This is a genomic window from Maribacter sp. UBA3344 (genome assembly GCF_002362375.1).
Classification (GTDB): domain Bacteria; phylum Bacteroidota; class Bacteroidia; order Flavobacteriales; family Flavobacteriaceae; genus Maribacter; species Maribacter dokdonensis.
The window spans coordinates 140,371-255,713 of record NZ_DERI01000011.1 but is presented as its reverse complement, the minus strand read 5'-3'; the positions used below and the strand labels follow the sequence as shown (position 1 = coordinate 255,713).

Genomic DNA, 115,343 nt, shown 5'->3' with positions numbered 1-115,343 from the left:
TTGGATTTGATTACCTAAGGGATAACATGGCGCATACACCAAAAGATTTGGTACAGCGCCCACATAACTATGCCATTGTAGATGAGGTAGATTCAGTTTTGGTAGATGATGCACGTACACCACTTATTATATCTGGTCCCGTACCAGAAGGTGACCGTCATGAATTCAATGAGCTGAAACCAAAGGTAGATGAGATCGTAAGAAAACAACGTCAGCATTTAACCGGTGTTTTGGCAGAAGCTAAAAAGTTGATTGCCGAAGGTGATACCAAAGAGGGGGGCTTCCTTTTATTAAGGGTTTACCGTGGACTTCCAAAAAACAAGGCTTTAATAAAATTCTTAAGTGAAGAAGGAGTAAAACAATTACTTCAAAAAACCGAGAATTACTACATGCAAGATAACAACAGGGAAATGCCTGTTGTTGATGAAGATCTACTTTTTGTTATAGATGAAAAGAACAACCAGATAGAATTGACCGATAAAGGGGTTAATTACATTTCTGGCGAGCAGGATAAAGATTTCTTCGTAATGCCGGACATAGGTGCAGAAATAGCGAAGATTGAAAATCAAAATCTTGAAATTGAAAAAGAAGCCGAACTAAAAGAAGAGCTTTTTAAAGATTTCACCGTAAAAAGCGAGCGTATACATACCATGAGCCAATTATTAAAGGCATATACCCTATTTGAAAAAGATACGGAGTACGTGGTAATGGACAACAAGGTTATGATCGTAGATGAACAGACCGGTCGTATTATGGACGGTCGTAGATATTCGGACGGATTACACCAAGCAATTGAAGCCAAGGAAAATGTAAAGATTGAAGCACTAACACAAACCTTTGCTACCGTTACGTTACAGAACTATTTTAGAATGTACAGCAAATTATCTGGTATGACAGGTACCGCTGTAACAGAAGCTGGCGAATTCTGGGAAATCTATAAGTTGGATGTTATGGAAATACCAACAAACAGACCAATTGCCAGACAAGATAAAAATGATCTTATTTATAAGACCAAAAGAGAAAAATATAACGCTATTATAGAAGAAGTAACCAAAATTAGTAAAGCAGGTAGACCTGTCTTGATCGGTACAACTTCTGTAGAGATATCAGAATTATTATCTAAGTTATTGAGTGTACGCAAAGTACCGCACAACGTTCTGAACGCTAAACTTCATAAAAAAGAAGCTGATGTTGTCGCCGAAGCAGGTAATGCCGGTGTGGTAACCATAGCAACGAATATGGCTGGTCGTGGTACCGATATTAAATTGTCAGATGCGGTTAAGAAAGCCGGTGGTCTAGCAATTATTGGTACGGAAAGACATGATTCTCGTCGTGTAGATAGACAGTTACGTGGTAGATCTGGTCGTCAAGGAGATCCTGGTAGTTCTCAATTCTATGTTTCTTTAGAAGACAACCTAATGCGTTTGTTCGGATCGGACAGGGTTGCTAAAATGATGGATAAAATGGGCTTGGAAGATGGTGAAGTTATTCAGCATAGTATGATGACCAAGTCTATTGAAAGAGCTCAGAAAAAAGTTGAGGAAAATAACTTTGGTGTACGTAAACGTCTTTTGGAATATGATGATGTAATGAACGCCCAACGTGAAGTTGTCTATAAGAGACGCCGTCACGCCCTACAAGGAGAGCGATTAAAATTGGATATCGCCAATATGGTGTATGATACCTGTGAGGTGATCGTAGAGAGCAACAAGGCTGCCAACGACTATAAAAATTTAGAGTTTGAGCTGATCAAATATTTCTCTATGACAGCTCCTGTAGATGAAGTTGAATTTGGAAAATTATCTGCTCAGGAGATAACCGGAAAAATTTATAAAGCAGCATACGACCATTATAATGATAAGATGGAGCGTAATGCCGCTGCGGCTTTCCCTGTGATCAAAAAAGTTCATGAAGATAATGCCAATAATTTTGAGCGAATTGTAGTTCCATTTACAGACGGTATCAAAAGCTTAAATGTTGTCACCAATCTTCAAGATGCTTATGATAGTAACGGTAAGCAGTTGATCACAGATTTTGAAAAGAACATTTCACTGGCTATTATAGATGATTCATGGAAAACACACCTTCGTAAGATGGATGAGTTGAAACAATCTGTACAATTAGCCGTTCATGAGCAAAAAGATCCTTTATTGATCTATAAATTTGAAGCTTTTGAGCTTTTTAAATCTATGATCGAAAAAGTGAACAAAGAAGTGGTTTCTTTCCTTTTCAAAGGTGAATTACCTTCTGAAAATGCAAATGCTATACAAGAAGAAAGAAACATTAGAAAAAAAGAAAACCTGCAGACTACAAAAGAAGAAATACCGAATAGCGATGAGTTAGCGGCACGTAGTAGAGCAGTTAGTCAAAATCAAGGTCAACGCCCAGCAATTACCGAGACCATTACAAGAGAACAGCCAAAAATTGGCCGTAATGAGCGTGTTACCATCAAAAATGTAATGAGCGGGGAAAGTAAAACGGTAAAATTTAAGCAGGCAGAGCCACTTTTGCAAAATGGATCATGGGTTTTAACCCAAGATTAATTCAAATAGAAATCAATATCTAAAAAAGGCATCCCATTATGGATGCCTTTTTTAATACCCCGGTTTAACTCACTTAAAATAAACTACATATACCTCAATCAACTTTATAATTCATTTTTTGGATTCTAAAATGAAATCAGTCATTAACAGTTTATTTCATATTTTTAACCATTATTTAGATAAAAAAAATGCGTTATTCAGAATAATATTCGTCGTTTTAACTATACTAAACACGAAAATACTAGTATAATGATAAAAACATAATTAGATTTACATTACGTAATTCGTATGTTTTCTAGTACATAAATAATATCTATGCCCGGATTTACCATTGACAAAGAACGTCTACAGGATAAAACCAAACTATTTTTAAGGGTAAATTATACCACAAGCATTATCTCCTTTCTATTTGGGGTATTATGCTATTTCTTTTTAAATATTACCCAAATCATTCCTTTTGTATTTATTGGCTTTTCAATATTGAATAGTATCAATCTACTATATTTTAGGTCTCATAAGGTTATTCTACCTACATTCAATTTTTCATCCATAATCGGGTTAATTGCGGCAGTCGTCATCACCTTATATAGCGGCGGAATTTTTAGTCCGTTTATATTCATGATACCTCTAATAGCTTTTGGAGGTTTTATATACAGTACAAGATATGGTAGAATCTATCTTAATATCATCATTATACTCATTCTTCTGGTTTTTACACAGACCATACCAGAACTGAGCATTACCCATAATATGGTACCTGAAGCATCTAGACCCATATTTAGCTTGGTATCCATCTTATTTTCTGTTTTTATTTTAGGTAACACCTTGGGCAAAACTTTGCTAAAGACCTACAATACCATGTACAGTTCTAAAAAAGCATTGTATTTACAGGTACATGAAAAGGAAAATCTATTAAAAGAGGTACACCATAGAGTAAAGAATAATTTACAAACCGTTTCCAGTCTTTTAAGTTTGCAATCAAGAAACATAGAAACCGGACCTATGAAAGGGCTTTTAAAAGGAACACAGAATAGGGTCATAGCCATGGCCATGGTTCATGAAATGTTGTATATGCGTAATGACATTAGCCATATTGAGTATAAATCTTATGTTCAGGAATTGGGTGAATACCTTATAAGATCTATTAAAGGCAATGACAACCATGTAGATTTAAAAATAGATATTCCAGACATTAAATTAGGTATTGATACCGCCATACCACTAGGATTATTGATCAACGAAGCTTTGACCAATGCATTAAAGTATGGTATTGAAGGGGACAAAGAAGGTATTATCAGTATAAAGCTCCAACAAGATACTAACGAGAAAAATTGTTACATTCTAGAAATTGGTGACAACGGCATTGGTTTCCCGGAAACCATTAATTATAAGACTACAAAATCTTTAGGTTTAAAATTAATCCATAATCTTACCCGACAATTAAAGGGTACTATTACTAGGGATATGTCTAAAAAAGGAACCAACTACATTATTAAATTTCAAGAAATAAAGCAGCAATTATCTCCTGTTGCTTAATCTTATAGGGTATAAATATCAATTCCATTTTTTATTTGTAAAGTTGACATACGGTCACTGTTCTTTCTGCTGCTTTCTCTATATTTAAGGAAACTAACACAAACAGCCACCCTATGTTACGTAAACAACTGCTCCTAACGGCTATTTTCATATCCGTTTTGCTCACCATGCATGCACAATCTCTTGAGGGAGACGGACCGCACGATCAATTGATCATTAGAGGCGTAATGCTCATTAACGGTAACGGGGCACCACCACAAGGACCTATTGATATTGTTGTAGAGAACAACAGGATTACCAATGTAAAGGTCGTGGGTTACCCTGGTGTGGCAATTGATGACGCCAAAAGACCAAAATTAAAAGTAGGTGGTAAAGAATTAGATTGTACCGGCATGTATCTAATGCCTGGCTTTATTGACATGCATACCCATATTGGCGGCGATGCACAAGGTGCAGACCCAGACTATGTTTTTAAACTTTGGATGGCACATGGCGTCACTACCGTTCGTGAGGTTGCAGGTAGAGGAATAGATATTGCTTTAGATCTAAAACGTAAAAGTAAAAATAATGAGATCATTGCACCTCGTATTATATCCTATACTGCATTTGGACAGACCAGTAAAGCATTCAATCCTTTAAACGATGTGCCAATATCAACTCCGGCACAGGCACGTGAATGGGTACGGGCAAATGCAAAAAAAGGTGCAGACGGCATTAAGTTTTTTGGTGCAGAACCAGAAATTATGGCCGCTGCATTAGATGAAAATAGAAAATTAGGATTAGGTTCTGCCTGCCATCATGCACAAATGAGTGTAGCCCGTTGGAACGTTCTACATTCTGCAAAAGCAGGATTAACCTCAATGGAGCATTGGTATGGACTACCTGAGGCACTTTTTGATGATCGTACGGTACAAGATTTTCCGTTAGATTATAATTACCAAAATGAACAAGATCGCTTTGAAAATGCCGGTAAACTATGGGCACAAGCGGCAAAACCGTATTCAGAACATTGGAACAATGTAATGAACGAACTCTTGGAGCTTGATTTTACCATGGATCCTACTTTCAATATTTATGAAGCTAGCAGAGATTTGCAACGCGCAAGAAGAGCTGAATGGCACGAAGAATATACACTACCCTCTTTATGGGAATTTTATCAGCCTAGTAAAGTCTCACATGGCTCATATTGGCATGATTGGGGCACCGAGCAAGAAGTAGCTTGGAAAAATAACTATAAACTTTGGATGACCTTTATCAATGAATACAAGAATAGAGGTGGTAGAGTTACTACCGGTTCAGATTCCGGTTTCATCTTTCAACTTTATGGATTTGCCTATATAAGAGAATTAGAATTATTGCGTGAAGCAGGTTTTCACCCATTGGAAATTATAAAATCCGCTACCTTAAATGGTGCGGAAGCATTGGGTATGGATGACAAAATAGGTTCCGTTGCCATAGGTAAGTTGGCAGATTTTGTCATTGTTGAAGAAAATCCTCTTCAAAATTTTAAAGTTTTATACGGCACAGGAGCTGTAAAACTTACCGAAGATAACGAGGTGGTTCGTGTTGGTGGTGTAAAATATACTGTAAAAGATGGAATTGTGTACGATTCCAAAGCTCTACTCGCAGATGTAAAACGCCAAGTAGATGAGGCTAAAGCTAAAAGTAACTATACTATAAAGCAGCCCGGTATTAAAAATTAAGACTTACGCTTATTCACGGGAACCTTAATAGCACGTAATTTCGTTTTGTTGTTGTTAAATAATGATATTGCTGCAACAATTATTAAAGCCGGAATTAAAAAAGTAAATAACATCATAATTAAATTCTTTAAAAGGGTGCTTCATTGCACCTTTTTATATAGGGCAAATATTATGCCAACTTACCATAAGTTTTATTGGTAATAAATGCCAATTCTTTGTTAACCCTTGCATTCTTATATCTGTACAAGCGAGCTACAGATGTTTCGTTAGAGTCAACAGTCTTTTTCTCAGTGTTAATATCATTAAGGCTATCAACCATAACAATACCCATTTCAGTAGTGTGAACTTTATCATCTGCTTGGGGTGTTTGCGCCAATGCTAATGCTCCGGCGAAAATTAAAACTAGTAAGGTGAAAAATGCTTTCATATCGTATTATTGAACAATATAAAAGTACCGTCAGCAAAGCGAACAAGCCGGTTGACCTCGCTAAACTGTAATAATTTTCGGCTAGTGAAGAGTTTTAAGGTGAATAGACAAAAAGTGTCGACGAACGGTTTTTGGTCTAAAAACAGCATACCGATAGGGTATGCATTTCATCGATCAATACTTTCAGAAAAATGGGTTAATTGGAATATAAAACCAATTTTGAAATCATGAAATTATTTTTTATTTCTTCCACGTTTACCGTAGTTTTTGTCGCCTCGGGTTTTGGGTTTAGAGTATTTCTTTTTAATAATACGCTTATAGGAACCGCCTTGATTTTCCTTCTTGTTCTTTTCAGACTTCTCATGAAAACTTGCGCCACGTTCATCTTCGTTGATATTCAATGGATTATCGCGCTCTCTATGTTTTGGTTGTTCATCAAAAGTTAACTGTGTTGCAATTTCCACATCATCGGGCAATGGTAATTGCTCAACTTGGTGAGACATTAATTCTTCAATGGCATTTTTTGCCTCTTCCTCTTGTGGTGTAAATAATAAAATAGATGTTCCTTGTTTTTCTGCCCTACCCGTTCTACCTATACGGTGCATGTAATTTTCAGGATATGTGGGAGTATCAAAATTTATAACATGAGATATCTCTTGCAGGTCTAACCCACGTGCCATAACATCAGTAGTAACCAAAATTCGATTCTTACCTTCATCGAACTGATTTATGGAACGCAGTCTATAGTTTTGGGTTTTATTGGAGTGTATAATACATATCTCTTCGCTAAAAAATTCAGACAATTCCTTAAACAGCAAATCTGCGCTTCGCTTGCTGGAAACAAACACTAAAACTTTATTATACGTTTCTTCATTTTGCAATAAGCTCACCAAAAGGTTCACCTTGGTATAAAAATTTGGTGTCGCATACCTAAATTGGGTAATATTTTCTAAAGGAGTACCACTTACAGCAACAGCAATTTTTTGAACACCTGTAAAGAAATCCGTAATAAACAGTTCAATATCATCTGTCATGGTGGCAGAGAACATAATATTCTGCCTTCTTTGCGGCAATAATTCAAAAATATTGACCAATTGAAACCTAAAGCCTAAATCTAACATAACATCGACCTCATCAATAACCAGTTTCTTAACCTGTTTTAATTGAACAGCCTTGGTTAATATCAAATCATAAAGACGAGCAGGTGTGGCAACCAAAATGTCTGTCCCCAATGCCAATGCCTCTTTTTGCTTTAGCATACTTTTTCCTCCAAACACCCCTAATACTCTTGTTCCTGAATATTTTGCCAATTTTTCTACCTCTTCCACTACTTGTACTACCAACTCACGTGTAGGCACCAATACAATAATTTTTGGATGAACATCCTTTGAAAATTTTAAAGTATTTAAAATAGGAAGTAAATAGGCGAATGTTTTACCGGTACCTGTTTGTGCTATACCTACAACATCACTACCACTCATTACAATGGGAAAAGCTTTCTCTTGAATGGGAGTAGTATTTTCAAAACCTAGATCTTCAAGTGCTTTTTCTAAGTTTCTAGATATTTTTAATTCGGTAAATAACGGCATAACAATCACTTTTGTATTTCAGGTGCAAAGCTATGCTGATTAGTTGACAATTCACGTATAGTGAGTAATTTATCCGTAATTAAATCATAAGCGGCTATGGAAAACGGAAAATAATAAAAAGGGATATTAGATTACGCCTTTAGCATACGTCTACTTTTCCCTGTGGATAAATATAGAAGCGAACCTAAAATTGGAAGAAAAAATACAATTAGCAACCATGTAACTTTACCGTCATTCTTGAATTCATGGCGTACAATATCAACTAAGCAATACACCCAAACAAAAAGCGCTACAATTACTAAAGATTGCCAAATACCTAATGTAAATGAAAAAATTGCCGGTAAATTCATAATTGTATAATTTATAAAAGTTATGTATTCAATAAAGTTATAGAAATTAACACCATATAAAGTACTAAATTTCAACTAGAACAAAATATTCTTACTTAATGAAATTACACACGTATCTATTCCTATTTGCTCTCCTCTTGTTTTTTAATGAATCTGCCGCTCAAACAAATAATGTGACATATGATGAAGCTATTAACATTGCCGTTGAAAAAGAGTATCCTGAGTACTTCTCAGCACTTTTAAAGATATTAGATGATTTTGAACAAGAGATAATTGTAAAAAGTGTAATTACAGATGGTACTTATAAAAATTACACCAACCTTTTAAAAGAAATAAGCAGGGATAGTACTTATGCAATAGTGAGTGATTTTGCTTTGGGAGATTCTTTAAAGGTAATTGCTAAGCACCATAATTATGAACTGGCAAAAACTTTGAAAACAGTACCATTAATACATTTTAGAAATAAAGCTCAACCTAAAAGTATACTATTTAATCAACGAGTATCTGAAATTACTGCTAAAAAAGGAGGTTTTTCTCGTTCAGATTATGCATCACTTTTATTAGAGGTGTATGATGAAGAAGACTATCAACAACCAACAATACGAACGCAGCTGTTTCGATTTCTAGACCCGAATACGGATTACCTATTATATTTCTATGTTGGCAAACCCACATCAACAAATAATTAAGCCAAAACTATTATAAGGGCAATATCTTTTTGCATCATCCTTCTTTTCGCAACACTTGCAATGGCGGACTATTTAACACTCCCCTACTATTAAATAAACCGATGGCTAAGACCAACAATGTTATACCCGGCAATACAACCAAAAATGGTACCCACGACGGAATAAATGGAGTATCAAAAATAAAATAAGCCAGTAAAAAACTACTTAGTAAAGAAAGTAACACTCCCACACCACTTCCTAAAACACCTAAAAACAGGTACTCCAAGGCATTAATTTTCAATATCTGTTTACTCTGTGCACCAAGGGTTCTTAACAATACACTTTCTCTAATTCGTTGGTATTTACTATTACGAACCGATCCTATTAAAACAATGATACCAGTTAGAATACTGAAAAAAGCCATAAAGGTGATTACCCATGAAATTTTATCCAATATATTTTCAACCAATGTTACCACCTGTCGTAAATCTATGATAGATATATTCGGGAATTTCTTTACCAATTCCCTTTGTAAATTGGCAGATGAAGCTTTGTCCGGCGCATTGGTCGTAACCACATGAAACTGGGGTGCTTTTTCCAATACCCCGGTTGGGAAAACAATTGAAAAATTAAGCTGCATACGTGCCCAGTCTACCTGCCTAATATTACCTACCACGGTAGTCATCATTTTACCCTGTACATTGAACAACAGTGTATCTCCTAATTTTACAAGGGCGTCATTGGCAACATTATCCGCTAGGGAAATAGGAATAACTTCGGTACTAGGAGGAACAGACGGCAACCACTCCCCTTCCAATAACTTTTCCGAACCGATCATAGAATCTCTATACGTAGTTCTAAATTCATGATTCAATATCCATTTATTCACCCTAGTGGTGGTGTCTAACCTAATGTCATTCACATCCCGATCCTTAATACGCTCCATACGCATAGTAACTATAGGAATATTATCTATAACCGGTAATCCTTTTGGTGTTATTGTATTTTCAACGTCATTACGTTGTTCTGTCTGCACATCAAAAAGTATAAGATTTGGACTTTCAGCACTTGCCTCAAAAGTTGTTTTGGCAAGTAAAAAATCTTTGGTGAAATACAAAGTGCTAATTAAGAATGTGCCAATACCTATAGCTAAAATTAAAACTACGGTCTGGTTATTTGGCCTGTACAAATTTAAAAGACTTTGGCGTGCAGCAAAGCTCCATGATTTTGGAAAGTACTTTTTAATGAGCCTCATGAAACCTATTGAGACACCTGCCAAAATAGAGAACGTTACTAATATACCAACCACAAAGCTCAAGGCAAACTCCCATCTACCCAACAACCACAATGCAAATAAAAGCACAAACAATACAATAGCCACCACTACCCAGATTTGATATGGACGTGATTTTTTACCTGTATCTTCTTGCACGCGCAACACTTGTAACGGAGAAACGAACCAAGTATGTACCAAAGGAGATAAAGCAAAAAGCACCGACATAGAAACGCCTAATAACAAACCAACGAATATGGCTGGGTATGAAGTTGATATTTCAACGGTAAAAGGTAAAAACTCTTGTAATATGAGTGGAAAAGTCTGTTGCAACAATAGTCCTATTGCTGTACCTATTATACCGCCCAACAAGCCCATTCCGGCAATTTGCAGTAGAAATATTAAAAATGTTTGTTTTCGCGTTGCACCTAAACACTTTAGTACCGCCACCGCTTTTAGTTTTTCTTTGATATAAATATGAACAGAACTTGCTATACCAACGCACCCTAAAAGAAGCGCTATAAACGCAACTAAGTTTAAAAACCTACCTACATTTTCATACCTACGCCCCAAACGCTCACTGGTATCTGTATGCGTATCCATATCTGCATTTTCTGCATCTAATAACGGATCCACCTTATCATTAAGTAATTCTAAATCAACTTTGTCATCCTCAAAATAGTAGTTATAACCTAACCTACTACCCCGTTGCAGCAACCCACTCTCTTCCATAAAACGAAATGGTACCACAATGGGCGGTGCGGCAGTTGCACCTATACCTGTACTACCCGGTGCAGTAATCAAAGCCCCTAGAATAGGAAAGGTAGTGGTGCCCAATTTTACACTATCCCCAGGTTTTAGGTCAAACTGCAACATTACGGTGGCATCAACTAATGCACCACCCTTATCTTGATAATCAAAAGCCGAAGTTGTGGGTTCCGTTTCCAATTCACCATAAAAAGGATAATTACCTTCAATAGCCCTTACCTGAACCAATTTTGTAGATAGACTTTTAGGGAAGGCTGCCATAGACGCGAATTTCACCTCACGTGCCTTATAGCCGCCCAAAGAATCCATTAACTCCATTACCCTTTCATTTGCAGGCTGATTACTATCAATTAAGAAATCTGCACCCATTAGGGCCTTAGACTGTAAGCCAATATTATTTTTGAGGTTATTACTAAAAGATTGTATGGAAACCACAGCGGCAATACCTAATATTATGGATGCCATAAACAAAAGCAACCTTTTACCGCTTGCCTTGCCATCTCGCCAAGCCATTTTCAACAACCAATTAAATTTTGCCTTAGATGTTCTTTGAAATTCGCTCAAGATATGGATGTAGTTTCGTTGATGACTATTTTGCCCCCTTTAAGTCGTAAGACACGTTTATTTAAATTAGCTAATTCAAGATCATGGGTTACAATGACCAGAGTGGTACCCATTTCCTTATTCAGGTCAAATAATAGTTTAATTACCTTTTCACCGGTTTCTTCATCTAAATTACCGGTAGGTTCATCTGCAAATAAAATAGATGGTTTATTTGAAAAAGCCCTTGCAAGAGCTACCCGTTGTTGCTCACCACCAGAAAGCTGTGATGGATAATGATCATGCCTACCTGCCAAACCAACTTTAGCCAAAAGATCCATAGCATCTTTACTTGCGTTTTTTTCTCCTTGTAATTCTAAAGGAACGCTCACGTTCTCCAAAGCTGTTAAAGTGGGCAGTAGTTGAAAATCTTGAAATATGAAACCAACTTTTTCATTGCGCAACAAAGCTCGCTGATCTTCATTTAAAGCACTTAGGTCTTGTCCGCAAAGTTCAATTGTACCCTCATTAATTTCATCTAACCCAGCACATAAACCTAGCAAAGTTGTTTTTCCACTTCCCGACGGACCTACAATTGCAAAAGTATCCCCTTCATCAATTGAAAAGGAAATGTCATCAATTACCGTCAAATTTCTTGATCCGCTGTTATACGTTTTCTTTAGATTACGTACGTTTAATATCTTTGTCATAAATCATTTTGGTACAAGAGAGCAAAATAAACAAATGATTTGGAATCTAATAAGTTAAGACTATGTTGAAAGTATTAAAGTTTCGTTATTTTTTAGTGCTACTGTTGTTCGTTGGATGCGGAGAAACTACCGAAAAAAAGCCATCTGAAGCGCAAGCAGAGGTAGAAAATACGGATAAAGAGGAAGATGTTTCTACCGATGACAAAGTCATTTTGTTTTATGGAAATAGCCTTACCGCAGCTTATGGTTTGGATGTAAAGGAGGGATTTCCCAATAGAATACAGGAAAAATTAGATTCATTAGGTTTAGACTACAAGGTCATTAACTCTGGCTTAAGTGGAGAAACCACATCTGGCGGTTTAAACAGGTTAGACTGGGTATTGAACCAGCCTGTAGACATTTTTGTTCTTGAACTAGGTGCTAACGACGGTTTGCGCGGAATACCCATTGCCGAGACCATGAACAATCTTCAAGAAATGATCGATATGGTAAAAGATAAAAATCCTGATACCAAGATTGTGTTGGCAGGCATGCAGATACCACCAAATATGGGAACTGACTACGCTTCTCAATTTAAAGCTATGTATCCTGCATTAGCAGAATCTAACAATATTTACTTAATTCCGTTTTTGTTAGAAGGAGTAGCTGGCAACCCAAGCTTAAATTTAGAGGACGGAATTCATCCTACCGCTGAAGGTCAAAGAATAGTTACAAATAATGTTTGGAAAATTTTAAAAACCATTGTGCTACCTGCAAGTGTAGCAGAGGTAACCAAAGATGCTGCAGTCGAAGAATTGAATTAGGCAAAAGACATTGTTCTTACCCTTGGTTTAAAAAGTAAGGCTTGCTTAACTCTTGCATTCTTCACTTTAAAAAACCTTGCTGCTGTTTGAAAACCCTGAGTGTTTACATCAGACTTTACTGTTATATCTGCCATGGGCATAACAGTAGTCTGCACTTTGGTGTTTGGTGACTTCTCTTGTGCTTGGGACTGGGTTCCCAAACAGATAACAAGGAATAAAAATATAATAGTACGCATAATAAAGTAGGTAAATTTGGTCTATTGATAACCCCCTACCCCTAAGTAAACGTATTTCCCTTTCGACAAGAGGTACAGTTTTTACGATGAAAGGGCACTTATTCGATGTATCACCATTTTTTGTAGTCCTTTTTCCTACAAAATTGTAAACTGATAATCGCCAAATTTGTGCAGTTTATCGAGTTAATAGGTTTTTTCTTACAATTTTTAATCGATTTCTATTCTTGTACCACAAAAATGCTACATATAAGACCATGTGAGCTTGTTTTAAAAGGAGTAAAGAAAGTACTTTTAAGAACTACCTTTTATTTTCAATAAATAATTGGGGTTTGGACAATTGAATTTATAGTGTTGTAAGTTTTCCACTGCGCAAACGCCAGGGTAATCACCTTCATTACCTTCTAAATCTCTTATTATTTGAAAATGAAGGTGAGGTGCATAATTCACATTAATATCAGGTGTTCCCAACTTTGCCAAGGTTTCACCTGCCTTAAATACTTTTCCTTTAAACAAACCGGTTAAAGATTCTATAGATAAATGACCATATAATGTATAAAAAGTAATGTGATGTAAGGTATGCTCCAATATTATGGTAGGTCCGTAATCACCGACTACATTATTGTTCTTAAAACTATGCACCTTGCCATCCAAGGGAGCTAAGACCTTAGTACCTGCATTGGTCCAAAAATCTATTCCCAAATGTATGTTGCGCTTGGGTTTATGAGCTGCAGAGAACCCATCTTTATCCGCATAAAGATTTCGTTCTTCTAAATAACCCCCATAGGCAACAATACCATCCTTACTCTTTACCACAGTATCAATATATGATTGACAGGTAACAGGATTTGTAATGTCCACATCTAGCAAAGCTTCGTTAGATTTGGATAGATCCAGAGGTATATATTTATTCATTGGTATTGTGCTATCCAATATACCTATACTACGTAAAGAATAAGAATCAAGTACCTTTTGCAGTTCGTTCATTTTTCAAAAATATGCCATCTTAGTATCTCGTTAACATATTTTAACCGTTTACCTCGTAAGTACTTTGTAAATTATGCTACAAATTGCAAAAGAAAAAGAAATATGAAATTATTACAAATCGTTTTATTGGCCGGTGCAAGCTTAATTGCTACGAGTTGCCAGTCCAAGAATAAAAAAAATACAATTTCCGAAAACACACCAGCCAAAGAGACGCAGCAGGAAGAAATGTATGAAGAGGTTAAATTGAGTCCGCAACAATTAAGTAAATACGAAACCGCCTATTTTGCCAGTGGTTGTTTTTGGTGTGTAGAGGCTATTTTTGAAAGTGTAAAAGGTGTAAAGGAAGTTGTATCTGGATACGCCGGCGGAGAACAGAAAAACCCAACGTATGAAGAAGTTGGCTATGGCAAAACGGACCATGCCGAAGCTGTCGAAGTATACTACGACCCAAAGGTAATTTCATTCACTCAATTGGTACAGGTGTTCTTTGGATCTCATGATCCTACTCAGTTGAACAGACAAGGACCAGATCGTGGAAGACAATACCGCTCTATTGCCTTTTATAAAAATGAAGACGAAAAGAAAATTATTGAAAGCTACATTCAGGCCCTAGTAGACAATAAAGTATATGATAATGATCCTATAACCACAGAGGTAACACCATATACCGTTTTCTACAAAGCAGAATCGTATCACCAAGATTATGAAAAGAATAATCCTAACAATTCTTACATCAGAAATGTTTCTATACCTAGATTAAATAGGTTTAAAGCTAACTTTGGAGATTATCTAAAGGAGAATACACATTAAGAACTATGTTCACCACGAATAGATTAGCGCTCCATTAGGGGCGCTTTTTTATTGGTGACAAACAATAAAAATCTAATACTGTAAGAGTTAACATTGAAAACAATTAGGTTCGTTTAATTTTATTTTATCTTGCCCCAGATATTGAAGTACTATTAATCTTACAATAATTAAGAGAATAGTGTGTTTAAATTATAGATTCCAAACCAGTATTATGAAATGGACTATTTATTTTTTACTTCTACTATGCATTACTTCGTGTTCTGATGGCAAAAGCAAAAAAAACACTCAAATAACTCCCGTCTCCTATATTAAAGATGCTCCTACATTAGACGGCAGACCTATAGAGAATTATTGGAATTTGTTAGAATGGCAACCTATAGACCAAAATTGGATCGGCGGTCCTTTTGACCATGATGATTATAACGGTAAATATAAAATGGCCTGGAACGAAGACGGACTTTATATTTTACTGGAGATAGTGGATGATACCTTATTAGAGCAAACCGAAGACCCTTTAAAATTATGGTGGAATGATGATTGCGTAATTGTTTACGTTGATGAAGACAATTCAGGTGGTCAACATAGATTTAATCATAATGCATTTACCTATCATGTTGCCTTGGATGGTAATGTGGTAGACTTAGGTGTAAATGAAAAACCAACGCTTTATAATGATCATGTAATCTCTAAGCACCAAACAGAAGGTAATACCACATATTGGGAAATGCACGTAAAGGTATACCCTAGCATATTTAATGATAAGCCTACTGTAAAACCGGTTGTTTTGAGCGAAGGAAAAAGAATAGGTTTTGCTATTGCCTATGCCGATAACGATAATAGCAAAAAACGAGAAAATTTAATAGGATCTGTCTTTGTACCTGGAGAGAATAAAAATGCAGGTTGGATAGATGCCAATGTATTTGGCACATTGGAATTATTAAAATAACTACTGTAACACTACTTCACTATAATCAGATGTTATTAGTATAGAGCGACCACTATTGTTTTTTAAGTGATATCCCTTATTTACTACTGTAGATCCGTTTTTAGTTTCTACTACGTTTACCTGCGAAGGCAATTTTAGCGTTGACGAATTACCTTTTACATAAATGTTAGTGGCTACTTTAGGTAACTTAACGTTAAGTTCTCCGTTTTTCACACTAATATCAAGCTCTTCCAAATCATTGCTTAGTTCAAGGATATGTATTGCTCCAAAATTGTTTTTAATAAATGCATTGTTCATCAACTTATCTATCGTTACTTCAGATGATGTTGCTTGCAATTGCAATTGTACAACCTCTGACAATAAAATCTCCTCCGAATAGGATGTATTCAACTGGCCAACATTCCATTTTTTTACTTTTACCGGTGTATAGGCAGCAGAAACAGAAGTGTCTTCACCATCAATTGTTACTGCCCAAAGGCTTGAATGCGAAAGGTTCGCATTCAAGTTTTTGGTATTCTCAGCTAATTTCACCTCACCATGACGTACATCCATTTTTATTCTGGTAGACTTTGGCAAACTGATCTTAATGGTCTTTTTAATCTTAAAATTCTTTTGTTTCCCTTCGGATGAATAATAGAATATATTTGGAGAACCTTCACCTGAATTGATCAGCATTCTACGTTCTTCTCTTTCTTCTTGCATTTTTTCTCGCCTCTCTTCCATTTTCTCTTGTCTCTCTTGCAAAACTTCTTCTCTCTTTTCCATCAATTCCTCACGCCTTTGATTGTATTCCTCCATTCTTTTATCCATTGCCTCACCTTTCTCCTCCATGCGCTCAGCCCACTCTTCCAACCGTTTTTGATGTTTTTTATCAAAACTTTTCTCAAAGTTCTTTTGCCATTTTTTCATGTACTTTTCACCATCTTCTTGATATGCTTCATAATCGAATATAAAAGCTTCGGTCTGTGGTAAAGGTGGCATTTCTGGAAAAGGTGCAATTTGTGGTACACTAACTACAAATGATGCAATTTCGGGCACCTCTATGTGCATATCGTTATGGTCAAAAAAGGTCTTTGAATCAAAACTTGCAAAAAAATCATTGTTTTTGGACTTAGAGGAAATTTTAACCTCTTTGCTGTTGCCCAAAATTTCAATAGGGCTATTTTCAAAATAGTCTTTCGCTTCTTCTGTAGAAGCACCTTCCAAGGTAATGGTGGCCGTGATGGCCACCTCATCCTTGTCCCAAGTTTCAAATTCAATATCAGCATAGCTGGTATTGATATTTACCACAGCATCTTCTGCTACGATAAATCTTTCTTGAAAAGTTTTACTTTCTGCTTGCGAAAAAGAGCCGGCAGAGGTTAAAAGACCTAATGCAATGATGAGTTGCTTAGATACTAGTGTCATTGATCTGTTCATTTTTTGATAATTTTAATTCGTTCAACTTTCTTTTTAATTTCTGTAATAATTGTAAGCGTAACTGTAAATTCTCTATAAGCGCCGTAATGGTTTGATCATTAGGACCCAATTCTTTTAATTCATTATTTAAGGTTTTATATTCTAGGTTCAAATTATTTAGCTGCTCCATAAAACTATCAATAAGACCTTTGGTATCTGGAGAAACCTCTAGCTTAGCCAATTCCAAATTTATGTTCGCCACATAATAATTCTCTACTTTTTTTAAATCTGGAGATAGATCACCAAATGTGAATTCGGTTTTCTGCTTTTCCTCTTTATCATTTTGCACAACCGTTACTGTATCTTCATCATTTCCGCTTAAAAACCAGAAGCCCAATGACAAACTAACCAGTACAACAACAGATGCCGCAATGTGCAACCAACCCCACTTTGTTGTTTTATTTGATGGAATAGATTCTTCCAATTTCTTTAAAAACCGTTCTTCATGACCTGGTTTTATGGCATGTTTTTGCTTCTCCCTATCTTTTTTGAACATTTCCCTAAGATCCTGTTCCATAATTCTTTTCTTTTAATAATTCCTTTAATTGATTTTTTCCTCTTGACAATCTTGTTCTGCAAGCAGAGGATGAAATATTCAATACTTCTGCAATTTCTTGATGATCATACCCTTCAACCAAGAACATGAGTACTACATATTTATATTTTTCTTGTAATTGATCAATAGCCAACCTTACCTCATCAATACTAATTACAGCAGATACGTTCCAATTATCATCTTCTGCAACTACCTGCATATCCTGTTCATCAATAGAGACCTTATCTTTTTTTGATTTTAAAAAGTCTATACTTTTATTTACCACTATTCTTTTTAACCAAGCGCCAAAAGTTACCTCACCTTTGTATTGATGAATTTTTTGAAATGCCTTAATAAAAGATTCCTGTAAGACATCTTCAGCATCATCCGCATTCTTAACAAAACGGTTTGCTACCACAAACATACCGTCACAATATTTTCTATATAATTGCAACTGGGCAGCCCGGTCGTTCGCTTTACATTTTTCTACGACATTGCTTTGAAACATCGGTTAATTAGATTGGTTTTTGGTTGTTGTTATATTAAGGACGATATAAAAAATAGAATGTGGCAAAAATTTTTATTTTTACACTACACTATTAAAATTTTCCTTTGAAACAAGTTACAATTTCCAATGCCTATTTGACCCTAATGGTTTTAGATTATGGCGCAACCATTCAAAAATTACTTGTTAAAGGAGGTGATGGCGAATTCACCAATGTAGTTGTAGGCTACAACCATCCAAGCAGATATAGATTAGATGATCATGTGTTAGGTGCCAGCGTTGGACGTTACGCAGGTAGAATTTCTAATGGTGGTTTTGTAATAGACCGAGCAAGATATGACCTGTATCAAGAAGACGGTGTACACTTACATGGAGGTAAAGAAGGGTTTCATCAAAAATATTGGAACATAGATGAAGTGGACCATAGCGATAAACCATTTGTAAAACTTACCTATAACAGCAAGCATTTAGAAGAAGGCTACCCAGGTAATTTAACTGTTAGTGTTACCTATAAACTTATGAATAATGCCTTGCAAGTCATTTATGAGGGAATAACGGATAGAAGTACGGTTATAAACCTTACCAATCATTCCTATTTTAAATTAGATAAAAATCCGTACATAGATGAGTACGAACTACAGCTCAACTGTCCTTATAGATTAGAAACGCAAGAGAATTTGCTACCAACGGGAAATATTGTTCCAGTTCGTAAAACCGAGTACGATTTTCTTTTACCTAAAAAAATAGGTCTACAAAGGTTTGATACTATTTATGTGAAAGATATTGGAAATGAAAAGGTAGCAGAACTACATTCTAAAAGTTCGGGCATTACCATGAAGGTATACACCAATCAGCCAGCTTTGGTGGTCTATACTCCAGATGATTTCCCTGGTATATGTTTTGAGACACAAAACTACCCAGATGCACCAAATCAACCAGATTTTCCTAAAAGCCTCTTAAGGCCTGGTGATCTATACAACAACATTTCTATCTTTAAGTTTGATTTAGGTAAGAAAAGTTAAATTTCGTGTATAGAATTACTGGTAATAAATGAAGTTAATAAAGAGAATTTTCATTGTTATAGCCCTTATCGTGGCACTTGTTTATTTGGTAATAATACCTTACATACACCAAGAGGCTAAAAAGTTTAGCCCCGCTAAAACCGCACAGCTAGAATTAAAAGGAAGTTCTTTAGAGGTTGAATATTCCAGCCCGTCCAAAAAAGGACGAATTATTTTTGGAGACCTAGTACCGTTTGGTAAAGTTTGGCGAACCGGGGCAAATGAACCTACCACCTTTTCTACTACCCAAAACATTAAAATAATTGATAAAATATTACCTGCGGGTAAATATTCATTATGGACGGTACCTAACCGGAATAGTTGGAAAGTTATATTCAATACTCAAATACCAGATTGGGGAGTAACCCGGGTAGATGGTAACCAAACCACACATGATCCACGATTTGATTATTTAACGGTTGAAGTCCCGGTAAAAACATTAGAAAATCCCGTAGAGAATTTCTCCATTGATTTTGAGCATTTGAAAGATGGGATACAGCAGCAAAATTATTTGGACTTAGCCTGGGATACTACCAAAATCATGATTCCCATTTACAAATAGTACATTTACGTTACAATTACACAATAGAAGCCGTTGCCATGAATTTAGCCAACCTTACGACATCTGAAATTCTTGAAGGTATCTATGCAAATAATGTTGCCATAGTTAGTAAGGCTATTACTATTGTAGAAAGCACAAAGCCTCAACATCGTTTAATTGCAAATGCGATAATTAGCGGGTGTATATCAAAAAAACAAGATTCCATAAGAATTGGTATTACCGGTGTACCTGGCGCCGGTAAAAGCACATTTATTGAGCAATTTGGAGATCTGATTACCTCCACGGGTAAAAAAGTTGCCGTATTGACCATAGACCCGTCAAGCAGAAGAACCAAAGGAAGCATTCTTGGAGATAAAACACGTATGCAAGAATTGGTTAAAAATCCCAATGCGTATATAAGACCATCTGCATCTGGTTCATCATTAGGCGGTGTCACAAGAAAGACCAGGGAAAGTATCGTAATACTTGAAGCCGCTGGATACGACTGTATTTTAATAGAAACCATTGGGGTAGGACAAAGCGAAACGGCAGTTCATGACATGGTAGATTTCTTTTTATTATTAAAAATAGCTGGTGCGGGTGATGAACTACAGGGTATAAAAAGAGGAATTATTGAAATGGCCGATGCCATAGTAATTACAAAAGCCGACGGAGACAACATACAACGTGCAAAACTGACAAAAATGGAATTTACAAGGGCGCTACATATGTTTCCACCCAAAGAAAATGGCTGGTCTCCAGAAGTATTGACCTGTTCTGCCATTGAATTTAAAGGCTTACATGAAATTTGGGAATTAATAGTTACCTATTGTAATACCATGAAAGCTTCTGGTCACTTTCTAAACAACCGTAAGAGACAAAATGAAAATTGGCTCATTCAGTATTTGGAACAAGAATTATTATCAGAGTTTTATCGTCACCCAAAGACTATGGAATTACTGCCACAATTAAAAAATGAAGTCATTAACGGAAATTCATCACCCTTCTTAGCTGCAGAAAAGCTCTTAAAGGCTTTAAAATCCCATTAAATTCCCTAAAGCGTTACTGGTGTTACAGTAGACCTTCTTTAGTTTAAAAAACATAACTTTGCATTGATTTCAAAAACAACCCAATGCAGCCTGTTACCACTTCTCTACTTTCGGTAGTTGTTCCTTTATACAATGAGGAAGATAATGTTACTCTTTTAACCCAAAAAATTCACGAAAGTTTGGTAGGTTATGACTATCAAATCATTTACGTTGATGATTTTTCAAAAGACAAAACCAAGAAAGTAGTAAAAGATTTAAAAGATGACAAGGTGCATCTTATAGAACTAAAGAAAAATTACGGACAAAGTTTGGCGTTGGCAGCAGGCATAGATTATGCCGAAGGAGAATATATCATTACTATGGATGGGGATTTGCAAAATGACCCTTCTGATATTCCTCAAATGCTAACCTATGCCGTAAGTGGCGAGTATGATGTTGTTACCGGTATTCGTCAAAAGAGAAAAGACTCTCTAGTTAAGAAGATACCCTCTAAAATTGCCAATTTCTTGGTTCGGCGTGTTACCAAACTAGATATCAAGGACAATGGTTGTGCCTTGAAGGTTTTTACAAGAGATATTGCCAAGGATTTAAATCTTTATGGAGAAATGCACAGGTTTATAACCCTATTGGCATTTCTTGAAGGAGGACAGATAAAGCAAGTACCCGTAAAACACCATGCACGTAATGCAGGGGTTTCTAAATATGGGTTGGAACGTGTATTTAAAGTAGTTGCAGATATGATGCTGTTACTATTTATTCGCAAATACTTTCAACGTCCAATTCACCTATTCGGTATTTCTGGTTCATTAATGATTATTATTGGTGTTTTTATTAACGTATATCTATTGATCGTTAAGTTCGGCTTGGGCGAAGATATCGGTACAAGACCTTTATTGACAGTAGGTATGATGTTCATTTTTGCAGGTATTCAATTGTTTACAATAGGTATTGTTATGGAATTATTGATCAGAACCTATTATGAATCTCAGAACAAAAGACCGTACCGCATTAAAAAAGTAAGCATAGGTGGCCAAGTTAAATAAGAAAGTAACTACCGTATTAAAAGTACTGATAAGTGCCGTTTTAATCTATTTTATTTTCACTAAAATCAATGTAAGTGAAATAAAGAGTATTCTGTCCACCAGTAATTTAATTTACTTATTACTGGGCTTACTATTCTTTGTCATCTCTAAGCTTGTAGCCGCAGTAAGATTAAATCTTTACTTTCATCGCTTGCAAATTATGCTTACCCATAAGAGCAACTTTAAGCTGTATCTATTAGGTATGTTCTATAACCTATTTTTACCCGGTGGTATAGGTGGTGATGCATACAAAGGGTATATCCTAAAAAAAACATTTGAAGTTAAGACCAAAAGAATCGTAAGCGTACTTGTACTAGACCGTCTTGGAGGCTTACTACTATTATTCATCTATGCATGTTTGCTGCTTGGTATTCTGGATAACAAACTATTAACAGGTTATCATTGGATATTCCTTACTGCCATACCATTTTCTGTTGTTATTTTTTGGCTTCTGAATAAAAAATTCTTCCATTATGTACTACCAATATTTTGGAAATCAACAGTATTATCAGCGCTGGTACAACTTGCACAATTAATAAGTATTTGGTGTATTCTTTTAGCTCTTCATATTGATACCGATCAAATATCATATCTCATTATTTTCTTGATTTCGTCTATAGTAGCGGTAGTACCATTAACCTTAGGTGGTATTGGCAGTAGAGAAGTGACCTTTTTTTACGGAGCTAAGTTCTTAGAGCTTGATCAAAATGTATCTGTAAGTGTTAGTGTGCTTTTCTTTTTAATTACCGCCTTGGTATCTTTAATTGGAGTATGGTATCACTTCAAAAAAATTAAATTGCGAGTAATAGAATCACCTAAACAACAAACAAAAGAGGTTTAGTAAATATGTAACAAGTGCATTTTACGTGTCACCTTTTTACGCGTATTAGGATTTAAGAATTTACCTTGCAAACGAGTAATTCTAAACTGATCTACAGAAAGTTGGGAGTCCCAATCAAAACCTTGTTCCTGTAAGTTGTCCATTTCCTCATCATTTACGTAGACCCATATGTCTTTTTTGTTCTTCAACATTTCTGGAGACGTAATTTGAACAGGATAACGATTGTAAAAATCTAATGACCACGTATAATCCTTACCTACCTTAAAAATTCGATCTACAGGAATATTCTTTTCCGCTATAATTTTTGACATTGATGAACCTGCTTGATAGTCTAATAAATTAGGATAAAAATGCAAGTTTAAAACGGCATTCAGCAATAACGAAGCGCATACTGAAATGGTAACCAGTTTCATAAAAACACCTTCTCTTTTAAGGGCATAGTACACAATAATAATTACCGCAACCAGTAAAAAGAAATAAGCCACCATACTACGTAACTTAAACACATAGAAGCAAATTAAAGCCGAAGCAATAAAGACAATACTTAGAACAAAATATTGCCCGATCATTAAATATTTTACAGTCTTTGTATTACTAACAGTATATAGTTTATTAATGTATGCCGCTGTAATTACAGCGAATAACGGGATTGTAATATTTAAATAATGAGGAAGTTTAAACTGGGCAAAACTGATGATTATGAATATTAGGGTTATACCACCTATGGTTAAAAATTCCGACCCATTTGCATACTTAAATTTTTGACCGATGAATGTTCTTATTTTACTATAAAAGGCAACAATACCCAAAATAGTCCATGGTAGAAACACCCATAAAAATGTGTGAAAAAAGAAAAAGTAATCACTGCTATTCTTTCCAATGCCTTCACCGCTTAACCGTTCAAAACTCTGTTCCCAAAAAATAAAAAATATGCCACTTCGGTTAGCCTTACCACGAATAACTTTTTCCGGATGCAAATCGAACTGAAGATAGTAAGCATACAACATTGGAGTTATCGTCACTGCAAAAACCAGTAGCGCCACCAATACCTTATAGCTTATAAAAGCCTTCCATTTTCCTGTGTAAAACAAATGACATAAGATGGGCAGACCAATAACCAATAACGCTATTTGACCTTTGGTAGAGAAGGCAATACCGGCTGCAAACGCTCCAATAATAATAGCCCTTACGCTACCTTTCTCTATATATGTGGCTAGTTGCCATATAGCTAGAATACTAAAGCCCGTTAAAACTGCATCGGTACGCACGTCAATTGCCCCAAGTACGATCGTCTGTGCAGTCATAAATATCAAAGCAGAAAGTTTACCTACATTTTTATTGTATAGTAAACTCCCTAAACCATAACAACTATAGGCTGCCAATAAGGTGGCCAATATTCCAGGAATTCTGTAAGACCACTCATGTATACCAAAGATCTTATAGGAAAGAGCTGCCAACCAGTAATGCATGTGCGGTTTATCCAAATACTCTTCCGGTCCTTTAAAAAGGCTAAAAAAATCACTTTCCTGTACCATTCTCATGGCCATTACAGAAAATTGGGCGGAATCATTTTCAAATAACGTTACAAACATACCTGCAACGTATACCAAAAAAACTAAAACTATTAAAAACCAGTACCTTAGATTAGATATCATAGGGAGAATTTGCGAAGTGCAAATATAAATAACTTTACAAACAACCAGCCGAACAAAGAGCCTATAAAAGCCCCTGTCAAAATATCCAAAGGAAAATGAACGCCAATGTATATACGGCTATACGCGACCAAAGCAGCCCACAACACCAAAAACACACCCAAATACCTTACACTTGACTTAAGAATACTACCAAAAAAAACTGCTAGAGCAAAAGAGTTAGAGGCATGAGCCGAAAAATACCCGAATTTGCCTCCACAATAACTCTTTACCAGTCTCATGTAAGGAGCTATCTCCGGATCATGGCAAGGTCTTAGCCTTGCCACCCCATACTTAAAGAAGTTACCCAATTGATCAGTAACCGTAATTAAAAGGCCCACAGTAAACAAAAGCACCAAAGTCTTCTTGGTCCCATATTTCTGAAAGGAAAGAATGAGCAAAAAAAGGTAAAGTGGTATAGCACTGAATTTGTTGGAAACAAACTGAAAAAAATTGTCCCAATTCTTAGTACCTAGTCCGTTGAGGTATAAAAAGAAATCTTGATCTAACTGTAAAAGCCCTTCAAGCATAGTAGTTAATCTTCGTACCTTGAAACTTCGCGATCGTAAAAAGCAGTTGCGGCCTCAATTAAATTTTCAGCTTCGTCTTCCAACTCTTTTTCATCTTCCTTGGAGAATTCTTCAAGCCATTCTACCTCATCATTTTCAAGATTGATTATAAATCGAGGAAACTCGGTATGCACAACAAAAATTGCCGTTGGATAATCAGTATTATCGCCCAATAAAAATTTTGGAAATTCCATAAAAATCTGGTCTATAAGTTGAATATAAACTGCTACAGATTAAAAATACGTTCTTAAGCAGCAATTAGTTTTTTAGTTAAATAATTAAATCGAAGATACAACATAATAGCTGATGCCGTAAGCCCTGTGAGCAATCCTACCCAAATTCCTGTACTTCTTAAATCAGTATGAAGACATAGATAATAACTCACTGGAAAGCCAATAATCCAATAAGATATAAATGTAATCAATGTAGGGACCTTTACATCTTGCAAACCACGTAAAGCTCCTAAAACTACCACTTGTACCCCATCTGAAATTTGAAAGAAAGCGGCTACCAATAACAACTCTGCGGCAATGATCAACACTTCTGTATTATCCGCAAAATTGGTCATATCATCAATATCTAAATATAATGATGGAAACCAGTGTCTACCTATTAAGAACAATGCGGCAAATACAATTTCCAGCAAAAATGTCAATAAGAAAATAGATTGGGCAATACGTCGTAATTCTTTAAAATTAGCCAAACCCTTTTGATTACCAACCCTGATCATTGCAGTTACTCCAAGGCCCATTCCAAACATAAAGGTCATGCTGCTCAAATTAAGTGCAATTTGGTTTGCCGCTTGGGCATTTTTACCCAAAACCCCACTTAACCATATAGCAGAGGTAAATATACCTACCTCAAAAAACATTTGTAAGGCAGATGGAAAACCTAATTCTACAATTTTTTGCATTACCGTCTTCTCCAAATTGGCAAAATTGAATTTAGTGACGTAATACTTGAACTTTTCTTTTGTTTTTAGGATGAACCATAAATAGAGAACCATAAAAAATCTTGATACCAAAGTGCCTACGGCAGCACCAACAATTCCCATTTCTGGAAATCCAAAATTGCCAAAAATCAATAGGTAGTTCAAAACTATATTTATGACATTGGCAATAATAGTAGCATACATTGGGTATTTAGTTTGAGAAAGCCCCTCTGAAAACTGCTTAAATGCTTGGAAAACAATTAGGGGTACCAAAGAAAAGGCTACTAAATCTAAATAGGGCAATGCCAACTCAACCACTTCCAATGGTTGTTTCATGGCATACATAATTGGTTTTGACAATAGAATTAAACCAAACAATGACAACCCCAAAACAGTGCATAAAACAAGACCATGTTTTAGAGCGCTTTTGGCATTTTCTTTATTACCTGCCCCATCTGCTTCAGCTACTAAAGGTGTAATTGCGGTTGAAAAACCAATACCTAATGACATGGCAATAAAAACAAAACTATTACCCAAAGATACCGCAGCCAATTCCGCTGTGCCCAATTGACCAACCATAATATTGTCTGCCAACTGTACAAAGGTGTGACCCAACATTCCTAAAATTACCGGAACAGAAAGCTTAATGTTATATCGAAATTCCTTCGTGTAGTTCTTTAACAAAACTGAATCTAATTTTTAACAAAGGTACCGCTAATTGAACAATATTTTTTTGCTTTCAGCCAGTTAAAATCATTGAATTTTACAGCACTAGTTGCTCTAATCCATCAGCATACAAGATGGTGGATAACAAATAAATTTTACAATAAATTAAAATTAAATTAACCATTCAAAAGTTAGAATAAAATATTATAAAACACTCAAAATCATTAGTTTAAATTAAAAAATTGATTGAAAATACTACTAGGGAAATAAGTTAAAATTTGACCAATTAGCTATTCAACCAACACAAAAGATACTATTATGCATTAGCGATTCGTTATATACACCTAACACACCAATTACCATTAATTATGTCCCAAGACCCATTAATTTGGATTATAGACGATGACGATATATCTAAATATGTAATGAAACGTTATTTAAAACAATTATCCGCAAGTAGAATTGTTGACTTTCCAGATTCTTTACAGCCCTTAAAATTTATACAGGATAACGTCAATGCCATTGAAGATTTACCCGATGTAATTTTTCTTGACCTTCATATGCCTATTTTAAACGGTTTCGATTTTATTAAGGACTTTCAACAAGTAGCATCCAAAATAAATAAGAAAATTAAAATTGTCATGTTAACCTCATCTATAAACGCAGAAGATGTAGAAATAGCAAAGAGCTTTCCTGAAATCTCAAATTATTTCATAAAACCTATAAAACATAGAGATCTAGAGAAAATCATGGACGTTGAACTTAATAACTAAAAATTACTCATAGGTCTTAGCTTTATTCCAATAGATATCCATTTCCTCTAAGGTCATATCTTTCATATCCTTGCCTATTTCCTTTGCGCTATTTTCTAAATATTGAAAACGCTTAATAAATTTCTTATTGGTTCTTTCCAGCGCATTTTCTGGATTAACTCCCAAAAATCTAGCGTAATTGATCATTGAAAAAAGTACGTCACCAAATTCAGCTTCGATCTTTTCAAGATCACCTTTTTGCACCTCTTCTTGAAGTTCGCCTAATTCTTCCTGTACCTTTTCAAAAACTTGTTGTGGTTCTTCCCAATCAAACCCTACTCCCGCTACCTTGTCTTGTATTCTATTTGCTTTCACTAGAGCCGGCAAACTCCTGGGAACCCCTTCCAATACACTTTTCTTACCTTCTTTTAACTTAATCTGCTCCCAATTTCTTTTAACGTCATCTTCATTTAACACCTTAACGTCTCCGTAAATGTGTGGGTGTCTATTCACCAATTTATCGCAAATGGCATTAGCTACATCAGCTATATCAAAATCATTGGTTTCAGACCCAATTTTTGAATAGAATATAATATGCAACAGTACATCTCCCAATTCCATTTTCACCTCATTAAGGTCATTATCTAAAATGGCATCACCCAACTCGTAGGTTTCCTCTATGGTCAAATGTCTAAGGGATTGCATAGTCTGCTTTTTATCCCAAGGGCATTGCTCCCGTAATTCGTCCATGATAGTCAATAATCGATCAAGTGCCTGTAATTGTTCCTTTCTATTGTTCATGAATGCGGTTTTCACAAAAGTAAGCAACCATAGATTCTCTCGCTAAAAATCCTGTTTTGTTTTCGTACATTTAAAATCATAAGTAATTATCATCATTTGCACTACTCATGCAACCATTACAAATGAAATTACAATTGCTAAAACAACAACTAACAACAATAGATTATCACTCCTATGAAAACACGCAGAAATTTTCTTAAACGGGCAGGTCTGTTCAGTGCCGCTACCCTTTTAACGCCTCAGCTTAATTTAGCATTTCCTAAAAATTCAATATACGGCGTACAGCTTTATTCATTTAGAGAAGCCATGTTGAAAAATCCTAAAAAAGCCTTGGAAACAATTGCAAGCTTAGGTTTTAAGGAAATTGAAAGTGCAGGGTCAAATAAAGGCTATTACTATGGTTTATCACCTGTGAAAATGGGAGAAACCTGTAAAGCATTAGGCATGACACTTACCAGTAGCCATGTACATTTAGATGATAAATTTGAACGGACCATAGCAGATGCAGTAGCATCTGGACAGGAATATTTGATTTGTTCGTCGTTACCTTCTAAAGGACAAACTGTAGATAATTACAAAAGGGTTGCTGAAAAGTTCAATATCGCTGGTGAAGCATGTAAAAGGCAAGGTTTAAAATTTGGCTATCATAATCATGAATATGAATTTGAATCTGAAAAAGGACAGATTCTTTATGATGTTCTTATGGATAATACCCAAAAGGATCTAGTGCATATGGAACTTGATTTGGGTTGGGTGGTTATTGCCGGTAAAGACCCCTTACATTATTTTAAAAAATACCCGGGCAGGTTTCCGTTATGGCATTTGAAGGATATGAATATGCATGAAAAAGTAAGTACTGAATTTGGTAAAGGAGTGCTTGACATACCTTTAATGCTTGAGTTAAAAGAACTATCTGGTGTTGAACATATTTACATTGAACAAGAAGAATATAGTAGCACACCTATAGAAAGCATGCAGTATAATATGAATTATTTAAAGAATCTATAAGCTTAACACATGAAAACCAAGTATACCATAATCAGTTCTCTTGCCTTAAGCATTCTTGTATTCTCTTGTAAAGCCCAACATTCATCTATAATAGCAAACGATGCGTTGCTCGTTAAAGTAGATAGTACATACAGTTTTACGGAGGGTCCGGCCTCAGATAAAGATGGCAATGTTTATTTTACCGATCAACCAAATGATAAAATAATTAAGTGGCATGCAAATGACAATTCGCTAAGTATATTCAAAGAACCTTCGGGCAGGGCCAACGGTCTATATTTTGACCATGACGGAAATTTATTGGCCGCTGCAGACGAGAATAATGAACTATGGAGAATTGACAGTAACGGAAATGTTGATACCCTATTAACTTCTTTTGAAGATAAAAAACTTAATGGTCCTAATGATATTTGGGTAGATTTAAAAGGTGGTATCTATTTTACCGACCCCTATTACAAAAGAGAATACTGGACAAGAACTAAGGCAGAAATTTCAGAAAAGAACGTGTATTACATATCTCCAGATGGAAAAGAGGTATCTATTATAGCTTCTGGTTTTGTTCAGCCCAATGGTATCATAGGTACTCCAGACGGTAAAACACTTTACGTTGCTGATATTGGGGATAAAAAAACATATGCTTACACCATACAACCTAATGGAACCCTAACAGGTAAAAAACTTTTCACCAATATGGGTTCAGATGGCATGACCATTGACAATAAAGGCAATATATATCTTACAGGTGATGGTGTTATTGTTTTTAACAAGAAAGGCGAAAAATTACATCATATTCCTATAAACGAAAACTGGACGGCCAATATCACTTTTGGAGGTAAGGACCAAAACATACTATTCATTACGGCAATGGGTGCTATTTACACTCTAAAAATGAATGTGAAAGGTGTTAGGTACTAGATGAATGCGGCTATTGAAACCTATAAACTGTAATAACTCTAAAAGGAGAGATTACATTTGATTATTTGCCCAAAACCTAATTAAATAAATCATACACATTGATTAGTAATTATAGGGCCCATGTAAAAAACGCATTTACAATGACCTTATATTATCATATATTCAATAAAAGGATTTAAAAATTTATAATTCCTCGATTTTAATTATCTTAAACGACTTAAAATCCAACCAAACTATGATAACATATATTTTTGAATTTATTGGAACCGCATTACTCATTTTAATAGGAAATGGTATTGTTGCCAATTTAGTTTTAAAAGGTACCAAAGGAAGCGATTCTGGCTGGACAGGAATATCCCTAGCTTGGGGTATAGCCGTTTTTATTGGTGTTTTTGTTTCCGCAGATACCAGCGGTGCCCATTTAAACCCTGCTGTTACCATTGGTTTGGCCGTAGCCGGTAAATTTTCATGGTCATTGGCACCTGGCTATATCCTAGCTCAAATTTTAGGGGCAATGATGGGAAATTTTTTGGTATGGCTCAATTATAAAAAACAATATGAAGCAACGGAAGATACAAGTGCTATTTTAGCCACCTTTTCTACATCGCCCGCCATTAGAAGTCCGTTTTGGAATATGGTTACAGAAATCATAGGTGCATTCGCCTTAGTATTCGGTGTATTTTATATTGCCGGTGGAACTGTAGGCGATAGTCCTGTTTCTTTAGGTTCATTAGATGCCCTACCAGTAGCCTTATTGGTAATGGGTATAGGTTTTGGTTTAGGAGGCCCTACGGGATATGCTATAAATCCTGCCCGTGATTTTGGACCAAGATTATTACATTCCATTTTGCCCATTAAAAATAAAGGAAAAAGTGATTGGGGCTATGCATGGGTACCTATTGTAGGCCCTATAATTGGCGGAGTACTAGCCGCATTTCTATTCATGCTTATTGAAACATTGCAATAAAAAAGATATTATGAAGAAAATTATTTTAGTTACCTGTATTTTTATCTCCATGAATGTACTTGCACAAAAGATGGTAGATCTGCCCTTTGAAAAAAATGCCGATGTAACCTGGTCAACTGCAGAAAGAGAATACTATTCTGATATTTGGGAAAACGAAGTTGTCACCAATGTTGCCGTACCACGATTAGAGGTATTTGAAGCTGACCAACCAAACGGCACCAGTGTCATTGTTGCACCAGGTGGCGGACTTTACGGTTTAAGTATCGAAAGCGAAGGTAGACAAGTTGCAAAGTGGTTGAATAAAAAAGGTATCACCGCTTTTGTTTTAAAATATAGGTTAGTACCTACCGGTATTGATGGTATAAAGGAGATTACCGATGAAGGAGCAACCAACCCGGCTAAAATAGGTGAAAGGGTAACGCCCGTTTTACCTTTATCTATTGCGGATGGGCTTTCTGCCATTACATATGTAAGAACCAATGCAAGTAATATGAAATTGGACCCCAATAAAATTGGCTTTATGGGTTTTTCCGCTGGCGGAGCCGTTACCATGGGAGTTACATTTAATGCAACGGAAAACAACAGACCAAACTTCATAGTACCAGTTTATCCTTGGATGACAGTTTTAGGAGAATATAGTGTACCGCAAGATGCGCCGCCTATGCTGGTAATTTGTGCATCTGATGATCCTTTAGGATTAGCTAAACCCAGTGCAGATTTATATTCCGCATGGTTAACAAATGGCAAAAATACCGCTATGCACATGTATTCTAAAGGCGGACATGGATTTGGGATGAAAACCCAAAATTTAGCATCGGATAATTGGATATCACAGGTTTACCAATGGGCACTAACTGAAAAATTCACAGAAACCATTAATAAATAAAAAAGTATGTCTCAACAACAACTCAACCTTAAAACCATAAAAAAAATAAGAACACTTACTGTTCTTATTTTTTTTGTTTCCTTAACCAGTTTTGGGCAAGTAGAAAATGTATTCACAAAAGAGGTAAAGGACATCACCGCCAAGTATGACAGTATTTGGGATTCCAGTAAAGAGACCATTGTATTCACAGGTAGTTCAAGCGTACGCCTATGGAGAAAATTACAAGAGGAGTTTCCCGATCATCAAATCATCAATAGTGGTTTTGGAGGATCACAAGCATCTGACCTTTTATACTTTATAGATGAACTGATATTATCTTACAACCCTAAAAAGGTATTTATATATGAAGGTGATAATGATTTGTGGGCTAAAAAAAGACCTGCTGATGTTCTTGATACTACCGCAGATATCATCCGTCGAATAAAAGCAAAAAATACCTCAACACAAGTTATATTAATATCGGCAAAACCAAGTATTAGCCGTTGGAAAATTCGAGGAAAATATAAAAGGTTGAATAGAAAAATGGAACGTTTTACCCAAGACGACCCAAATTTGTTCTATGTAGACGTATGGAAACCTATGTTGAACAAGCGAAAACTAAAAACCGATATTTTTATTGAAGACGGTTTACATATGAACCAAAAAGGTTATGATATTTGGTATGCAGCCATGAAAGATTTAGTAAACCAACCTTAATTATTCAAGAAAATGAAAACCTTTTGTATTCGAAGTCTATTTTTCACAAGTTTAATGCTATTATGCCTTGCTTGTGCAGAGAAGAAGAAAGAACGAATTGCAATGCCTAGCACTGATTTATCTAAAGTTAGCCTAATACCCAAACCTTTAAAAACCATACCTACAAATTCTGCATTTGCATTAGATCAATTTACGGCAATATACACTTCTAAAAATGCAACTGGCTTTGAAGAGGTTGGTACGTTCTTAGCTACTAAATTAAAAGACAAAATTAACCTGAGTATACCCGTAAATAATGAAGGTTCTAACACGGTAGAACGTGTAATCTACATCAACCAAAGTGACAGTACGGATTTAGAAACACCAGAAGCCTACCAATTATATATTAACCAAGATTCTATCATCATAAACTCCAATACCGCAGAAGGTGCGTTTAGAGGTATACAAACCTTAAGACAATTGGTGCCGCTTAAAAGTAATGACACTTTGGCTCCACAGAAAATATGGCCAGTACCATCGGGTAAAATAATTGATAACCCAAATTTTGCCTACCGAGGTTCTATGTTAGATGTTGCAAGACATTTTTTTAGTGTAGATGATGTAAAGAAATATATAGACCTATTATCATATTACAAGATAAACGTTCTTCACTTACACCTTAGTGATGACCAAGGTTGGCGTATAGAAATAAAATCTTGGCCCAAGCTTACAGAAATTGGCGGAAGCACTGAAGTTGGTGGCGAAGCAGGAGGATTTTATACCCAAGAAGATTATAAGGAAATTGTACGTTATGCAGCGGAAAGGTATATGACCGTTATACCAGAGATTGATATGCCGGGCCATACCAATGCCGCTTCGGTTTCATATCCTTTTTTAAACGGAAACGGAAAAACACCTAAACTGTACGAAGGTATGCGTGTTGGTTTTAGCACGTTTGACACAAGAAAAGATACCGTGTATGCATTTATAGATGATGTAGTAGAAGAAATTGCTGCCATTACGCCTGGTCCATACTTTCATGTAGGTGGAGATGAAAGCCATGTAACTAAAAAGAAAGATTACATACACTTTATAAATAAGGTAGAAAAAATAGTTCAAAAACATGGCAAACGAATGATCGGATGGGATGAAGTTGCCATTGCAGATGTAGATTCAACCTCAATTTCACAATGGTGGGCCAGTGAGGAAAATGCTAAAAAAGCAGTTGACAAAGGCATGCAAATTATAGTGTCCCCTGCAAAGAAAGCATACTTGGATATGGAGTATGATACCCTTTCTAAATTTGGGTTGCACTGGGCAGCATATATACCGGTAGATACCGCATACATTTGGACACCAGAAGAATATGGTATTCCATTAGAAAATATTTTAGGTGTAGAAGCGCCGCTTTGGTCAGAAACCATTAGTAATATTGATGAGCTAGAGTATTTAGCTTTTCCTAGAATTATTGGCTATTCTGAACTTAGTTGGAGTATTAAGGAAAACAGAAACTGGGAAGACTATAAAGTAAGACTGGCAGACCAAGCTCCATTTTTAGATCGTATGGATGTTAAGTATTATCCTTCTGCTCTAATTGATTGGAAGAAAAGTGAATATACCTATGAAACCATAGAAAAAGACTAAAAATTAATAGACCATTAAAAAAGCCTTGATCGTTGAGACCAAGGCCTTTTTATTTATTATAACAATAAAGGTTATTCCTCCTCAGAAGCTTCTTCGCTGGCAACCTCTTCGCTAGAAAAATCGGTGATTTTATTATCTACCAATATATTGTACCATTGAATTACCTTTTTAATGTCACTAACATAAACGCGATCCTCATCGTAGTTAGGTAATATTTCAAAGAAGTATTCTTCTAATTTAATCTTCTCTTCTTTATGCCCAATAGATGTTTTACCACCATCTTCTTTTTCTTGTATTTTTTTGAATACATCTCTTAAAGGCACTTCCTCTTCAAGTGTATAAATGGCAATTTCAGACAAAACACTAACGCTGCTACGTAAGCTTACCGTAATTCTTTTTCCATCTAACAAGGACTCCGCCACAAATCCTGTTCTAGTTTGGGTAATTAATTTATATAAACCTGGTTTTCCCGCAACGGATAAAATCTTCTCTAACCCCATATACTCTTTTAAAATTTTAGTCGACAAATATTATACTTTTCTATTAATTATGATATGATTTTAACGTCCTTTTTTTAAGGACGGAAATTTCATTCTATATTCAACACTGATTTTTCCTTTTGAAATATTGGCCAATCTGCCCTTAATCATCCTTTTCTTTAAAGAAGACAATTTATCGGTAAACAGTACTCCTTCAATATGATCATACTCATGTTGAATTACACGTGCCAAAAGACCACTATACGTTTCTACATGTTCTTTAAAATTTTCGTCTAAATAACTGATCTTAATAGTTTCCTTTCTGCGAACATCTTCACGAACATCCGGTATACTTAAACAACCTTCGTTAAAAGCCCATTCTTCACCAGTTTCTTCTTCAATAGTCGCATTTATGAATACGCGTTTGAATCCGTCCAATTGCTTTTGTTCTTCCGGTGTTAAATCCTCATCACCACTAAATGGTGTTGAATCTACCAAGAAAATACGTATTGGAAGCCCAATTTGAGGAGCTGCAAGACCTACGCCACTAGCATTGTACATGGTGTCCCACATATTGGCAATCAATTCATTCAGTTTTGGATAATCTTTATCTATATCATCCGCAACTTTTCTTAATACGGGATCACCGTAGGCAATAATGGGTAATATCATTTAAACTGTTTTTAAAAAGTCTTGTAATATAATGGTTGCACTGATCTCATCTATCAATGCTTTATTCTTTCTTTGTTTTTTCTTTAATCCGCTATCCAACATGGTCTGAAAAGCCATTTTAGAGGTAAAGCGCTCATCATGTCTTTTAATGGCCACCTTAGGAAATTTCTCTGCCAACTTCACTAAAAAAGGAGCAATATGCACTTCAGATTCAGAAGCGGTATTATCCATTTGTTTAGGTTCGCCCACAACTATGGTATCTACGTTTTCATTAGCTATATAGTCAGCTAAATACTCAAATATTTCAGGAGTAGCAATAGTAGTTAAACCAAAAGCTATCATTTTCATATCATCGGTAACTGCCAGCCCAATACGTTTTTCTCCGTAATCAATTGCAAGGATCTTTCCCAAACTAAATTTTTGGCAAAAATAAAGGATAATTTGTTATATGTGCCCTTGACCATGGGTAATTACTGTACTTCAACTTATATTTGAGAAAATTTTATGAAAATGACAGAATTAAGAGCTCAAATAGAAAAAGCATGGGAAAATAGAGACCTTTTGAAGGAGTCTGCTACCCAAGATAGTATTAGAGAGGTTGTAAATCTTTTAGATTTAGGAAAATTGAGATGTGCCGAGCCTACTGAAGATGGATGGCAGATCAATGAATGGGTCAAGAAAGCTGTAGTTATGTATTTCCCTATTCAAAAAATGGAAACTTTAGAAGCTGGTATTTTTGAGTACCATGATAAAATGCCATTAAAAAAAGGATACAAAGAAAAAGGAATTCGCGTAGTACCAAATGCCGTTGCAAGACATGGAGCATATATTTCAGCAGGTACCATTTTAATGCCTAGCTATGTAAATATTGGTGCTTATGTTGATGAAGGTACCATGGTAGATACCTGGGCAACAGTAGGTAGCTGTGCTCAGATAGGTAAAAATGTACACCTAAGTGGCGGTGTTGGTATTGGTGGTGTTTTAGAACCTTTACAAGCTTCGCCGGTCATCATAGAAGACGGTGCCTTTATTGGCTCCCGTTGTATTGTTGTAGAAGGTGTTAGAGTTGAAAAAGAAGCCGTTTTAGGTGCTAATGTTGTTTTGACCATGAGTACTAAAATAATTGATGTTACTGGCGAAACTCCGGTAGAGACCAAAGGTGTTGTCCCTGCTCGTTCAGTAGTTATACCTGGCAGTTACACCAAAAAATTCCCAGCTGGTGAATTTCAAGTACCATGTGCATTAATAATTGGTAAGCGTAAGGAAAGCACCAATAAAAAGACATCATTGAACGATGCACTTAGAGAGTATGATGTAGCGGTTTAAATTTTAAACCAATGCCACTACTTTGTTGATAGCTTGAGAAAGGTAATAACCGGAAGACACCTTCACCTTTACCTTTTCTACGTTAGAAACCATAGTGGCATAGTTTTTAGAATCAAGGTTAGCTAAAACAGTATCAAGTTCGTCTAAAGAATTTAAGGTAATACCTATTTGTTCTTTTTCAATGAATTTAGCGATAGCTGCTTTTTTCCAGACAATTACAGGTAATCCGCACAAGAGATATAAAGATGTCTTGTGCGGATTATTATATAGCAAGTATTTACCAAAATCCCCTGAACATTCGGTCAAAGCATTACCGTTCCAAATTAACCCGAACGAACCGTTTATTTCATCGATTACCTGTTCCGGTGAAAAAACACCTTGATAATCGAGAATAGAATTAGTTTGCTCAGCATCAGTAGCATTGAAACCATTACCATATAATTTCAATTTATAATTTAAAGGGCTAAGGTTGTCCATACTATATAGAAACTCGCTTTTTTCCTTTCCTAACCCACCTGCGAAGACTACATCGTAAGGAGTATTGAGCGTGGCATGCTTATTACTGGAATGAATATAATCGAACAATTCTAAGCTGACCAACTGTGCAGTACAGCCATTATCCTGAAACCACTTTTTCATAGATTCGTTATGAACGATGATAAAATCAGCTTTATTAAACTTCGCCATTTCACCATTTAAATCATTTGACTTCCCCATTAAAAATTTTACATCATGAATGATAATAATTAGTGTACATTTTTTTAAAGCAACGACGTTGGTGATATACCCAAAAAACTTACTCAACGGATATTGCATGCAAAAAACCGACTTTCTTGGCAAGCGAATTAACCCTTTTGTGATTCCGAAAAAACTAATAACCGCGCCTATCGCCGAACTGGGGTAATTACTTTGTTTAAAACCTAAATTTTTAAATCCGTTTTTTTCAAGAACTATCTCGCAGTCCATTTTTGGTTTAGAAGCCGCATTCTTTGAAAATTTATAATTCCTAGAAATAAAAAAGAGATTATTTGAATTCATGAAGGTATTAATTAAGCCATTTTTGCCATGCAATTATACCATTTTAAAATAAAGTTTTTAAGTTAAAGCTTAAACAATTGTAAATATTTTCATGTTAATAAATTTAGTTTTCAAACTGTATCTTTGAGCATTAAATTTTAAAAAATGGCATCCACAAAAAAGTATGATTTCCTTATTGTAGGCGCAGGTCTGTACGGGGCAGTTTTTGCCCATGAAGCAAAAAAAAGAGGTAAAACATGTTTAGTAGTAGATAAAAGGGAACATATAGGAGGTAATACATTTTGTAAAAAAATAGAAGATATCAATGTGCATGCCTACGGAGCACACATTTTCCATACCAACGACAAAAAAATTTGGGACTATGTAAACGACTTTGTGCCTTTTAATAGATATACAAATTCACCAGTTGCCAATTATAAAGGTTCATTGTTCAATTTGCCTTTTAACATGAATACTTTCCATCAGCTCTGGGGAGTAAAAACTCCTTCAGAAGCTAAAAACATAATAGAAGAGCAAAGCAAAAAACACCAAACAAAAAAACCTCAAAACTTAGAAGAGCAAGCACTCTCATTGGTTGGTGAAGATATTTATTACAAACTGATCAAAGGGTATACAGAAAAGCAATGGGGAAGAAAAACCACAGAATTACCTGCATTTATAATAAAACGTCTTCCGGTAAGATTTACATTCGACAACAACTATTTTAATGATAGCTACCAAGGCATTCCAATAGGTGGATATAACGAACTTACTGGAGGGTTACTTGAAGGTATAGATGTACAGCTTGGCGTCAATTACTTTAAAGATAAAATTGCCCTAGATGGGATGGCCCACAAAACGGTCTTTACAGGTAAAATTGATGAGTACTACGGTTATGAATTTGGCAAACTAGAATACCGAGGTTTACGTTTTGCCCATGAAGTTTTAGATATCGAAAACTTTCAAGGCAATGCAGTTATTAATTATACAGCAGTAGAAATACCATATACTAGAATTTTAGAACACAAACATTTTGAATTTGGGCAACAAAAGAAAACGGTCATAACAAAAGAATTTCCATTAGAGGCATCAACTGAATTAGAACCCTACTACCCCATTAACGACGATAAGAATAACAGTAGGTATTTAAAATATAAAAATAAGGCTTCCAAAGACTTAGTCATTTTTGGAGGTAGGCTAGCTGAATATAAATACTATGATATGCACCAGGTTATTGGAGCTGCGTTAGCAAAAACTAAAAAACTTTTTGATAATTGAACGCAACCATTCTAAAATATACCCTCTTATAAACTGAACCAAGTTATAATACCGGATTTTAAACCTGTAAGAATTTTACTTCTTGACACAATTTTTTAATTCTTTTTTTGTTATAACTTTGTTCGCTCCGATTAGAGCAAACCTATCAAATTGGATTGTATGATTACAAAAAAAGAACAACTTACCGCATTAGTAATTACGTATAATGAAATTGGTTTCATTGAAAAATGTATAGAATCTGTTTCTTTTGCTGACGAAATTATTGTAGTTGACTCTTTTAGTACTGACGGAACCTATGAATATTTAAAGGAACACCCTAAAGTAAAAGTCATTCAAAATCCGTTCGAAAACTTTACCGCTCAAAAATCTTTTGCTTTAAAACAGGCTAAAAACGACTGGGTTTTATTTTTAGATGCTGATGAGATTGTTTCAGATGCTTTGCAAAATGAAATAGAAGAAACAATATCAAGTGGTACCGAAATTGCTGCTTTTTGGTTTTATCGACAGTTCATGTTCAAAAATGAAAAATTAAATTTCAGTGGATGGCAAACAGATAAAAACTACCGCCTTTTTAGAAAAAGTAAAGCTGTATTTTCCGATTGCAAAATTGTCCATGAAACATTAGATGTTGACGGAACCTCTGGTATTCTTAAAGAAAAATTGACACATTACTGTTACAAAAACTACGAAGACTACAAAGGTAAAATGTTGAAGTATGGGCGTTTAAAGGCTATTGAATCTTTTTACAAAGAAAAGAAGTTCAGTTATGCTATGATGGTCTTAAAAACTAGCTGGAAATTTTTTAACCACTATATATTAAGACTTGGTATACTTGACGGCAAAAAAGGCTTTACCATTTGTTATTTGAATTCTTTGGGCGTACTTGAACGCTATAGAGAGCTTAAAAGATTAGAGCAAAAAAATGAATTAGCCTATTATTTGGTAATGCCATAGTGTGTCCACACACTTTTTTCCTTTTTGGTGGCATTTCTAATTCCAACATTTTTTGCGATAGACTCTGGTGTTTTGTAACCTCTTTTGTGGTCCAAATGAACACAAACAGCACTGTAACGTAATTGTTTTGACTTTATACCGAAATTAAATAACCTTTCACCCAATTCCCTGTCTTGTCCACCATATTGCATACGCTCATCAAAACCGTTCACGTTTTCAATATCTTTCTTCCAACCAGAAGAGTTATGACCGTTCCAACTAGCGTTGGTAGGTGTTACCCAATTAAGGATTTTTGAAATAATCCCCCGAGCCGTCAACTTATTATTCTTGAATGTCTGCGGAATTCCTTTTTCTTTTAACCACTGAATATTAAAACAACGCTGCTTTTCAATATCCTCTAAAGTAATTAATTTAGAGATATTCATTGGTAGCATGTAATATCCACCAGAAATAAAATAACCAGGTTCTTTATTTATGTAGTGAACTTGAACAAAATCTTCTCGCGGTATACAATCACCATCGGTCATGATAATATAATCTGCAGAACAAGCCGTAACCGCTTTATTAAGTATCCTAGATTTTTGAAATCCGTCATCTTCTTGCCAAACATGAACTATGGGGTAATGGACCTTTTTTGCCATTTCTTCAAGAAGAATTTTGGTAGGTTCCTTTGAGCCGTCATCGGCAATAACCACTTCAAAGTCTTTGAAAATTTGTTGCTCAAAGCCCCAAAGTACCTTCTTCAACCACTCTTCGGCATTATATGTACTTACAATGATACTTATTTTAGGAATCTCCATGCTACGTTTCAAATTACTGCAAAAATATAAAACTCTTATCTATCTTTGACCAAGAAAAGATGCTCTATTAATAATAGATCAAAATACAGCAATGTAAAATGAAGCTAAAAGAAATACCGGTATCAATTTATAACGCTGCCAAACTTTTATCAATATCCTCTAAAAGTATGGTTAACGTACAGAAAGAAGAAATTCCTGTAATTGTTTCATTAACCTCCATTCCTTCAAGGTTGCATACGCTGCACTTGACCATAAGAAGTATCCTTAATCAAGAAGTAAGACCTACAAAAATAGTATTATGGTTACATCACTCCTTAAAGGATGAAATTCCAGAAAAATTGGTATCATTAGAGTCTGATTTGTTTTCAATTTTATATTCTGATTTAACCTGCTCACATAGAAAATTGGTTCATAGTTTAGAGCTTTACCCCAACGATATTATAATTACATGTGATGATGATATGATGTACAGAAAAAATTGGCTTCATTTATTATATCAAGAGCATAAAGCCAATTTAGACAAGGTAATAGCTAATCAAACTAGGTATATAAGTTATAGCTCAGCTGGAGAGTTACTTTCTTACAAAAGTTGGATCAAGGATAAAAACACCAAGAATAATGAAGACGCAATTATTGCAATTGGTGCAGAAGGGGTACTTTACCCTCCTAACTGCTTATCAAAAGAGGTAACAAATGACGATCTATTTTTAGAATTAGCACCAAAAGCCGACGATTTGTGGTTTAAGGCTATGGCATATTTGCAAGGAACGAAAACAATATTAGCAGCGCATAGAGCAAAAACACCAATACCTATCATTGGGTCTCAAAAACAATCTTTGAAAAAATCGAACATAGGTGGGGATAAAAACAAAACTCAATGGCAAGCTATAACACAACATTATAATATAACACCAGATAAATTTCTTTAATTATACCCTATCAAAGATGACTGAGGAAATCAACAAATGCATAGAAGTTTTAGAAAATGGCGGACTCATACTCTACCCTACCGATACCGTTTGGGGAATAGGTTGTGATGCCACCAATGAAGAAGCGGTTCAAAAAGTATTTCGATTAAAACAACGAGAAGACAGCAAAGCATTAATTTGTTTGGTAGCCAATGACGCAATGCTTGAGAAGCACATAGAAAAAGTTCCTGACCTGGCCTATGACCTTATGGACCTTTCTACAAAACCAACCACTATAATTTACGATAATCCACGTGGTATTGCCAAAAACCTAATTGCAGCGGACAATACCCTAGCCGTTAGAGTGGCTTCTGACAAATTTTGCAGTTACCTAATTGGTAAGTTTAAAAAACCAATTGTATCAACATCTGCCAATATATCAGGAAACAACACTCCAAATTCTTTCCAAAATATAGATCAAGCCATTTTAAAAGGTGTTGACTATGTGGTAAATTTGCACAGAGAGAAACAGAATAGCTCCGCCTCATCAATTATTAGACTTTCTAATGACAATACGGTGAAGGTTATTCGAGAATAACAACATGCAAGAGAGCCATATAGACGCTTTAAACAACCCTATTTTCAAAACTATTTCAGAAGCTGCAGAAGAACTTTCTGTAGACTGCTATGTTATTGGTGGTTTTGTCAGAGATTATTTTTTAAAGAGATCCATTCCTAAAGATATAGATGTCGTTGCTATTGGCAGTGGCATAGCACTTGCCGAGAAAGTAGCTTCAAAATTAAAGGGAAAACCTCAAGTTTCTGTTTTTAAGAATTTTGGTACCGCCATGATCAAAAGTGATGGCATTGAGCTAGAATTTGTTGGCGCACGTAAAGAAAGTTATACCAGGGATAGCCGTAAACCTATTGTTGAAAACGGCACCTTGGAAGATGATCAAAAAAGAAGGGATTTTACCATTAATGCATTAGCACTTTCTTTAAATTCATCTAACTATGGTGAGTTATTGGACCCCTTTAACGGTATAACGGATCTTGAAAACAAAATAATCAAAACTCCTTTAGAACCAGGGGTAACCTATTCAGATGATCCCTTACGCATGATGAGGGCTATACGGTTTGCAACTCAATTAGATTTTCAAATTGCACTACCCTCCTTACAAGCTATTACCGAAAATAAAGACCGTTTAAAGATCGTTTCCAACGAGCGAATATTAGACGAGCTCAATAAAATTATGTTGTGCAAAAAACCGTCCGTAGGGTTTTCACTGCTTCATAAAACAGAACTTTTAGCTTTAATTCTACCAGAGCTTACTGCGTTACAGGGCATTGAAGAAATAGAAGGGCAAAAACATAAAGACAATTTTTGGCATACGCTAGAAGTGGTCGATAATATATCTGAAGCTACAGACAGTCTTTGGTTACGTTGGGCAGCGTTATTACATGATATTGGAAAAGCACCAACCAAAAGATTCCATAAAAAAATAGGTTGGACCTTTCATGGGCACGAATTTGTGGGGTCTAAAATGGTCTATAAGCTGTTCAAAAGGTTACGCATGCCATTGAACGATAAAATGAAATATGTACAAAAGCTCGTACTTATGAGTTCTAGACCTATAGTTTTATCAGAAGATTTTGTGACAGACTCTGCCGTACGAAGGTTAATATTTGATGCAGGTGACCATGTGGAAGATTTAATGACCTTATGCGAAGCGGATATCACTACAAAGAACCCTAAAAAACAGCGAAGGTATCATCAAAATTTCAAAATTGTTCGCCAAAAGATTGAGGAAGTAGAAGCTCGCGATCATGTTAGAAATTTTCAACCACCTATAAGTGGAGAAGAAATTATGGAAACATTTTCCCTAAAACCGTCTAAAGAAATCGGGATTATCAAAGAAGCGATCAAAGAGGCTATTTTAGAAGGAGAAATTCCAAATGAATATAAAGCTGCACAAGAATTTATGTATCTTAAAGGTGCAGAACTAGGCTTACAGACTACTAAATAGAATGGATACTTTTTATGGATATTACATTTAGAAAAATTGCCAAAATATCGTTAGTCTTAGTTTACTTGGTAATTGTTGCCGGTGCTGTAGTAAGAATGACAGGCAGTGGCATGGGATGCCCAGACTGGCCCAAATGCTTTGGTTATTATATTCCGCCAACAGATGTTACGGAAATTAAGTGGCAAGCAGACAGAACGTTTGAAAAAGGACAAGTGATTATTTGGAACGAAACCTTACAAGTTTCAAAAGAAACATTTACCACTACAAATTCATTTAATGAAGAAAACTGGGAAATGTATACCAAGCATGACTACGCCGAATTCAACCCTTGGCATACTTGGATCGAATATATTAATAGATTGTTTGGCGCCCTAGCTGGGTTGGCTACACTTTTGCTAGCCATTATATCATTAAAATTTTGGAAAAAGAAAAAGCGTATTCCTATATTATCATGGTTAGTGGTAGTAGGAATGGTTTTTCAAGCATGGTTAGGCGCTACGGTAGTATACTCAGTTCTAGAACCTGCCAAAATTACCATACACATGCTCATGGCATTGGTCATTGTTGCCATGCTCTTGTACATCATTTATTTGGCCAATAAAGAAAACAAACGTATAAGGTATGACAGAACGGTACTGCATTTTAGTCTAATAGCATTAGTGTTAACCTTAGTACAAATTGGTATGGGCACACAGGTTCGTCAATTTGTAGACGAGCAAATAGATATATTTGGTTATGACGCTAAAAGTCTATGGCTACAAAATCCTGAGGTTTTATTCTATATACATCGATCTTTTTCAATTATCGTACTTTTGATCAATGCATACTTGGTTTACCGGATCACCAAACTAAACTTAGGACATTTTAAAATTTACTGGGTCTTGTTTTTATTGGTAGTAGAGGTAATTACAGGTATAGCCATGAACTATTTAGATTTTCCTTTTGCAAGTCAGCCGTTACACTTGGTATTGGCTTCAATTCTATTTGGAGTTCAATTCTACATACTTTTAGATGCATTAAAGCCTAGGAAAAACATCAAAACTTCGTAACTTTGCCCTCCCGCAAAATTTAAGGTATGATTTATAAAATTCGTGTGATTCTAGACGCCGAAGAAGATATTTTTAGAGATTTAGAAATTGAAGCTCATAACTCTTTAGAGGACTTTCATAATACTATTACCCAGGCATTTGGCTTTTTAGGCAATGAGATGGCATCTTTTTACACCTGCGATGAAGAGTGGAAACAAGACGAAGAAATTGCACTTTTTGATATGAGCGAATCTGGTTCTGACGTTCGTTTAATGAACGAAACATTTTTAGAGGACATCATGACCGAAAACAACCCAAAGTTGATTTACGTTTATGATTTCATGAACATGTGGACCTTCTTTGTAGAACTGGCGGATATACAACCAAAAGAAGATGGTCGTGCTTACCCTAATGTACTATTCACTTTTGGCGAATTACCTGAGACCCCACCAGAAAAAAACTTTGAGGCAGAGAACAGTGCCTTTGATTTTGATGATACCTTTGATAATTATGATGACTTGGATTTTGATGAGAACTGGAATTAATTTACCAGTTACCAAATGAACCAAAGACAAGTATAACCATTTAATTTAGAACATTTTATGATCAACCTATATGCTACCCAAATAGAAAGTATCTCTATACACAGAGTTGGTAACAAAAATAAAAATGAAGGTATATTTCTTTCTGAAGAACCATTTAGACTTAATGACGAAACTACAGGTCTATTAAAAGAATACTTCTTCAAGCCTTTTAGGGAAAAGGAAGAAAATTATTATAAACTGGCCAATGAAGTTGATGTGGAATTCAACGAATTGTTCAAAATTGTCAGTGAAGTTTTTGAGGACCCTTCTAAAGCACATTTAAACTCTAAAAAGGTAGCTTCTTTATTATTTGAACAATCTAATCACCCGCATATTAAAAGTGGTGAGGTATACGTAGCTTACCTATCCGGTCTATTGTTGGACAATAAAAAAGTAGATGCCATAGGTATCTTTAAAAGTGAGCTCAAGCATGATTTTATTCAGTTTGAAGAAAAAGGGAGCAATTTGGATATTGTTATTCAACAGGGTATAAACATTAACAAGCTTGACAAAGGTTGTTTAATATTCAATGTTGATAAAGAAGAAGGTTACAAAGTACTTTCAGTAGATAGCAATAAATATGACACCAAATATTGGTTAGAAAATTTCTTGGGTGTAGACCCGCTTTCAGATGATAATTTCAAGACCAAAAACTATTTAAAGTTCTGTCAGAATTTTGCAAAGGACGTGGTTTTACCAGCGGAAGATAAACAACAAGAAGTTCTTTTTATGAACCGAGCGGTTAACCATTTTGCAAAAAACGATTCTTTTGAAGAGTCTTCTTTCTTAAATGAAGTAATGGAAAACCCAGAATTGATTCCTGAGTTCAAACATTACAAAACGGAAAAAGGACCTAAGTTCAGCATTGAAGATGTATCCAATTTTGACATTGCCAATAAAGCGGTATCAGATGCTCGTAAAAAAATTAAGAACGTTATTAATCTTGACACCAACATACAGATTAAAATGGATTTCATAAATCCTGAATCTGCTGAAAAATTTGTAGAAAAAGGTTGGGACGAGGAAAGACAAATGTATTATTACCTAGTGTATTTCAACAAGGAACAGAAAAGCTAGCCTTGTCTAACTATAATAGTAAAAAAGCCATTTTTCATCACACGAAAAATGGCTTTTTTAATACTATGACTACCTTAATTAGATACTAGCTGTTTATTTTAATATTATGCTCAATAATCTGCTTTACACTGACATCTTCATAATTTCTACGAACAAAGTTCAAAGCTAGGTCTAGCACCTCCCCCATGGTCTTACAGTTCTGAAAATCCATATCCATGGTCAATACCTCTATTTGTTCCCTTAACATGGCAATATTATCAGGTGTAGATATTTCATCGGTCTTACAAATAGCACGTAACTTCTTTATTCTATTACCAGAACTTAAAATACGCTTAGCTACCATAGAACGTTCTTCCAGTTTATATTGATCAACAGAATCATGGGTAAGCTTACTTCTAACCAATTCTACCATTTGATAGTTCTCCTTAAAGAACTGAGGTCTATATACCTTTAATTTCCCTTCAAAACACTGTTGATCAAAATCAATGGCACGTATTTTATATACTACATGATCAAAATCATGTGTAGGTACAATGACATAATTATATGATCGCATATCTCCCAAAAGCCTAATCATACATCGCTCATTGAACTTAACAAATTCCTTCGCCAATTGCGCCTTTTCTCGTGGAGTACACTTAGGTAAATTATTCTTGATAAATTCATCTCCGGGAATACCTGCAATATGTTCTTCAATCAAGGTATCCTTATAAACCAAAAAGTTAAGGTTGTAAGGAGAAAGCATATGCTCCAATTCCAACCCATAAATACGAGATGCATCGGTCTTTTTTATATAGAAATAAGTAAAGTTATCGTTTAGAATATTTCGAATTTTTATCCGAAATGGTTTTGAATTCCCAAACGTGCAAAAATCCACCGCATCAACATTTAAATATTGATGAATATTATCACTACCATCAGATAATAAAATGGAATATACTTTCTTTAAACTATCATCTATTTCCTTTCTATCGAATTCAGAATAATATGCGCGTACCCAAAGCGTATCTTCATCATTTTTATCATAGACAACGACCGACCCTGAAAACCGTAGTAAATCGTCATAAAATATAGGAATTTCAATTTTTCTACTGTAATGTTCCAGGTAGCCATCTAAAGCTTCGCTTACGGGGTAAGCCGGCTTTTTTTTCGACATTAATTTTTCTTCTGACATAGCACGAATTTACTAACAAAATACACAATTCATTCCAATAAATTTTTTCATGCATATAGAATTTGGCCATACATTGACATAATACGCGGTTATACAACAATTTTTTAGAAAGCAGGTAAAAGGTATCGTTATTTGTTTTAAGTACTACTTGAAACCAAACTGATGATTACTCCGATTAAACACCTTTTCAAATCCTATTTATTTTTTCTGCTTGCTTTCAGTTCTTTTCTGGGAACTGCCCAGTTGAGCGACTTGCATTATTTACCACCAATGAAGCAAGGTCAAAATAATGCAGGTATTCAAAACCAAGCAATATATTTATCTACTCCAGAAACTACGCCTTTCAACGTATACGTGTACAGAGGTACATCTAATACCATTGAAAGGACTATTACCATAGACAATCTAAACCCTGGTGTTTGGACTTTGAGTAATGGAGACAATAATATCACCCTTGTAGACAACAACAATACCGGAGTAGTATTAACCAATAGCGGGTTGCGCTTTGTATCAGCCGGTGGAGAAAAGTTTTATGTGAACTATAGAGGTAAATCTGGTTCACAGGCAGCATCGTTAACCGCCAAAGGTAGACAAGCAATGGGAACCAACTTTAAATGGGGCGGTGTTCCAAACAAAGGTACCCATTCATCAAAATCGAATACATTGGGTATTATGGCCACGGAAGATAATACAACCGTTGTATTATCCGGTTATGATCCTGGTTGTGAATTTAGGGTAGGCGGCAACAGAGCTGGTATAACTGCCAACTCGCATACTATAACATTGAACGCCAATGAATCTTTCGTGTATGAAACATATATTGGCAATACACATACACAGGCACATGAAGACGGTTGGATAGGTGCCTCTATCGTATCTACCAAAGATATTGTAATAAGTAATGGTTCTATAAACTTTGGAAGTCAAGACGGACAAAGCCATAGAGATGCCGGCATTGATCAACCTGTACCGATCAATAAACTTGGTAAGGAATATGTATTTATACGAGGAAACGGTAACACCAATGGTCTTACGGAGTTTCCTTTAGTTATTGCCACTGCAGACAACACTCATGTATACGTGAATGGAAGCACAACACCTTTAGCAACTATTGATAATGGCGAGTACTTTAAAATTCCTAGCAGTTATTACTCTTCTAATTCAGTAGGTGCTAACATGTTCGTTCAAACCTCAAAAGACGTCTATGCCTACCAATCTATGGCGGGATCTAGTAATTTATATACGCAAGGTTTAAATTTCGTTGCTCCGGTCAACTGTCTTTTACCAGATGTAATGGACAACATTCCAGATATTAGGAACATAGCAGGAACTACGGTTACTGGTGGGTTAACTATTATTGCTTCGGTTAATACAGCAGATTCTAATGTTAAGGTGTTTGAAGACGGCGTTGAAATTTCAAAACCTGCATCTGATCCTGTTGCCGGTTCTGATGATTGGAAAACTTTTTACATCCCTAACTTAGATGGTGATATCAGTGTAACCTCAACCGGACCAATGGCTATTGGCTTTTTTGGTTATAACGGTGCACAAGGTGTTGCCGGCTATTTTTCAGGATTTGATACCGTACCAGAAGTAGTATTAAGAATTAATGGCGGTGTTGAAGGCGAGTGTTTTTCTGGTTCAAGCATATTTGAGGCGTCAGATGACAATTTTGATGCATATCAGTGGTATTTTGATGGTGAGATCATACCTGGAGCTAATTCTTTTGAATATGCCGCTACTATTGCAGGTGATTACTACGTTAGAGGTACTAAAGGTCCTTGTACCTATGATTCACAAACCATTAAAATTTTCTATTGTGAACCAGACGTACTTATAGAAAAAACAGTGGACAAACCTGAAATAGTTGAAGGGGAAACCGCAACTTTTACCATTAGGGCAGAGAATTTATACTTTAATGATATCACCAACTTACAGGTTACGGATAATATTCCCGCTGGTCTTTCATTAGTACAAGCGACAACAATAACAGGTACGTTTAATGGCAGTGTGTGGAATATTGGAACGTTGACTCCCGGTGAAGTAGCATTTTTAACTTTAGAGGTAATTGCAGACGAAATTGACATTTTACCTTTACTGAACCTCGTCAATACAGCAACCAATACTCAAGACCAAACAGACGCCAATCTTACAAGAGATGAGCCTTCTGCACGAATTATAGTACATAATGATTTTGATAATGACGGGGTTGTAGATAGTGTTGATTTAGATGATGACAATGATGGAATTTATGATGCTGTTGAACAAATGTGTATTATATCCAGTGAAGTTAATTTCAGTTCACCCTCCAGCACTGTTCAAGGTGGTACTGCGGTAACAGAAATTTTCTCTAACTACTCCGGTTTTTGGCGAAGTTCTACAACATCAAGAAATCCGGTTTTACCAAACTTATCACATGAATTATTGGCATTCACGTCCGGGGGAACTACTTTCTCCACAGGGGTTGCAGACGATAATCTTTTTGATACTGACGGTAATGGTTTATTAGATGGAATAGACTCCAACAATGATGGATTTTCAGATATTTCAGCTACAGAATCTAACTGGATGGCTTTAACCCCTTCAAATAATATTTATGGTGAAGGAACATTTGAAGCGAATTTAAATGACGGGAACAACGATAATGCCTTAGGGTTGACCATTATTAACGACCCTACCACAGATCCATTAAATCCTTTATTGACCCACGGACAAAATGGATTAGATCTTGGTTCTGGTATTGTTAATATTGGTGACACATGGACTTATGAAATAGATCCTATAGTAGCTACCAATGTTGGTGATGGTATACCAGATATATTACTGACCCAAGTGGCAGACCCAAATGGTGTTGGTCACGTAGTTAGTCTTTATGATGCTACAGGTGCACCCCTAGGAAATGCAGTACGTGTTCAAGCCTATAGCGGCGGCGCACTTGCAAATGTAGTTGGTTCTTACAGATTGGATATCTACAACGCTAATGGTAGCATTTTTTTCAATAATACCACTAGAGATTACCGCTTGGCAACTGTAGAGTTATCAGAATTTGGTATACCTACCGCCAGTCTAGCTGACGTTGCTTATCTAAGATTACAACTCAGTTCAAATGCAGACGTTGCCTTTTTATCCTATAATACAGCGTCCTTTTCCGGATTTTGTGCAAATCTAGATACCGATTTGGATGGTTTTCCAGATCACTTAGACTTAGATAGCGATGGCGATGGTTGTAGCGATGCCAACGAATATTACAAAGATGATGCTACCGACGGTGGTGATGGTGGTGAATATGCAACAGGAGTTCCTGCAGTAGACCCTACGGATGGTACAGTAAATGCGGCATCTTACACTCAAGTATTTGCACCGGTAATTGTTTTAGGCAATACCTCAGAATTATTAGGTGGTACTGACATCAACGGTGAAGATGTAGACTTAGGTGACACATTCAATTATGTTCTACGTTTTCAGAATACCGGTGATGATGATGCTACCAATTTTACGATTAAAAATGTTTTACCGGATAACGTTAGCTTAGATGAGATTATCATAGATGATGCCCCAGGAGTAACCAACAGTTACGACGAAAGCACCAGAACAATAACCTTTACCATTCCGGACAATTTGGTTCAAATTGACGACCCTGAGTATAAAATAAAGATAACGGTATCTGTCGCTGGCGACTGTTCTGAGTTTGTTGCGGCTTGTGCCTCACAACTGGAAAATCATGCTTATGCCACATATACGAGCATATTAAATACAAATACTTTTTCAGACGAAGACGGAAGTAATCCTGCAGGTGCTTGTACTACTACTTTAGAAGTTGCGGCCAACAATGTTTCAGATGCCTTGGCAAATTGTAACGTAGCCCGTACCGTTCAACTTTGTGGTGCAAGCGGCACGCTTTCCGCAGGTCTAGGTTTTGATACGTATACTTGGGCAATCGACAATAACAATGATGGTGTTATAGATTCTGGAGATACTATTTTAGATGATGGTACATCTAACACTCTAACCGTAACTACTATAGGTAACTATATTGTTGAAAAAACAGCAACATCAGGATGTGCAAACCATACAGAATTAATTACGGTTGAGCGTTATGGAGAAACACAGACCAACCCGATCATCAGCTATTTAAATCAAGTAAATAGTGACAGTAATCCAGATAATGACATTCAAGGTGAGACGGTAACTTGTTCTAATGACAACAGTTCTATGCCACATATCTTTCTATGTGGTGATTTGGATAGTGCATTTATACAATTGGGCATTACCGATGCTTTGAGCATTACCTGGGAAAAACTTGACGAAACAAGTTGTGACACCGCTACTTGTGGCGATGTAAGCGACAACTGTGCCAATACAGATGGAAATTGGACATGGGAAGAGGAATCCGATGAAAATAATTTTACTGTTACCGAAAGTGGTAAATATAGAGTAGTCATTGGTTATGAAGGTGGATGTTTCAGTAGGTTCTATTTCAATGCATACCAAAATACATTGGATATTCCTGAACCGAATTCATCAGATATCATCTGTGATACAGAAGGTTCTATTCGTGTAATAGACTTAGGTAGCGGTTATGGCTATCAGTTATATGACGTTGAGAACAATACTATCGCAGTACCATTCAGTGCTGGTCAAGGTCCTAATTTTGCTATCGCAACTAGCGGTACTTACAAAGTACAGATTACACAATTAAATCCTTCAACAGGTGAGCCTATTGAAAACAGTTGTGTATTTGAAACGGAAGAAATAGGTATTGCAGAAAGAATTTTTGAGACAACATTAAGTTCAACTCCATTTGATTGTACAGAAGCAGGAACAATTTCAATACAAGCATTGAACGTTTCACCAGAATATAGCTATGAGCTTTACTTCGATAACGGTAGTGGTGGAAAAGGAGATTTGGTAGCCAATAATTTACTTTCTTCTGACAACACGTATACATTTCCTGGTCTTTCAGCAGATGATTATGTTGTGGTAACTACTACAACAGATGGTTGTATTGACGAAAAAACGATAACCGTAGATGAAATTCCTGAACTGAGGCTAACAGCAACAAATCAAGATAATATTACGTGTTCTGCAGGGGTAATTAATTTAACGGCAACTGGTGGAACAACAGGTTATGAATATGCCATCTATAGTAAAGATGGTGTAGCTCCGTATGCTGATGAAACTACTATTCCAGATTCGGAATTCACCTCTAACCCAACATTCCTATTCGGTTATGAAGGTTCGCCTTCTACCTATATTCCAAATGAAGATGGTGATTATGTTTTTGTAATTAGGGATGATAACGGATGTTATGGATTATCCAATATCGTATCAATGGAAGATTTAGGTACCATAAGCATTTCGGCATCGAACACAGATATTACTTGTGCAGATTCAGCTACATCTATTTTGACGATTACTGCAACTGGTGGCAATGCTCCTTATCAATACAGCTTAGATGGCGGAGTAACTTATCAGACAGAAAACTTCTTTAATAATATAGCCGCAGGAGTGTATACCATTACCGTAATGGATACTAACAGTAACCCAGGTAATGCTTGTACGGAAACCTTAAAATATGAAGTTACCCAACCGTTCATTCTTACAGCATCACCTTCTATAATAGAAGATGCTTCTTGTGATACCTCTGGGGCCGCAACACCAACCGCCTTAGTAAAAATTTTAAATGCTAGTGGTGGTCAAGCACCATATACCTATAGTTTTGATGGTGGTAGCACATTCTCCAGCGTTGATGAGCAACGTTTGGCTCCCGGCAACTATCAATTAGCCATCAAAGATGCCCTAGGTTGTGAAACACCTTTAGAGATTATGGTACCAAGCTCTGCTATAGCACCTACGTTCACCAATGCTATTACTTATGAGTGTGATGGAGACGGCATAGTGACGATCACGCCTTCTAACACGACCGACTTTACCTATACCTATAAGTTAAACGGTACTGATAATGCCCCAATAGATAACAATATTTTTAACAATGTGGCTTCTGGTACCCAAACGATAACTGTTGGGTATACCAGTACTGTTGCTCCGGAGCAAAGTACCTTATTTTTAGAGAATTTTGGTGCTGGGGTTACTACGCAAATTGCAGAAATAGGACCAGGATATTGCTACGAACCCCAAGATGGAACTGAAACGGATTGTAACTTAGGTCCTGCAGGAATACTTGTAAATGCGGAATATGCAGTAACGAACAGAATTACCAACCCTAACACATCTTGGAGAAGTCCTAATGACCATACGGGCATAACAGATGGCAGGTTTATGGCAATTGGCGTTAGTACGTCTGCAGGAAACAACAATGTATTATGGTCTAGAACCGGATTGGAAGCTCTTGCCGATCAAGATATCACCATATCATTCTACGCTTACAATATTTTAGTGGACAATGCCTCTGGCAACGACCCAGAAGTTTTGGTAGAATTGGTAGACGGTTCTGGAAATGTTATCAGCAGTCAAGCTACCGCTGCTATTCCCCAAAATAATAATGCCGATGATTGGCACTTAAGAACCGTTACATTCAATCCAGGTGCAAATACTGCAGTAGGAGTGGTTCTACGTACCAACCTTGATAGTGATAACGGTAATTTCTTGGTGCTAGATGATATTCAGGCATCTCAAACTCCGGAAATATGTGAAAAAGCTGAAGACATTACAGTAATCGTAGAATCTGGCAAAACTTTTGAAGTTGCCATTTTAGGTAGCACCGATCCTACATGTAACGGCAGTGATAATGGTAGTATACGTTTTGAAGTATCTAACTTTGACCCAACTTTTGGTTACCGGTATTCTGTTGATAATGGTGTAACTTGGACAACGGAAACTACATCACCTATTACAACCCCTGCAACATTAGCAGATGGTACGTACACTGTAATGGTAGAAAAAGTAGATGACAATTCATGTACCGCAACCTCAGCAACATCTGCAACGTTGACTTCGCCAAACGTTTTAACGGCAGATCTTCAACAAACTGCTGAATTTACTTGCTTTAATACTGGGGCAACTTTGCAAGCATCTGCAAATGAAGGCACACCAGGTTATGAATATCAGTTAGAATTAACAGATAATACCGTAATAAGGACCTATGCTACCTCAACACAGTTCTTGAACGTTCCGGCAGGTACCTACCATGTAAGAGTAAGGGATGATAATAATTGTGAAGCAGTTTCAACGGCTACCGTAACCGTAACTCAACCGGAGACTATTGCTTTTGGTTTAACGGCAACACAATGTTATGACGGTCAAAACAATGGTACTGTTACAGCCACGGTAACCGATGGTAACGGTAATTATTCATTTAGAATTAACGGCGGAGCATGGCAAACACCTTCTCCAATAACCGACGTTACCTATACATTCAGCAACTTATCCGAAGGTACTTATGATGTAGAGGTAAATGATGAATATGGCTGTGTTTCAGCCATACAATCCATTACCATTGCACCTACAATTTCCCTTAGTGTAGTACCGGTAAATGCAAGTGTATGTGCCAACGGAAGCTTGACGGCAACGGCAACGGGCGGAGATAGCAATTTCATGTATGCTTTTGTTCCATCTGGAACTACAGTTACGGATGCTGATTTTTCAGCAAGTAATTCTACAACAATTGCCTTGGCGGATATTGGAGATTATGATATCTATGTAAGGGATAAAGCAAATGGTACAGATGCTTGCCAAACTATGGTAACCGAAACCATATCGGCAAATCCGGTATTGGACATTACTGCTGTAGCAACTGACCCAGAATGTCATGACGGTACAGGTAATATTGAAGTTACTATTAACGACGGATTATCTCCTTTCGATTACCGATTAGTGGATAATAGCAACGGCACACCAGACCAAGTACAAACCAATGTTGTTGGTTCTACTAAAACCTATTATAATCTTGCACCAGGTGATTACGATGTAATAATTACCGATGAAGCAGGATGTTCTGAAACGGAATCTGTAACAATCACAGCACCAGCTGAACTTACAGCAGATATTGTATTAGCCTATGCAAGTGATTGTAGCGGAGCGGATACTGATTTTGGTTTCGATTTCACCAACATTACTACTGGTTTGCCAGGTACAATAGAATATAGTCAAGATGGCGGTAGCACATGGCAAACAGGCACTAGTTTTAGAACTGGGTTGTCTTCTGGTGATGAAGTGTTCCCGTCCATTAGAACAATTGACGGTAGCGGCAATCTAATTTGTCAAACAGATTTACCAAGAGAAATCATTCCTTACCCATTAGATGATTTAGATATTACGACTTCATCCGTAGTTGAAAATTGTGATGAATTAAAAGTAAAAGTACAAGGTGGCGAAGGAGTTCCAGGATACGAATATACTTTTTCAAGTGACCCTGCAAATTTTGATGAAAGTACCGCCACGTGGTACCCAGGTGGCACTACTGCCTTAGACGGCAGTACAGTACCTGCAGGACATGGTATGTATGAGTTTACAAATTTGATACCTGGTAGAACCTATGTTTTCTATGTTAGAGATAACAATACTCCAGTAACATGTATTAGACAAAGTACAGTAAATGTTAACGAAATTGCCGGAGGTCTACCAATGACCATTACTCCAGAAATTAATCCTTCTTGTAATTTATCTAACAATGGAGAAATAACATATACTATAGTTGACGAAGACGGTTTTACCGAACCAAGTATGCAATGGACATTATTTGATACTGACAATAATGTAATTGATCAAAGTGCAGGTATAGTAACCTATAGTAATACCATTACAATTTCTGGCCTTTCACCAAACGAATATTATATAGAAGTTACCCAAATAGATGGTAGTGGTGTCCAACAATGTATCAGTGCCAGTGAAAATGCTATTCTAGATGAATTGGATATTATTACCGGAAACCCACAATCTATTCAAGATATTTCGTGTGAAAACCCCGGTTTGATTTTAATAGACAATGTGCAAGGTGGTGGCGGCACTTATTCATACACCATTACAGGACCTTCATCTTTTACCACTATTACGGCTACAGGTGATAACCCTATTGAGATTGCAGCTGGATCACCAGCAGGCATTTATACCGTTACGGTAGAAGATCAATATGGTTGCTCTTACCCACTTAATGATGTTACCATGAGCTTTACGGCTGCACCTACTATTGACAGTATAGATATTTCAAATTGTAGTACAAACGCATCTGTGAATATCACTGCATCAGGTTCTGGTACAATCCTATACTCCATTGATGGTGGTTCTACCTATCAAAATAATGGAGGTGTCTATAACACGGTACCAGCAGGTAGTTATAGTGTATTCATCAAAGATGCTACAGGTTGTACCGAAGACACAAATATTGTGGTACACCCTACCCTACAAGCCTATGCAAGTTTAGATAAGCAATTAGGTTGTGGTGCAGGTTATGAAGCTGAAATAGCTATAGAAGGTATTTCTGGTTCAGGTAATTATGAGTTCGAAATTGTAGATAGTGCATCTTCAAATGTGGAAGCAAGGCAAACTCTTACGGGCGGTGCCATGAACGTACCGGTAAGCGTTCCAGACAATACTATAGATACCATTTATACGGTAAATGTATATGATATAGGTACTGCATCTCCAAATTGCTTTAGAACTTTTGATGTCACCATTCCTGCGGCCGTTCGCCCGGATTTTACACCAACTCCAATTGAAGTTAGTTGTGCAGGAGCTGAAGATGGAAAAATTGAAATGGTTCAAGTTAACAATGGAAACAACCCACTTGATTATGCTTTAACTCCAATGCCTGCTGGTGCATCATGGGATGCAGGCACACAATCTTTTATAAATTTACCAGGTGGTTCTTATGACGTAACCGCTACGGGACAAAATAACTGTACCACGGTAAAGACTGTTGTTGTAGACGAAAATACGGCAATAACATTTACCGCACCGGTACCTAATCAATTTGGATGTGCTACAGGAAATGATTCGGACAATGCAACTATCAGCATCAATGCAAGTTCTATTGGTGGCGGTAGTGGAACCTACAACCGTTTTGAGTTTATAGATGACGCAACTTCTACCGTATTACAAAACAGTAGTAGTTTAACCTATACCCATACAGACGCGGCAGGTGGTGATATCATTGTTCGTGTTTATGACGATGAAGGTTGTTCTGCCGAACATATTGTAACTATTGACCCGTATGACACTTTCATAGATGCAACCATCATAGTGGATAGAGATTTAGACTGTGTAAACAGCGGAGAAAACATTACTATAAATGTAAATAGCACCGTTACAAATACAACTGCAAACCTAGGTAATTACGAATTTAGAATTTTACCATCTGCAACCTATCAAACAGGTGACAATACCTTTACAAATCTTGCAATTGGCACGTACACCATAGGAATAAGGAACGTGACCACTGGTTGTGAAATTACTAGAACCCATATCGTTGAAAACCCAAATACGTTCGATATTGAAGTAAATAAACTTTCAGATGTTGTATGTTTTGGAACAGACGGGGCTATAGAAGTAACATTTACAGATGACACATATACCGGAGATTTCAATTGGGAAGTTTTACATGCCAATGGCACATCTACCACAAGAACGGATGATACTGGAATTTTCAACGGAACAGGAACTACAGCTGCCATACCGGTTGCTGCCGGAAGTTATATATTGAGAGCATCACAAGTGGGTACTCCAGAATGTGTACAAGAAAGGTCGTTTACGATTACCTCTCCTAGCGCACCTATAACGTTAGCTACTATTTCCACTACAGATGTGGGCTGTAGCAATGATATGGGCAGTGCCAACATTACACCTAATGGTGGTAAAGGGCCGTTCAATATTGTATTAACACATGTTAGCACAAGTACTAATTATACTGCCAACCAAGTAAATAGCAATTTATTTACTGGATTAAGCGACGGTCAATATACTGTAGAAGTAACCGATAGTTTAGGTTGTACAGAAACTTTCACCAATGCATTTACATTAACTCCTCCAGAACCAATTATAGCTAATATTCAAGCTGTTCAAGGTTTAGAGTGTGAAGGTGATGCAGATGGGGAAATAACAGCCGGGTTTACACCTAGGTCGGTTTCCACTAACTATAGGTATGTTCTTAACACCTATGATGGCGACGGACCGGGAGCAACCCTATTGCAAACAACAAGCACCCAGACTACTGCTACTTTCAGCAATTTAAGATCAGGGTATTACAGTATTACCGTTCTAGACGATTTAAATTGTTCTGACGAAACTGCAATTGTTCAGATCGTAGAGCCTATTGAGGTTAAGGGTCAACTAGTAACTGCACAAAGAGCAACATGTTTAAACGATGCCGAATTGTTACTGACAGCTTCTGGTGGTACAGGTCCATATATGTGGAATGAAGATGGCTCATCTACATTCTATGCAATGAACGAAACCAATGGACCCAACACCCATTTATTTACAGGTGTTCAACCAGGCACTTATGTTTATTACATTCAAGATAATCTTGGTTGTGTATCCGTATTAAGCAATAGTATTACGATCAACCCGATCATACCTTTAACGGTCAACCTTGAAAACGATAACCCAACAATTAGTTGTTATGGTGATAATACCGGAGTAATCGATGCAGAGGCACAAGGCGGGTTGGGTAATTATCAATATGCTTTATTTTCGGACGCCGGTCTAACTGTAGAAGTACGCGCTAATCAATCCACCGGATTGTTTACAAACTTGATTGCCGGTACCTACTACGTTAGAGTACAGAGCGATGATTGTGAAGTGTCTTCGGCAATGATCAATATTACAGAACCAGATGAACTTTTAATTGACACCAACAACACCAATATTGTAAATGTCACTTGTAACGGAGCTAATGATGGTAGCATTACTGTCAATATGCTTGGTGGATCGGGCACTTATCAATATGCTATTTCTCCTAACTTAGATCGCTTTAGTGATGATAATACATTCGATGAATTGGCACCTGGTGATTATACCATTATTGCTCAAGATTCTAATGGCTGTTTTGAATTAATTGAGGCAACTATCACCGAACCGGAAATTCTTGAAGTGACCATTGCCAGTACACCCGAGATTTGCGTGGGCGAAGAAGATGGTACAATTGATTTGACTATTATTGGCGGTACTGCACCTTACAGTACACGTTTGGAAAGTGAAACAGATTTTGTACAGGATAGATTGAGCTTTACAGACTTGGCAGCGGGTGATTATATCATCTTTATTGAAGACGCGCAAGGCTGCGATGAAACGATTATAGTTACTATTGATCCGGGGGTTGACTTAAGCGCAACCGTTGAACCGGTATATGGTTGTAACGGTAACTTCCCAAGTAATTATGTAAATATTGTACTTAATGACCCAAGTATAGAAAATGATGTACTATTTGGACTTGACACAGTTGATCCTTTGGAGATGCAACTGAACCCAATGTTCAGGGAGTTGACACCAGGTAGTCACTATATCAGTATTTCCCATGCTAACGGCTGTTTAACTACTTATGAAGTGGAAATAGAGGCTTTTGAACCTCTAGAGATCAGTGTTGAAGAAAGTAATATTAACCAAATAACCGCAACTGTTACCGGAGGTAGAGAAAACTATACGTTCTATTTAGGCGATAGGGATATGGGTTCTGAAAATGTATTTTACATTACCGAAACCAATACATACGATGTAACCGTGGTAGATGAAAACGGATGCGAATCTACTGCAAGTATATTTATAGAATTCATTGATATAGAAATCCCAAATTTCTTTACACCAAATGGTGATGGAGAAAACGATATTTGGATGCCATTGAACATAGAGATATACCCTGAAATCTTTGTTTCAATTTATGATAGATACGGTAGAACCGTTTATACCTTTAAGGACAATGAAGATGGCTGGGATGGTTTTTATCAAAACACAGAATTACCAACCGGAGACTATTGGTACATCATTAAATTAAATGGTGAAGCTGACACAAGGGAAATGGTAGGTAATTTCACCCTTTACAGATAAAAAACAATAGAGGTAGTACATATAACTACCTCTGTTTTTTTTTACAATTACCACGTATTTATGGTGTTTTACAACTATTAATTGTGATATTAAAGTGTAGTAGGTTACTTTGATTATTCGCACTCCAAAAATATAATGAGGCAAAAATTACTTTTATTTATAATTTTTATAATGGTTTCCTTTACCGGGTTTTCCCAGTTAAGTGATCTTCACTATTTACCCCCATTAAAACAAGGAGGAAACAACCAAGCCGTTACACAACAAAAAATCTATTTATCAACTCCTGAAACAACGGCATTTACAGTAAATATTTATCAAGGTACATCTACTGCCCTTTTTAGTACGGCGACCTTATCAAAAACCACACCTCAAGAAATAACATTAGCCAATGGTGATAATAATATAACCTTAATGGTCAATGATAGCACCGGTGTTGTACTAACCAATGCAGGTCTTAGGTTAGAAGCTCCAGGTGGAGAAAAATTTTATGCCAACTACAGAGGTCGATCGGGATCTCAAGCTACATCTCTAACCAGTAAGGGCCGGCAAGCAATGGGTACTCATTTCAAATGGGGAGGTACACCTAATAAAGGTTCTCAAAATAGCTTAACCAACACTTTGGGAATTATGGCTACAGAAGATGGCACCACCGTAACACTTTCAGGGTATGATCCAGACTGTGAATTTAGACTGGGGAACGATCGAGATGGAATAACTGCAGACTCTTACACTATAACTTTAGATGCTAATGAATCTTTTGTATTTGAGGCATATGTAGGTGAAACCCCTGCAAATGCAGATGGTTGGTTAGGAGCAGATGTAATTTCAAACAAACCTATAGTTATCAGTAACGGGGGTCTAAATACCGGTGCTAGGGTCGGTTACTCAGGTAGAGATGCTGCGATAGACCAACCCGTACCACAAAATAAAATTGGTAAAGAATATGTTTTTATAAGAGGAAACGGAACTAGCGAAACGGAAATACCCATTATCATAGGTACGCAAAATGGAACAAATATTTATGTAAACGGAAACACCACCCCAATAGCCACTATCAATAATGGTGATTATTTTGAAATTCCCGAAAGTAATTATTCGGTGTCTTCTGCTGGGGGTAACATGTACGTAACTACTTCTAAAGATGCTTATGCTTATCAATTAATGGCAGGTGCAAGTGCCATTTACACACAAGGACTAAACTTCATTGCCCCAGTAAACTGTTTGTTACCGGATGCTGTGGATAATATAACGCATATTGAAGATGCTGCCGGGGTAACTATGAGCGGTGGTGTAACCATAATAGCCTCTACCACCACCCCAGATGAAAACATAACAGTTACTGATGAAAATGGACCTGTTACATTACCTGCATCTTCTGCAGTAGCCGGTACAACTTTGTGGAAAACTTATTTTGTAGCGGGGCTAACAGGAGATGTTACTGTAGAGTCCACCGGACCGATCGCTGTAGGGTTTATTGGATTTAGTGGTGCAAGAGGTATTGCCGGTTATTTCTCCGGATTTGATACCGTACCCGAAGTCGACCTTGAAGTGGAAGGTGGCGGATGTTTGCCAGGAGCTATCATTAGTGTGGTAGATGCCAATTTTGATGCCTATCAATGGTATCAAAATGGAACTATTGTGCCCGGCGCAGTATTTTCAAGTTATAACCCGACCGAGGCTGGCGATTATTTTGTTAGAGTTACAAAGGGTGGTTGTACTTATGATTCTCAACCTATAGCAGCATATTATTGTTTACCTGATGTAGTTATCAAAAAAGTCGCGGACACCAATATTGTCAATGATGGCGACGAAGTTACTTTTACAATTACTGTAGAAAGTCTAGGGGTAAATCCAATTTCCAATGTAGTCATAACCGATCTATTACCAGATGGTATAACCCTTGTATCATCTTCCATTTCAAAAGGAAGTTTTTCATATCCTAATTGGTCTATTGGTAATATGTCCAGTGGGGATCTTGAAACTTTAACATTGGTTACACGAGTTACGCTACCGGATGTAAATACTTCAACGGCTACTTACACAAATAATATTAGTAATTCTCAGGACCAAACGGATAGCAACATAACAACAGACGACCCTTCTGAAAGTGTAACGGTCAATTTCAAAACACCTACCACAGTAATCACCAACCGCAGAATTACCTTCCGAGCAACAAGAATGTAATATTTTTTGTAACAAACTGTCAAGTAAGTCGTCAAGTAAGCATAATCAATCAAAAAACACTTGACGTGAGTACTATTCTATCAGTCAATCATCTTACTAAAAAATTTGGGTATCTAACTGCGGTAAAAGATCTTTCGTTCACAATTGAAAAAGGAAATGTCTACGGTATTCTAGGTCCCAACGGCAGCGGAAAATCCACTACATTGGGCATCGTTTTAAATGTCGTCAATAAATCAAGTGGAGATTTTGCTTGGTTCGGCGGGGGCACTTCTACACATGAAGCCTTGAAAAAAGTTGGAGCTATTATTGAGCGTCCAAATTTCTACCCTTACATGACCGCTTTACAAAACTTGAAATTGGTTTGTAAAATTAAAGAAGTACCTGAAGATAAAATTGAAGAAAAGCTTGAACTTGTTGGTTTACTGGATAGAAAAAATAGCAAGTTCAAAACATATTCCCTGGGGATGAAGCAACGTTTAGCCATTGCCTCTGCCCTACTGAACGATCCTGAAATCTTAATCCTAGATGAACCTACCAATGGACTAGATCCACAAGGAATTCATCAAATCAGGGAGATTATTAAGACTATCGCAGCAAAGGGCACAACTATACTATTGGCATCGCATTTATTGGACGAAGTTGAAAAAGTTTGCTCTCATGTAGTTATTTTAAGAAAAGGAGAAAAATTGTATTCTGGCAGAGTAGACAGTTTACATGCAAGTTTTGGCTTTTTTGAACTTAAATCTTCAGATACGGATAAGCTCTTTGCCTACTTGAACAACAATGAACATTTTGGTAACATAAAAGAAGAAAATGGTCTGGTCACAGCTTTTTTAACTTCTGAGTTAGATGCCCAAACTTTAAACAAACTTCTTTTTGACAATGGCATAATTGCTTCACACCTAGTGAAAAGAAAAGAAAGTCTAGAAGAGCAATTCTTGGCACTAACCAAAAATGATAACGCTTAATACCCCTTGCAAATGATACGATTACTTCAAATAGAATTTATAAAATTGTGGAATAACAGGGCTAGCAAAGTGCTGATCATTTCTTACTTCGCTTTATTAACATCAATCGCTTTGGTAGCGGCAATTAAATTTGATATAGGTCCCATAAAATTTCATTTGGCAGACCAAGGGATATTCAACTTTCCCTATATATGGCATTTCAACACATTTATAACCGCGTTCTTTAAATTGTTCTTGGCCATAGTGATCGTTTCAATGATGTCTAATGAATACAGCAATAAAACGATAAAACAGAACCTAATAGACGGACTCTCAAAAAGAGAGTTTATACTTTCTAAATTTTTGACCGTAATTACATTTTCCTTAGTATCCACAATATTCGTGTTTATAGTTTCGCTCATTTTAGGATTGTTTTATTCAGATTTCAATGAATTATCTATCATTTTTACCGATTTAGAGTTTCTATTGGCATTTTTTGTAAAACTAACGGGTTTCTTTTCCTTCTGTCTTTTTTTAGGAGTATTGGTTAAACGATCCGCATTTGCTTTAGGTTTTTTGATCCTTTGGCAAGTTTTTGAAGGTATATTTAGAGGCATCTTACGTTGGAAGTTTTTTGACGGGGAAACCACAGATTCCATTATGAATTTGTTTCCGCTACAATCCATGTTCAATCTCATTAAAGAACCATTTTCCAGGTTAGGCGCAGTACAATCAGTAGCTAATCAAATGGGAGAAAAATTAGCTTTGAACTATCACGTTCATTGGTACGAAGTCATCATAGTATTATTTTGGACTGCTATTTTCATTTACGGCTCATACAAAATATTAAAAAGGCGCGACCTCTAATTTAATTCATCTACCAGATGCAACACATGGTCCTATTTAACAAGGATAACCAACCATAAATTTTCATTTTATAGTATATTGTATTGTTTACAAAAATGCTATGAAAGAAATATGGGACATACGATTACCCCAGCTATTGGCTTTGCCCATACTTTTTGTAGCTTTATTTTTCACCAGTTTAAAATCAATTGCACAAGAATGTCCCTTATTGTTAAACCCTACAGATGGAGCGATCTCAGTTCCTGTTAATTCGCCTATAACTTGGGAATCTGTAACCGGTGTACCCGGGTATATTATTTCACTTGGAACAACCGCTGGTGGCAATGACATTGTAAACGAAAGAAATGTAGGAACATCTACCAGCTTTAGTCCACCCACCGGGCTACCGGAGAATACCGAAATATTCGTAACCATCACATTATTCTTTTTTAACCAACCAAATATTGTTTGTGATATCCAAAGTTTTACCACGGCAGCTTTAACCGAAGTACCAGATTGTGTACCATCCACATTGCCTTCAAACAATGCCAACAATATAAATACAAGCACCAATATTTCATGGAGCCCAGCCTCAGGCGCTTTCGGTTATATTTTATCTATTGGAACTACTTTGAACGGTAGTGAGATTCTCAACAATTTGGATATGGGCAACAATCTTTCTTATAATCCGCCCACAGACTTACCTTCAGAAGCTAATATTTTTGTAAACATAATACCTTACAATAGCATAGGAATGGCAACGGGTTGCAATACGATATTTTTTACGACAGCTGAGGCAGCTATATTACCCCAATGCACAAGTATGATCACTCCCTTTGACGGGGAAACCAATGTACCTTTAGACAAATTTCTGGAATGGAACCCAGTACCAAATGCAACGGGTTACAGAGTATCTATAGGCACATCGCCCTTTGAGACCAATATTTTGGAGAATGCCATACTATTTAAAAATTCGACCGTAATTATTGACCTAGAGCCTAATCGCACATTTTTTATTTCTATTATTCCCTTTAATGATGCAGGTGAAGCCATTGGATGTAGTCAAGAAACGTTCTCCACTATATTGGGTTGCGGTCCCTATTTTGATCCAATAAGCGGAGATTTAATCGTTTTAAACCCCCAGTTAACATTTCCAGATACAATTTCTATTTGTGATGGAAATGAATTAAACAGAATTACCGCAACTGATGAAGCGGATGGTTATAGATGGTACCAATTGGATGAAAGAGGAAACGAATCTCTATTATCCTCAAGCTCAGAAGTATTCATTGATACCGAAGGAAAGTATATTTATGAAGCTTATGTAGTATTAGAAGATTCCGGCAGTACGTTTGAATGTTCCACTTCTAAAATGTTTGAAGTCACCATATCAGAAGCTCCTAAAATAGAAGACGTATCTGTTGACATAGGCGCCAACTCACTAAACTACATAATCAATACCACTACACCAGGTAATTATGAATTTGCCTTGGACAATGAAAACGGACCCTATCAAGATAGCAATAGATTCAACAACATATCACTTCAAAATCACACTGTCTATGTGCGTGATAAAGAAGGTTGCGGAACAGTGGAATGGCTGGTAGAGCAAGATTTAACCGTTAATGGTTTTCCAAAATTCTTTACTCCTAATGGAGACGGTGTAAACGATATTTGGAGATTTATACCACCTATAGAAACAGGAGAAAGCAATATTTCGGTGATTTTTATTTATGATAGATTCGGTTCACTTTTGGCACAATTATCACCGGACACAAAGGGTTGGAACGGTATTTTCAACGGTAGACCACTACCCGAATCTGATTATTGGTTTAAAGCGGTAACGATTTCAAATAAGGAGGTTAAGGGTCATTTTAGTTTGAAACGATAGGCGCAACGATTCTTTTTATTGAACCCTTTTTAATCATACTTCTTTCGTAATTTTATAGCATGAAATTCAAAGTAGTATCAGAGTTCAAACCCACTGGTGACCAGCCAAATGCCATAAAAGAATTAGTAAAGGGCATAAATGAAAAGGAAAAATACCAGACTTTATTAGGTGTTACAGGGTCAGGTAAAACCTTTACTGTAGCCAACGTTATTGAAAACGTTCAGAAACCAACTCTTCTATTGGCTCACAATAAAACCTTGGCCGCACAGCTTTATTCTGAATTTAAGCAGTTTTTTCCTGATAATGCCGTGGAGTATTTTGTGTCCTATTATGATTACTACCAACCAGAAGCATATATACCCACTAGTGGTGTATATATTGAAAAGGATCTGTCTATAAACGAGGACATAGAAAAGTTACGTTTAAGCGCTACATCATCCTTATTATCTGGCAGAAGAGATGTTATCGTTATCGCATCCGTATCCTGTCTATACGGTATTGGTAATCCCATTGAATTTCAGAAAAACGTTATTTCCATTAAAAAAGATCAAGTAATAGCTAGAACTAAGTTAATGCACCAATTGGTGCAATCTCTTTACTCAAGAACTATGGCAGATTTTAAAAATGGAAACTTTAGGGTAAAAGGAGATGTAGTAGATGTTTTCCCTAGTTATGCCGATCACGCTTTTAGAATACATTTCTTTGGGGATGAGATAGAGGAGATCGAAGCGTTTGATCCGTTTAACAATACCATTATCGAAGTTTATGAAAATTTGAACATATACCCTGCTAACATGTTCGTAACCTCTAAAGATGTGTTACAGAATGCCATTCATAACATACAGGATGACCTAGTTAAGCAAATAGAATATTTCAAGGACATTGCAAAACCCTTAGAAGCTAAAAGACTTGAAGAGCGAACCAATTTTGATTTAGAAATGATTCGTGAATTGGGTTATTGTTCAGGTATAGAGAATTATTCAAGATATTTAGATGGTAGGGAACCCGGTACAAGACCCTTCTGTTTATTAGATTACTTTCCAGATGATTATTTAATGGTGATCGATGAAAGCCATGTGACCATACCGCAAGTACATGCCATGTATGGTGGTGACCGTTCACGAAAAGTCAATTTAGTGGAATATGGCTTTCGCTTACCCGCCGCAATGGATAACAGACCATTAAAATTTGAAGAATTTGAAGCATTGCAAAATCAGGTATTGTATGTGAGTGCAACTCCGGCGGATTACGAATTGCAATTGAGTCAAGGTGTTTATGTAGAACAAGTAATTAGACCAACCGGACTTTTAGATCCTATTATAGAAGTAAGACCTAGTTTAAACCAGATCGATGATTTAGTTGAAGAGATACAGGTACGGGTAGAAAAAGACGAACGGACTTTGGTTACAACATTGACCAAAAGAATGGCAGAAGAATTAGCAAAATACCTAGATAGAATTAACATTAGATGTAGATATATTCATAGTGATGTTGACACTTTAGAACGTGTTGAAATCATGCAAGATTTACGAAAAGGTATTTTTGATGTACTGATCGGCGTGAATTTATTACGTGAAGGACTAGACTTACCAGAGGTATCTTTGGTCTTAATATTGGATGCCGATAAAGAAGGATTCCTAAGAAGTAACCGATCGTTAACACAGACTGTTGGTAGAGCTGCAAGAAACCTAAATGGCAAGGCAATCATGTACGCAGATAAGATAACGGAAAGCATGCAAAAAACTATTGACGAGACAGCTTATCGTAGAGAAAAACAGATCAAATACAACACCGATAATAACGTAACTCCAAAAGCATTAAATAAAAGCTTGGACAATGTGCTATCTAAAAATTCCGTGTCTACTTATCACTTCATAAAAGAGGAGTTAAGAGCAGCCGAACCTGATATGGATTATCTAACAAAAGAGCAAATTGAAAAGTTGATCAAGGACAAAAGAAAGGCGATGGAAAAAGCTGCAAAAGAGCTTGATTTTATGCAAGCAGCAAGGTTAAGAGATGAAATAAAGTCCCTACAAGACCAAGAATAAGTCAGAAAAAACTTGTTTTAAGCAAAATTCAAAAAACTAATACCAACACTTTAATTAAAAGAATATAAATTACTGGAAAACAAATTTATAAATAATATTTTTAGACAAGTCTAAAACAGTTATTTTTGACTATGAAAGGTAAATTAGGGTCAAATTTCAACAAATTTTCAATCTCTCTCCAGGGAGCTTAACTTCAAGAATATAAATTTTGATTTCGCCTTTAACAAGACGACTTTGTCTCGTAATTCCAAGTGTTAATATTACGATTTTATGTTTAGTTTTCAAACTTTAAATTCAACCATTCTTCGCTTTCCAAAAACTAAAGATTCGACATTAAATATGTATCTAATTCCAAAAACCACTTCTTAAAAATACAGTTTAACATTCAAACTAATTGCCTACCCTATCAACATAAAATTTTAAAAAAAATTAAGATGTTGGAAACAACATTTACAGTTTAAAAAGAGAAGGTAAATTTGATGTTCAAAAAACCTCATATGAGATAATCTGTATGTTACAAAAAATAAAAACTCCAACAAATCAATCACTGAATTTATAGCCCAAAATTTTAAATAATTTTATGAATAGAGCGTATAAAAAAAGTGCTTTGATTTCTCAAAGCACTTAACTAAACAACTCAAACCAACCTAAAAAACTATTTTAATTCGATCATTCTTTTTGGCTTTGGTAAAGCCTCTTCTTTTTTAGGAAGATTGAATTTTAAAATTCCCCCTTCGTAATTTGCATCGATCTTATCGGTTGCAATTGTATCTGGTAATGTAAACGATCTTTTGAAAGATGAAATACTAAATTCTTTTCTAGTATAATTATCATTCACCTCTTCATTCTCTTTTTTAATTTCAGAAGAAATGGTCAACACAGCTTCATCAATTTCAATGGTAAAATCTTCTTTACTTCTACCGGGTACAAAAAGCTCCAAATAATACTCCTTCTCGTTCTCCTTGATATTTACGGCAGGTACAGAATTTCTATTATTCTCTATACCTCCAAACCAATCTGGCTTAAATATTTCATTCATAAAAGCTGGGAACAAAACGTCATTTCTTTTTACTAAACTCATAACTATATTTTTTTAAATTAATTGATTTTTAAATTCTCTTAGTAATAGACAAAATACATACCAACAACAAAATACTGTCATTTTGTCTTATTTTACAATATTAATAATGACATTTTGGCATTATTCAAGTAAAGGAGTCTGTAATTTCTTCAAATCAGTCTAGTTTTAAATACCGTTTAAACTAGCTTTATGACATATTTTTGATCATGGACAGACTACTGAATATTTTTAAACAAATACGCTCTAAAATTGCCTTCTACCCTTCTTTAATAGCCTTAGGCGGTCTTGCTTTGGCATTTCTGTTGATTTATTTGGAATCCATCAATATTTCTTCTTTTCTAATTGATGTTGCTCCCTTTTTGGTTATTGATGACACAGATACCGCAAAAACGATTTTAAGTACTTTAATTGGCGGTTTAATATCTCTAACCGTTTTTAGTTTTTCCATGGTAATGGTACTACTCAATCAAGCTTCAAGCAATTTCTCGCCAAGAGTGCTACCAGGTATAATCTCTGATCAAAAACATCAAGTCGTGCTGGGACTTTATATTGGCACCATTCTTTACAATATTTTTATTTTGATTTCCATTGAACCCACCGAAAATGAATACCAAACACCAGGGTTCTCTGTACTTATCGGTATTATACTTACAGTTCTGTGTTTAGCCGCCTTCATTTATTTTATTCACCATATTTCCCAAGCCATACAAGTAGGAAACATACTAACTGCAATTCATTCTAGAACTAAAAAAGAGTTAGCGATCATTATAGAAAATCAAGAAGATAAAAATCAAGATTTTCCAAGCACCGATAATTGGGAAAAACATAAAATTACCCAGAGAGGATACTTTTACGGAATACTTAAAGATGACCTAATTGAGCTTTGTAAAGAGAATAACTTAAAAGCAATGATTTCACTACATAAAGGGCAGTTTATAATAGATGGAACCGTAGGTTTCTTAACAGAAAAACCGGTTGAAGACGAACTAAAGAAAAAAATTGAAAAAACTTTACTGTTCAGCCATACAGAACTTATTGGTGAAAATTTCATTTATGGTTTTAGACAAATTTCAGAAATAGGCATTAAAGCCATGTCACCAGGTATTAATGATCCTGGCACCGCTTTGAATACCATAGACTACCTTTCCTCATTATTTATTGATTTGTTACTAAAAAAAGACCATGAATTTCTAACAGACAAAAACGGTGTTAATTGGGTAAGTTTGAACTGTCCAGAATTTTCAGAAATACTATTTAATGTAATGGCTACTTATCGTCAGTACTGCAAACATGATATTACGGTCATGCGAAAATTAATGCATAAACTAAAAACGTTAAAACTACATGTAGTACATTCTGATCAATTGAAAATAATTGAGGCAGAAATTGATCAATTAAGACAAGACGCCATAACTAACATCATGAACAAGAGAGATCTTGAACAATTAGAAGCAGATTACTTCTCTTGGTCCTAATTGTAGTGTGATTTAAAAATAGCAATCAAAATCTCAGGTGGCACAACCTTATTAGGATACTTATGCATTATGGTCAAAACTTGTTGAATTGCCCCTGGCGGCAATCCCATTTTCAAACCAATATCATAAATCTTGTTCACCTCTTCATCATCTTGCTTATTATCAACATTCATTAATAATACCAACCTATGAAACTGCAGAAGCCTATCTGATTGAGATTTGGGTATAACATGCTCCACATTCGTAGTAAAGAGCTTGTCAAACGTTTTCTTAGTAACATTCAATTGTTGCGCTACCGAAAACAAGAAATCATATTCAGATTCCTTAATTTCATTGTTCACTTTAGCGAATGAAATCATTTCTGACAATATACTAAGCTTCTCTTTCTCAGTAGGCATACGAATACTTAATAAATTATATATTAATACTATAACTCAAATTTTAGAGTAAAAGTATAAGCCTCACTCATATACCATATAACTTTATAAATAAACCTGATAATTTAAACAAAGGCACCAACTTTGTTGGCTGTTCAATTGACACTTTTCCACCCACTATCATACGAATAACAACATAAGTATATATCAGGTCACAATTTTATGATAACTTGCAGTCCTTAAATTTGCAGTATGACAAATAATGATATTTTTAAAAAACTAAGAGTTGCCTTAAAATTCAGAGATGACGATATTGTTGAAATTTTACAACTAGTAGACTTTAAAATTTCTAAAAGCGAATTAGGTGCTTTCTTTAGAAAAGAAGATCACCCTAATTACATGGAGTGTGGCGATCAAGTGTTACGTAATTTTTTAAATGGATTGGTTATTCATTTACGTGGCACTAAAGACAACCCTAAGATTCCTGGTGAGGTTTTACTAGGTATGGCGACCGCAACATCAAAACCTGCTACAAAGAATACCGAGAAAAGGGATTTCAAATCCAAGCAAATGAAAAAGGTAGATACCGCAATTAGCAATGTAAAATATAAAAACAAAAAAAGATCTTGATACACCTCTGTATATCAAGATCTTTTTAAAGCAATACCCCTAAAGGTTATGCCTGAATACGCACAGGAATAGTGTATACTTTACCTTCCTCTACATTTGCCAAATTAACTTTTTGATAGTTTAATCTAGCTTTGACAAAACCTTCCATTTTGTCAAATTCTGTATGTACAGATAACACAACGATTTCCCCGTCTGCATTCAATGTAAATCGAACCTGGGCTGTTAAATCGTCATGCTCAACAGAAAAATCGTTTTCCGATAGCATTTCTGAAATCTGTACAGATAATTTTTTTGTAGGGTTTTCATTTACTACATCATTAGCTAATACATTACCTGTTGCAAGTAGCATTGCAGCTACGACTACTAAACTTAATTTTCTCATGACTTTTTGTTTTTTACTTCAGATTTCCTGAAGCTTGATTAATAATTGATTGATGATGAATTACTAAAAAGACGATGATAAAATGATAATGTTACAATTAAACCCACTTTTAACATCTCTTTAATACTAATTTCATAATTACACCCCAAAATTAGAAATTCAAACCAATGAAAAAACAAGTAATTAGAGTCTTAACTATTATTTCATTCCAATAACCTAAACTACAGATTTAGTCCTTTATTGATTACAATAAATTAAAACTGTAAAGACAATAAGTATAAAAGCAGTAGTTCATCTACAAAACTTGAAACAAAAAAAAAGACCATTCATTTTGAATGGTCTTTTGAAACTTATAAATAAGTTACTTTAAGCCAATACAGCTTTTACCTTATCTGCAGCTTCTTGGAATTGTACAGCAGATTCTACCGCCAACCCTGAGTTATCAATAATTTCTTTTGCCAATTCAGCATTTGTACCTTGTAATCTTACAATAATTGGCACTTGCATGGCATCACCCATATTCTTGTATGCATCTACAACACCTTGAGCCACACGATCACAACGAACGATACCACCAAATATGTTGATAAGAATTGCTTTTACATTAGGATCTTTTAAAATAATTCTAAAAGCTTCTTCCACTCTTTTAGCATCAGCAGTACCACCAACATCTAAAAAGTTAGCCGGCTCTCCACCTGCCATTTTAATCAAATCCATTGTAGCCATCGCAAGACCTGCACCGTTTACCATACAACCAACATTACCGTCAAGGTCAACATAGTTTAGTCCTACTTCTCTTGCTTCTACTTCAATAGGATTCTCTTCTCTAAGATCGCGCATTTCCGCATATTGCTTTCTACGGTATAGAGCGTTATCATCAATAGAAACTTTAGCATCAACAGCCATGATCAAATCATCCGATGTCTTTAATACTGGATTGATCTCGAACATGCTAGAATCACTTTCAACATATGCCTTATATAAAGAAGCAACAAATTTTGTCATTTCCTTGAAAGCAGTACCGGACAAACCTAGGTTAAAAGCAATTTTCCTTGCTTGAAATCCTAAAAGACCCGTTGCTGGATCAATTTCCTCTGTAAATATTAAATGTGGAGTACTTTCTGCAACCTCTTCAATATCCATACCTCCTTCGGTAGAATACATAATCATATTCTTACCAGTAGCTCTATTTAATAAAACTGACATATAGAACTCGCTAGTTTCACTCTCGCCTGGGTAATAGACATCTTCAGCAACCAATACTTGATGTACTTTTTTACCTTCTGCAGAAGTTTGCGGAGTAATCAAGTTCATACCAATGATCTGGTTTGCTATCTCTTCTACCTCTTTAAGGTTTTTGGCTAATTTTACACCACCACCTTTACCACGACCACCTGCGTGTACTTGTGCTTTAATAACGTGCCATCCAGTTCCGGTTTCAGCAGTCAATTGCTTTGCAGCCTCAACAGCCTCTTTTGCATTATGGGCAACTATTCCTCTTTGGATGCGCACCCCAAAACTTGCTAATATCTCTTTTCCTTGATATTCGTGAAGGTTCATATATATGGTGAATTTTAATTGTTAAGCAAAAATAGGAAACAGTAGGTAATAATCTAAAAATAGTTGAGATTAATTGAAAGGTTACTTATATAAATGAGGCTTTAAGCTCATAATTTATTTAAAATGTGATTAAAACCCAGTATAAATTGACAACTACATCTCTATATCCTTAAAATCTAAAGGATCAAAATTCTTAAAATGACCATTTAGTTCTATTATTTTTCTTGTTCTTTCAACTTCTGACAATACCGTAATGGTAGATGTTAAATGCAGGCCTATGAAATTTAGCCGATCATTTTCAGTGGGTATTTGCAGTAATTGATACTCCTGATCAAATGACAATCCTATTTTATGGGCCAATGTAAAGCTATTGAATTCTTGCACATTAATAGGTGTATAAGGTACTTCCATAATTTCATATAACTGCTTTATACCATTTATAATGGTCTGCTTTTTTTCATCTGTGGCAACGTAATCGTATTCTATAAGCTTAACAATACCACCAGCGTAAAGTTTATCATCCATAATATTATCAAATGCCAATAACCTAAACACTTGCCTAGCCACACAAACCACGTCCATTTCACCACTTTCATAGGTATTTACAACTTCAACCAACTGCACTTCAACGCCATATTCCATCTTGTTATTAATAAAAACGGGGATACCAAATGTAATAGCCTCATCTCTACAATCATTGATCAATTGCTTATAGCGATCTTCAAAAATATGTAGCGGAACGGTTTCTCCCGGAAAAAAAATGGACTGTAATGGTAATAATGGTAGTTTCATATGGCTAAAAGTACAAAGGTCTTTACGTTGCTCCAAAAGATATAACACCAATATAATGTTGTAAATATCACAATTTGTTATTTTTAATGTTTTTATGTTATTATTTTTGTACTTATACATCTAGAAAAGTAAATTCGCATAAAAACAGATAGTATGAGAAATGAGGATTTATTGCAGATTGCAAAAACCTATGGTGATCCGGTGTATGTTTATGACTCGGAAAAAATAGTTTCACAATTCAATAGATTGACCAAGGCATTTGGTTCAGTAAAGAAACTGAAGCTTAATTATGCCGCCAAAGCACTATCTAACATTACTATATTAAGATTAATGAACAGTCTTGGTAGTGGCTTAGATACTGTATCTATACAAGAAGTACAACTAGGATTATTAGCTGGTTTTAAACCAGAATCCATCATATTTACCCCAAACGGAGTTTCTCTAGAAGAGATAGAAGAAGCCGCAAAATTAGGTGTTAGAATAAACATTGACAACCTTTCAATTTTAGAGCAGTTTGGTAGCAAACATCCAAATATTCCTGTTTGTATTAGAATTAACCCACATGTTATGGCAGGTGGTAATTCCAATATTTCTGTTGGACACATAGATTCAAAGTTCGGTATCAGTATCCATCAGATTCCGCATTTACTTCGAATAGTGGAATTAACGAAAATGAATATTAACGGTATTCACATGCATACCGGTAGTGACATTTTAGATATTGACGTATTCTTATATGCTTCTGAAATTCTATTTGAAACCGCACGAAATTTCAAAAATTTAGATTTCATTGATTTCGGTAGCGGATTTAAAGTACCTTATAAAGAAGGTGATATTGAGACCAATGTTGAAGAACTTGGTAAAAAATTAAGCAAACGCTTTAATGAATTCTGTAAAGAATACGGTAAAGATTTAACCCTTGCCTTTGAGCCTGGCAAGTTTTTGGTGAGTGAAGCAGGTGTTTTCCTTGCTAAAGTAAACGTGGTTAAACAAACTACCTCAACAGTATTTGCAAGCATAGATTCCGGTTTCAATCACTTGATCAGACCAATGCTTTATGGTGCAACACATACCATTAAAAACATATCTAACCCCAAGGGAAGGGAACGCTACTATTCTGTCGTAGGATATATTTGTGAGACAGATACTTTTGCCAGTAACAAAAGAATAAATGAAATTACTGAAGGTGATATTCTATGCTTTAAAAATGCAGGTGCATATTGCTTTACTATGGCAAGTAACTATAACTCTAGATTTAGACCACCAGAAGTTCTTTGGCACAAGGGCAAAGCAATTCTAATACGAGAAAGGGAAAATTTTGATGATTTAATTAGAAACCAAGTAGATGTAAAAGATTTGTTCGCTGTTAAAGAAACGGCAAAAGTGAAATAAAGCAATTATAAATACGTTAGCTTTGGTATAATAGTTGGACTAATCCAATAAAAAAATATGAAAGCGTCTTTTTTATATACTATGAAATCATTTTTGTTCTTAGCCCTTGTCTTAGTTGTAACCATTAGTAATGCACAAGATGTTAAATGGATTACTTGGGATGAAGCAGCCCAACTGACCGCTACGGAAGAAAACCCAAAGAAAGTATTCATTGATGTGTATACAGATTGGTGTGGATGGTGTAAAAAAATGGACAAAGACACCTTTCAAAACCCAGAAGTTGCTGCATACATGCAGGAAAACTACTATATGGTAAAATTCGATGGGGAAGGAAAAGAACCTATTGAATATAAAGGTAAGACGTACAAATTTGTACCATCTGGAAGAAAAGGATATCATGAGTTTGCCGCTGCATTAATGCAGGGTCGTCTTAGTTATCCAACAACTATTTTCTTGGATGAAGAATTGAATATGCTTTCACCAGTACCAGGATATCAGAAACCTGAACCATTTATGGAAATAGCTCGTTATTTTGGTGATGACATTTATAAAGAAAAGGATTGGAAAGCATACGCCGGCCAAGCCGGAAAGTAATTTTACTTTTAGTGTAAACAGTACACGTATTTAATCTATTTTTCAATAAAATAATTCTCAATTAGCGTTATACGTTGTTCAAAAATTGGAAAGCATTTTCCATTAAAGTATTTTCACAACAACATATAACGCTATTTCATGAGAACCCTTATTTACCTTGGTTTTGTACTATCTATACTTTGTTCATGTAAAAATGAGCAACATTCCACAACCACTCTAAAAGCTGGTGTACCTGAGGAGATGGCAATGTATAGGTCCTCTCAAATCTCAGATGTTCATTACAATTTAAGTTTTAACATTCCTGCTGAGCTAAAAGAGCCCATACCTTCTCAACTTGAATTAAATTTTAACGTAGAACAACTTCAAGAGCCGGTAATTTTAGACTTCAAAGAAGAAACCTCAAAAATAAAATCCATTTCCATAAACGGCAAAAATGCCACAATTCTTCACGAACAGGAGCACATTATACTACCCCAAGAGCATTTAATTACTGGTAAAAACACGGTTACCATTGCGTTTATAGCAGGTGAACTTTCATTAAATAGAAACGAAGATTATCTATACACCCTTCTAGTTCCAGATCGCGCTAGAACATTATTTCCATGTTTTGATCAACCCAATATTAAAGCTAGATATACCTTAAATATAACAGCGCCAAAAGATTGGCAGGTTCTATGTGGCACAAAAGAAATCAATAGCACCTCAAAGGGTGATTATATTGAGCATAAATTTGACACATCAGATCAAATGAGCACGTATTTATTTTCGTTCGTAGCAGGTAAATTTAAATCGATGAGTAAGAAACCTGACAATATGGAAATGACCATGTTGTATAGAGAAACCGATACCACTAAAATTCAATACAGTCTAGACTCCATTTTTGATTTACATCAGCAGTCATTATCCTTTTTAGAGGATTACACCTCATACCCTTTTCCTTTTCAAAAAATGGATTACGCCGCAATTCCAGGATTTCAATATGGAGGTATGGAGCATGTAGGAGCTATACAATATAGAGAAAGTTCATTATTCTTGGATGAAGGTGCTACAGCCAATAAAAAATTGAGCAGAGCCAAATTGATCGCCCATGAGACATCTCACATGTGGTTTGGAGATTTAGTCACAATGAACTGGTTTAATGATGTATGGATGAAAGAAGTGTTTGCAAATTTCATGGCAGATAAAATAATGAACCCCGCTTCACCAAATATAGACCATCAGTTAGCTTTTATGATTACCCATTACCCAAATGCATATGGCGAGGATAGAACTTTAGGTACAAATCCTATTCGGCAAAAATTAGATAATCTTAATAACGCCGGCTCTCTGTACGGAAGCATCATCTATAATAAAGCCCCCATAATGATGCGCCAATTAGAAACCGTATTAGGCAAAGAAGCTTTTAAAGAAGGAATACAGGAGTATATAGAAACCTTTGCTTTTAAAAATGCCGAATGGGGCGAACTAATTGAAATTCTTGATAAAAAATCGTCAACAGATATTATAGCTTGGAGTTCTATTTGGGTAAATAATTCCAGTAGACCAATATTCAACGATGAAATTACCTACGATGATAAAGACAAGATAACCTCATTCACTCTAACACAAGCAGCAGAAGACAGTTCTGAACATGTATGGTCACAAGCTTTTGATATATTATTTATATATCCTGACAGCTCTAAAACCCTTAGCGTACAAATGACCGATGCCACATATCAAATAAAGGAAGCTATAGGCTTACCCAAGCCAATTTCGATTGTCTACAACTCAAATGCCGAAGGGTATGGTGTTTTTCCACTGCAAGAGAAAGATCTTGACCTTATACCTACATTAGATAATCAAGTTGCCCGTGGCTATTCCTATATTAATGTTTATGAAAACATGTTGAATGGTACAATTAATCCAAGCGCAGCTATACAACTATTTTCAAAAGGACTGAACACCGAAAAAAATGAGTTGCTCATTAATCTTATTTCCAGATATACAACTTCTGTTTTTTGGAAGTATCTTACAGAAGAACAACGTGCTTTTTACCAAGATAAAATTACTGATGATATATGGTCAAAATTACATGAAGAATTACCTGCCAGTATTAAAAAAACACTGTATTCAACCTATGTATCCATGGGTTACACCAATACATCTTTAGAAAATTTATTCAAAATATGGAGTAAAGAACTAACCATCAAAAATTTAAAGCTCAATGATGATGATTATACTGAATTAGCTATGGACCTAGCTTTATACAATCATCCAAAAAATGAGCAAATCCTTAAAACAGCAGAAGAAGCAATAACCAACAACGACAAACTTAATAGATTTAAGTTTCTACTTCCTTCTATCTCGAATAATTTCGAAACAAAAAAGGAATTTTTCGAATCGCTTAAACAAGAAAAAAATAGAGCAAAAGAATCGTGGGTTACAAATGCCATGAATAACTTAAACCATCCGTTACATCAAAAGGAATCTTTACAATATTTAAGGACCAGCCTTGATCTATTGGATGAAATTCAAAAAACGGGCGATATTTTCTTTCCAAAGAGATGGCTAAGCAGTACCATTGGCAATTATACTTCTTTAGAGGCATATGAAATTTTACAAGCCTATTTAGATGCCAATCCAAAGTTAAAACCTTCCTTAAAATCAAAAGTGCTGCAAGCCTCAGATGATTTAAGAAGAGTTCAACTTCTAGAAAAGAATTAGAAATTTCTAATGCCTAAATATAAAAGCAAAAAAAAGAGGTCATATAGACCTCTTTTTTTTGCTTTTATATCTTGGAAATCCCTATCTACTATAGTTAGGACTCTCTTTAGTAATGGTTACATCATGTGGGTGGCTTTCATTAATACCACTAGCCGTAATTTTTACGAATCTACCCGTGTCCTGTAATGTTGCTATGTCTTTTGCACCACAATATCCCATACCTGCACGTAATCCGCCAACAAATTGATGTATACTTTCATAAAGCTCTCCTTTATAAGGTACACGACCTACAATACCTTCCGGTACCAATTTTTTGATATCATCTTCCACATCTTGAAAATATCGATCTTTACTACCTTGTTTCATAGCTTCAACAGAACCCATACCACGGTAAGACTTGAACTTTCTACCTTCATAGATAATGGTTTCACCCGGGGATTCTTTGGTACCTGCTAAAAGCGATCCTAGCATCACCGTATCTGCACCGGCAGCAATAGCCTTTGGAATATCACCGGTATAACGGATACCACCGTCAGCAATGACCGGAACTCCAGAACCTTTAATAGCGGCAGATACTTCTAATACCGCTGAAAATTGAGGAAAACCAACACCTGCAACTACCCTAGTAGTACAAATAGAACCTGGTCCTATACCTACCTTTACGGCATCTGCACCGGCTTCAACCAAATACTTGGCAGCCTCACCTGTTGCTATATTACCTACAATAACATCTAACTTTGGAAACTTCTTCTTTACCGCTTTCAATACTTCAACCACCCCCTTGGTATGACCGTGTGCCGTATCTATAATGACCGCATCTACACCTGCATTTACCAAAGCTTCTGCCCTATCAACAGCATCGCCAGTAACTCCTAATGCCGCAGCTACACGTAAACGACCATACTGATCTTTATTGGCGATTGGTTTTTGAGTCAACTTTGTAATATCCCTAAAAGTAATTAACCCTAACAGGGTATTATCTTTTGAAACTACAGGTAACTTTTCAATTTTATGTTGTTGCAAAATATCTTCCGCTTCGGATAAAGAGGTACCCTCATCTGCGGTAACCAAATTCTTTGAAGTCATAACCTCAGAAATTGGTCTGTCGTTATTTTTTTCGAAACGTAAATCTCTATTGGTAACAATACCCAAAAGTTTTCCATCTGCATCCACAATGGGAATACCACCTATGCTGAACTCTTTCATACTTGCCTTGGCATCTTTCACCGTAGAATCTAATGGCAAGGTAACAGGATCCAAGATCATACCGCTCTCAGCTCTCTTAACCTTTCTTACCTTCATGGCTTGTTGCTCAATAGTCATATTCTTGTGCAAAACACCAATACCACCTTCTTGAGCCATGGCAATTGCCATTCTAGATTCGGTAACCGTATCCATCGCAGCAGAGATGATAGGTACATTGATCGTAATGTTTCGAGTAAATTTTGTCTGAATACTTACTTCTCTTGGAAGCACTTCAGAATAAGCAGGTACTAATAATACGTCATCGTATGTTAGACCTTCTCCTAGAATTTTGTTTTGGTGGGCTTGCATAGCAATTAAGGATTTAATTGCGTGCAAATATAGTGAATAAAGTTGGGATATCTATCTTACTCAATACCTTAACAATCACTTCATATTCAGAGCCTCTTTTAGTCCGATAAAAAATGGATGACCCATGTCAATCATTAATTGAATTATAGCTTAAATTGTAAGGTTGCATAAAAGGTTCTAGGCTCTGAAGGTATGATACCCGGACCCGGATATCCAGTTGCCCTTCTAGTAAAATAACTATTGTCCAAAACATTATTTATACCGGTTTCCAACTTCCAATTTTTATAGACATATGATAGAGAAAAATCTAAAATATCATACGCCGGAATTTCCCCTTCTATACCACGTTGATTGTCGTTAACATCTTGCAAAGCATTGGTAGCATCTGTAAACTGACTTGACAAATACGTATACTGTAAACTACCCAATATATTGCCATAGCCAAAATTAAGACCAGTCTTTAAATTTACATCTGGTATAAATTCCACTTTGTTACCTTCTACATTGGTTTCTTCCGAAGACAAATACTCAGAATTGGTCATGGCCAAATTCATGAAATAATTCAGTTTTAACTTATCACTAGCCGAAAAGAAAGTTTCTTTTACGCTCCAATTGGCAAAACTTTCCAAACCATACATAAAAGCGGTACCAATATTACCCCTGAACCTAACTATGCTACCCGTTTCTACTTCTTCTCCCAAGGCATTGGTTTGTGTTTCACTTTTTAAAATCTCACCTAATCTATTATCATACAACAAGCTGAACGCACTTACGTCATAAGACAGTACATTTTTATGTCTGCCTCGAAAACCTATATCTGCCGTAAAGCCATCTTCATCAGAGATATTTTCATCTACTTGAAAAGAAGGGTTGACCACCCTGATATCGCTAAATGTTACCGACCTATAGTTTTGAGAAAAATTGCCGTAGAACTCAACACTTGAATTCAATTTATAAGTAGCACCCAATCCTAATAACAAGAAAGTTCTATCAAATTCCCTGTTATCTTCCACTTCCTCATTTAAGAGTGGATTACCAGCCAAATCAAGTACAATATTCTTATAACTACCAATACTTTCCGTTTTAATATGCTCTAACCTAAAACCAGGTGTTAAAGTTAATTTAGGACTTATATTAAAGATATTTTCTCCAAAAAAAGCCAAATTAGAGTTGGGAAAATTAAATTGAGATTGTCTTTCATAATTGGGAAACTCATCTTCTGCAAAGTTAAAATCTGCATTCGCCGCCGATGTCCCCGGACCTTGCCTTTGATCATTATCCGTCCTATAGATTTTTGACCCGATCAATAAAGCAGATTCAGTATCACCTAACTTATATCGTGTTAACAATCTTGCCTCTGCACCCCAGTTTTGAAAATTATCGATCAACAATTCCCTTGGCTCTTCAGGGTCATCTGGTTGTGATACTCTGTTAGTTCGAAAACCAAGTGCACTTCTAGAAGCATCCAATCCAAAAACATTTAAACTAAAATCCGTTTTTGAAGAGAATTTATGGTCTAGACGAACTGAAAATAATTTCCAATCTACATCAAACCAGTTTCTTTCCCTATTACTAAACGTTGGGTCCTCAATAAATTGAGCATCTGTAAGACCGCCAGGTTGTTTGGCCAAATAATTTAAAAAGGTGGTTTCTACAGTTATCTTGGTTTTGTCCGTAAATTGATAGCCCACATGCGCAAAATAATTTCTACTATTATAATCTGAATTTGGTCTAAAACTATTTCCCTCCTTATAATTGAAATAGGTGTAATAACTGAACTTACCAACTGTACCACTTAAGCTATTAAACGATGTTTTTAGATTGTAAGACCCTAAAGTCTGTCTACTGGTCCACTCTATTTTCTTACTGGAATTTGGCTGCTTAAACTTAAAATTTACCAAGCCGCCAAATTGCGTTCCATACTGTAAAGAAGCTGCCCCCCTAACCACTTGAATTTCTTCTAAAGCTTCTGCCGGTGGTGTATAATAACTTTCTGGGTACCCTAAAACATCTGCACTAATATCATAGCCGTTCTGTCTTGTATTAAAATTTGCTGTTCTATTGGGATCAAGACCTCTACCACCAATATTCAGTTGTAACCCTGCATCTCCATTATCGTATATATTTAAACCTACGACTTGACTATAAATTTGTCTGGGATTATTGGCCGCCAGATTACCCGTAATACCGTCTAATAAAACAACCTCATTTTTTTTACCGGCGTATATGGCAGTACCATCTACTTTCTTCAACTGTTTTAGGGCAAAAATTTCTTGGCGTTTTTGGGTTATTACCACCTCTGATAAGTTCTGGACTTTCAAAGGATTCATGACAGGGTTGAATTCGGTATTGCCATTGATAGTTACATCTTGTTCTATAATTTCAAACTCGTAAGCGAAAACTACAATAGTATAGGTTCCTGCTGTTAAGTTCTCTATTAAAAACGCACCTTCATTATTGGTGATTTCCAAGCGTTCCAATTCTTTGATATACATTTCAGCATCTGGAACAGGGTTCCCTTCTACATCTGTTACTTGACCAGAAATAGTGAGTTGACCAAATACCGGAAATGATACTAATAATAAAAGTAAATAACTAAATTCCTTTAATTTCATCTTTAAATGGTGTTATCCAATGCTTATGTAAAAAAGACTCTTTTTGTTTTGCCAAATCTATGGTAGGATCAATAAACTCTGTACTTAACCTCCCATTGAGACTAACTTGGCAATTTACGAATACCTGCACATTCTTATGGCCATCTTTCTCAAAATGGTTTTTTAGAAAATGCGCGTATTCCAATATAAAATCTGGCTGAAATGCCATTTGTTTTTCTTGAAACGGAGTAATAAAATCAGTGTTATCTACATAAAACCACCGACCAGATTCTTGGTCCACAATTTTAAATTGGGCGTAGCCAGATTTTTCCATTAGCATAACACGCCATGAAAAACGGTAGCCTTCTTCTGTCCAAAATAATTCTCCCGGATAAAATAGATACCTAAAAGGTATGGCCAGTTGAAGCATAAAAAATAGAACAACTACCATATGCTTCAACCTAAGCTTAAATGATGACCGTTCATTAAAAACTGTTTGATTATTGAATCTAGCACCGTTTATTTTGAATACTTTAAATAAAAGCCTCAATATCTTAAGATGGACTTTTGCATCAAAAAATATTAAAGCAGAAACGATCATAACATATGGGAACATACCAATAGGGAACAATACCCTAGTTAGTACGTGAAAAATGACCACCATTACAAATGCATATGGTCTAGTTCTCTTATATAGCAGTAAAAAAGGGATAGATAGATCGTAAATTGCGCCAGACCAGCTAAATAGAAATTGTACCCATTCTTCTCCCAAAAAACTTCCTATAAAAGGGGTATCGAACTTGGCGGGCAACCAGATTTTTAGGGGCATAGCGTTCAACAACCAATCTGAATTTAATTTCGCCAGTCCGGCATAGAAATAAACAATACCTAAAAGCAACTTAATACTATTGACTGTCCAGCTGGGAACATATTGAAAGCACTTTTTGGGGTTTAAATAAGCATCTAGGGAATAGTTTGCGTTAGCTGGCAAAAATATCATTAAGAAGCTCAGAATACTAATAAAGTAATAATGGTTTAAGTATGTTGTTTTATCCATTAGCTCTATATACGTAAAGCTCAAAAAGAAAATGATAATACTTAATTTATAGCGATAACCAAGAGCCACTAAAACTGCCGCCAAGCCACAAATCACAAAAATAAGATAGGTATAAACACCTAATGGTTTTACCCATTCAAACCCGTAATAAGAAAAGAAGTATTGTGGTTTAATATAAAGTTTATCGATCCAGCCATAGCTCCAAAACCTAACAATACTAAAAAGCATCATTAGACCAAATAAAATACGAAAGACCGCCAAAGGGGCGGTCTCTATAGGAGCTTTTATATATTTAGCTATTAGCGATTCCATTAATCACCATCAGCATCAACAAAATCAATACTAATACTCATTGCTGAAACCATATCTACCTTTAACATAGGTACGGCCTTTTGTACTTCATCATAAGCCAATAACATGGAGGTTGGCGGATTGCTGTTCTCTATTTCAGCTCTAAACGCAGAAAGATCAAGCACCATATTTTTTGCCGTATTAAATTGATCATTGATCAACGTAGACAAATCCTCTCCATTTTTTAGCGTGTTCAATGCATCCAGATAAGATGCCAAACTTTCACCTTGAGTACTTGAATTAAAATGATTACCATTAAAAAAGTCTTGAACAGCAGATAAACCTTCTAAAAACAAATCGTTAGAAATAGTAGCTTCATAATAAGCCTCAACATTTCTAGGTAAGGTACTACCGGAAAAAACCCCTAAAGGAATTCCCATTTTACCAGCTCTTAAATACTTCTCATAATAAAAAATATAGTCGTTTACCATACGATCAACAGATGCCGTAGATGATGCTCCGTCATTGGCAACAAATGTATCCCTGTAACCATTTGTCCAATCAGATACCACTGTTTCTGTCAAAGACTGCATATCCATCAAAACATCTTCGGTATATTGTAGGTAAGCCTCTTTGTTGTCTCCATTATAGAAAGCAAGTATATCCGCATCGGTATCACCCAAGCCGTTCAATAAGTAATCTAAAGCAGGAAATCCTTTAGCGCTTCTGTTAGAGGATAAGGACAAGTCATAACTTCCATTGACAATAAATCCATCAATCTTCTCATTATCCGTTGGATATATATTCATGTTCAATTGAAACCCTACAGATTCGGCAGGACCAATTTCAAACATCTCTACATGTTGCCAAGATTTGTATGCGTTCAACCATGATGCACGCAAAGCAATTAAATTACCTTCATTGACATCTGCTTTAAACGTATTGAATGTATTCAATAAATCATCCATATCCGCAGTAAAAGCTTGATATGAAGGGATAATAATATTATCTGCCCAATTGACCAACATGGTACTGCGCTCAAAAGAAACCTCCTCTACCGGATCAACAATTACGCTATCATCGGTTTCACTATCATTGGAACATGCCCATACTAAGGCCAGAACACAAAGAATCCCAATAATCTTTTTCATCTATTATTTTTATTTATTCTAATTAAATGCAAAAATAAAAAAAGCAATTCATTCTAAATAAGATTGAATTGCTTTTTTTATCGACTTTAGACCAAATTATTCCGCAGCCTGCTCTAAGGTAAAATTAAACTTAGCCGCAATGTCAGCAGAAATAGCATCTAATGTAGTTGCTTCCACATCCCAAAGTCCGTTTTCTCCGTCATCCATTAAATCTACAAGAAACGCATCAACTTCCTCCTTTGTAAAATAAGGTTCACTAGAATTGGTTTTTCTTGTAAACTGAAGACTGTATACAAAACCGTAACCTTCAGATAAATCATGAAAAGCCCCACCATGATCAGGTGCTTCTTGATCTAAACTATTTTTACCTTGTTGTAAATAGTACACAGCTCTAATACCGATAACTTCAGAAAGTTTCTCCCTAATTATTTCGGCTTGTGCATCTCTAACATCATATTGCTTAGCAACAATTGCAGCCCTACCTAATTTAAATGCTTGAAAAATTTCATCGGCAATGCCCGCAAAATCGTCATCTCCTTCTACTCTCCCAATATATTTATTTAAAAAGCTATCTGCACCTAAATCATCATTAGGATTTGCGGCATCTGCATTTAAACCATACACGTAACCGTAAGCCTCATCCCACTTATGTTCCATATTGGTATAAACTTCACCTTCAACTACTACATTAGCATCATTATCAGCAACGTTATCACCTTCATCCAAAACGGCAGTACTTAAGTAGTTATTTACAACTTGATCTATGGTAAGCGCTCCAATTAAACCTTTATTAAAAGCTTGGTTATATTCCAACCCTTGCGCATTAATATATCTAGTAGAAGAACCGTCTGCTATTTGCCCTGCCGTACCTGCTGCTGCTGCAACCTCCCAGTTTGGGAATACCTCATCTACTTGAGCAGAGATCCAACCATCAAAATCCGCTCTGATCACAGCTTGATCGGTAGCATTAGTTGCAAAGAAATCTGCAGAGGCAGCTGTTTTACTTCTTACACTTTTATCAGATGCATTTAAATCTGCATCTTCAAAATCGTTAGCGCCTTCTTCATGGGCATACATACTTAATATTTGCTCGGATGTTGAAGTTACATCTGTAAATGCGCTCAAAATTTCGTCACCCATTTTTAATCTCGTAGTCTGACCACCAAAGCTAACAGTACTTTCATTATCCCTTGTAAATGTATAAGAATCTGGATTATCTATTCTAGATTCAATAGGGTCACAATCACCATCAACACATTCTGACAATTCTAATCCGTCATCATCGGAACTACATGAAATAAATAATAAACTAGCAATAGACGATAACAATAATAGGTTCTTTTTCATTTCTCTTTTATTAAGACTTATTTTAAATAATGCGCAAAACTATAACATGTTTTAACATTACACAACCTTATCTATATTAAATCTAAATAAATTTAACTTTTTAATAATGTAGCCAGAAGAAATACAACGAGTAATTAGTGATATTGGGAAAAAAGCTCGGTAGCTTTGTTATATGCCGCTTCAAAAGTCATGGCATTAACGCCGGTAAAAACTTTTTGCGAAGTAAAATACGATAACATTTTCTCAGTAGGCATGTTACCGGTTAAATCATCTTTGGCCATAGGACAGCCACCAAAACCTTGGATAGCACCATCAAACCGTTTACAGCCAGATTCATATGCCGCGGCAACTTTTTCATGCCATTTTGTGGGTGTGGTATGCAAGTGCGCACCAAACTCAATATTTGGGTATTTTGGGATTAAGTTGGAAAACAAATAAGAAATAGTTTCTGGATCAGATGACCCCACGGTATCTGACAACGATAATATTTTGGCTCCCATTTTCGCCAGTCTTTCGGTCCATTCACCAACTATTTCAACATTCCAAGGATCACCATAAGGGTTACCAAAACCCATGGATATGTACGTTACCACTTCCTTATTCGCCGCATCGGCAATATTAAATATCTCTTGTAACGTTTCTACAGATTGAGCAATGGTCTTATGGGTATTTCTCATTTGAAAATTCTCGGAGATAGAAAAAGGAAAGCCCAAATAATCAACTTCAGCATGCGTAACAGCGTCTTCCGCACCACGAACATTTGCTACTATGGAAAGTAACTTAGATTTTGTTTTCGACAAATCCAATTTAGACAAAACCTCTGCAGTGTCCACCATTTGTGGAATTGCCTTTGGCGAAACAAAACTCCCAAAATCCAACGTATCAAAACCACAACCTAGTAAAGATTGTAAATACCTCACCTTTTCATCGGTAGGTATGAACTTCTTAATACCCTGCATAGCATCTCTAGGGCATTCTACTATTTTGATCTTTGAATTAAACATTATGTAAAAATACGAACTCTAAATAAGTAAATCCTATTAATATTTTAATAAAACTAACCTAAAACTAAATAAATCGCAATACCCATAAAAACAATTATCTGAATCCATTTTAAAACAAACCCTGTACGCTTATTGTTAGTTAAGAAGCTAGATATTTGACCAGCCAAAATGGCTATAGCGCCAAACACAAAAGATGAAACCAAAATAAAAAGAACACCCAGTGTATAAAACTGAATTACGTTATTTAAACTATCCGAAAAGAGAAAACCTGGAAAAAAGGCAAGAAAAAAAATGGTCACTTTTGGGTTTAGAACGTTCATTATAAAACCCTGTTTGAATAATGATAGCTTACTTTTCTTTTTTTCTTCTCCGGCAATAGAAATAACATCACCGCCTTTATAGACCATAATAGCCAAGTAGACTAAGTAAGCCGCCCCAAAAAATTTAATTATTGTAAAAAGAGTGGTGCTATTCTTAATAATTGCCGATACCCCAAATGCCAACAGCGTAGCATGTACCAAACAGCCTGTCATTAAACCTGCAACAACTGCCAAACCATATTTTTTACCATTACTAATACTCTGTATTAAAACAAATATATTATCCGGTCCTGGTGATAAAGCCAAAAAAAAAGTAGCCACAGAAAAGGCCATTAAAATTTCGTAGTTCAATATAATAGTGCCTTGGTTGATATGAAAATACAAATTACCATTATTTACAGCTATTTTTAATAACTTGTTTTAAAATAAAATACTATGAAAATTAAAGTACTTCTATTACTAGTTTGTTTTACATTGGCATTTAATACATATGCCGTTACCGAAGAAAACAATATAACCAACACCATGATTAAAAATGACAGCCTTTTAAGACATGCCGTATTCTTCAAATTCAAAGAAGGCACTACCGCTGAACAGATAAAAAAGGTAGAAGATGCTTTTAGCGCCCTACCTTTAAAAATTGAACAGATCAAAGGTTACGAATGGGGACTCAACAACAGTCCAGAGGGATTAAACAAAGGGTTTACGCATGCATTTTTCCTAACTTTCAAAAGTGAAGAAGATCGTGCTATTTATTTGCCCCACCCAGACCATAAAGCTTTTGGAGCAATACTGACCCCATATTTAGATGATGTCTTTGTACTTGATTATTGGACAAAATAACATACAACCAATGCTAAAAAAGAAAAGCCCTTGCACACAATGTACAAGGGCTTTTCTTTTTTCAAGAGTTTATTACACCCTTTCTAAAATTGCCTCATTTATAGATTTTACCAAAGCAGGTCCTTCATAGACAAAACCAGTCCACAATTGAATTAAATCTGCACCTGCATCTAATTTTTCTATAGCGTCATCTGCTGAATGTATACCACCTACACCGATAATAGGAAATGCTTTGTTGCTTTTTTCTGCAAGAAAACGAATTACCTCTGTACTTCTATCTTTCAAAGGCGCACCACTGAGTCCGCCAGCTTCTTCCGTTATTAACGCATGAGATTTTAAATTTTCCCTAGAAATGGTAGTGTTAGTTGCAATAACACCATTAATACTAGTATCACTCACAATATCAATAATATCCAGCAATTGGCTATCAGTTAAATCTGGCGCTATCTTTAATAGAATTGGTTTACGTGCAACATCTTTACGTTTACTTTGCCTAGCGTTCTCCAATTGCAATTCATTGAGCAAAGCCGTTAATGGCTCTTTATCTTGTAATTCCCGTAAACCAGGTGTATTGGGAGAGCTCACGTTAACTACGAAATAGTCTACATGGTCAAAAAGGGCATCAAAACAAATGAGATAATCCTTTATAGCCTCATTATTGGGTGTCACCTTATTTTTACCAATATTACCACCTATAAGAACTTTATGGTTTTTCTTTAAATTTTCGACCGCTTCAAAAACACCATGGTTATTAAATCCCATTCTGTTGATAATTGCTTTATCCGCCTTTAATCGAAATAATCTTTTTTTAGGATTTCCTTCTTGTGGTTTAGGAGTCAATGTACCTATTTCTATAAAGCCAAATCCAAAATCCGATAATTCATTATAAAGCACCGCATTTTTATCAAAACCTGCCGCCAACCCCACTGGGTTCTTAAATTTCAATCCAAACAGTTCACGCTCCAAACGATTGTCCTCTACCGCGAACATGGATTTTATTACGCCCGATAAGCCGATTTTAGAAAAAAACTTAATGCTTGAAAAACTAAGGTAATGAACTTTTTCTGGGTCTAACAGAAACAAAAGAGGTCTAATAAAAAGCCTGTACATGTATATATTTTAGAAGCCGCAAAAATACAAACTGTAAATGAGAAAGTTAAGTAATAGTTTATCAGTTTTTGTCAACAATGCTATCGGAATATACCGTTGGAACAACTACATAAGGTGAACGGTATGCCTGTTTACACAAAGATTGGTACAATTCATATTGTTTGGAGTTGAACAATGTCAACATCCGTTTATCTATCATAGCCTGTACCCTACCCATGCTATCCATTACACTTTTATATTTATCTGCAAGCTGTCTTAATTCTGTTTCGCTACTTTGTGGATGCCTCTCTTTAACATTTTGTAATTCATTATTCAAAACATCGTTTCTATACTTTAATTCTGCACTAAAACTTACCAGTTTTTCATGTTGCATTTCGTTTAACTGAAATATTTCAGAAATAATTGAATCATTGGTAACACCAACCCCTAAAACGCAATCTGCCTGTGAATGTACCCTAGCACTTATCAAAATAATTACGGACCATATTATATACCTAAATCTTTTCATGATTACCACTATAGAATCTAACGTTTACCAATTTACAATTTATAAGCTTATTTTTGATAAAACCCTTTTACAATGCAGCATATAATTGACCGTTTTATTAGCTATGTCACTATAGATACGCAAAGCGATGCTTCATCTAATACCACACCAAGCACAAAAAAACAATGGAATCTAGCAAACAAATTAGTTGATGAGTTACGTGCAATAGGATTAACCGATGTCACAATTGATGACAATGCATATATTATGGCAACCCTGCCATCTAATGTAGACCACCAGGTACCTACCATAGGTTTTATTGCGCATTTTGACACATCACCAGACTTTTCTGGCACCAATGTAAAGCCACAGGTAATTGAAAATTATGACGGAAAGGATATTATCTTAAATAAGGAAAAAGATATTGTGCTCTCTTCATCATATTTTGATGATCTCTTACAATACATAGGGCAAACCATTATTACCACAGATGGCACTACACTTTTAGGTGCAGATGATAAAGCAGGTATTACTGAAATAGTTACCGCAATGGAGTATTTGATAAACAATCCGGATATTAAACACGGCCCAATTAGAATAGGATTTACTCCAGATGAAGAAATAGGTAGAGGCGCACACAAATTCGATGTTGAAAAATTTGGTGCAGAATGGGCCTATACAATGGATGGAAGCCAAATTGGCGAATTGGAGTATGAAAACTTTAATGCTGCTGGTGCTAAAATTAACGTTAGTGGCAAAAGTGTTCACCCTGGCTACGCAAAAGGAAAAATGGTTAATGCCCTACTCATTGCAAATTATATTATAAGTGAATTTCCAAAACATGAAATACCACAAGAAACAGACGGCAGAGATGGCTTTTTCCATTTACATCAAATAAACGGTGAAATTGAGCATGCAACTGTAGAGCTTATCATTAGAGACCATGATCTAAAGCGATTTAATGAGCGTAAGCAGTTAGTACAAGATATTGTTAAAAGGTATAACAATGAATATGATAATTGTATTGAACTAGAATTGAAGGATCAATATTTTAATATGAAAGAAAAGGTAGAGCCTGTTTTTCATATTGTAGAAACCGCGAAAAAAGCTATGGATGATATAGGCATAAAACCTATAATTAAACCAATTAGGGGCGGTACAGATGGTTCACAACTAAGCTACATGGGCTTACCATGCCCTAACATTTTTGCTGGCGGACATAACTTCCATGGAAAATATGAGTACGTACCCGTAGAAAGCATGCAAAAAGCTGTGGAAGTCATTGTACGTATTTGCCAATTAACAGCAAATCAATAACAGTATGGACAGGCAAGAAAAAATAGATAATTTCTACAATGAAGAACACCAATATAAAACTGGTGTAGCTATTTTAAGAAAGCTTGCTTTAGCTTGTAAATTGAAAGAAACATATAAGTGGAGCTTCCCTACGTATACAACACAAGACAAAAATGTTATTGCCATTTGTAAATTTAAGTCGCATTTTGGTATATGGTTCTTTAACGGCGTGTTTTTAAAGGACTCACACAAAGTATTGGAAAATGCGCAAGAAGGAAAAACCAAGGCCATGCGGCATTGGAAGTTTTCTTCTACGTCTGAAATTGATCATAACGTTATAACAGCGTACATTCAAGAAGCTATAGTAAATCAAAAAAAGGGACTGGCATTAAAAGTGGAAAGAAAGCCCAAAACAAAAATTGTAATTCCTACCCACCTAGCTATTGCCATTGAACATAATGATGATTTAAAGACTGCCTTTAACAAATTAACCTATTCCAAACAAAAGGATTACGCCGAATATATTTCAACTGCAAAACAAGAAAAAACGAAACTATCTAGATTAGAAAAGATAGTTCCGTTGATATTAAATGGTTTAGGCCTTAATGATAAATACCGTAGATAGTTTTTTTTATAATTTAGGTAGGTTCCAACCATTATGATAGTTAGCCTTTAAAAACTGGTTTGCTTCTTCATTTTTAAATTTACCGGCCATTGGATCCCAGTAAATTCTATTACCGGTTTTAAAGGCCACATTACCCATATGTGAAACCAAAGCGGCATCATAACCCACTTTAATTGGTGCATTTAGTTTAGCGTTATCCCTACTTTTTACCGCTTCTATGAAATTCTGGGTATGCAGATCCAACCCATTGAATTCACCTTTGGTATGTGAAACCGCTTCTAGCTTAGGAATACCATCTTTACCCCAGCCCTGAAATTCAGTTTCCGGTATTACTTCCCAGCCACCTCTATCAACAACCAGGGTACCATTATTACCTATAAAGGCTATTCCATGATTTCTACCATAGTTACCACCATCAATGCCCGTGGCATGCTCCCAAAGAATAGAGAAACCATCATATTCATATACCGTTTGTAAAGTATCTGGAGTTTCAGAGGCATCATTGGGATAAGCAAATTTACCGCCCAAGGCCATCACAGATTTTGGTGTACCGGCTTTCATACCATACAACGCATAATCCATAAGGTGTACGCCCCAATCTGTCATTAAACCACCGGCATAATCCCAAAACCACCTAAAATCGAAATGAAATCTATTTTTATTAAAAGCCCTATCGGGAGCTGGACCCAACCACATTTTATAATCTACCCCTTTAGGAACTGGAGCATCGGCTACTACGGGAACAGGTTTCATCCAACCTTGGTATGCCCATGCTTTTGCCAAGCGTATTTCTCCTAACGCACCAGAATGCACATATTTAATGGCATCTACAAAATGTGGTTGACTACGCTGCCATTGGCCTATTTGCACCATTCTATCCCTAGACTCCACAAAGTCCAACATAATATTGGCTTCTTCAACAGAATTAGCAATTGGCTTCTCACAATACACATCTTTACCCGCTTGTAATGCATCTGTTAACTGTAGGCAATGCCAATGATCAGGCGTACCAATAATAACGACATCTATATCTTTATTCTCATATAACTTTCTATAATCACTATACCATTTTGGTTTTTTGATTCCCGCCTTTTCAAGATCAGCTGTTCTTTCCCTTAATACATTTTCATCTACATCACACAATGCTATGACATTAATATCACTCATTTTCAGAAAAGAGCTTAAATCAGAGAAACCCATACCCTTACAGCCTACCAAACCAACATTGATAGTGTCGTTGGCGCCCACCTTCTTACGCATCATTGATAACATCTCCATAGGGAACATAAATGATGCTCCTGTCATTACCAATCCCGCGGTCCCTTTTCTAATAAAATTTCTTCTGTTGTGTAGCATGTTGTTGTTGTTTTAAGTGTAATTAAATATACCACATTTAGGCAAAAAAAACACCGATGTTTCCATCGGTGTTTTTTATATGAATTCAGAAATTATTATTTTTTTTCTGGAGCATTTAATTTATTGCTCATTTCCATGGATATGGCAGACCTATCAAATTTTAACTTTCCGGCCATTGTTTCCAAAACACAAGAGAAGTCCTTATCATTTAAATCCACTACTTTTCCGTGCAGGCCGCTTTTGGTAATAACACGATCACCACGTTTTAACTCTGCCGAAAATTTCTTTTCATCCTTTTGTCTTTTCATTTGAGGTCTGATCATAAAAAAATATGCGACCACAAAAATCAAAATCATCGGAAGAAACTGCCCTATATCACCCATCTTTGGTATATCTGTAATTTATAATTATTTAACAGGTCCTAATGGAGCTGCTCCTTTTGGATTAACAAAGGCCTTTATTCTCAAAAGCTCAGAACCTTTTTCTGTGTTAGCCGTAACGGTAATAGTTTTAGTAACCTGGTTTTGACCAGATCCGTTAAAGTTCACTTTTAATTCACCTGATTCACCTGGAGCAATTGGCTCTTTTGGAGGATTAGGAACTGTACAACCACAGCTACTTTTAGCATCTGTGATAATTAATGGAGCGTTACCTGTATTAGTAAATTTAAAAACTGTTTCCTGTGCCGCACCTTGTTCAATTGTACCAAAATCATGCTCTGATTTCTCAAAAGACATTACCGGTACCGCTTTAGCTGCTTCATCTCTTACCGCCGCTTCCGCTACATTATCTGTTTTAATTTTACTTGAAGCATTGTCTTTGCAAGAAGTAAAAGCTACCATTGATACAAGACCAACAATTAGAACTATTTTTTTCATACTATATTAGATTTATCAATTAACTGTAAAATTATAAAATATTTTTATAATAGCCCCCTACCCATTTTGTTAAGCTTTCCTTCAGATTTGTATTCTTTAGTAAGCTTATCTAGTATTCCGTTTATGAAAATGCTACTTTTTGGAGTCGAGTATTCTTTGGCAATCTCCAAATACTCATTAATGGTTACTCTTTCTGGTATTGAAGGGAAATGTAACAATTCACAAATTGCCATTTTCAGAAGTATGCTATCTATGCCTGCAATACGATCTTTATCCCAGTTTGGTGTTTTACCATCGATCTCTTTTTCCAGTGCATCATTTTTCAACAACGTTCTAGACAATAACTGCATAGCGTAGGTCATGTCTTCATCATCCTTTAAAAGACTCGGTAAAAAGTATGAATCAGGATGAACTTGTTTTACCTTCTTCAAGTGTTTTAACAAAAACGTATTAACAATAGGAATGTCATCTACCCAAGTTAACTTATCATCTTCGAAGTAATCATAAATTTTTTCGTTGGGGGCAATGATATTTTTGAACAAGGTCAATATCAATTCTTTGTCCGCAGCATAATCGCTTTCCGGTGTAGACATGTATTCCTTATACGTTTCGCTCTCTATAATATCTTTATAAATAAGCTTAACGTACTCTTCATTAAGGTACCAATTATCTAATTTCCTATTTGAAATTTCTTCCTCAAGTGTTTTGTTCTCAAGAATTTGCACCAATAATCTGTTCTGAACAAACTTCTTAGGATTTGGAAATTCCTGCTTACCGTCACTAATATATTTTTTTGCGGAAAGAGAAATTTGTTCTGCCGCCCTTTTTTGTATTTCTACAAAAAGGCTTAACCATAACAAGTAGAGCGTATAGGTATTCTCTATGCTTACTTTTAAAAACTTCTCTTGTCTCTGTAATGAATCATCTTTTGATTGAACGAGCGCATATATGCTCTGCATTACCTTAACTCTAATGTGCCTTCTTGTAAGCATTTTAAAGAACTTTTTTAATAAATTGATATTTAAAGCCGCAAAGGTAAGTATCTATTTAAAGGGTCACAACAGCAATCGTATTTATCTTAGCTTATTTATAACATATGGTTTTAGGTCAAAAAACTATCTTTGGTCAAAGAAAACGATAATCTTCTTTTTTTAGAATTGTATGAAAGAACTTAAACACCTAAATAAATACTTTAAAAAATACTGGTTTAAGCTTTTTCTAGGGATAATCATAACCATTATAGCCAGGCTTTTTCAATTGATCATGCCTTCTTACGTGAACAACTCTATTACGGTAGTTGAACAGTATATTAAAACGGAAATTGAAAAATCTACCGCACAAGAACTATTAATGGAATATATCCTAATTATTGTAGGTGCTGCAATACTATCTGGTTTCTTCACTTTTTTAATGCGCCAATTGATCATTAACATTTCTAGATATATTGAGTATGATCTTAAAAACGAAATTTTTGACCATTACCAAAAGCTAAGTCTCAATTTTTATAAGAAAAATAGAACAGGCGATTTAATGAACAGGATCAGTGAAGATGTTAATGAAGTACGTATGTATGCAGGTCCAGCAATTATGTACGGCATACAGACCTTAACATTGTTTGCTTGTCTGATACCGTTAATGTTTATAAAAGCACCCACTTTAGCTGCATATACACTATTGCCATTACCTTTTCTTTCGGTCCTAATTTATCAAATAAGTAAAGTAATTCATAAGCGAAGTACCATTGTACAACAATACCTTTCTACCTTATCTACCTTTACCCAAGAAATTTTTTCAGGAGTTTCCGTTATAAAAGCCTACGCATTAGAGCCGCAGACCAATAGTGACCTTACTAAACTTGCCATTGAAGGCAAAGAGAAAAGTGTAAGTCTTGCTAAGGTGAATGCATGGTTTTTTCCATTAATGATACTTTTAATAGGTATTAGTAACATTTTGGTCATTTATATAGGAGGTAAACAATACTTGGCCGGCGAAATTGAAGTAGGGCTAATTGCCGAATTTATTTTATACGTAAATATGCTTACTTGGCCAGTGGCCATTGTTGGCTGGTTAACTTCAATAGTGCAAAGGGCAGCCGCAAGTCAAAAGAGGATAAATGAATTTCTAAACCAAGAGTCAGAAATAAAAAACAATCCTACCAATACACTTACGATCAAAGGCAAAATTGAATTTAAAAATGTTGATTTCACATACCAAGACACCAATATTAATGCCATAAAAGACCTGTCGTTCACCATTAACGAGGGTGAAACCACAGCTATTATTGGTAAAACCGGTTCTGGTAAATCTACCATACTTGATTTGGTAGCCCGCTTATATGACACATCTTCCGGAGAGATATTAATAGACGACGAACCTATTAAAAATGTAGACCTTACCAATTTACGAGAATCTATTGGTGCCGTACCCCAAGACGCATTCCTATTTTCAGATAGCATTAAGAACAACATTAAATTTGGTAAGGAGAATGCTACAGACGAGGAAATCATTGACATAGCAAAAGATGCCGTGGTACATGAAAACATAATGGGTTTCTCTAAAAAATATGATACTATCTTAGGTGAAAGAGGTATAACATTGAGTGGCGGACAAAAACAAAGGGTTTCAATTGCCAGGGCATTAATTAAAAAACCTCAGATTTATTTATTTGATGATTGCCTGTCTGCCGTAGATACGGAAACGGAAGAAGAAATATTGAATAACCTGAAAAAAGCATCTAAGAATAGAACTACATTAATTGTAAGTCATAGAGTTTCTTCTGCCAAAAACGCGGATAAAATTTTAGTTTTAGATGACGGAAGACTTATTCAAGAGGGCACACATGATGATTTAAATTCACAAGAAGGCTATTATAAAGACCTCTACCACAAACAGCTCTCAGAGAAAGAAAGTTAGAAAATTGTTGTCGGATAGCGTTTTTTTTTTCATTTTTGATAGTATAACGACACTAAACATTAGAAATGAGCGAAAGAGATTTATCAGATCAAGAAGAAATTCACTCCAAAGTTTTACGCGCAGGTAGAAGAACTTACTTTTTCGATGTAAGAAGTACAAAGGCTGGGGATTATTATTTAACGATTACAGAAAGTAAGAAATTTACGCATGACGATGGTTCATTCCATTACAAAAAACATAAAATATATTTATACAAAGAAGACTTTGACGCTTTTAAAGAGAACGTTGAAGAGATGATGGATTTTATAATCAACGAAAAGGGGTCTGAAGTAATTTCTGAAAGACACCAAAAAGATTTCAAAAAGGAAGAAATAGAAGAGCCCGTAGAAAAGACAACTACCAACACTTCTAGCTTTACAGATGTAAGTTTTGAAGATATCTAGGTAAAACAAACCTTAAAAAAACAAAACGGTCCTTATGTATAAGGGCCGTTTTTAGTTTATAGCTATAAAATTCAGTTTAGCCCTTTTTTAACGAACCATAAATTCAATAATACCAAAACAACCAAAGCCGTTAACGCCACTTTAATAGAAAGTGCCATAGACAACCCTACAAATAACAATAAAAGGTAAAGTGGATATACTAACAAGATAAATGCAAACCTGAACGTACCCATAAACTCCTTCTCCGGAACCTTTGGCATTAACCATTTGTGCCACATTATAATCATCGGAAAATTTAATACGTTAAAAACACTTCTCAACACCGATTTCCCTTTAGCTGCATTGGTTAAATCGCTTGAATTGGAAACTTCATTCGTATAATGCCTAATTTTATTGTTCACCTCTGTAGGATTTAAAAAGTCTACATTTTTTGTATTAAGAAGATTTACCATAGTATCATAATCTTGCTCTATTGGTATATGGGTAGTCAATTGTTTCAATTGTAAAGAAACTGCATTTTTTAAATTACGGCTGGTCATATTTAAATCATTGGCAACGTACATGCTTTTGGCAGATATTGCCTTACCATAATTGATAGCCACTTGATCAGGAAACTGATCGGCATGTTTATAATTCAATCCCACAGGAATTAGCATGATATCAACATCTGGGTATAGCTCAAAAGTTCTTATAAGTATCCTTGTAAAGCCTTTACTTAAAGGTCTCACCCTTCGTCGCAAATTATGATTTGCTTCCGGAAACAAGAGCAGTGCCTCTCCTCTACTCAAAATATCGGCACAAGAGTTGAAAATAGCATCATTGTTAGAAAGAGTATCTCTACCGTCTCGCATTCTATAAATAGGCAGCATTTGAAAATATGAGAAAATACCCTTTAATAGTTTACCCTTAAACACATCGGAACGCGTTAAAAAGTATGGTTTTCGATTACAGTCGGTAGCAATTAATAATACATCAATCAATGCACTTTGATGATTGGGCAAAAACATCACCGGCTTATCCTTAGGGATATGCTCCAACCCGGATACCACTATTTTTTTATGATATCCATAGAGTCCGGTTTTAATCACGGACTTTACCATTGAATAAATAAATCCGCTCAAGCTATTGTTTCTTTAGCAACCGGTTTTCTATTCCAGAAAGCGGCTAATATTAAACCTGAGACTATATGCCAAATACCCCAAAAAGCAGCAAGAAGTGCCATACCACCTAGCCCGTCAAAAAAAGTAAATATCAGTAAAAGTCCTAGACCAGAGTTTTGAATTCCCGTTTCTATAGTTATAGAACGTATACTATCCACAGGTAATTTAAAAAGTTTACCTATACCATAACCTGTTGTAAAAGCCAATAGATTATGGGCTAGAACTATCCAAAATACATACAGAATATAATCCATAAAAATAATCCTGTTATTATATAGCGCAATGAAAACCAGACCTATAAAAAACACTAACGAAACAATCTTTAACTTTTTTGCGATTTTCAATGCTAATTCAGGCATTTTGTAATTGATTAACATACCCAGTACAAGGGGCAAGCCCAACAACAAAAAGACCAATTTGAACATTTCTATAGATGAAATAGAAATTTCATTAATTAGACTTGAACTTGGCCCATATAACATGGACCAAAAATGAAAGTTAAGCGGAGTCATAATAATGGCAAACATAGTAGCCATAGCCGTTAAACTTACAGATAAAGCCGTATTGGCATTAGATAGATATGATATAAAATTAGAAATATTACCACCTGGGCATGCTGCCACCATAAACATACCTAAAGCTATACTGGGCAAAGGTTCTATTGCCAAGACCAACAAGAAGGTTATTGCCGGCAATACTAAAAACTGACTGATCAGCCCAGCAATTAAAGCTTTTGGCCTTAACCATAAAGGTTTAAAATCTGATACGGATATTTCTAAAGCAACACCGAACATGACCAAACCTAGAACAATGTTCATTACCCAAAGTGAGCCTGAATCAAAGTTAATATGTATGTTATCTAAAATATTCTCAGTCAAAAATTTAGGAAATTTTCAATCCGTTAGGCACTGTCATTTGAGGTTGCAGCAACACTACCGAACTGTTCTCTACAGCACCCAATATAAGACATTCGCTCATAAAATTAGCTATTTGCTTTTTTGGAAAGTTGACAACAGCTATGACCTGAAGCCCTACGATATCTTCCTTATCATATTTTTCGGTAATTTGAGCCGATGATTTTTTAACCCCTATTTCAGGTCCAAAATCAATATCTAATTTGAAAGACGGATTTCTAGCTTCCGGAAAATCATAGACCGCCGTTACAGTTCCGGTTCGCATATCAATTTTACTAAAATCTTCCCACGAGATTGTTGTTTCCATTAAGTAAGTCTAAGTTTTTCAATTAAATCTTTGGGCACATTACCTGCATACATACCGTAAGCATCTACCAATAACCCTTTTTCACCAGTACTGGTTTCAATCACATACAATATAGTATTATCATCCGGATTACTCATACCCTCAAAACGATAAAATTTCACCACATCTAGCTCAGTAGCTTTATGAATTTTCTTTTTACTCTTATTTTCTATACCTGCATCGCACAGATTAAAATCTTCTGTATAACCTTCAGCCTGTAAAGCTTCTATTGCAACAGATAATGATACATATGACTTTTCCATGATATTAAAATTTTAAGGATTATGAATTATATAAAGTAAATACAAGCTCCATTAATTTGTTAACTTAGTACATTAAAATTTTAGTTGGTATGGCAAGAACAGAAAGTAATATGTTGGCATTGGGAACCGTAGCGCCAGAATTTAGTTTAATGGACACGGTTAGCGAAAAAACCATGAACCTTCATGCCATGAACGGTGAAGTTGGCACTCTAATCATGTTTATTTGTAATCATTGCCCATTTGTTATCCATGTAAACCCTGAAATAGTTAAAATGGCTAAAGAGTTCCAAAGCAAGGGTATTCAATTTATTGCCATTTCTAGTAATGATGTTGAAAAATATCCAGAGGATGCGCCTCACTTTATGCGAATTAAGGCTAAAGCTGAAAATTATACCTTTCCATATCTTTATGACGAAGATCAGACAGTGGCAAAAGCTTACGATGCCGCCTGTACTCCAGATTTTTTTCTTTTTGACACTGAATTAAAATTGGTCTATAGAGGTCAGTTAGACGACTCTAGACCAGGTAATGGCTCACCACTAACCGGCATTGATTTGAGAAATGCAATGGAAAATCTCATTCACGGAAAAGAAATAAGTGCTATTCAAAAGCCAAGTATAGGCTGTAATATTAAATGGAAATAGGACAAGCTTAATCTTATACATCTATACCGTTGATGAATATTGATATAACATTTCAAGAGTTGACCCCTGCATTGCATGATATTTATATAAAAACAGGCATAACCTCTTACAATCAACACTATAGACATTTATGGCCAAATGGAGATACCACCACCTACATTGAACATAGTTTTACCAAAACAATTTTAGAAGAGGAAGACAACAATAAAAATAGCGCTCTATATTTAATAAAATCAGGTATAGACTACGTAGGTCTTTTAAAGATTACTTTACATAAAAACATTAAAGGTTTAGAAGCTAAAGATGCGCTTTACCTAGATAAAATTTATATTCTTAAAGAATTTGCCGGTAAAGGTGTAGGTAACAAAAGCCTTAAGTTTGTTGAAAGCATAGCCAAAAAGCGATCTAAAAAAGCGATCTTTTTGGAATCAATGCAGAAGGGACCTGCCTTACCATTCTATCTTAAGAATGATTTTGACATTGTTGCTGAAAGCACGGTACCCTTCAAAAATGTCATCGAGGAAGAAAAGCCAATGTTTCTTCTAAAAAAGATGATTTAATCCGCTACCACCCCATTCTGTCGGCTAAACTTTTAATATGCGCAAAGTGATGGTTACTATGCCAAGCATATTTTCCAATATTCTCCGCTACAGATACATTTACATTACCATCTGGATGAATATAGCTATTCTCCAAATCTTCAGGCGTTAACCTCTTTAACAGGTACACCAACTTAGCGTGAAGGGCCGTTAAATAGGAAAGAGATAAAGCAATAGGGGCAGTTCTGGCATCGATTAAATTACTCCATTCCTTTTCCTGATATACTTTGATCAAAGGTCTGTTCTCCGTTAAGGCCCATTTAAAACGTGTGTAGCTATGATGATGACTATCTGCCATATGGTGTACTACTTGACGAACTGTCCACCCCCCTTCTCGGTAGGGAGTATCCAATTGTGTTTCAGAAAAATTATCTACTAGTGCAGACAGACGTTTTGGCAAGGTTTCCAATACCTCTATCCATTTACTTAAATCTTCATTTGTGATGTTCTCCGGACACTCAAAGCGCCCGATGGGGTATTTTAATTTATCAAGTTCTTCCATACCCTAAAAGTAAAAATTTTAATAGACTTTTAACCCGAAAACTTTAGTCACGGACATTTAATCTACTAATTTTATAGGATAAATTTAAACATCTAAAAATATACCATTATGGCAACAATACGTTTAGGCGATAAAGCTCCAAATTTCACGGCAGATAGTTCTATGGGAACAATTAATTTATATGACTACCTTGGTGACAGTTGGGGTATTTTATTTTCTCACCCTGCAGATTTCACCCCAGTTTGTACTACCGAATTGGGCACTGCTGCTAAATTCAAAGATGAATTCGACAAAAGGAACGTTAAAATGATCGCGCTTAGTGTTGATGGTGCTGCATCTCATACAGAATGGATCAAAGACATTAACGAAGTACAGAACACTGTGGTGAATTTCCCAATAATTGCAGATGAGGACAAAAAAGTTTCTGATCTATATGATATGATCCACCCAAATGCGGATAACAATCTTACCGTACGCTCTGTATTCATCATTGCACCGGACAAGACCGTAAAATTAACGTTGACCTACCCAGCATCAACTGGTCGTAACTTTTATGAACTTCTAAGGGTAATAGATTCATTGCAACTAACAGCGTACCACAAGGTAGCAACACCAGCAAACTGGGAACAAGGTAAAGAGGTAGTTGTAAGTCCGGCTATAAGTACTGCCGATGCAAAAGATATATTTTCAAAGGGAGTAACAGAGATCAAACCCTATTTAAGAATGACTCCAGACCCTACTCCATAGGCATAAAAACAAGTTCATTCTCAATACATTAGACGTCAATTATTAACCTTAAGATAACCTGTAAGAATTTAAGTAGTTAAACAAAAAAAAACTATCTTCGCACTTTAATTAATATTTAATTTTTCTATTATGAGTAAAGGAACAGTAAAATTCTTCAATGATTCCAAAGGTTACGGATTTATCACTGAAGATGGTTCAAACGAAGATCATTTTGTACACATTTCTGGCTTAATCGATGAAGTTCGAGAAGGTGATGTTGTGGAATTTGAACTACAACAAGGTAAAAAAGGATTAAACGCCGTTAATGTGAAAGTAATTGACTAGGTAACGATTTAACTTTTTTATAGTATGAAACCCGAACTTATTAGTTCGGGTTTTTTTTTATTCTTTTTTTTTAGATCCTACGCAACCTTTTAGGTAAATACATATCTATTGAATAAACAAGTCTGGTTCCCCTACCTTATACATGTATTTATGACCACATTTTTGACCGTATTTTTAGTTCTGATGATTATTAACATCATCTTACTTTTAGGTAGTTTCGTTACTAGAAAAAAGTAGATTACTAGAACAAAAAAAACACCCATAATTTAAAATTATAGGTGTTTTATTATTTTTTTAAGTATTAGGTAATTAACCTACCTTCATTAACTCTACATCAAAAATCAATGTAGCATTAGGAGGTATTACCCCACCTGCACCGGCAGAACCATATGCCAAGTCTGAAGGAATAACAAATCGTGCCTTATCACCCACTTGTAATAAGGAGATACCCTCATCCCAGCCTGGTATTACTTGACCAATTCCTAATTGAAAATCAATTGGGGAATTACGCTTATAAGAAGAATCGAAAACTTGACCGTTTAAAAGTGATCCTTCATAATGTACAGACACTTTTTCTCCTTTTTCCGCTTTGGCGCCATCACCTTTCTGAATCATTTTATAACGAAGACCGGATGCCGTAGATTCAAAACCTGCAGCAACCTTATCTAGTTCAGCTTCTTGTTTTGCCTTTTCTGCTGCCAATCTTGCTTCACCAGATGCATTGAAATCTTCAAAGGCCTTTAATGCATTCCACTTTTCAGCTTCATCACCTACCCTAACAATTTCTAAAGATTCAATTACATCATTTTGAGCAATTGCATCCACTACTTCTTGCCCAGCTGCTACATGACCAAATACAGTATGCTTATTATCTAACCAAGGTGTTGGTACATGAGTAATAAAAAACTGGCTTCCATTGGTTCCAGGACCTGCATTAGCCATAGAAAGCACCCCTGGAGTGTCATGTTTTAATTCTGGATGGAACTCATCATCAAATTTATATCCGGCATCACCGGTACCGGTACCTTGAGGACAACCACCCTGAATCATAAAATCTGGAATAACCCTATGAAATTTTAAACCGTTGTAGTATGGCTCACCTTTAGCTTTAGCACTATTTTCTTTATCACCTTCTGCCAAAGCAACAAAATTACCTACGGTACCAGGTGTTTTATCATATGTTAACTTAACTAGTATTTCGCCTTTACTTGTATTGAACTTGGCGTAAATTCCTTCTTCCATTATTGTATTTTTTAGTAAGCCGCAAAGGTAAAGAATTTTAACGGTTTGTACCTTTGACGGTCATTTTTGAAATTTACACTTTCCTTAATTTCACAAGCCCTAACCTAAAACTAAAAGCCATAAGCGTCTACCAAATAAACTAAGCTTGCCATTGTTGCCGCACCCAACTGTAGTTCTCGTCTATTTACATGTTCAAAAGTGTCGTTTTCTGCATGATGATGATCAAAATAACGTTGAGAATCAGGTCTTAGACCTGCCATTACCAGACCATCTTTTTTTAGAGGTCCTATATCTGCACCAGCAAAACCTTTTTCAAAATAATGTACAAGATAAGGTTCAAACAAATTTTTCCATTTCAAGACCTTTTCGAAATTCTCTTGAGAGCTATCAAAGGTAAAACCTCTAGGAGTAAACCCACCCGAATCACTTTCTAAAGCAAAAATGTGCTTTTCATTATTTGAGATAGCAACCTCAGCGTATTTGTTACCGCCTCGCAATCCGTTTTCCTCATTCATAAAAAGAACGACCCTAACAGTACGTTTTGGTTTGTATCCTGTTTTTTTGAAAAGATTTAAAACCTCCATACTTTGTACACAGCCAGCACCATCATCATGGGAACCGTCACCTAAGTCCCACGAGTCTAAATGACCGCCTACGACAATAATTTCCTCTGGCTTTTCAGAACCTTTTATTTCTGCAATTACATTATAAGATTCTACATCCTTGAACTGTTTACAATTCTGTTTGAAGTAGAAGTTAATTTCCGGATTCAATTTTAAGGAAGTGCTCAACATTTCCGCTGCATTGGTACTTATAGCTGCAGCAGGAATTCTCTCTGACTCTGGCTGATCACCATAGGTCATAGACCCCGTATGCGGAAAATCATCCAACCTTAAGTTCATTGAACGTACGATAACCCCCAAGGCTCCGTATTTGGATGCCTCCAATGCCCCGGCATATCTCTGATCCACACAATTGGAATACGCTGTAAACGTATTAACTTCAGTAGCGTCCATTGGTCTATTGAAAAAAACGATTTTTCCTTCAATTTTATCCTTGCCCAAGGTCGTTAACTGCTCAACACCCTCGACTTCAATAATATTGGCTTTTATTCCCTTTGGCGGGGTTGCCACCGAGCCGCCCAATGCACAAATGGCAACATTTGTAGTTATACCCGGTGTTGTTTCAAAATAAGCAAATTCTGGAGTTCCCCTAACCCATTTTGGCACCATGACAGGTTGCAACCACACCCGATCAACACCTAAAGAATCTAACTGAGACTTTGTATAATCAACCCCTTGCTGAGCTTGCACGGACCCGGACAATCTACCCCCAATTTGGTTAGACAAATAATTTAACCACTCATAACCTTTACCTTCGGTAAGTGCTAAATCATACATTTTTTTGATCTGTACCTCATCTTTACTCTGTGATTTACCCACAGCTATAAAAGCGATAATAAATATTAGAGCTAGCTTACTGCTCACTTTGTAATTGTTCTTCATAGCTGTCTAAATTAGCCATTATTTTTTCGCTCAACATAGGCTCTTTAATATCTTTGTATTTTTTTAACGATTGCAATAAAATATTTGCAACAATTACACGGGTTGCCTTTTTATTATCCGCAGGAACTGCAAACCATGGTGCGTGTTCATGTGTAGTTTTACTTATAGCCTCTTCATAGCACTTTTGGTACACAGACCACAATTTACGTTCCTTTAAATCTCCGGGAGAAAACTTCCAATGTTTTTCCTTGATAGCAAGTCTTCTTAATAAACGCTGTCTTTGCTCTTCTTTTGAAAGATTTAGAAAAAACTTAAATATTAATGTACCGTTTTCAGCTAAATGTCTTTCAAAATCATTGATTTGCTCAAACCTTTTATCCCAAAACTTTTGATCAATGTCTTCTACGGTATGTATACCGGGAATATGTTCATTTAAAATATACTCTGGGTGTACCCTAGTGACAAGAACATTTTCATAATGGGTTCTATTGAAAACGCCAAATTTGCCCTTTGCAGGCAAGACCAAGTAATGTCTCCATAAGTAATTATGACTTAATTCCAATTCAGTAGGCACCTTAAAACTATGAACCTCTACGCCACTTACGTTAAAATCTTTGAACACCTCACGAATAAGGCTATCTTTCCCTGCTGTATCCATACCTTGTAGACATACTAAAATACTATACTTACCATGTGCGTAAATAGTATCTTGAAACTCCCCAAGCTCTCTTCTAACTTTAGATAAGTCTTTTTTTAACTCTTTATCAGATTTACCAAAATCTTCAAATGTCTCATTTTCAGATATTTTAAAATCTTTAGTTGCTTTATATTTCTCTATATTTATATTATTCATACTGAAATATAAAATATTAAACCTACGAATACTAATAATTTAGAAAACTGTTAAAACTGATTTTACAGCTTTCCGTTTAACGTGATTGAACGGTATTGTATCGAAAATAATATTTTCAATAGGGTAAAGCATATAAATTTATGCCTGTAAGGTCCCAACTCTTACACCCAAAAACACCTACTTATGAAGAAAAATATCATTTTTTTCTACACTATTGTTCTATTATCCTTTCCCACATTTGCCAACAATGTGGAATGTGAGTATGCCAATTCAAACATGGGTTATGCAAAATCCCAAATAACTGCCGCCCTACAAACACAAGACATCAACCAAGCCAGATTTTACGCCTACAAGGCTTTAAACGCCTTGGAAAAATCTAAAGAACAGCTGAATATTTGCGGTTGTAAATTTGCTAAAACCAGTATGTACGAGAACATAGAAGTACTTACCCTAGCAACAAGGTCAACAACTCTAGAAGGCACTATTAGCTACTTAAATGAATCTATAGAACTGACCAATAACACTATTATGGTATTGGAATCTCACGATACGCATGACAGCGTATATTCCAACAATGAATTATCTGTAAATACGACTACATCTACTTCAAATACCAGCATTAAAAAAACACCAGAAAAAGGTAAAAGCCTTTTTGAAACTATAGACATCTCTTTAGAGAAATACAGATTCTCACTTAACAAGGTAGTTGAAAGTGTAAATTGTAAAGAGGCTACCGCATTTGCTACTAGAATTTATGAGGAATGCGAAGCTCAGTTATTAAAACCTAATATTACAGAAGGAAGTAAATATTACAATTTACGCACCAAAGAGATAACCCAAGAAGCTTTGAACAGAATTGGTAATTGCTCTGCCGCTAAATAAAAGGTTATTTACTAGCGAACAATTTTACATCATCTTCTGAAACTTGTTGACCACCAAGAATTATTAGGCGTTCAACTACATTTCTAAGTTCACGAATGTTCCCGGTCCAATCATAGGCCTTAAGCAAATCAATAGCTTTACTAGAGAAGGTTTTACCTGCCATACCTTGCTCTTCAGCTATTTTCTTAGAGAAATGTTCTATTAACAAGGGAATATCATCTCTTCTATCATTTAAACTAGGCACTTGAATCAATATCACTGCTAGTCTATGATATAGATCTTCTCTAAAATTACCCTTTTCAATCTCCTTTTTCAAGTCTTTATTCGTTGCCGCCACTACACGAACATCTACTTTTATATCCTTATCCGTACCTACACGAGAGATTTTACTTTCTTGAAGTGCCCTTAACACTTTGGCTTGAGCGGACAAACTCATATCACCAATTTCATCTAGGAAAATAGTTCCCTTATTGGCAGCCTCAAACTTACCCGCCCTATCTTTAACAGCAGATGTAAAAGCACCTTTTACATGTCCAAAAAGCTCACTTTCAATTAATTCTGATGGTATTGCAGCACAATTAACTTCAATAAATGGTGATGAACTCCTGGCGCTTTTCTCATGTAACCAATGAGCTACAAGCTCTTTACCCGTACCATTTGAACCTGTAATAAGAACACGTGCATCAGTAGGCGCTACTTTTTCAATGATCTCTTTTATAATGTTTATCTCATTACTTTCACCGATCATCTCATAATTCTTACTCACCTTTTTCTTTAGGTTTTTATTCTCAACGACCAAAACCTTACGATCCAAGGCATTTCTTACGGTGGTAAGCAATCTATTTAAATCCGGTGGTTTTGAGATATAGTCAAAAGCACCTAACCTCATAGTATTTACAGCAGTATCTAAATCTCCATGCCCAGAAATCATAATGAACGGAATTTCCGGTTTTATCTTTCTAGCCGCTTCCAATACTTCTACACCATCCATTTTTGGCATTTTAATATCGCAAAGCACCAAATCATAGTCGTTGTTCTTTATGGTTTCCAATCCTTTTAATCCGTCTTCGGCCTCCTCTACTGAATAAGAGTCGCTTTCTTCAGATAAAATTTTAACCAACACCCTTCTAATTGCCGCTTCATCTTCTATTACTAATATTTTTGACATAACTGCTTTTTAAATTCCTATTCTAATTCCTGTTCTAAAGTAAAGTCCGGCTGCATCGTTCAACGTGAAAATATCTTCTCGTTCTTCGTTTCTTAATGCACTATTCTGATAAATAGATCTACCACCTATAAAGTAGACGGACATATCTTTAGTTATTTTATACTGATAACCTAATGTCAATAATAATGCCGTTGAAGACACATCAGTAGATAAATTGTTACCAGACAATAAAATATCGTTTTGAATATTGACATAATATCCATCTAAAAATACTTCGGTTTGAAAAAAATGACCTTTCTTGGTAAAATATTTCATTCCTGATTTTGGTGCTCCCAATACATAAGACCAATTGGGGTGGAACCTTTTTTCATAATACACAAAAGGCAACGGAACGTCTATAGGAGAAGTGCCATTATATGAAATTCCTAAAACCAACATATATGGCTTTTCTACATCCTTTACGTTTTTATATGCCCCAACCGTGTAGTTCATGTTAAAGTCATCTTCTTGTAGTTCTTCAACAAAATTAGATGACCACCTTGGTGTTACAACACCTATTAGATTCCACTTTTCACTTAATTTATATAAATAAGCAAAATTTACATCCAACACGTGGAACTTGCTTAAATCGCCAGCATCCGGAAATAAATCATCTGGCACCTCAAAATTATATCTGTTATATTCAGCCCCCAACACTACGTAATCTTTTTTATCACGGACCGCAAAGGGAACGTTGAGCACCAATTTTATACGTGAAGTCTCTACCTCACCGCTATTTTCCGGCATCAACATATACTCTAACCTTAACACATCTGGTGTTTGAGAATAAAAGGGCTCAACAACAAACATCATTAAAAACAGAATTCCCAGGCAAGCATACTTATGCTTTATCATCACTATTTGTATTTGATACATTGCTGTGTTGAAAAGGTGCCTGTTGATACAAATGAACATCTCTTTGCGGAAAAGGAATAGAAATGTTATGCTTTCTGAATTCAGCATCTATTTTATACCTTACTTCACTCTTTATTTTGGGATCTGTAAAGCTATCGGTAATGTAAAAATTAACAGCAAAAACTAGTGCCGAATCACCAAAATCTTCAAAAATAACAAATGGTTTTGGGCTTTTTAATATATTTCTTTGCCTCTTAATAACATCCAATAATATTTTGGTCACTAAATCAATATCACTACCGTAAGCTACACCAACACGTACCAACTCTCGTGTAGTTTTATGGTTTTGAGTATAGTTGTACACTATATCACTAATAAATTTGTGATTGGGAATTATGATCACCTTATCATCTCTGGTAATTGCCCTTGTGGTACGCAATTTAATTTCAAATACCTTACCGACTTTATTGTCAATTTCAATGATATCCCCAACTCTTAAAGACTTGTCTACAATGATAAAAATACCACCAATAATATCCTGAAAAATTTCTTGTAAAGCCAGTCCAAGTCCGACGAATAACGCAGCGGATGCCGTAATTAGAATGGTAATATCTATACCTGCAGCACTCATGGTAAAAAGAATCACTACAACATAGACCAGATATTTAATAAACTTGAAAATACTGATAAACTTCAGCTTATCATCCATTTCCATTTTTCTGGTAAAAAATCTACGAATTGCTTGTAAAACCGTACTGGTAAGTAAAAAAGCTACCGTAAGCAGTAACAGAAGACCTACAGTAATATGGATGGATTTTTCACCATCACCAAATTGATAACCTAGATCCAAGAATTTTTTAATGGTTCCCCAAACATCATCTTCTATTATTTCCTTTATTTTTTCTGTACCCTCCTGCATTATGACGAGTATTTAAGCCATTTATACAATTCTTTATAAGTAGGTTTTTTACCGTACATTAAAATTCCCACTCGGTAAATTTTTGCGGCAACCCAAACAATACCTATAAATGTACCTATTAAAATTAAAATAGATGTAATCAATTGCCATAACGGTACACCACCTTCACCTATACCCCAAGGCAAACGCATTAACATAACAATTGGCGAGGTTAACGGAAAAAGAGAGAAAGCAACGGCTATTGGTCCGTTAGGGTTACTGAAAACCGAAAAGAAGCCAACGTAAATAGCTAGCATTAACGGAAGTATTACCGGGAAAATGAATTGCTGTGTATCGGTCTCATTATCTACCGCAGCGCCAATTGCTGCATAGATAGAACTATAAATTAAATATCCCAGAACAAAATAAATTATAAAAAACACCAACATTGCTATGATCGGAATCTCAAAAATTTCTTGGGCATATAACTGTACATTTTGTGTAAGGGCATCTACATCTACACTTGCACCGTTCACCATACCTGGAGCAACACCACCACCTTTGGTTAAGCTCGCAGGATCAATATCAAAAATAGCCAAGCCAACTATCAATAATATTCCGCCAGAGATAATCCAAATTCCAAATTGCGTAATACCCGCTAACGAGGTACCAATTATTTTACCCATCATTAAATGAAAAGGTTTCACTGATGAGATAATGACCTCAATTATTCTACTGGTTTTTTCCTCAATAACGCTACGCATAACAAACCCACCATAGATAATAATGAACATCATAATAAGATAACCGAACGCCCCACCTATTATGGCCTTTATCTCATTGATACCTTTTACGTTCTGTGTACCATCAAAAGTTTCAATATTGATGGCATAATCGCGATCCATTTCAGCATATTCTTTGGGAGACACACCCAACTCACGCAATCTTTCTTGCCGTAATCTGCTATTAATGGAAGATTCTAATTTATCTAATATGGTCGAGCTAGGAGCATCTTGGCTATAAAAAAAAGCTCTTTTTGCCACCTTCTCCAAACTAGATTCGTTAGGCAAATAAATTAGACCGTAAAAACCCAAACTTAATGTAGAGTCTTTTGCCTGTGCCAGTGTGATGTTGTTAAAGTTGATGTATGATGTAGCTTCTGATGTTACAAATTCATTTGCAAAATATTCGCTTTCGTTCAATACACCTATTACCTTTTTATCTTTATCATTTAATTGCGTTAAATATGCAATCAACAATATCATACCTACCATTAGAAAAGGGCTCAAAAAGGTCATAACCACAAAAGACTTATTGCGAACTTTGGCTATGTATTCTCTTTTAATAATTAGAGGTAATTTATTCATGAGCGATATTTTTGTTTTGAATAGTTTTAATAAAAATATCGTTTGCAGAAGGTATCGTCTCCTTAAACTCATTAACATTTGCCCTTGACCCTAGAAATGATAGAATCTCCCTAGACTCATTTGAAGGTAATTGTACCTCTAAATTCAACTGATTTTCCAGAACATCATATTGATGGTCAAGAATCTGAAATTTACTTTTCATCTCGTTCATCAACAATTCTTGATTATCCGTTTGCAAACCAATTTTAAAAATATTGTTTTTATATGCTTTTTTAATATCGGATAATTTACCGTCAAGTATTTTTTCGGATTTATGAATTAAGGCAATATGCTCACATAATTCTTCTACAGATTCCATTCTATGTGTTGAAAATATAATAGAAGTACCTTTATCCTTTAAGCTTAGGATTTGCTCTTTAATGATATTGGCGTTGATAGGGTCAAAGCCACTAAAAGGCTCGTCAAAAATCAATAATTTGGGTTCATGAAGTACCGTGACAACAAATTGAATTTTTTGGGCCATACCTTTAGAAAGCTCTTGAATCTTTTTGTTCCACCAATCACCTATCTCCAGTCTTTCAAACCAATACTTAAGCCGCTTTTTTGCCTCAGCTTTTGACAGTCCCTTTAATTGAGCTAAATACAATACCTGCTCACCTACCTTCATGCTCTTGTACAGTCCCCGTTCTTCGGGCAGATACCCAATCTGTGCAATATGCTCGGTTTTTAACAGCTCGCCGTCAAAATATACCTTACCCTGGTCAGGAAAAGTAATCTGATTAATAATACGTATCAATGTGGTCTTACCAGCACCATTTGGTCCCAATAAACCGTAAATACTATTCTTAGGAATTTCTAGGGAAACGTTTTTTAATGCCGTATGGCTCCCAAACTGTTTGGTGACATCATTAGCTACCAAAATGTGACTCATGTACTCAATTTCTACAAAGATATTGAATTGTTTTGACCTGCTATACTCTTTATGATTCCTTTATACCAAACCAATTACAGTAGAGATAAGCATAAAACGATATGCCCTAAAAAGCAAAACCCACCCTTAATAAATCAAGGATGGGAAAAAAATTGCTATGAAAAAGAAAATTAATATTGGTCGCCCAATATTATCTCAAATATACGTTTTTTATTTAATAACCAAATATTTAGAAATTAAGAGAACATATCTTTCACTTTTTCAAAAAATGACTTATCAGATTTCTCCGGTCTAGGCTCAAAATTATCATTGCCTTGCATTTTTTCAAAGAACTCTTTTTGTTCTTTATTCAATTCTTTAGGTGTCCACACATTAACATGAACCAATATATCACCAGCTCCATATCCGTTTAAGCTAGTAATACCTTTACCTCGTAATCTCAATATTTTACCTGATTGTATTCCTGGCTCTAATTTAATACGAACCTTACCACCAACTGAATCTATTTCTTTAGATGTACCTAAAACCGCATCAGAGATACTTACATAAAGATCATAATGCAAGTTATCACCTTCTCTTTTTAATGTACTATGCTCTTGTGTTTCTATAGCCACTAACAGGTCTCCCGGCACCCCGTTACCCGGAGCATCGTTACCTTTGTTAGGAACCTTCAACTGCATACCTTCTTCTACACCGGCCGGAATATTAATAGATACCGTTTCTTCCACTACCTTTAATCCCTGTGCATCGGCATCACCAGGTTTACCGTCCAAAATCTGTCCACTACCGCCACAAGTATTACAAACTGCAGCTGTTTGCATTCTACCAAGTATGGTATTTTGAATTTTGGTCACCTGACCTCTTCCATTACACGTAGAACATGTTTTGTAAGTAACACCTTCTGCCTGTACTTTTCTCTTTACTTTAACTTTCTTCTCAACACCATTGGCAACTTCTTCCAAGGTCAAAGAAACCCTAATACGGAGGTTACTTCCTTTTACCCTTCTTTGACCGCCACCGCCGCCAAATCCACCAAAGCCGCCGCCACCAAAAGCACCACCGAAAATATCACCAAATTGGCTGAAGATATCATCCATATTCATGCCGCCACCGCCAAAACCGCCGGCACCACCTTCAAAAGCTGCATGACCAA

Annotated in this window: 102 protein-coding genes (1 of these 102 running past the window's edge); 49 read left to right on the top strand and 53 right to left on the bottom strand. The window is 35.7% G+C overall.

The genetic code is table 11. From position 1 onward, the window contains the following. The 3 genes from secA to B2Z27_RS08750 form a co-directional block, all read left to right on the top strand. Positions 1–2,543 carry the 3' portion of a preprotein translocase subunit SecA gene (gene secA, locus B2Z27_RS08760; RefSeq protein ID WP_286813379.1) on the top strand. 817 nt of this gene lie to the left of the window's left edge, so the window shows 2,543 of its 3,360 coding nt (coding positions 818–3,360); its start codon lies off the left edge, out of view; the stop codon is at positions 2,541–2,543. A gap of 315 nt (positions 2,544–2,858) precedes the next feature. Further along, positions 2,859–4,079, top strand: a complete 1,221-nt coding sequence (locus B2Z27_RS08755) for a sensor histidine kinase (protein ID WP_286813378.1) — start codon at positions 2,859–2,861, stop codon at positions 4,077–4,079. 167 nt (positions 4,080–4,246) lie between these two features. Further along, positions 4,247–5,782 carry an amidohydrolase family protein gene (locus tag B2Z27_RS08750; RefSeq protein ID WP_286813441.1) on the top strand — a complete coding sequence of 512 codons (1,536 nt, stop codon included), beginning with the start codon at positions 4,247–4,249 and terminating at the stop codon, positions 5,780–5,782. A 169-nt stretch (positions 5,783–5,951) separates the two neighbouring features. Here B2Z27_RS08750 and B2Z27_RS08745 read toward each other — a convergent pair whose 3' ends face one another. The 3 genes from B2Z27_RS08745 to B2Z27_RS08735 all read right to left on the bottom strand — a co-directional run bounded on the left by B2Z27_RS08745 (position 5,952) and on the right by B2Z27_RS08735 (position 8,148). Further along, complete coding sequence (locus tag B2Z27_RS08745; RefSeq protein ID WP_286813377.1) at positions 5,952–6,209, bottom strand: hypothetical protein; 258 nt, start codon at positions 6,207–6,209, stop codon at positions 5,952–5,954. A gap of 233 nt (positions 6,210–6,442) precedes the next feature. Next, positions 6,443–7,798, bottom strand: a complete 1,356-nt coding sequence (locus tag B2Z27_RS08740) for a DEAD/DEAH box helicase (protein ID WP_286813376.1) — start codon at positions 7,796–7,798, stop codon at positions 6,443–6,445. 131 nt (positions 7,799–7,929) lie between these two features. After that, complete coding sequence (locus B2Z27_RS08735) at positions 7,930–8,148, bottom strand: PLD nuclease N-terminal domain-containing protein (protein WP_286813375.1); 219 nt, start codon at positions 8,146–8,148, stop codon at positions 7,930–7,932. Between the two features lie 98 nt (positions 8,149–8,246). On the opposite strand from B2Z27_RS08735, the gene B2Z27_RS08730 reads away from it, so the two are divergent. Beyond that, positions 8,247–8,837 carry a hypothetical protein gene (locus B2Z27_RS08730; protein ID WP_286813374.1) on the top strand — a complete coding sequence of 197 codons (591 nt, stop codon included), beginning with the start codon at positions 8,247–8,249 and terminating at the stop codon, positions 8,835–8,837. 34 nt (positions 8,838–8,871) lie between these two features. Here B2Z27_RS08730 and B2Z27_RS08725 read toward each other — a convergent pair whose 3' ends face one another. Next, on the bottom strand, positions 8,872–11,370 hold the full coding sequence (locus B2Z27_RS08725; protein WP_286813440.1) for an ABC transporter permease: 2,499 nt from the start codon (positions 11,368–11,370) through the stop codon (positions 8,872–8,874). A 47-nt stretch (positions 11,371–11,417) separates the two neighbouring features. After that, entirely contained in the window at positions 11,418–12,107 is a 690-nt protein-coding gene (locus B2Z27_RS08720) for an ABC transporter ATP-binding protein (RefSeq protein WP_058103488.1), read from the bottom strand. Between the two features lie 62 nt (positions 12,108–12,169). Here B2Z27_RS08720 and B2Z27_RS08715 point away from each other — a divergent pair, with 62 nt between their 5' ends. Further along, positions 12,170–12,910 (top strand): arylesterase, encoded by a 741-nt coding sequence (locus B2Z27_RS08715; RefSeq protein ID WP_286813373.1) that lies wholly within the window; start codon positions 12,170–12,172, stop codon positions 12,908–12,910. Here B2Z27_RS08715 and B2Z27_RS08710 read toward each other — a convergent pair. Both B2Z27_RS08710 and B2Z27_RS08705 read right to left on the bottom strand, forming a co-directional pair. Next, positions 12,907–13,146 carry a hypothetical protein gene (locus tag B2Z27_RS08710; protein ID WP_286813372.1) on the bottom strand — a complete coding sequence of 80 codons (240 nt, stop codon included), beginning with the start codon at positions 13,144–13,146 and terminating at the stop codon, positions 12,907–12,909. The genes B2Z27_RS08715 and B2Z27_RS08710 overlap by 4 nt on opposite strands. 291 nt (positions 13,147–13,437) lie before the next feature. Continuing rightward, positions 13,438–14,130: a peptidoglycan DD-metalloendopeptidase family protein gene (locus B2Z27_RS08705; RefSeq protein ID WP_286813371.1), complete on the bottom strand. Its 693-nt coding sequence runs from the start codon at positions 14,128–14,130 to the stop codon at positions 13,438–13,440. Between the two features lie 102 nt (positions 14,131–14,232). Between B2Z27_RS08705 and msrA the strand changes: the two genes are divergently transcribed. Both msrA and B2Z27_RS08695 read left to right on the top strand, forming a co-directional pair. Then, positions 14,233–14,940 (top strand): peptide-methionine (S)-S-oxide reductase MsrA, encoded by a 708-nt coding sequence (gene msrA / locus B2Z27_RS08700; RefSeq protein ID WP_058103492.1) that lies wholly within the window; start codon positions 14,233–14,235, stop codon positions 14,938–14,940. Positions 14,941–15,151: 211 nt separating this feature from the next. Further along, positions 15,152–15,886, top strand: a complete 735-nt coding sequence (locus B2Z27_RS08695; protein WP_099189046.1) for a sugar-binding protein — start codon at positions 15,152–15,154, stop codon at positions 15,884–15,886. Here the strand turns inward: B2Z27_RS08695 and B2Z27_RS08690 are convergent, their stop codons facing one another. Genes B2Z27_RS08690 through B2Z27_RS08680 form a run of 3 tightly spaced genes read right to left on the bottom strand, consistent with a single transcriptional unit; the run spans position 15,887 to position 18,387 of the window. After that, the gene (locus tag B2Z27_RS08690; protein ID WP_286813370.1) at positions 15,887–17,305 is read right to left on the bottom strand and encodes a hypothetical protein; all 1,419 of its coding nucleotides are present in this window, start codon (positions 17,303–17,305) and stop codon (positions 15,887–15,889) included. It abuts the gene before it with no gap. Continuing rightward, entirely contained in the window at positions 17,277–17,861 is a 585-nt protein-coding gene (locus B2Z27_RS08685; RefSeq protein ID WP_286813369.1) for a hypothetical protein, read from the bottom strand. Before B2Z27_RS08685 ends, B2Z27_RS08690 begins: the two co-directional genes overlap by 29 nt. Then, positions 17,845–18,387: an RNA polymerase sigma factor gene (locus B2Z27_RS08680; RefSeq protein WP_071341629.1), complete on the bottom strand. Its 543-nt coding sequence runs from the start codon at positions 18,385–18,387 to the stop codon at positions 17,845–17,847. Before B2Z27_RS08680 ends, B2Z27_RS08685 begins: the two co-directional genes overlap by 17 nt. 104 nt (positions 18,388–18,491) lie before the next feature. Between B2Z27_RS08680 and B2Z27_RS08675 the strand changes: the two genes are divergently transcribed. The 5 genes from B2Z27_RS08675 (at position 18,492) to B2Z27_RS08655 (ending at position 22,958) form a co-directional block, all read left to right on the top strand. Continuing rightward, entirely contained in the window at positions 18,492–19,406 is a 915-nt protein-coding gene (locus B2Z27_RS08675) for an aldose epimerase family protein (protein WP_286813368.1), read from the top strand. Positions 19,407–19,434: 28 nt separating this feature from the next. Beyond that, the gene (locus B2Z27_RS08670) at positions 19,435–20,007 is read left to right on the top strand and encodes a DUF2911 domain-containing protein (protein WP_286813367.1); all 573 of its coding nucleotides are present in this window, start codon (positions 19,435–19,437) and stop codon (positions 20,005–20,007) included. Between the two features lie 38 nt (positions 20,008–20,045). Next, positions 20,046–21,035, top strand: a complete 990-nt coding sequence (gene meaB / locus B2Z27_RS08665; protein WP_286813366.1) for a methylmalonyl Co-A mutase-associated GTPase MeaB — start codon at positions 20,046–20,048, stop codon at positions 21,033–21,035. 83 nt (positions 21,036–21,118) lie between these two features. Continuing rightward, entirely contained in the window at positions 21,119–22,078 is a 960-nt protein-coding gene (locus B2Z27_RS08660; protein WP_286813365.1) for a glycosyltransferase family 2 protein, read from the top strand. After that, positions 22,062–22,958, top strand: coding sequence for a lysylphosphatidylglycerol synthase transmembrane domain-containing protein (locus B2Z27_RS08655; protein WP_286813364.1), 897 nt, complete (start codon positions 22,062–22,064; stop codon positions 22,956–22,958). Before B2Z27_RS08660 ends, B2Z27_RS08655 begins: the two co-directional genes overlap by 17 nt. Here the strand turns inward: B2Z27_RS08655 and B2Z27_RS08650 are convergent. Genes B2Z27_RS08650 through B2Z27_RS08635 form a run of 4 tightly spaced genes read right to left on the bottom strand, consistent with a single transcriptional unit; the run spans position 22,955 to position 26,833 of the window. Then, entirely contained in the window at positions 22,955–24,550 is a 1,596-nt protein-coding gene (locus B2Z27_RS08650) for an ArnT family glycosyltransferase (RefSeq protein WP_339631749.1), read from the bottom strand. The genes B2Z27_RS08655 and B2Z27_RS08650 overlap by 4 nt on opposite strands. Before the next feature lie 59 nt (positions 24,551–24,609). Continuing rightward, a complete protein-coding gene (locus B2Z27_RS08645) occupies positions 24,610–25,179 on the bottom strand; it encodes a phosphatase PAP2 family protein (RefSeq protein WP_286813362.1) in 570 nt (189 codons plus the stop codon). Positions 25,180–25,184: 5 nt separating this feature from the next. Next, positions 25,185–25,412 carry a hypothetical protein gene (locus tag B2Z27_RS08640; RefSeq protein ID WP_071341621.1) on the bottom strand — a complete coding sequence of 76 codons (228 nt, stop codon included), beginning with the start codon at positions 25,410–25,412 and terminating at the stop codon, positions 25,185–25,187. A gap of 53 nt (positions 25,413–25,465) precedes the next feature. Then, positions 25,466–26,833 carry an MATE family efflux transporter gene (locus tag B2Z27_RS08635; protein ID WP_074672777.1) on the bottom strand — a complete coding sequence of 456 codons (1,368 nt, stop codon included), beginning with the start codon at positions 26,831–26,833 and terminating at the stop codon, positions 25,466–25,468. A gap of 350 nt (positions 26,834–27,183) precedes the next feature. On the opposite strand from B2Z27_RS08635, the gene B2Z27_RS08630 reads away from it, so the two are divergent. Continuing rightward, a complete protein-coding gene (locus B2Z27_RS08630) occupies positions 27,184–27,588 on the top strand; it encodes a response regulator (RefSeq protein WP_286813361.1) in 405 nt (134 codons plus the stop codon). Between the two features lie 3 nt (positions 27,589–27,591). Here B2Z27_RS08630 and mazG read toward each other — a convergent pair whose 3' ends face one another. Continuing rightward, entirely contained in the window at positions 27,592–28,368 is a 777-nt protein-coding gene (gene mazG, locus B2Z27_RS08625; RefSeq protein ID WP_071341618.1) for a nucleoside triphosphate pyrophosphohydrolase, read from the bottom strand. Positions 28,369–28,542: 174 nt separating this feature from the next. Here mazG and B2Z27_RS08620 point away from each other — a divergent pair, with 174 nt between their 5' ends. The 6 genes from B2Z27_RS08620 (at position 28,543) to B2Z27_RS08595 (ending at position 34,460) form a co-directional block, all read left to right on the top strand. After that, positions 28,543–29,376: a sugar phosphate isomerase/epimerase family protein gene (locus B2Z27_RS08620; protein ID WP_286813359.1), complete on the top strand. Its 834-nt coding sequence runs from the start codon at positions 28,543–28,545 to the stop codon at positions 29,374–29,376. Positions 29,377–29,385: 9 nt separating this feature from the next. After that, positions 29,386–30,288 (top strand): SMP-30/gluconolactonase/LRE family protein, encoded by a 903-nt coding sequence (locus B2Z27_RS08615; RefSeq protein WP_286813358.1) that lies wholly within the window; start codon positions 29,386–29,388, stop codon positions 30,286–30,288. A 205-nt stretch (positions 30,289–30,493) separates the two neighbouring features. Further along, complete coding sequence (locus tag B2Z27_RS08610; protein WP_286813439.1) at positions 30,494–31,255, top strand: MIP/aquaporin family protein; 762 nt, start codon at positions 30,494–30,496, stop codon at positions 31,253–31,255. A gap of 10 nt (positions 31,256–31,265) precedes the next feature. Further along, a complete protein-coding gene (locus tag B2Z27_RS08605) occupies positions 31,266–32,141 on the top strand; it encodes an alpha/beta hydrolase (protein WP_074672766.1) in 876 nt (291 codons plus the stop codon). Between the two features lie 6 nt (positions 32,142–32,147). Beyond that, positions 32,148–32,837 carry an SGNH/GDSL hydrolase family protein gene (locus B2Z27_RS08600; RefSeq protein ID WP_058103512.1) on the top strand — a complete coding sequence of 230 codons (690 nt, stop codon included), beginning with the start codon at positions 32,148–32,150 and terminating at the stop codon, positions 32,835–32,837. 12 nt (positions 32,838–32,849) lie between these two features. Continuing rightward, a complete protein-coding gene (locus tag B2Z27_RS08595) occupies positions 32,850–34,460 on the top strand; it encodes a family 20 glycosylhydrolase (RefSeq protein WP_286813357.1) in 1,611 nt (536 codons plus the stop codon). Positions 34,461–34,531: 71 nt separating this feature from the next. Here B2Z27_RS08595 and B2Z27_RS08590 read toward each other — a convergent pair whose 3' ends face one another. From B2Z27_RS08590 to ruvX, 3 genes are read right to left on the bottom strand one after another with little or no spacing between them, the layout of a single operon-like run. Beyond that, the gene (locus B2Z27_RS08590; RefSeq protein ID WP_286813356.1) at positions 34,532–34,960 is read right to left on the bottom strand and encodes a DUF5606 domain-containing protein; all 429 of its coding nucleotides are present in this window, start codon (positions 34,958–34,960) and stop codon (positions 34,532–34,534) included. A 60-nt stretch (positions 34,961–35,020) separates the two neighbouring features. After that, entirely contained in the window at positions 35,021–35,611 is a 591-nt protein-coding gene (def, locus tag B2Z27_RS08585; protein WP_058103515.1) for a peptide deformylase, read from the bottom strand. Then, on the bottom strand, positions 35,612–36,022 hold the full coding sequence (gene ruvX / locus B2Z27_RS08580) for a Holliday junction resolvase RuvX (RefSeq protein ID WP_286813355.1): 411 nt from the start codon (positions 36,020–36,022) through the stop codon (positions 35,612–35,614). It abuts the gene before it with no gap. A gap of 99 nt (positions 36,023–36,121) precedes the next feature. Here ruvX and B2Z27_RS08575 point away from each other — a divergent pair, with 99 nt between their 5' ends. Beyond that, positions 36,122–36,937, top strand: coding sequence for a 2,3,4,5-tetrahydropyridine-2,6-dicarboxylate N-succinyltransferase (locus B2Z27_RS08575; RefSeq protein WP_058103517.1), 816 nt, complete (start codon positions 36,122–36,124; stop codon positions 36,935–36,937). A gap of 3 nt (positions 36,938–36,940) precedes the next feature. Here the strand turns inward: B2Z27_RS08575 and B2Z27_RS08570 are convergent, their stop codons facing one another. Further along, entirely contained in the window at positions 36,941–37,975 is a 1,035-nt protein-coding gene (locus B2Z27_RS08570) for a beta-1,6-galactofuranosyltransferase (RefSeq protein ID WP_286813354.1), read from the bottom strand. Between the two features lie 144 nt (positions 37,976–38,119). Here B2Z27_RS08570 and glf point away from each other — a divergent pair, with 144 nt between their 5' ends. Further along, positions 38,120–39,232, top strand: coding sequence for a UDP-galactopyranose mutase (gene glf / locus B2Z27_RS08565; protein WP_286813353.1), 1,113 nt, complete (start codon positions 38,120–38,122; stop codon positions 39,230–39,232). Positions 39,233–39,391: 159 nt separating this feature from the next. Beyond that, positions 39,392–40,186: a glycosyltransferase family 2 protein gene (locus B2Z27_RS08560; RefSeq protein WP_286813352.1), complete on the top strand. Its 795-nt coding sequence runs from the start codon at positions 39,392–39,394 to the stop codon at positions 40,184–40,186. Here the strand turns inward: B2Z27_RS08560 and B2Z27_RS08555 are convergent. After that, a complete protein-coding gene (locus tag B2Z27_RS08555) occupies positions 40,168–40,986 on the bottom strand; it encodes a glycosyltransferase family 2 protein (protein WP_074672750.1) in 819 nt (272 codons plus the stop codon). The two genes, B2Z27_RS08560 and B2Z27_RS08555, sit on opposite strands and share 19 nt — an antisense overlap. Positions 40,987–41,084: 98 nt before the next feature. On the opposite strand from B2Z27_RS08555, the gene B2Z27_RS08550 reads away from it, so the two are divergent. Genes B2Z27_RS08550 through B2Z27_RS08525 form a run of 6 tightly spaced genes read left to right on the top strand, consistent with a single transcriptional unit; the run spans position 41,085 to position 46,610 of the window. Beyond that, a complete protein-coding gene (locus tag B2Z27_RS08550; protein WP_286813351.1) occupies positions 41,085–41,915 on the top strand; it encodes a zinc-binding alcohol dehydrogenase in 831 nt (276 codons plus the stop codon). A gap of 16 nt (positions 41,916–41,931) precedes the next feature. After that, entirely contained in the window at positions 41,932–42,492 is a 561-nt protein-coding gene (locus B2Z27_RS08545; protein ID WP_071341606.1) for an L-threonylcarbamoyladenylate synthase, read from the top strand. A 4-nt stretch (positions 42,493–42,496) separates the two neighbouring features. Beyond that, entirely contained in the window at positions 42,497–43,921 is a 1,425-nt protein-coding gene (locus B2Z27_RS08540; RefSeq protein WP_210706835.1) for a CCA tRNA nucleotidyltransferase, read from the top strand. 14 nt (positions 43,922–43,935) lie between these two features. Then, entirely contained in the window at positions 43,936–44,970 is a 1,035-nt protein-coding gene (locus B2Z27_RS08535) for a COX15/CtaA family protein (protein ID WP_286813350.1), read from the top strand. Positions 44,971–44,996: 26 nt separating this feature from the next. After that, positions 44,997–45,494: an IS1096 element passenger TnpR family protein gene (locus B2Z27_RS08530; RefSeq protein WP_058103526.1), complete on the top strand. Its 498-nt coding sequence runs from the start codon at positions 44,997–44,999 to the stop codon at positions 45,492–45,494. Positions 45,495–45,551: 57 nt separating this feature from the next. Continuing rightward, positions 45,552–46,610, top strand: coding sequence for a nucleoid-associated protein (locus tag B2Z27_RS08525; protein ID WP_058103527.1), 1,059 nt, complete (start codon positions 45,552–45,554; stop codon positions 46,608–46,610). Between the two features lie 85 nt (positions 46,611–46,695). Here B2Z27_RS08525 and B2Z27_RS08520 read toward each other — a convergent pair whose 3' ends face one another. Next, complete coding sequence (locus tag B2Z27_RS08520) at positions 46,696–47,784, bottom strand: hypothetical protein (protein ID WP_058103528.1); 1,089 nt, start codon at positions 47,782–47,784, stop codon at positions 46,696–46,698. A 270-nt stretch (positions 47,785–48,054) separates the two neighbouring features. On the opposite strand from B2Z27_RS08520, the gene B2Z27_RS08515 reads away from it, so the two are divergent. From B2Z27_RS08515 to uvrB, 6 genes are all read left to right on the top strand, one after another. Next, complete coding sequence (locus B2Z27_RS08515) at positions 48,055–60,780, top strand: T9SS type B sorting domain-containing protein (RefSeq protein ID WP_286813349.1); 12,726 nt, start codon at positions 48,055–48,057, stop codon at positions 60,778–60,780. A 135-nt stretch (positions 60,781–60,915) separates the two neighbouring features. Further along, a complete protein-coding gene (locus tag B2Z27_RS08510) occupies positions 60,916–62,964 on the top strand; it encodes a DUF11 domain-containing protein (RefSeq protein ID WP_099189093.1) in 2,049 nt (682 codons plus the stop codon). Between the two features lie 65 nt (positions 62,965–63,029). After that, complete coding sequence (locus tag B2Z27_RS08505; RefSeq protein WP_286813348.1) at positions 63,030–63,932, top strand: ABC transporter ATP-binding protein; 903 nt, start codon at positions 63,030–63,032, stop codon at positions 63,930–63,932. Between the two features lie 12 nt (positions 63,933–63,944). Next, positions 63,945–64,778: an ABC transporter permease gene (locus tag B2Z27_RS08500; RefSeq protein WP_058103531.1), complete on the top strand. Its 834-nt coding sequence runs from the start codon at positions 63,945–63,947 to the stop codon at positions 64,776–64,778. A 100-nt stretch (positions 64,779–64,878) separates the two neighbouring features. Continuing rightward, positions 64,879–66,648 carry a T9SS type B sorting domain-containing protein gene (locus tag B2Z27_RS08495; protein ID WP_286813347.1) on the top strand — a complete coding sequence of 590 codons (1,770 nt, stop codon included), beginning with the start codon at positions 64,879–64,881 and terminating at the stop codon, positions 66,646–66,648. 59 nt (positions 66,649–66,707) lie between these two features. Continuing rightward, positions 66,708–68,696, top strand: a complete 1,989-nt coding sequence (gene uvrB, locus B2Z27_RS08490; protein ID WP_286813346.1) for an excinuclease ABC subunit UvrB — start codon at positions 66,708–66,710, stop codon at positions 68,694–68,696. A gap of 655 nt (positions 68,697–69,351) precedes the next feature. Here uvrB and B2Z27_RS08485 read toward each other — a convergent pair. After that, entirely contained in the window at positions 69,352–69,777 is a 426-nt protein-coding gene (locus B2Z27_RS08485) for an Hsp20/alpha crystallin family protein (protein WP_058103534.1), read from the bottom strand. Positions 69,778–69,983: 206 nt separating this feature from the next. On the opposite strand from B2Z27_RS08485, the gene B2Z27_RS08480 reads away from it, so the two are divergent. Next, a complete protein-coding gene (locus B2Z27_RS08480) occupies positions 69,984–71,252 on the top strand; it encodes a DUF2254 domain-containing protein (RefSeq protein ID WP_286813345.1) in 1,269 nt (422 codons plus the stop codon). Here B2Z27_RS08480 and B2Z27_RS08475 read toward each other — a convergent pair. Further along, positions 71,249–71,650 carry a TerB family tellurite resistance protein gene (locus tag B2Z27_RS08475; protein ID WP_286813344.1) on the bottom strand — a complete coding sequence of 134 codons (402 nt, stop codon included), beginning with the start codon at positions 71,648–71,650 and terminating at the stop codon, positions 71,249–71,251. The genes B2Z27_RS08480 and B2Z27_RS08475 overlap by 4 nt on opposite strands. Positions 71,651–71,881: 231 nt before the next feature. Here B2Z27_RS08475 and B2Z27_RS08470 point away from each other — a divergent pair, with 231 nt between their 5' ends. Next, positions 71,882–72,259 (top strand): DUF1456 family protein, encoded by a 378-nt coding sequence (locus B2Z27_RS08470; protein ID WP_058103537.1) that lies wholly within the window; start codon positions 71,882–71,884, stop codon positions 72,257–72,259. A gap of 46 nt (positions 72,260–72,305) precedes the next feature. Here the strand turns inward: B2Z27_RS08470 and B2Z27_RS08465 are convergent, their stop codons facing one another. The 3 genes from B2Z27_RS08465 to B2Z27_RS08455 form a co-directional block, all read right to left on the bottom strand. Next, entirely contained in the window at positions 72,306–72,641 is a 336-nt protein-coding gene (locus B2Z27_RS08465) for a hypothetical protein (protein WP_286813343.1), read from the bottom strand. 366 nt (positions 72,642–73,007) lie between these two features. Further along, positions 73,008–74,201 carry an ADP-forming succinate--CoA ligase subunit beta gene (gene sucC / locus B2Z27_RS08460; RefSeq protein ID WP_071341591.1) on the bottom strand — a complete coding sequence of 398 codons (1,194 nt, stop codon included), beginning with the start codon at positions 74,199–74,201 and terminating at the stop codon, positions 73,008–73,010. A 153-nt stretch (positions 74,202–74,354) separates the two neighbouring features. Further along, on the bottom strand, positions 74,355–74,993 hold the full coding sequence (locus B2Z27_RS08455) for an LON peptidase substrate-binding domain-containing protein (RefSeq protein ID WP_058104291.1): 639 nt from the start codon (positions 74,991–74,993) through the stop codon (positions 74,355–74,357). Positions 74,994–75,146: 153 nt separating this feature from the next. Here B2Z27_RS08455 and lysA point away from each other — a divergent pair, with 153 nt between their 5' ends. The 3 genes from lysA (at position 75,147) to B2Z27_RS08440 (ending at position 79,682) form a co-directional block, all read left to right on the top strand. Then, positions 75,147–76,385: a diaminopimelate decarboxylase gene (gene lysA / locus B2Z27_RS08450; protein WP_058103540.1), complete on the top strand. Its 1,239-nt coding sequence runs from the start codon at positions 75,147–75,149 to the stop codon at positions 76,383–76,385. Between the two features lie 81 nt (positions 76,386–76,466). Then, positions 76,467–76,979 (top strand): thioredoxin family protein, encoded by a 513-nt coding sequence (locus B2Z27_RS08445; protein ID WP_074672699.1) that lies wholly within the window; start codon positions 76,467–76,469, stop codon positions 76,977–76,979. A gap of 138 nt (positions 76,980–77,117) precedes the next feature. Next, complete coding sequence (locus tag B2Z27_RS08440; RefSeq protein ID WP_286813341.1) at positions 77,118–79,682, top strand: M1 family metallopeptidase; 2,565 nt, start codon at positions 77,118–77,120, stop codon at positions 79,680–79,682. 81 nt (positions 79,683–79,763) lie between these two features. Here the strand turns inward: B2Z27_RS08440 and guaB are convergent, their stop codons facing one another. From guaB to B2Z27_RS08405, 7 genes are all read right to left on the bottom strand, one after another. Beyond that, complete coding sequence (gene guaB, locus B2Z27_RS08435; RefSeq protein WP_058103542.1) at positions 79,764–81,236, bottom strand: IMP dehydrogenase; 1,473 nt, start codon at positions 81,234–81,236, stop codon at positions 79,764–79,766. A 143-nt stretch (positions 81,237–81,379) separates the two neighbouring features. After that, complete coding sequence (locus B2Z27_RS08430) at positions 81,380–83,851, bottom strand: TonB-dependent receptor domain-containing protein (RefSeq protein ID WP_286813340.1); 2,472 nt, start codon at positions 83,849–83,851, stop codon at positions 81,380–81,382. Next, positions 83,832–85,199: an HTTM domain-containing protein gene (locus B2Z27_RS08425; RefSeq protein ID WP_286813338.1), complete on the bottom strand. Its 1,368-nt coding sequence runs from the start codon at positions 85,197–85,199 to the stop codon at positions 83,832–83,834. Before B2Z27_RS08425 ends, B2Z27_RS08430 begins: the two co-directional genes overlap by 20 nt. Then, positions 85,199–86,329 carry an imelysin family protein gene (locus B2Z27_RS08420; protein ID WP_286813337.1) on the bottom strand — a complete coding sequence of 377 codons (1,131 nt, stop codon included), beginning with the start codon at positions 86,327–86,329 and terminating at the stop codon, positions 85,199–85,201. Before B2Z27_RS08420 ends, B2Z27_RS08425 begins: the two co-directional genes overlap by 1 nt. Before the next feature lie 96 nt (positions 86,330–86,425). Then, positions 86,426–87,676 carry a DUF4856 domain-containing protein gene (locus B2Z27_RS08415; protein ID WP_286813336.1) on the bottom strand — a complete coding sequence of 417 codons (1,251 nt, stop codon included), beginning with the start codon at positions 87,674–87,676 and terminating at the stop codon, positions 86,426–86,428. A gap of 134 nt (positions 87,677–87,810) precedes the next feature. Beyond that, entirely contained in the window at positions 87,811–88,680 is an 870-nt protein-coding gene (locus tag B2Z27_RS08410; RefSeq protein WP_074672684.1) for a hydroxymethylglutaryl-CoA lyase, read from the bottom strand. Positions 88,681–88,733: 53 nt separating this feature from the next. After that, positions 88,734–89,351 (bottom strand): LysE family translocator, encoded by a 618-nt coding sequence (locus B2Z27_RS08405; protein ID WP_286813438.1) that lies wholly within the window; start codon positions 89,349–89,351, stop codon positions 88,734–88,736. A gap of 174 nt (positions 89,352–89,525) precedes the next feature. On the opposite strand from B2Z27_RS08405, the gene B2Z27_RS08400 reads away from it, so the two are divergent. Further along, a complete protein-coding gene (locus B2Z27_RS08400; protein ID WP_414673399.1) occupies positions 89,526–89,843 on the top strand; it encodes a Dabb family protein in 318 nt (105 codons plus the stop codon). A gap of 72 nt (positions 89,844–89,915) precedes the next feature. Here B2Z27_RS08400 and B2Z27_RS08395 read toward each other — a convergent pair whose 3' ends face one another. After that, a complete protein-coding gene (locus B2Z27_RS08395) occupies positions 89,916–90,953 on the bottom strand; it encodes a quinone-dependent dihydroorotate dehydrogenase (RefSeq protein WP_286813334.1) in 1,038 nt (345 codons plus the stop codon). A 61-nt stretch (positions 90,954–91,014) separates the two neighbouring features. Further along, on the bottom strand, positions 91,015–91,461 hold the full coding sequence (locus B2Z27_RS08390; RefSeq protein ID WP_286813332.1) for a hypothetical protein: 447 nt from the start codon (positions 91,459–91,461) through the stop codon (positions 91,015–91,017). A gap of 72 nt (positions 91,462–91,533) precedes the next feature. On the opposite strand from B2Z27_RS08390, the gene pepT reads away from it, so the two are divergent. After that, positions 91,534–92,757: a peptidase T gene (pepT, locus tag B2Z27_RS08385; protein WP_286813331.1), complete on the top strand. Its 1,224-nt coding sequence runs from the start codon at positions 91,534–91,536 to the stop codon at positions 92,755–92,757. 4 nt (positions 92,758–92,761) lie between these two features. Continuing rightward, the gene (locus B2Z27_RS08380) at positions 92,762–93,361 is read left to right on the top strand and encodes a YdeI/OmpD-associated family protein (protein ID WP_286813330.1); all 600 of its coding nucleotides are present in this window, start codon (positions 92,762–92,764) and stop codon (positions 93,359–93,361) included. Positions 93,362–93,367: 6 nt separating this feature from the next. Here the strand turns inward: B2Z27_RS08380 and B2Z27_RS08375 are convergent, their stop codons facing one another. From B2Z27_RS08375 to nusB, 4 genes are all read right to left on the bottom strand, one after another. Then, positions 93,368–94,717 (bottom strand): Gfo/Idh/MocA family protein, encoded by a 1,350-nt coding sequence (locus B2Z27_RS08375; protein WP_286813329.1) that lies wholly within the window; start codon positions 94,715–94,717, stop codon positions 93,368–93,370. Positions 94,718–94,812: 95 nt separating this feature from the next. Further along, positions 94,813–95,100 (bottom strand): preprotein translocase subunit YajC, encoded by a 288-nt coding sequence (gene yajC, locus B2Z27_RS08370; protein ID WP_058103555.1) that lies wholly within the window; start codon positions 95,098–95,100, stop codon positions 94,813–94,815. 24 nt (positions 95,101–95,124) lie between these two features. After that, entirely contained in the window at positions 95,125–95,595 is a 471-nt protein-coding gene (locus B2Z27_RS08365) for a DUF1573 domain-containing protein (RefSeq protein ID WP_058103556.1), read from the bottom strand. 44 nt (positions 95,596–95,639) lie between these two features. Further along, complete coding sequence (gene nusB / locus B2Z27_RS08360; protein ID WP_252736313.1) at positions 95,640–96,554, bottom strand: transcription antitermination factor NusB; 915 nt, start codon at positions 96,552–96,554, stop codon at positions 95,640–95,642. A gap of 202 nt (positions 96,555–96,756) precedes the next feature. Here nusB and B2Z27_RS08355 point away from each other — a divergent pair, with 202 nt between their 5' ends. After that, positions 96,757–98,508, top strand: coding sequence for an ABC transporter ATP-binding protein (locus tag B2Z27_RS08355; RefSeq protein ID WP_286813327.1), 1,752 nt, complete (start codon positions 96,757–96,759; stop codon positions 98,506–98,508). A gap of 65 nt (positions 98,509–98,573) precedes the next feature. Continuing rightward, complete coding sequence (locus B2Z27_RS08350; protein ID WP_074672662.1) at positions 98,574–98,951, top strand: PUR family DNA/RNA-binding protein; 378 nt, start codon at positions 98,574–98,576, stop codon at positions 98,949–98,951. Between the two features lie 71 nt (positions 98,952–99,022). Here the strand turns inward: B2Z27_RS08350 and B2Z27_RS08345 are convergent, their stop codons facing one another. The 4 genes from B2Z27_RS08345 to B2Z27_RS08330 are packed head-to-tail and all read right to left on the bottom strand — an operon-like array spanning position 99,023 to position 101,634. Next, positions 99,023–100,072 carry a lysophospholipid acyltransferase family protein gene (locus tag B2Z27_RS08345; protein ID WP_286813326.1) on the bottom strand — a complete coding sequence of 350 codons (1,050 nt, stop codon included), beginning with the start codon at positions 100,070–100,072 and terminating at the stop codon, positions 99,023–99,025. After that, complete coding sequence (locus B2Z27_RS08340; RefSeq protein ID WP_286813325.1) at positions 100,069–100,989, bottom strand: bile acid:sodium symporter family protein; 921 nt, start codon at positions 100,987–100,989, stop codon at positions 100,069–100,071. Before B2Z27_RS08340 ends, B2Z27_RS08345 begins: the two co-directional genes overlap by 4 nt. A gap of 4 nt (positions 100,990–100,993) precedes the next feature. Continuing rightward, the gene (locus B2Z27_RS08335; RefSeq protein WP_286813324.1) at positions 100,994–101,332 is read right to left on the bottom strand and encodes a tRNA-binding protein; all 339 of its coding nucleotides are present in this window, start codon (positions 101,330–101,332) and stop codon (positions 100,994–100,996) included. Beyond that, positions 101,332–101,634: a hypothetical protein gene (locus B2Z27_RS08330; RefSeq protein ID WP_058103563.1), complete on the bottom strand. Its 303-nt coding sequence runs from the start codon at positions 101,632–101,634 to the stop codon at positions 101,332–101,334. The genes B2Z27_RS08335 and B2Z27_RS08330 overlap by 1 nt, the downstream gene beginning before the upstream one ends. 89 nt (positions 101,635–101,723) lie before the next feature. Between B2Z27_RS08330 and B2Z27_RS08325 the strand changes: the two genes are divergently transcribed. Both B2Z27_RS08325 and B2Z27_RS08320 read left to right on the top strand, forming a co-directional pair. Continuing rightward, the gene (locus B2Z27_RS08325) at positions 101,724–102,278 is read left to right on the top strand and encodes a thioredoxin family protein (RefSeq protein WP_286813323.1); all 555 of its coding nucleotides are present in this window, start codon (positions 101,724–101,726) and stop codon (positions 102,276–102,278) included. 32 nt (positions 102,279–102,310) lie between these two features. After that, positions 102,311–102,838 carry a GNAT family N-acetyltransferase gene (locus tag B2Z27_RS08320; RefSeq protein ID WP_286813322.1) on the top strand — a complete coding sequence of 176 codons (528 nt, stop codon included), beginning with the start codon at positions 102,311–102,313 and terminating at the stop codon, positions 102,836–102,838. A gap of 4 nt (positions 102,839–102,842) precedes the next feature. Here the strand turns inward: B2Z27_RS08320 and B2Z27_RS08315 are convergent, their stop codons facing one another. Further along, on the bottom strand, positions 102,843–103,379 hold the full coding sequence (locus tag B2Z27_RS08315; RefSeq protein WP_286813321.1) for a YfiT family bacillithiol transferase: 537 nt from the start codon (positions 103,377–103,379) through the stop codon (positions 102,843–102,845). A 108-nt stretch (positions 103,380–103,487) separates the two neighbouring features. Here B2Z27_RS08315 and B2Z27_RS08310 point away from each other — a divergent pair, with 108 nt between their 5' ends. Together B2Z27_RS08310 and B2Z27_RS08305 are read left to right on the top strand one after the other, a co-directional pair. Then, complete coding sequence (locus tag B2Z27_RS08310) at positions 103,488–104,126, top strand: peroxiredoxin (RefSeq protein ID WP_286813320.1); 639 nt, start codon at positions 103,488–103,490, stop codon at positions 104,124–104,126. A gap of 129 nt (positions 104,127–104,255) precedes the next feature. After that, positions 104,256–104,450, top strand: coding sequence for a cold-shock protein (locus B2Z27_RS08305; protein WP_027064347.1), 195 nt, complete (start codon positions 104,256–104,258; stop codon positions 104,448–104,450). A 309-nt stretch (positions 104,451–104,759) separates the two neighbouring features. On the opposite strand, the gene B2Z27_RS08300 is transcribed toward B2Z27_RS08305, so the two are convergent. The 3 genes from B2Z27_RS08300 to B2Z27_RS08290 all read right to left on the bottom strand — a co-directional run bounded on the left by B2Z27_RS08300 (position 104,760) and on the right by B2Z27_RS08290 (position 108,050). Further along, complete coding sequence (locus B2Z27_RS08300; protein ID WP_058103568.1) at positions 104,760–105,692, bottom strand: peptidylprolyl isomerase; 933 nt, start codon at positions 105,690–105,692, stop codon at positions 104,760–104,762. Between the two features lie 110 nt (positions 105,693–105,802). Next, a complete protein-coding gene (locus B2Z27_RS08295; RefSeq protein ID WP_286813319.1) occupies positions 105,803–107,197 on the bottom strand; it encodes a M28 family peptidase in 1,395 nt (464 codons plus the stop codon). Beyond that, positions 107,169–108,050, bottom strand: a complete 882-nt coding sequence (locus B2Z27_RS08290; protein WP_058103570.1) for a PPK2 family polyphosphate kinase — start codon at positions 108,048–108,050, stop codon at positions 107,169–107,171. Before B2Z27_RS08290 ends, B2Z27_RS08295 begins: the two co-directional genes overlap by 29 nt. Positions 108,051–108,233: 183 nt before the next feature. On the opposite strand from B2Z27_RS08290, the gene B2Z27_RS08285 reads away from it, so the two are divergent. Further along, positions 108,234–108,932, top strand: a complete 699-nt coding sequence (locus B2Z27_RS08285; protein WP_286813318.1) for a hypothetical protein — start codon at positions 108,234–108,236, stop codon at positions 108,930–108,932. A 4-nt stretch (positions 108,933–108,936) separates the two neighbouring features. On the opposite strand, the gene B2Z27_RS08280 is transcribed toward B2Z27_RS08285, so the two are convergent. The 6 genes from B2Z27_RS08280 to B2Z27_RS08255 form a co-directional block, all read right to left on the bottom strand. After that, entirely contained in the window at positions 108,937–110,100 is a 1,164-nt protein-coding gene (locus tag B2Z27_RS08280; protein WP_286813317.1) for a sigma-54-dependent transcriptional regulator, read from the bottom strand. A 9-nt stretch (positions 110,101–110,109) separates the two neighbouring features. Then, a complete protein-coding gene (locus tag B2Z27_RS08275) occupies positions 110,110–110,994 on the bottom strand; it encodes a DUF6268 family outer membrane beta-barrel protein (RefSeq protein ID WP_286813316.1) in 885 nt (294 codons plus the stop codon). Continuing rightward, entirely contained in the window at positions 110,981–111,913 is a 933-nt protein-coding gene (locus B2Z27_RS08270) for a mechanosensitive ion channel family protein (protein ID WP_286813315.1), read from the bottom strand. The genes B2Z27_RS08275 and B2Z27_RS08270 overlap by 14 nt, the downstream gene beginning before the upstream one ends. Beyond that, positions 111,913–113,259 (bottom strand): ABC transporter permease, encoded by a 1,347-nt coding sequence (locus B2Z27_RS08265; RefSeq protein WP_286813314.1) that lies wholly within the window; start codon positions 113,257–113,259, stop codon positions 111,913–111,915. The genes B2Z27_RS08270 and B2Z27_RS08265 overlap by 1 nt, the downstream gene beginning before the upstream one ends. After that, positions 113,252–114,190 carry an ABC transporter ATP-binding protein gene (locus tag B2Z27_RS08260; RefSeq protein WP_286813313.1) on the bottom strand — a complete coding sequence of 313 codons (939 nt, stop codon included), beginning with the start codon at positions 114,188–114,190 and terminating at the stop codon, positions 113,252–113,254. Before B2Z27_RS08260 ends, B2Z27_RS08265 begins: the two co-directional genes overlap by 8 nt. 236 nt (positions 114,191–114,426) lie before the next feature. Further along, on the bottom strand, positions 114,427–115,343 hold a 917-nt coding region (locus tag B2Z27_RS08255), incomplete at its 5' end, for a DnaJ C-terminal domain-containing protein (protein WP_286813311.1).

Coding starts and splice junctions, on each gene's coding strand:
- B2Z27_RS08755 (WP_286813378.1), top strand. CDS start 2,859: ATGCCCGGATTTACCATTGACAAAGAACGTCTACAGGATAAAACCAAA.
- B2Z27_RS08750 (WP_286813441.1), top strand. CDS start 4,247: ATGCATGCACAATCTCTTGAGGGAGACGGACCGCACGATCAATTGATC.
- B2Z27_RS08745 (WP_286813377.1), bottom strand. CDS start 6,209: ATGAAAGCATTTTTCACCTTACTAGTTTTAATTTTCGCCGGAGCATTA.
- B2Z27_RS08740 (WP_286813376.1), bottom strand. CDS start 7,798: ATGCCGTTATTTACCGAATTAAAAATATCTAGAAACTTAGAAAAAGCA.
- B2Z27_RS08735 (WP_286813375.1), bottom strand. CDS start 8,148: ATGAATTTACCGGCAATTTTTTCATTTACATTAGGTATTTGGCAATCT.
- B2Z27_RS08730 (WP_286813374.1), top strand. CDS start 8,247: ATGAAATTACACACGTATCTATTCCTATTTGCTCTCCTCTTGTTTTTT.
- B2Z27_RS08725 (WP_286813440.1), bottom strand. CDS start 11,370: ATGGCTTGGCGAGATGGCAAGGCAAGCGGTAAAAGGTTGCTTTTGTTT.
- B2Z27_RS08720 (WP_058103488.1), bottom strand. CDS start 12,107: ATGACAAAGATATTAAACGTACGTAATCTAAAGAAAACGTATAACAGC.
- B2Z27_RS08715 (WP_286813373.1), top strand. CDS start 12,170: ATGTTGAAAGTATTAAAGTTTCGTTATTTTTTAGTGCTACTGTTGTTC.
- B2Z27_RS08710 (WP_286813372.1), bottom strand. CDS start 13,146: ATGCGTACTATTATATTTTTATTCCTTGTTATCTGTTTGGGAACCCAG.
- B2Z27_RS08705 (WP_286813371.1), bottom strand. CDS start 14,130: ATGAACGAACTGCAAAAGGTACTTGATTCTTATTCTTTACGTAGTATA.
- msrA (WP_058103492.1), top strand. CDS start 14,233: ATGAAATTATTACAAATCGTTTTATTGGCCGGTGCAAGCTTAATTGCT.
- B2Z27_RS08695 (WP_099189046.1), top strand. CDS start 15,152: ATGAAATGGACTATTTATTTTTTACTTCTACTATGCATTACTTCGTGT.
- B2Z27_RS08690 (WP_286813370.1), bottom strand. CDS start 17,305: ATGAACAGATCAATGACACTAGTATCTAAGCAACTCATCATTGCATTA.
- B2Z27_RS08685 (WP_286813369.1), bottom strand. CDS start 17,861: ATGGAACAGGATCTTAGGGAAATGTTCAAAAAAGATAGGGAGAAGCAA.
- B2Z27_RS08680 (WP_071341629.1), bottom strand. CDS start 18,387: ATGTTTCAAAGCAATGTCGTAGAAAAATGTAAAGCGAACGACCGGGCT.
- B2Z27_RS08670 (WP_286813367.1), top strand. CDS start 19,435: ATGAAGTTAATAAAGAGAATTTTCATTGTTATAGCCCTTATCGTGGCA.
- meaB (WP_286813366.1), top strand. CDS start 20,046: ATGAATTTAGCCAACCTTACGACATCTGAAATTCTTGAAGGTATCTAT.
- B2Z27_RS08660 (WP_286813365.1), top strand. CDS start 21,119: ATGCAGCCTGTTACCACTTCTCTACTTTCGGTAGTTGTTCCTTTATAC.
- B2Z27_RS08650 (WP_339631749.1), bottom strand. CDS start 24,550: ATGTTTGTAACGTTATTTGAAAATGATTCCGCCCAATTTTCTGTAATG.
- B2Z27_RS08645 (WP_286813362.1), bottom strand. CDS start 25,179: ATGCTTGAAGGGCTTTTACAGTTAGATCAAGATTTCTTTTTATACCTC.
- B2Z27_RS08640 (WP_071341621.1), bottom strand. CDS start 25,412: ATGGAATTTCCAAAATTTTTATTGGGCGATAATACTGATTATCCAACG.
- B2Z27_RS08630 (WP_286813361.1), top strand. CDS start 27,184: ATGTCCCAAGACCCATTAATTTGGATTATAGACGATGACGATATATCT.
- mazG (WP_071341618.1), bottom strand. CDS start 28,368: ATGAACAATAGAAAGGAACAATTACAGGCACTTGATCGATTATTGACT.
- B2Z27_RS08620 (WP_286813359.1), top strand. CDS start 28,543: ATGAAAACACGCAGAAATTTTCTTAAACGGGCAGGTCTGTTCAGTGCC.
- B2Z27_RS08615 (WP_286813358.1), top strand. CDS start 29,386: ATGAAAACCAAGTATACCATAATCAGTTCTCTTGCCTTAAGCATTCTT.
- B2Z27_RS08605 (WP_074672766.1), top strand. CDS start 31,266: ATGAAGAAAATTATTTTAGTTACCTGTATTTTTATCTCCATGAATGTA.
- B2Z27_RS08600 (WP_058103512.1), top strand. CDS start 32,148: ATGTCTCAACAACAACTCAACCTTAAAACCATAAAAAAAATAAGAACA.
- B2Z27_RS08595 (WP_286813357.1), top strand. CDS start 32,850: ATGAAAACCTTTTGTATTCGAAGTCTATTTTTCACAAGTTTAATGCTA.
- B2Z27_RS08590 (WP_286813356.1), bottom strand. CDS start 34,960: ATGGGGTTAGAGAAGATTTTATCCGTTGCGGGAAAACCAGGTTTATAT.
- def (WP_058103515.1), bottom strand. CDS start 35,611: ATGATATTACCCATTATTGCCTACGGTGATCCCGTATTAAGAAAAGTT.
- B2Z27_RS08575 (WP_058103517.1), top strand. CDS start 36,122: ATGACAGAATTAAGAGCTCAAATAGAAAAAGCATGGGAAAATAGAGAC.
- B2Z27_RS08570 (WP_286813354.1), bottom strand. CDS start 37,975: ATGAATTCAAATAATCTCTTTTTTATTTCTAGGAATTATAAATTTTCA.
- glf (WP_286813353.1), top strand. CDS start 38,120: ATGGCATCCACAAAAAAGTATGATTTCCTTATTGTAGGCGCAGGTCTG.
- B2Z27_RS08560 (WP_286813352.1), top strand. CDS start 39,392: ATGATTACAAAAAAAGAACAACTTACCGCATTAGTAATTACGTATAAT.
- B2Z27_RS08555 (WP_074672750.1), bottom strand. CDS start 40,986: ATGGAGATTCCTAAAATAAGTATCATTGTAAGTACATATAATGCCGAA.
- B2Z27_RS08550 (WP_286813351.1), top strand. CDS start 41,085: ATGAAGCTAAAAGAAATACCGGTATCAATTTATAACGCTGCCAAACTT.
- B2Z27_RS08545 (WP_071341606.1), top strand. CDS start 41,932: ATGACTGAGGAAATCAACAAATGCATAGAAGTTTTAGAAAATGGCGGA.
- B2Z27_RS08540 (WP_210706835.1), top strand. CDS start 42,497: ATGCAAGAGAGCCATATAGACGCTTTAAACAACCCTATTTTCAAAACT.
- B2Z27_RS08535 (WP_286813350.1), top strand. CDS start 43,936: ATGGATATTACATTTAGAAAAATTGCCAAAATATCGTTAGTCTTAGTT.
- B2Z27_RS08530 (WP_058103526.1), top strand. CDS start 44,997: ATGATTTATAAAATTCGTGTGATTCTAGACGCCGAAGAAGATATTTTT.
- B2Z27_RS08525 (WP_058103527.1), top strand. CDS start 45,552: ATGATCAACCTATATGCTACCCAAATAGAAAGTATCTCTATACACAGA.
- B2Z27_RS08520 (WP_058103528.1), bottom strand. CDS start 47,784: ATGTCAGAAGAAAAATTAATGTCGAAAAAAAAGCCGGCTTACCCCGTA.
- B2Z27_RS08515 (WP_286813349.1), top strand. CDS start 48,055: ATGAAGCAAGGTCAAAATAATGCAGGTATTCAAAACCAAGCAATATAT.
- B2Z27_RS08510 (WP_099189093.1), top strand. CDS start 60,916: ATGAGGCAAAAATTACTTTTATTTATAATTTTTATAATGGTTTCCTTT.
- B2Z27_RS08500 (WP_058103531.1), top strand. CDS start 63,945: ATGATACGATTACTTCAAATAGAATTTATAAAATTGTGGAATAACAGG.
- B2Z27_RS08495 (WP_286813347.1), top strand. CDS start 64,879: ATGAAAGAAATATGGGACATACGATTACCCCAGCTATTGGCTTTGCCC.
- uvrB (WP_286813346.1), top strand. CDS start 66,708: ATGAAATTCAAAGTAGTATCAGAGTTCAAACCCACTGGTGACCAGCCA.
- B2Z27_RS08485 (WP_058103534.1), bottom strand. CDS start 69,777: ATGAGTTTAGTAAAAAGAAATGACGTTTTGTTCCCAGCTTTTATGAAT.
- B2Z27_RS08480 (WP_286813345.1), top strand. CDS start 69,984: ATGGACAGACTACTGAATATTTTTAAACAAATACGCTCTAAAATTGCC.
- B2Z27_RS08475 (WP_286813344.1), bottom strand. CDS start 71,650: ATGCCTACTGAGAAAGAGAAGCTTAGTATATTGTCAGAAATGATTTCA.
- B2Z27_RS08470 (WP_058103537.1), top strand. CDS start 71,882: ATGACAAATAATGATATTTTTAAAAAACTAAGAGTTGCCTTAAAATTC.
- B2Z27_RS08465 (WP_286813343.1), bottom strand. CDS start 72,641: ATGAGAAAATTAAGTTTAGTAGTCGTAGCTGCAATGCTACTTGCAACA.
- sucC (WP_071341591.1), bottom strand. CDS start 74,201: ATGAACCTTCACGAATATCAAGGAAAAGAGATATTAGCAAGTTTTGGG.
- B2Z27_RS08455 (WP_058104291.1), bottom strand. CDS start 74,993: ATGAAACTACCATTATTACCATTACAGTCCATTTTTTTTCCGGGAGAA.
- lysA (WP_058103540.1), top strand. CDS start 75,147: ATGAGAAATGAGGATTTATTGCAGATTGCAAAAACCTATGGTGATCCG.
- B2Z27_RS08445 (WP_074672699.1), top strand. CDS start 76,467: ATGAAATCATTTTTGTTCTTAGCCCTTGTCTTAGTTGTAACCATTAGT.
- B2Z27_RS08440 (WP_286813341.1), top strand. CDS start 77,118: ATGAGAACCCTTATTTACCTTGGTTTTGTACTATCTATACTTTGTTCA.
- guaB (WP_058103542.1), bottom strand. CDS start 81,236: ATGCAAGCCCACCAAAACAAAATTCTAGGAGAAGGTCTAACATACGAT.
- B2Z27_RS08430 (WP_286813340.1), bottom strand. CDS start 83,851: ATGAAATTAAAGGAATTTAGTTATTTACTTTTATTATTAGTATCATTT.
- B2Z27_RS08425 (WP_286813338.1), bottom strand. CDS start 85,199: ATGGAATCGCTAATAGCTAAATATATAAAAGCTCCTATAGAGACCGCC.
- B2Z27_RS08420 (WP_286813337.1), bottom strand. CDS start 86,329: ATGAAAAAGATTATTGGGATTCTTTGTGTTCTGGCCTTAGTATGGGCA.
- B2Z27_RS08415 (WP_286813336.1), bottom strand. CDS start 87,676: ATGAAAAAGAACCTATTATTGTTATCGTCTATTGCTAGTTTATTATTT.
- B2Z27_RS08410 (WP_074672684.1), bottom strand. CDS start 88,680: ATGTTTAATTCAAAGATCAAAATAGTAGAATGCCCTAGAGATGCTATG.
- B2Z27_RS08400 (WP_414673399.1), top strand. CDS start 89,526: ATGATTAAAAATGACAGCCTTTTAAGACATGCCGTATTCTTCAAATTC.
- B2Z27_RS08395 (WP_286813334.1), bottom strand. CDS start 90,953: ATGTACAGGCTTTTTATTAGACCTCTTTTGTTTCTGTTAGACCCAGAA.
- B2Z27_RS08390 (WP_286813332.1), bottom strand. CDS start 91,461: ATGAAAAGATTTAGGTATATAATATGGTCCGTAATTATTTTGATAAGT.
- pepT (WP_286813331.1), top strand. CDS start 91,534: ATGCAGCATATAATTGACCGTTTTATTAGCTATGTCACTATAGATACG.
- B2Z27_RS08380 (WP_286813330.1), top strand. CDS start 92,762: ATGGACAGGCAAGAAAAAATAGATAATTTCTACAATGAAGAACACCAA.
- B2Z27_RS08375 (WP_286813329.1), bottom strand. CDS start 94,717: ATGCTACACAACAGAAGAAATTTTATTAGAAAAGGGACCGCGGGATTG.
- yajC (WP_058103555.1), bottom strand. CDS start 95,100: ATGGGTGATATAGGGCAGTTTCTTCCGATGATTTTGATTTTTGTGGTC.
- B2Z27_RS08365 (WP_058103556.1), bottom strand. CDS start 95,595: ATGAAAAAAATAGTTCTAATTGTTGGTCTTGTATCAATGGTAGCTTTT.
- nusB (WP_252736313.1), bottom strand. CDS start 96,554: ATGCAGAGCATATATGCGCTCGTTCAATCAAAAGATGATTCATTACAG.
- B2Z27_RS08355 (WP_286813327.1), top strand. CDS start 96,757: ATGAAAGAACTTAAACACCTAAATAAATACTTTAAAAAATACTGGTTT.
- B2Z27_RS08350 (WP_074672662.1), top strand. CDS start 98,574: ATGAGCGAAAGAGATTTATCAGATCAAGAAGAAATTCACTCCAAAGTT.
- B2Z27_RS08335 (WP_286813324.1), bottom strand. CDS start 101,332: ATGGAAACAACAATCTCGTGGGAAGATTTTAGTAAAATTGATATGCGA.
- B2Z27_RS08330 (WP_058103563.1), bottom strand. CDS start 101,634: ATGGAAAAGTCATATGTATCATTATCTGTTGCAATAGAAGCTTTACAG.
- B2Z27_RS08325 (WP_286813323.1), top strand. CDS start 101,724: ATGGCAAGAACAGAAAGTAATATGTTGGCATTGGGAACCGTAGCGCCA.
- B2Z27_RS08320 (WP_286813322.1), top strand. CDS start 102,311: ATGAATATTGATATAACATTTCAAGAGTTGACCCCTGCATTGCATGAT.
- B2Z27_RS08315 (WP_286813321.1), bottom strand. CDS start 103,379: ATGGAAGAACTTGATAAATTAAAATACCCCATCGGGCGCTTTGAGTGT.
- B2Z27_RS08310 (WP_286813320.1), top strand. CDS start 103,488: ATGGCAACAATACGTTTAGGCGATAAAGCTCCAAATTTCACGGCAGAT.
- B2Z27_RS08305 (WP_027064347.1), top strand. CDS start 104,256: ATGAGTAAAGGAACAGTAAAATTCTTCAATGATTCCAAAGGTTACGGA.
- B2Z27_RS08300 (WP_058103568.1), bottom strand. CDS start 105,692: ATGGAAGAAGGAATTTACGCCAAGTTCAATACAAGTAAAGGCGAAATA.
- B2Z27_RS08295 (WP_286813319.1), bottom strand. CDS start 107,197: ATGAAGAACAATTACAAAGTGAGCAGTAAGCTAGCTCTAATATTTATT.
- B2Z27_RS08290 (WP_058103570.1), bottom strand. CDS start 108,050: ATGAATAATATAAATATAGAGAAATATAAAGCAACTAAAGATTTTAAA.
- B2Z27_RS08285 (WP_286813318.1), top strand. CDS start 108,234: ATGAAGAAAAATATCATTTTTTTCTACACTATTGTTCTATTATCCTTT.
- B2Z27_RS08280 (WP_286813317.1), bottom strand. CDS start 110,100: ATGTCAAAAATATTAGTAATAGAAGATGAAGCGGCAATTAGAAGGGTG.
- B2Z27_RS08275 (WP_286813316.1), bottom strand. CDS start 110,994: ATGATAAAGCATAAGTATGCTTGCCTGGGAATTCTGTTTTTAATGATG.
- B2Z27_RS08270 (WP_286813315.1), bottom strand. CDS start 111,913: ATGCAGGAGGGTACAGAAAAAATAAAGGAAATAATAGAAGATGATGTT.
- B2Z27_RS08265 (WP_286813314.1), bottom strand. CDS start 113,259: ATGAATAAATTACCTCTAATTATTAAAAGAGAATACATAGCCAAAGTT.
- B2Z27_RS08260 (WP_286813313.1), bottom strand. CDS start 114,190: ATGAGTCACATTTTGGTAGCTAATGATGTCACCAAACAGTTTGGGAGC.